Source organism: Virgibacillus sp. GM2-2, assembly GCF_055329585.1.
In genome coordinates this window covers 113,313-202,964 of record NZ_JBUZWC010000006.1, presented here as the reverse complement: position 1 = coordinate 202,964, position 89,652 = coordinate 113,313, and the positions used below count along the sequence as shown (strand labels likewise).

The 89,652-nt window shown below is 36.1% G+C and carries 93 protein-coding genes, 1 pseudogene and 1 riboswitch (1 of these 95 cut by a window edge); of the genes and pseudogenes, 40 read left to right on the top strand and 54 right to left on the bottom strand.

The features are described from left to right. Window positions 1–296: 296 nt before the first annotated feature. The 5 genes from ACY9Z2_RS09920 to ACY9Z2_RS09900 form a co-directional block, all read right to left on the bottom strand. The gene (locus tag ACY9Z2_RS09920; RefSeq protein ID WP_463609477.1) at window positions 297–2,255 is read right to left on the bottom strand and encodes an EAL domain-containing protein; all 1,959 of its coding nucleotides are present in this window, start codon (window positions 2,253–2,255) and stop codon (window positions 297–299) included. Between the two features lie 90 nt (window positions 2,256–2,345). Further along, window positions 2,346–3,734 carry a TrkH family potassium uptake protein gene (locus ACY9Z2_RS09915; RefSeq protein WP_463609476.1) on the bottom strand — a complete coding sequence of 463 codons (1,389 nt, stop codon included), beginning with the start codon at window positions 3,732–3,734 and terminating at the stop codon, window positions 2,346–2,348. A gap of 242 nt (window positions 3,735–3,976) precedes the next feature. Further along, window positions 3,977–4,396, bottom strand: a complete 420-nt coding sequence (locus ACY9Z2_RS09910; RefSeq protein ID WP_463609475.1) for a YwpF family protein — start codon at window positions 4,394–4,396, stop codon at window positions 3,977–3,979. A gap of 27 nt (window positions 4,397–4,423) precedes the next feature. Further along, complete coding sequence (moaA, locus tag ACY9Z2_RS09905; protein ID WP_463609474.1) at window positions 4,424–5,443, bottom strand: GTP 3',8-cyclase MoaA; 1,020 nt, start codon at window positions 5,441–5,443, stop codon at window positions 4,424–4,426. A 16-nt stretch (window positions 5,444–5,459) separates the two neighbouring features. Then, complete coding sequence (locus tag ACY9Z2_RS09900; protein WP_463609473.1) at window positions 5,460–6,722, bottom strand: molybdopterin molybdotransferase MoeA; 1,263 nt, start codon at window positions 6,720–6,722, stop codon at window positions 5,460–5,462. Between the two features lie 158 nt (window positions 6,723–6,880). On the opposite strand from ACY9Z2_RS09900, the gene ACY9Z2_RS09895 reads away from it, so the two are divergent. The 3 genes from ACY9Z2_RS09895 (at window position 6,881) to ACY9Z2_RS09885 (ending at window position 8,292) form a co-directional block, all read left to right on the top strand. Beyond that, the gene (locus tag ACY9Z2_RS09895; protein WP_463609472.1) at window positions 6,881–7,039 is read left to right on the top strand and encodes a hypothetical protein; all 159 of its coding nucleotides are present in this window, start codon (window positions 6,881–6,883) and stop codon (window positions 7,037–7,039) included. Between the two features lie 11 nt (window positions 7,040–7,050). Continuing rightward, complete coding sequence (locus tag ACY9Z2_RS09890) at window positions 7,051–7,230, top strand: hypothetical protein (RefSeq protein ID WP_463609471.1); 180 nt, start codon at window positions 7,051–7,053, stop codon at window positions 7,228–7,230. Between the two features lie 336 nt (window positions 7,231–7,566). After that, entirely contained in the window at window positions 7,567–8,292 is a 726-nt protein-coding gene (locus ACY9Z2_RS09885; RefSeq protein ID WP_463609470.1) for a hypothetical protein, read from the top strand. Window positions 8,293–8,334: 42 nt separating this feature from the next. On the opposite strand, the gene ACY9Z2_RS09880 is transcribed toward ACY9Z2_RS09885, so the two are convergent. After that, entirely contained in the window at window positions 8,335–8,793 is a 459-nt protein-coding gene (locus ACY9Z2_RS09880) for a hypothetical protein (RefSeq protein ID WP_463609469.1), read from the bottom strand. Window positions 8,794–8,982: 189 nt separating this feature from the next. Between ACY9Z2_RS09880 and ACY9Z2_RS09875 the strand changes: the two genes are divergently transcribed. The 11 genes from ACY9Z2_RS09875 (at window position 8,983) to ACY9Z2_RS09825 (ending at window position 17,638) form a co-directional block, all read left to right on the top strand. Then, window positions 8,983–9,189, top strand: a complete 207-nt coding sequence (locus tag ACY9Z2_RS09875) for a DUF1657 domain-containing protein (RefSeq protein ID WP_463609468.1) — start codon at window positions 8,983–8,985, stop codon at window positions 9,187–9,189. Window positions 9,190–9,501: 312 nt separating this feature from the next. Next, complete coding sequence (locus ACY9Z2_RS09870) at window positions 9,502–9,957, top strand: hypothetical protein (RefSeq protein WP_463609467.1); 456 nt, start codon at window positions 9,502–9,504, stop codon at window positions 9,955–9,957. An 18-nt stretch (window positions 9,958–9,975) separates the two neighbouring features. Further along, the gene (gene spoVAC, locus ACY9Z2_RS09865) at window positions 9,976–10,458 is read left to right on the top strand and encodes a stage V sporulation protein AC (RefSeq protein ID WP_463609466.1); all 483 of its coding nucleotides are present in this window, start codon (window positions 9,976–9,978) and stop codon (window positions 10,456–10,458) included. Continuing rightward, window positions 10,455–11,471 carry a stage V sporulation protein AD gene (gene spoVAD / locus ACY9Z2_RS09860; RefSeq protein ID WP_463609465.1) on the top strand — a complete coding sequence of 339 codons (1,017 nt, stop codon included), beginning with the start codon at window positions 10,455–10,457 and terminating at the stop codon, window positions 11,469–11,471. Before spoVAC ends, spoVAD begins: the two co-directional genes overlap by 4 nt. Further along, complete coding sequence (spoVAE, locus tag ACY9Z2_RS09855) at window positions 11,468–11,818, top strand: stage V sporulation protein AE (protein WP_463609464.1); 351 nt, start codon at window positions 11,468–11,470, stop codon at window positions 11,816–11,818. Before spoVAD ends, spoVAE begins: the two co-directional genes overlap by 4 nt. Before the next feature lie 17 nt (window positions 11,819–11,835). Further along, the gene (locus ACY9Z2_RS09850) at window positions 11,836–12,039 is read left to right on the top strand and encodes a DUF1657 domain-containing protein (RefSeq protein WP_463609463.1); all 204 of its coding nucleotides are present in this window, start codon (window positions 11,836–11,838) and stop codon (window positions 12,037–12,039) included. Between the two features lie 14 nt (window positions 12,040–12,053). Next, complete coding sequence (locus tag ACY9Z2_RS09845) at window positions 12,054–12,911, top strand: DUF421 domain-containing protein (RefSeq protein ID WP_463609462.1); 858 nt, start codon at window positions 12,054–12,056, stop codon at window positions 12,909–12,911. A gap of 53 nt (window positions 12,912–12,964) precedes the next feature. Then, entirely contained in the window at window positions 12,965–13,651 is a 687-nt protein-coding gene (locus ACY9Z2_RS09840; RefSeq protein WP_463609461.1) for a thermonuclease family protein, read from the top strand. 109 nt (window positions 13,652–13,760) lie between these two features. Then, window positions 13,761–15,299, top strand: a complete 1,539-nt coding sequence (locus tag ACY9Z2_RS09835) for a spore germination protein (protein ID WP_463609460.1) — start codon at window positions 13,761–13,763, stop codon at window positions 15,297–15,299. Window position 15,300: 1 nt separating this feature from the next. Continuing rightward, on the top strand, window positions 15,301–16,398 hold the full coding sequence (locus ACY9Z2_RS09830; protein WP_463609459.1) for a GerAB/ArcD/ProY family transporter: 1,098 nt from the start codon (window positions 15,301–15,303) through the stop codon (window positions 16,396–16,398). Then, on the top strand, window positions 16,385–17,638 hold the full coding sequence (locus ACY9Z2_RS09825) for a Ger(x)C family spore germination protein (RefSeq protein WP_463609458.1): 1,254 nt from the start codon (window positions 16,385–16,387) through the stop codon (window positions 17,636–17,638). Before ACY9Z2_RS09830 ends, ACY9Z2_RS09825 begins: the two co-directional genes overlap by 14 nt. A gap of 892 nt (window positions 17,639–18,530) precedes the next feature. Here ACY9Z2_RS09825 and ACY9Z2_RS09820 read toward each other — a convergent pair. The 14 genes from ACY9Z2_RS09820 to ACY9Z2_RS09755 form a co-directional block, all read right to left on the bottom strand. After that, complete coding sequence (locus ACY9Z2_RS09820; RefSeq protein WP_463609457.1) at window positions 18,531–19,517, bottom strand: zinc-binding dehydrogenase; 987 nt, start codon at window positions 19,515–19,517, stop codon at window positions 18,531–18,533. Window positions 19,518–19,577: 60 nt separating this feature from the next. Beyond that, a complete protein-coding gene (locus ACY9Z2_RS09815) occupies window positions 19,578–20,504 on the bottom strand; it encodes an ArsA family ATPase (RefSeq protein ID WP_463609456.1) in 927 nt (308 codons plus the stop codon). A 24-nt stretch (window positions 20,505–20,528) separates the two neighbouring features. Beyond that, the gene (locus ACY9Z2_RS09810; RefSeq protein WP_463609455.1) at window positions 20,529–20,786 is read right to left on the bottom strand and encodes a cory-CC-star protein; all 258 of its coding nucleotides are present in this window, start codon (window positions 20,784–20,786) and stop codon (window positions 20,529–20,531) included. A gap of 312 nt (window positions 20,787–21,098) precedes the next feature. Beyond that, window positions 21,099–22,832 carry a carbon starvation CstA family protein gene (locus tag ACY9Z2_RS09805; protein WP_463609454.1) on the bottom strand — a complete coding sequence of 578 codons (1,734 nt, stop codon included), beginning with the start codon at window positions 22,830–22,832 and terminating at the stop codon, window positions 21,099–21,101. A gap of 133 nt (window positions 22,833–22,965) precedes the next feature. Then, entirely contained in the window at window positions 22,966–23,433 is a 468-nt protein-coding gene (locus ACY9Z2_RS09800; RefSeq protein ID WP_463609453.1) for a helical membrane plugin domain-containing protein, read from the bottom strand. After that, window positions 23,426–26,392, bottom strand: a complete 2,967-nt coding sequence (fdhF, locus tag ACY9Z2_RS09795) for a formate dehydrogenase subunit alpha (RefSeq protein WP_463609452.1) — start codon at window positions 26,390–26,392, stop codon at window positions 23,426–23,428. Before fdhF ends, ACY9Z2_RS09800 begins: the two co-directional genes overlap by 8 nt. A gap of 5 nt (window positions 26,393–26,397) precedes the next feature. Further along, window positions 26,398–27,201: a formate dehydrogenase accessory sulfurtransferase FdhD gene (gene fdhD, locus ACY9Z2_RS09790; RefSeq protein WP_463609451.1), complete on the bottom strand. Its 804-nt coding sequence runs from the start codon at window positions 27,199–27,201 to the stop codon at window positions 26,398–26,400. A 145-nt stretch (window positions 27,202–27,346) separates the two neighbouring features. Then, window positions 27,347–28,726 (bottom strand): Glu/Leu/Phe/Val family dehydrogenase, encoded by a 1,380-nt coding sequence (locus ACY9Z2_RS09785; protein WP_463609450.1) that lies wholly within the window; start codon window positions 28,724–28,726, stop codon window positions 27,347–27,349. 81 nt (window positions 28,727–28,807) lie between these two features. Continuing rightward, a complete protein-coding gene (locus ACY9Z2_RS09780; RefSeq protein ID WP_463609449.1) occupies window positions 28,808–30,229 on the bottom strand; it encodes a hypothetical protein in 1,422 nt (473 codons plus the stop codon). Between the two features lie 496 nt (window positions 30,230–30,725). Beyond that, window positions 30,726–30,863: a hypothetical protein gene (locus ACY9Z2_RS09775; protein WP_463609448.1), complete on the bottom strand. Its 138-nt coding sequence runs from the start codon at window positions 30,861–30,863 to the stop codon at window positions 30,726–30,728. A gap of 69 nt (window positions 30,864–30,932) precedes the next feature. After that, window positions 30,933–31,505, bottom strand: a complete 573-nt coding sequence (thiT, locus tag ACY9Z2_RS09770; protein ID WP_463609447.1) for an energy-coupled thiamine transporter ThiT — start codon at window positions 31,503–31,505, stop codon at window positions 30,933–30,935. A gap of 91 nt (window positions 31,506–31,596) precedes the next feature. Beyond that, a riboswitch (TPP riboswitch) is annotated at window positions 31,597–31,701 on the bottom strand. 257 nt (window positions 31,702–31,958) lie between these two features. Beyond that, complete coding sequence (locus ACY9Z2_RS09765) at window positions 31,959–33,740, bottom strand: M3 family oligoendopeptidase (RefSeq protein ID WP_463609446.1); 1,782 nt, start codon at window positions 33,738–33,740, stop codon at window positions 31,959–31,961. 60 nt (window positions 33,741–33,800) lie between these two features. Next, a complete protein-coding gene (locus ACY9Z2_RS09760; RefSeq protein WP_463609445.1) occupies window positions 33,801–34,631 on the bottom strand; it encodes an N-acetylmuramoyl-L-alanine amidase family protein in 831 nt (276 codons plus the stop codon). Between the two features lie 76 nt (window positions 34,632–34,707). Then, the gene (locus tag ACY9Z2_RS09755; RefSeq protein WP_463609444.1) at window positions 34,708–35,163 is read right to left on the bottom strand and encodes a DUF6884 domain-containing protein; all 456 of its coding nucleotides are present in this window, start codon (window positions 35,161–35,163) and stop codon (window positions 34,708–34,710) included. A 207-nt stretch (window positions 35,164–35,370) separates the two neighbouring features. On the opposite strand from ACY9Z2_RS09755, the gene ACY9Z2_RS09750 reads away from it, so the two are divergent. Beyond that, window positions 35,371–35,904 carry a YceI family protein gene (locus ACY9Z2_RS09750; RefSeq protein WP_463609443.1) on the top strand — a complete coding sequence of 178 codons (534 nt, stop codon included), beginning with the start codon at window positions 35,371–35,373 and terminating at the stop codon, window positions 35,902–35,904. Between the two features lie 198 nt (window positions 35,905–36,102). Further along, entirely contained in the window at window positions 36,103–38,049 is a 1,947-nt protein-coding gene (locus tag ACY9Z2_RS09745; RefSeq protein ID WP_463609442.1) for an aconitate hydratase, read from the top strand. A gap of 208 nt (window positions 38,050–38,257) precedes the next feature. On the opposite strand, the gene ACY9Z2_RS09740 is transcribed toward ACY9Z2_RS09745, so the two are convergent. From ACY9Z2_RS09740 to ACY9Z2_RS09730, 3 genes are all read right to left on the bottom strand, one after another. After that, window positions 38,258–40,282: an iron ABC transporter permease gene (locus ACY9Z2_RS09740; protein WP_463609441.1), complete on the bottom strand. Its 2,025-nt coding sequence runs from the start codon at window positions 40,280–40,282 to the stop codon at window positions 38,258–38,260. A 1-nt stretch (window position 40,283) separates the two neighbouring features. Then, the gene (locus ACY9Z2_RS09735; RefSeq protein WP_463609440.1) at window positions 40,284–41,276 is read right to left on the bottom strand and encodes an ABC transporter substrate-binding protein; all 993 of its coding nucleotides are present in this window, start codon (window positions 41,274–41,276) and stop codon (window positions 40,284–40,286) included. Between the two features lie 488 nt (window positions 41,277–41,764). Next, window positions 41,765–43,006 carry an NAD(P)/FAD-dependent oxidoreductase gene (locus tag ACY9Z2_RS09730; protein WP_463609439.1) on the bottom strand — a complete coding sequence of 414 codons (1,242 nt, stop codon included), beginning with the start codon at window positions 43,004–43,006 and terminating at the stop codon, window positions 41,765–41,767. Window positions 43,007–43,196: 190 nt separating this feature from the next. Between ACY9Z2_RS09730 and ACY9Z2_RS09725 the strand changes: the two genes are divergently transcribed. Continuing rightward, a complete protein-coding gene (locus ACY9Z2_RS09725; RefSeq protein WP_463609438.1) occupies window positions 43,197–43,853 on the top strand; it encodes a DNA-3-methyladenine glycosylase family protein in 657 nt (218 codons plus the stop codon). A gap of 67 nt (window positions 43,854–43,920) precedes the next feature. Here ACY9Z2_RS09725 and ACY9Z2_RS09720 read toward each other — a convergent pair whose 3' ends face one another. Further along, the gene (locus ACY9Z2_RS09720) at window positions 43,921–44,361 is read right to left on the bottom strand and encodes a YndM family protein (RefSeq protein WP_463609437.1); all 441 of its coding nucleotides are present in this window, start codon (window positions 44,359–44,361) and stop codon (window positions 43,921–43,923) included. 84 nt (window positions 44,362–44,445) lie between these two features. Then, window positions 44,446–45,132, bottom strand: coding sequence for an SDR family oxidoreductase (locus tag ACY9Z2_RS09715; protein ID WP_463609436.1), 687 nt, complete (start codon window positions 45,130–45,132; stop codon window positions 44,446–44,448). 111 nt (window positions 45,133–45,243) lie between these two features. On the opposite strand from ACY9Z2_RS09715, the gene ACY9Z2_RS09710 reads away from it, so the two are divergent. The 3 genes from ACY9Z2_RS09710 to ACY9Z2_RS09700 all read left to right on the top strand — a co-directional run bounded on the left by ACY9Z2_RS09710 (window position 45,244) and on the right by ACY9Z2_RS09700 (window position 46,558). Next, window positions 45,244–45,687, top strand: a complete 444-nt coding sequence (locus tag ACY9Z2_RS09710) for a hypothetical protein (protein ID WP_463609435.1) — start codon at window positions 45,244–45,246, stop codon at window positions 45,685–45,687. Next, a complete protein-coding gene (locus ACY9Z2_RS09705) occupies window positions 45,647–45,952 on the top strand; it encodes a hypothetical protein (RefSeq protein ID WP_463609434.1) in 306 nt (101 codons plus the stop codon). The genes ACY9Z2_RS09710 and ACY9Z2_RS09705 overlap by 41 nt, the downstream gene beginning before the upstream one ends. A 120-nt stretch (window positions 45,953–46,072) precedes the next feature. After that, window positions 46,073–46,558, top strand: coding sequence for a class I adenylate-forming enzyme family protein (locus ACY9Z2_RS09700; RefSeq protein ID WP_463609433.1), 486 nt, complete (start codon window positions 46,073–46,075; stop codon window positions 46,556–46,558). Between the two features lie 76 nt (window positions 46,559–46,634). On the opposite strand, the gene ACY9Z2_RS09695 is transcribed toward ACY9Z2_RS09700, so the two are convergent. Then, on the bottom strand, window positions 46,635–47,567 hold the full coding sequence (locus ACY9Z2_RS09695) for a DMT family transporter (RefSeq protein WP_463609432.1): 933 nt from the start codon (window positions 47,565–47,567) through the stop codon (window positions 46,635–46,637). 137 nt (window positions 47,568–47,704) lie between these two features. On the opposite strand from ACY9Z2_RS09695, the gene ACY9Z2_RS09690 reads away from it, so the two are divergent. Beyond that, a complete protein-coding gene (locus ACY9Z2_RS09690; RefSeq protein ID WP_463609431.1) occupies window positions 47,705–48,010 on the top strand; it encodes a PadR family transcriptional regulator in 306 nt (101 codons plus the stop codon). 16 nt (window positions 48,011–48,026) lie between these two features. Then, on the top strand, window positions 48,027–49,226 hold the full coding sequence (chrA, locus tag ACY9Z2_RS09685) for a chromate efflux transporter (RefSeq protein WP_463609430.1): 1,200 nt from the start codon (window positions 48,027–48,029) through the stop codon (window positions 49,224–49,226). A gap of 39 nt (window positions 49,227–49,265) precedes the next feature. Here the strand turns inward: chrA and ACY9Z2_RS09680 are convergent, their stop codons facing one another. Further along, window positions 49,266–51,296: a thioredoxin domain-containing protein gene (locus ACY9Z2_RS09680; protein WP_463609429.1), complete on the bottom strand. Its 2,031-nt coding sequence runs from the start codon at window positions 51,294–51,296 to the stop codon at window positions 49,266–49,268. 33 nt (window positions 51,297–51,329) lie between these two features. Next, window positions 51,330–53,504, bottom strand: a complete 2,175-nt coding sequence (locus ACY9Z2_RS09675; protein WP_463609428.1) for a type IA DNA topoisomerase — start codon at window positions 53,502–53,504, stop codon at window positions 51,330–51,332. A 207-nt stretch (window positions 53,505–53,711) separates the two neighbouring features. Here ACY9Z2_RS09675 and ACY9Z2_RS09670 point away from each other — a divergent pair, with 207 nt between their 5' ends. Next, a complete protein-coding gene (locus ACY9Z2_RS09670; protein WP_463609427.1) occupies window positions 53,712–53,822 on the top strand; it encodes a YjcZ family sporulation protein in 111 nt (36 codons plus the stop codon). Window positions 53,823–54,174: 352 nt separating this feature from the next. Here the strand turns inward: ACY9Z2_RS09670 and ACY9Z2_RS09665 are convergent, their stop codons facing one another. Beyond that, on the bottom strand, window positions 54,175–55,650 hold the full coding sequence (locus tag ACY9Z2_RS09665) for a flavin monoamine oxidase family protein (RefSeq protein ID WP_463609482.1): 1,476 nt from the start codon (window positions 55,648–55,650) through the stop codon (window positions 54,175–54,177). A gap of 1,087 nt (window positions 55,651–56,737) precedes the next feature. Here ACY9Z2_RS09665 and uraA point away from each other — a divergent pair. Next, the gene (gene uraA / locus ACY9Z2_RS09660) at window positions 56,738–58,018 is read left to right on the top strand and encodes a uracil permease (protein ID WP_463609426.1); all 1,281 of its coding nucleotides are present in this window, start codon (window positions 56,738–56,740) and stop codon (window positions 58,016–58,018) included. 12 nt (window positions 58,019–58,030) lie between these two features. Here uraA and ACY9Z2_RS09655 read toward each other — a convergent pair whose 3' ends face one another. The 3 genes from ACY9Z2_RS09655 to ACY9Z2_RS09645 are packed head-to-tail and all read right to left on the bottom strand — an operon-like array spanning window position 58,031 to window position 61,140. Further along, on the bottom strand, window positions 58,031–59,623 hold the full coding sequence (locus ACY9Z2_RS09655; protein WP_463609425.1) for a YndJ family protein: 1,593 nt from the start codon (window positions 59,621–59,623) through the stop codon (window positions 58,031–58,033). Next, window positions 59,613–60,224, bottom strand: coding sequence for a DUF4166 domain-containing protein (locus ACY9Z2_RS09650; protein WP_463609424.1), 612 nt, complete (start codon window positions 60,222–60,224; stop codon window positions 59,613–59,615). Before ACY9Z2_RS09650 ends, ACY9Z2_RS09655 begins: the two co-directional genes overlap by 11 nt. Before the next feature lie 7 nt (window positions 60,225–60,231). Beyond that, window positions 60,232–61,140, bottom strand: a complete 909-nt coding sequence (locus tag ACY9Z2_RS09645) for a DoxX-like family protein (protein WP_463609423.1) — start codon at window positions 61,138–61,140, stop codon at window positions 60,232–60,234. A gap of 1,134 nt (window positions 61,141–62,274) precedes the next feature. On the opposite strand from ACY9Z2_RS09645, the gene ACY9Z2_RS09640 reads away from it, so the two are divergent. Continuing rightward, window positions 62,275–62,745, top strand: coding sequence for a YndM family protein (locus ACY9Z2_RS09640; protein WP_463609422.1), 471 nt, complete (start codon window positions 62,275–62,277; stop codon window positions 62,743–62,745). A gap of 109 nt (window positions 62,746–62,854) precedes the next feature. On the opposite strand, the gene dacB is transcribed toward ACY9Z2_RS09640, so the two are convergent. From dacB to ACY9Z2_RS09585, 11 genes are all read right to left on the bottom strand, one after another. Beyond that, window positions 62,855–64,402 carry a D-alanyl-D-alanine carboxypeptidase/D-alanyl-D-alanine endopeptidase gene (dacB, locus tag ACY9Z2_RS09635; RefSeq protein WP_463609421.1) on the bottom strand — a complete coding sequence of 516 codons (1,548 nt, stop codon included), beginning with the start codon at window positions 64,400–64,402 and terminating at the stop codon, window positions 62,855–62,857. A gap of 30 nt (window positions 64,403–64,432) precedes the next feature. Beyond that, window positions 64,433–65,011 (bottom strand): pyridoxamine 5'-phosphate oxidase family protein, encoded by a 579-nt coding sequence (locus ACY9Z2_RS09630; protein ID WP_463609420.1) that lies wholly within the window; start codon window positions 65,009–65,011, stop codon window positions 64,433–64,435. Window positions 65,012–65,029: 18 nt separating this feature from the next. Further along, entirely contained in the window at window positions 65,030–65,647 is a 618-nt protein-coding gene (locus ACY9Z2_RS09625; RefSeq protein ID WP_463609419.1) for a class I SAM-dependent methyltransferase, read from the bottom strand. A gap of 214 nt (window positions 65,648–65,861) precedes the next feature. Further along, complete coding sequence (locus tag ACY9Z2_RS09620) at window positions 65,862–66,281, bottom strand: VOC family protein (RefSeq protein ID WP_463609418.1); 420 nt, start codon at window positions 66,279–66,281, stop codon at window positions 65,862–65,864. Window positions 66,282–66,286: 5 nt separating this feature from the next. Further along, window positions 66,287–66,655 (bottom strand): nuclear transport factor 2 family protein, encoded by a 369-nt coding sequence (locus ACY9Z2_RS09615; protein WP_463609417.1) that lies wholly within the window; start codon window positions 66,653–66,655, stop codon window positions 66,287–66,289. Between the two features lie 19 nt (window positions 66,656–66,674). Beyond that, entirely contained in the window at window positions 66,675–67,436 is a 762-nt protein-coding gene (locus tag ACY9Z2_RS09610; RefSeq protein WP_463609416.1) for a class I SAM-dependent methyltransferase, read from the bottom strand. Window positions 67,437–67,549: 113 nt separating this feature from the next. After that, window positions 67,550–67,972 carry a DUF1801 domain-containing protein gene (locus ACY9Z2_RS09605; RefSeq protein WP_463609415.1) on the bottom strand — a complete coding sequence of 141 codons (423 nt, stop codon included), beginning with the start codon at window positions 67,970–67,972 and terminating at the stop codon, window positions 67,550–67,552. Between the two features lie 17 nt (window positions 67,973–67,989). Next, complete coding sequence (locus tag ACY9Z2_RS09600; protein ID WP_463609414.1) at window positions 67,990–68,574, bottom strand: kinase; 585 nt, start codon at window positions 68,572–68,574, stop codon at window positions 67,990–67,992. A gap of 141 nt (window positions 68,575–68,715) precedes the next feature. Continuing rightward, window positions 68,716–69,717, bottom strand: a complete 1,002-nt coding sequence (locus tag ACY9Z2_RS09595; RefSeq protein ID WP_463609413.1) for an aminoglycoside phosphotransferase family protein — start codon at window positions 69,715–69,717, stop codon at window positions 68,716–68,718. A gap of 51 nt (window positions 69,718–69,768) precedes the next feature. Further along, complete coding sequence (locus tag ACY9Z2_RS09590; protein WP_463609412.1) at window positions 69,769–70,107, bottom strand: hypothetical protein; 339 nt, start codon at window positions 70,105–70,107, stop codon at window positions 69,769–69,771. Window positions 70,108–70,125: 18 nt separating this feature from the next. After that, window positions 70,126–70,347, bottom strand: a complete 222-nt coding sequence (locus ACY9Z2_RS09585) for a hypothetical protein (RefSeq protein ID WP_463609411.1) — start codon at window positions 70,345–70,347, stop codon at window positions 70,126–70,128. Between the two features lie 270 nt (window positions 70,348–70,617). Between ACY9Z2_RS09585 and ACY9Z2_RS09580 the strand changes: the two genes are divergently transcribed. Continuing rightward, window positions 70,618–71,580 carry a DUF6612 family protein gene (locus tag ACY9Z2_RS09580; protein ID WP_463609410.1) on the top strand — a complete coding sequence of 321 codons (963 nt, stop codon included), beginning with the start codon at window positions 70,618–70,620 and terminating at the stop codon, window positions 71,578–71,580. A 149-nt stretch (window positions 71,581–71,729) separates the two neighbouring features. On the opposite strand, the gene ACY9Z2_RS09575 is transcribed toward ACY9Z2_RS09580, so the two are convergent. From ACY9Z2_RS09575 to ACY9Z2_RS09545, 7 genes are all read right to left on the bottom strand, one after another. Beyond that, window positions 71,730–71,870 (bottom strand): hypothetical protein, encoded by a 141-nt coding sequence (locus ACY9Z2_RS09575; RefSeq protein ID WP_463609409.1) that lies wholly within the window; start codon window positions 71,868–71,870, stop codon window positions 71,730–71,732. Beyond that, window positions 71,857–72,915, bottom strand: coding sequence for a DUF1835 domain-containing protein (locus ACY9Z2_RS09570; RefSeq protein WP_463609408.1), 1,059 nt, complete (start codon window positions 72,913–72,915; stop codon window positions 71,857–71,859). Before ACY9Z2_RS09570 ends, ACY9Z2_RS09575 begins: the two co-directional genes overlap by 14 nt. A 70-nt stretch (window positions 72,916–72,985) precedes the next feature. After that, the gene (locus ACY9Z2_RS09565; RefSeq protein ID WP_463609407.1) at window positions 72,986–73,246 is read right to left on the bottom strand and encodes a YesK family protein; all 261 of its coding nucleotides are present in this window, start codon (window positions 73,244–73,246) and stop codon (window positions 72,986–72,988) included. A 53-nt stretch (window positions 73,247–73,299) separates the two neighbouring features. Beyond that, window positions 73,300–73,869, bottom strand: a complete 570-nt coding sequence (locus ACY9Z2_RS09560) for a nucleotidyltransferase domain-containing protein (protein ID WP_463609406.1) — start codon at window positions 73,867–73,869, stop codon at window positions 73,300–73,302. Between the two features lie 23 nt (window positions 73,870–73,892). Then, window positions 73,893–74,102, bottom strand: coding sequence for a hypothetical protein (locus tag ACY9Z2_RS09555; RefSeq protein ID WP_463609405.1), 210 nt, complete (start codon window positions 74,100–74,102; stop codon window positions 73,893–73,895). Window positions 74,103–74,214: 112 nt separating this feature from the next. Next, window positions 74,215–74,775, bottom strand: coding sequence for a flavin reductase family protein (locus ACY9Z2_RS09550; protein ID WP_463609404.1), 561 nt, complete (start codon window positions 74,773–74,775; stop codon window positions 74,215–74,217). Window positions 74,776–74,830: 55 nt separating this feature from the next. Continuing rightward, the gene (locus tag ACY9Z2_RS09545; protein WP_463609403.1) at window positions 74,831–78,250 is read right to left on the bottom strand and encodes a hypothetical protein; all 3,420 of its coding nucleotides are present in this window, start codon (window positions 78,248–78,250) and stop codon (window positions 74,831–74,833) included. A 252-nt stretch (window positions 78,251–78,502) separates the two neighbouring features. Here ACY9Z2_RS09545 and ACY9Z2_RS09540 point away from each other — a divergent pair, with 252 nt between their 5' ends. After that, window positions 78,503–78,958 (top strand): SRPBCC family protein, encoded by a 456-nt coding sequence (locus ACY9Z2_RS09540; protein ID WP_463609402.1) that lies wholly within the window; start codon window positions 78,503–78,505, stop codon window positions 78,956–78,958. Window positions 78,959–78,985: 27 nt separating this feature from the next. Here ACY9Z2_RS09540 and ACY9Z2_RS09535 read toward each other — a convergent pair whose 3' ends face one another. Together ACY9Z2_RS09535 and ACY9Z2_RS09530 are read right to left on the bottom strand one after the other, a co-directional pair. Next, window positions 78,986–79,963: an HD domain-containing protein gene (locus ACY9Z2_RS09535; protein WP_463609401.1), complete on the bottom strand. Its 978-nt coding sequence runs from the start codon at window positions 79,961–79,963 to the stop codon at window positions 78,986–78,988. Between the two features lie 515 nt (window positions 79,964–80,478). Continuing rightward, window positions 80,479–81,027 (bottom strand): CBO0543 family protein, encoded by a 549-nt coding sequence (locus ACY9Z2_RS09530; RefSeq protein WP_463609400.1) that lies wholly within the window; start codon window positions 81,025–81,027, stop codon window positions 80,479–80,481. A 196-nt stretch (window positions 81,028–81,223) separates the two neighbouring features. Here ACY9Z2_RS09530 and ACY9Z2_RS09525 point away from each other — a divergent pair, with 196 nt between their 5' ends. Genes ACY9Z2_RS09525 through ACY9Z2_RS09510 form a run of 4 tightly spaced genes read left to right on the top strand, consistent with a single transcriptional unit; the run spans window position 81,224 to window position 83,086 of the window. Then, on the top strand, window positions 81,224–81,553 hold the full coding sequence (locus tag ACY9Z2_RS09525; RefSeq protein WP_463609399.1) for a sigma-70 family RNA polymerase sigma factor: 330 nt from the start codon (window positions 81,224–81,226) through the stop codon (window positions 81,551–81,553). After that, window positions 81,541–81,879, top strand: coding sequence for an RNA polymerase sigma factor (locus ACY9Z2_RS09520; protein WP_463609398.1), 339 nt, complete (start codon window positions 81,541–81,543; stop codon window positions 81,877–81,879). The genes ACY9Z2_RS09525 and ACY9Z2_RS09520 overlap by 13 nt, the downstream gene beginning before the upstream one ends. A gap of 22 nt (window positions 81,880–81,901) precedes the next feature. Next, on the top strand, window positions 81,902–82,870 hold the full coding sequence (locus ACY9Z2_RS09515; protein ID WP_463609397.1) for an NAD-dependent epimerase/dehydratase family protein: 969 nt from the start codon (window positions 81,902–81,904) through the stop codon (window positions 82,868–82,870). Between the two features lie 54 nt (window positions 82,871–82,924). Beyond that, complete coding sequence (locus ACY9Z2_RS09510) at window positions 82,925–83,086, top strand: hypothetical protein (protein WP_463609396.1); 162 nt, start codon at window positions 82,925–82,927, stop codon at window positions 83,084–83,086. Window positions 83,087–83,127: 41 nt separating this feature from the next. Here ACY9Z2_RS09510 and ACY9Z2_RS09505 read toward each other — a convergent pair whose 3' ends face one another. Further along, window positions 83,128–83,307, bottom strand: a complete 180-nt coding sequence (locus tag ACY9Z2_RS09505) for a YozQ family protein (protein WP_463609481.1) — start codon at window positions 83,305–83,307, stop codon at window positions 83,128–83,130. A gap of 239 nt (window positions 83,308–83,546) precedes the next feature. Between ACY9Z2_RS09505 and ACY9Z2_RS09500 the strand changes: the two genes are divergently transcribed. The 8 genes and pseudogenes from ACY9Z2_RS09500 (at window position 83,547) to ACY9Z2_RS09465 (ending at window position 88,782) form a co-directional block, all read left to right on the top strand. Continuing rightward, entirely contained in the window at window positions 83,547–83,969 is a 423-nt protein-coding gene (locus tag ACY9Z2_RS09500; RefSeq protein ID WP_463609395.1) for an Hsp20/alpha crystallin family protein, read from the top strand. A gap of 102 nt (window positions 83,970–84,071) precedes the next feature. Next, on the top strand, window positions 84,072–84,176 hold the full coding sequence (locus tag ACY9Z2_RS09495) for a YjcZ family sporulation protein (protein WP_463609394.1): 105 nt from the start codon (window positions 84,072–84,074) through the stop codon (window positions 84,174–84,176). Window positions 84,177–84,287: 111 nt separating this feature from the next. Further along, a pseudogene (locus tag ACY9Z2_RS09490) lies at window positions 84,288–84,371 on the top strand (YjcZ family sporulation protein); the annotation flags it as partial. 657 nt (window positions 84,372–85,028) lie between these two features. Continuing rightward, window positions 85,029–85,652: a hypothetical protein gene (locus tag ACY9Z2_RS09485; protein WP_463609393.1), complete on the top strand. Its 624-nt coding sequence runs from the start codon at window positions 85,029–85,031 to the stop codon at window positions 85,650–85,652. A 19-nt stretch (window positions 85,653–85,671) separates the two neighbouring features. Next, window positions 85,672–86,220 carry a DUF4247 domain-containing protein gene (locus tag ACY9Z2_RS09480; protein WP_463609392.1) on the top strand — a complete coding sequence of 183 codons (549 nt, stop codon included), beginning with the start codon at window positions 85,672–85,674 and terminating at the stop codon, window positions 86,218–86,220. A 116-nt stretch (window positions 86,221–86,336) separates the two neighbouring features. Further along, window positions 86,337–86,759: a DUF350 domain-containing protein gene (locus ACY9Z2_RS09475; RefSeq protein ID WP_463609391.1), complete on the top strand. Its 423-nt coding sequence runs from the start codon at window positions 86,337–86,339 to the stop codon at window positions 86,757–86,759. A 37-nt stretch (window positions 86,760–86,796) separates the two neighbouring features. After that, window positions 86,797–88,317, top strand: coding sequence for a polyamine aminopropyltransferase (locus ACY9Z2_RS09470; protein ID WP_463609390.1), 1,521 nt, complete (start codon window positions 86,797–86,799; stop codon window positions 88,315–88,317). Window positions 88,318–88,545: 228 nt separating this feature from the next. Then, window positions 88,546–88,782 (top strand): TM2 domain-containing protein, encoded by a 237-nt coding sequence (locus tag ACY9Z2_RS09465; RefSeq protein ID WP_463609389.1) that lies wholly within the window; start codon window positions 88,546–88,548, stop codon window positions 88,780–88,782. Window positions 88,783–88,834: 52 nt separating this feature from the next. Here ACY9Z2_RS09465 and ACY9Z2_RS09460 read toward each other — a convergent pair whose 3' ends face one another. Next, window positions 88,835–88,993 (bottom strand): hypothetical protein, encoded by a 159-nt coding sequence (locus ACY9Z2_RS09460; RefSeq protein WP_463609388.1) that lies wholly within the window; start codon window positions 88,991–88,993, stop codon window positions 88,835–88,837. Between the two features lie 332 nt (window positions 88,994–89,325). Between ACY9Z2_RS09460 and ACY9Z2_RS09455 the strand changes: the two genes are divergently transcribed. Next, window positions 89,326–89,652: the 5' portion of a penicillin acylase family protein gene (locus ACY9Z2_RS09455; protein ID WP_463609480.1), read on the top strand. The gene runs 2,043 nt beyond the window's last position; 327 of the gene's 2,370 nt are visible here — the first part of the coding sequence; the start codon lies at window positions 89,326–89,328; its stop codon lies off the right edge, out of view.

Here is an 89,652-nt window from a genome sequence, read left to right as displayed (position 1 = left end):
ACTGTTTTTACCCAAATAAGGAATCCTGAGTCCGATAACAACCGGATTTACCCTTCTTTTTCACAAATAAGGGATCGTGTGTCCGCAAGCTGACATCCTGCATGCAATCTTTCCAGTACCCTAAAAACTATTACTTTACTAGCCTTTCCCGCAGTGGAAATCAACATTGCTGTTACATAAGCATGAATTATAATTAGTTCGCATTTAAATTCAATGTGTATTAGTCAAATCATTACTTTCTATTTCTTTTGTTGGAAATCTAAAAGCAGTCAGCTTTCACTAACTGCCTTCGCTATTTAAACTTGATGAAAAAACTTAGTTAACTGTGTAGGTGGCAACGGCTTACTGTAATAGTATCCTTGTACCTCGTCACACTTTTCATTCTCTAAAAATGAAAGTTGTTCATACGTTTCAACACCCTCAGCTATTACCTTCATGTTCAGTGAGTGTGACATATGAATAATGGATTTAACTATTGCTTGATTCTGTTTTTGATTTTCGTCCATAAACATTTTATCAATCTTTAGTTTGGTGACAGGGAAAATACTCAAATATTTCAAAGAAGAATATCCTGTTCCAAAGTCATCGATTGAAACCCAAACACCAAGCTTACGCAATCGTTCCATCGTTTCGATAATGGAATCTTCATTACTCATGGCCATACTTTCCGTAATTTCCAATTCTAAATAACAAGGGTCTAACCCGGTCATTTGTAGGATTTGTTCAATGTTCTCAACTAATCCTTTTTGATGAAATTGTTTGGCAGAAAGGTTTACACTTACGATAACTGGATCATACCCCTTTTCTTGCCAGGCCTTATTCTGTTGACAAGCCTCCTTTAATACCCAATCACCTATCTCAATAATTAATCCGGTTTTTTCAGCCAATGGAATAAATTCATCAGGTGGTATATATCCGTTAATTGGATGGTTCCAACGAAGCAAGGCTTCTAACCCTACAATTTTTCCTGAACCAAGATTTTTCTGCGGTTGATAATGAAGCTCAAAATGACCATGTATCAATGCTTTTCTTAGTTCAGTTTCCATTGTTAGCATATTCTTGAAATTTTCCGATATCGAGGATTCAAACAGCTTATAATTATTTCGATGACGTTCTTTAATTACATACATTGCAGAATCAGCATGTTTTATTAGGTCGTTAGCTGTTGATCCGTTCTCTGGAAAAATACTTATCCCTATACTAATAGATATATAGAGTTCATACCCATCGATTTTTATTGGTTTTTCAAACTCCGTAATTAATTTTTTTGCTAGATTGACAGCTTCCTCTTTCCCATTTATATGTCTCTGTAAAATTAAGAACTCATCTCCACCCATACGGGCAATAAAAGTGTCTGTTTGTAAAAATGATTTCAATTTTTCTCCACATGCTTGAAGCAGTTTATCTCCAAATGAATAGCCGAGTGTGTCGTTTACCTCTTTAAAATAATCTAAGTCAATAAAATAAACGGCAAGCATTTCATTCGCTTCCTTTGCTTCATTTACAGCCTCTCTTAACGCTTTTACAAAGAAATTTCGATTCGGCAAATCTGTCAATTCATCATAATAAGCCATAAATTCAATACGTCTTTCATTTTCGATTTGTTCGGTAATATCTTTTATAATCGCTACACGTACAATACTTCCGTGATTATTGTATGGTTGCTCAATCATTTCAACATGGAATCTACTACCGTCTTTTTTTATTGCAGTATAAACTTGCGATTCAGCACTTGTTTTATAAACAACCCCATTTAAACCTTCTCCATTATATTCTTCGACAAACTGAGAAAAATGCATAATCATCATTTCGTCTTTCTCATACCCAAACATCATGGCAAATTTTTCGTCACAGTCTAGAATCCTCTGTTCATTGAACATAACCATTCCTTCTGAAGTGGCATGAGTAAGTTGGTTTATATATGTTTTGACTTCTTCTGTTTTATCCCGAATAGACAGGTTGCTCATCAGTAAGCAATAAAGTGAATCATTAATACGGATGGACTTTACTTCAATTAACTTTCCATCCTCATTCTTTAATTCCATTAGCAAATGTTTTTCCGTATCATCTAGTAATAAATCAAAGTCCATATATTGAAAGACAGATACGTTATTATCGTCATTCATATTAAGCAATGAAAATGCAGCATCATTCCCCTTAATAATAAAACCTTTTGCATCCACAAATAATATGGCATCCTTTAAATGGGTAAAAACACCATTGTGGATCGGAATTTCTACTTTCCCCTTTGACATGACATTCTCCTCCAAAGACCTCGAAATAATCCAGTTTTAGATGCTTGCGAATGTTCCATCGCTCTTTAGTTGCTTTTCTTCTGCTGTAAATTATCCAATAATCATTTTTTCTTTCGGATAATGAAACTTTCCACTTGCTTTATTGTTTTTAAACATAAACAAAAATGTAATAATACCTACACGCCCAATAAACATTAAGATCATTAAAACAAACTTACTTAGTGTTGTGAGCTCGCTCGTTATTCCAAGAGATAATCCTACCGTCCCAAAAGCTGAGGTTACTTCAAATAGTATTTGAGATAAAGAATAAGGCTCTACCATCGAAATAACTAAAATAGAAACAAATACGAACGCAATTGCCATCAGTGACACTGTTACAGCCTTTAACAAATCTTCTTGATGTACTTCACGTTTAAAAATACGGATGCTTGCCCCACCACGAGCGTATGTAATAATAAATATGAGAACCAATGCAAATGTCGTGGTTCTAATTCCCCCACCTGCACTACTCGGCGATGCACCTATGAACATCAGAAATGACATAAAAAGATGATTTTGTTCTGTCAATAAACTAACGTCCATTGTAGATAATCCTCCACTTCTCGTTGTAACCGATTGAAACAAAGAGAAGAATAATACCTCATGCCAAGCTTTGCCTTTAAAAAAATTACCTGCATCAAATATAGCGATAAAAATCGCACCAACCACAATTAATGCAAAAAACGTCAATGTTGTTACCTTTGTAAATAAAGAAAACCTTAATCCCTTACGTACTTCTGCTTTCGCAAACATATATTCTTTTACTTCAATTAGTACAGGAAACCCTATTGCTCCAAAAATTATTAGGAGCATCGTTATAAACTGAACGAAATAGTCATCCTTAAACATAATCAATGAACTTCCTGTTATGTCAAATCCGCCATTCGTTGTAGCACTAATTGAGCTAAAAAAACCGTTTAAATATGCTTCACCAGCTGTTGGAAAATACTGAAGAAAATATGTTCCTAATATAAGAAAACCAAGAAATTCTATCGTAAAAATAACGATTAAAATTTGTTTTATTAATCGCACCATACCTGCAAATGAGGTTTGATTTTGGTCGGTCATAATTAAACGACGTTCTTTTAACCCAATTTTCTTTCCTAAAATAACCCAGATTGATGTACCAATTGCCATAATACCTACTGCACCAAACTGAAGAATTAAGGCTATTAAAAAATAACCAGTCATACTAAACGTATCTGGAATACTTATCGGTGTTAGTCCAGTAACACTAATAGCACTAACTGCAACAAATAGTATATCGACTAATGCTACATCAACACCTTCTTCATGTGCAATAGGCATTGCTAAGATTCCTGTTGATACAATAACTGCGACGCAGTAGAAAAATAAAATTAACTGTACTGGTGATAACTTATTTAACCAGCCAAACTTTAAAAAATATAACACCATAAAGCGTCTCCTTAATACTTTCATCTTATATATCGGTAAATTTCTACAAAACTTAAACTCATTATAACAGGCATAAGAAGGTTTTGCCTTCGATTTCGACAATTCTTTGTAAACAGTTAGTAAAGTGTGATGCTATTTATGTTTATATCGCATTGAATGTGAATCGCGAAGTAAGTGCAACATTGATTACCGTTCCGAACTCCCTTTCATCCTTCTGGTGCAATTACTTCACAGATGCTGAAAAAAAGGCCAGTAGCCATAAACTACTAACCTTGTTCTATCAGCTCTTTAAATTTTTTATACAACGATTCGCCCTGATAGCCTTCTTCGATTAACTTTTTTAACATATCTTTTACAATACCTTTTCGTTGATCTACTATTGTACCCATAAATATAACATTCATGCGGTTGCCAATTTCATTTATCGATAAAATAGAGGTGATGAATGTTGCTGGCGTGTTCGTTTCTTTTGTAATTTTCACTTGAAGCATTACTGTGTCATCTTGTTCCTTTAGCATTTGAAAGTTATCGAAATGATCATTTTCAATGAATGCCTCAATAACCCAACGATTATTCTCATCCTCTCGATTTATTACTAAACCATCTAACAGAGGAATATCATGTAGGACAATATCGTCATCTTTATTTTCGACTATTTCTAAGGAGCTCAATTTAAATGTTTTCATCCATCCACCTCCTTGTATCAAATCAACTTATCCACCAATATAACTCATTTCAATTTTCTTCCTTTTCGGGTTTTCATTGGAACGTTCATCCGAGTAGCGGTCGGTTCGTTTACGCCAAATGGACTGCAAGTTATTGGATAACGCGTCATCCGATAAATTTGCGCGTAAATCACGGCGTAAATCATAACCACCTGAAGCGAACAAACACGTATATAATTTCCCGTCAGCTGCTAAACGGATACGCGTACAAGAGCTACAAAATGAATCGGAAACTGAAGAAATTACACCGATTTCCCCCTCTCCATCCTCATACTTGTATCTCGTTGCAACCTCACCATGATAATTGGGACTAATTGGAACGATTGGCATCTCTTCATTTATTATATCAATGATTTGTTGTTTTGAAATAACATTATTCAGATTCCAACCATTATGATTACCAACGTCCATAAATTCAATATATCGAAGGATAATATTTTGTCCTTTAAAATATTTAGCCATAGGTAGTATTTGGCTGTCATTCATTCCTTTTTTAACTACCATATTTATTTTCACTTGTAAGCCAGCATCTTGGGCTGCTTCTATCCCTTTTAAAACGGGACGCGCAACGACATCTTTTCCATTTATTTTCGTGAAAACTTCATCTTCTATCGCGTCCAAACTAATATTTACACGTTGTAATCCTGCCTCTTTCAACTTTCGTGCTTTACGGGGTAAAAACACGCCATTTGTAGTCAACGCAATATCGTTGATTCCATCTATCTTGGTAAGTCGCTTAATAAGGTCTTCTAAATTTTTTCTCATTAATGGTTCTCCACCGGTGATTCGAATTTTTTCAACCCCTAGCCTTGCAAAATGCTCAGCTGAACGGACTATCTCATCAAAGCTTAACAACTCATTTTCCGGTAGAAAAACATAATCGTCGCCAAATATTTCTTTAGGCATGCAATACGAACAACGAAAATTACATTTATCAATAACGGAAATTCGCAAATCCTTTAATTCTCTTCCAAAATGATCAGTAATTGGAGCTCTAGACTGAACCATTCCTATCACCTCTTTGTTAATACGTAGCTTGTCCATCTAAATCTTCAATCCAAAGTACATCGACCACAGAACCCTTCGTATAACCTCTGGTTCCACCGGGTAAAACAATAAATCCATTTGTAAATGCTAATGAAGTCACCACGTTAGATTTATCAATTCCTGCTAATGTAGCCTTCACCTGTCCATTTTCGATAAAAATACTTCCCCGAATAAACCTTGTAAATGGATTTGGTTTTGGAAAATCATCGACCATTATTGCCTGCGATCTTTTTAAAAAGGGCTGTTGACTTCGCACAAAAGATTGTAAAATTGGCCGAGCAAATAATTCAAATCCAACATAGCATGCGGAAGGATTTCCAGAAAGCCCGAATAAAAGTTTATCTTCTACTGCTGCAACTGTAGTTACACTTCCAGGTCTCATCGCTACTTTATTAAATAATACATTTGCATTTAGTTTTTCGTATATAGCTGGCATTAGGTCATAATCCCCTACTGAAACGCCACCTGTTGTAATTAGTATATCAACTTTCTCAAGTGTTTCCTTTATAGAGGAAAAACTAGAGTCAAATTCATCGATCAACTTACCAAAATAAATTGGCTCTCCACCAATACGTTTAATCTGTGACATAATCATGGATGCATTTGAGTTGCGAATTTTACCCGGTACAAGCTTCTCATCCACATCAAGTAATTCAGTTCCAGTAGCATAAATTCCTACTACCGGTTTTTTTACAACACGTATCCTTTGATAACCAAAAGTGGCTAATAATGCTTTTACTCCGGGATTAATAATGGAACCAATAGAAATTAACTCGATCCCTTCATCAATCTCAGAACCTTCTAAGACCACATTTTGCTGAGGTTCCATTTTACGCTTTATTGATATATATTCTTTTCCATCCTTATTAAACTCGTTACAAATTTCAAACATCGCCACACAATTTGCACCTTCCGGCAACTGAGCACCAGTCATAATACGTGTAGCTTGATTAGTTGACACTCTTTTTTGCGGCACGTGTCCTGCCCCAACATGTTCGATGACTTCAAATGTTACAGGATTCTCACGTGATGCATGTTTCGTATCAACAGAATGAAATGCAAATCCATCATATGGTGATTTATTAAATGGTGGTACTGGATGTTTTGTAACTACCGGTTCAGCCAGCCTTCTACCATCACATTCATCAATTGAAATAAGTTCCGTTTCCCCTTTTTTCTGAAAAGCCATGACTCTTTTAATCGCTTCCTCCACTGGCATTGGCTTTCGCATTTTTATCATCGATTCAAAGTCCTTTCAACATATATTTAGCTTATAACTAGTTTAACAAATTTTAGTAAGAAATAATATTTTCATCTTCTCTAATTGTTCCATGTTTCACTAATGTGATAAAGGGTATTATTTAGTAATAACTAGCAATAATAAAGAGGAGTGATCATATGGATGAACGAAGGGAAAGAGAAGTTGAGGTAGAGCATCGCGAGAAAAAGTCTGATTCAAGTAAAGTTGGCGTTGCATTAATAAAATATGCGTCCTACTTAATCATTTTTTTCGGTATTCTTTGGTTTTTAATTACCTATGTATTTCCAATGTTTTAGAGGTGATATAAATGATGTGGGTATATATCGTAATAGCTATAGTAGTAATAGTAATCATTCTTATGCTTTCAAATAAGAAGAAAAATCCTAATAACGATTCCTCTTTAACAATAGAAGAAAAAGAGGAACTTCAAGAGGATTATTTGTCCCATGGTGCGCATGATGAACACGAGGACAATAAGAATATTTAGTTCAACGAGGCTGGGACATAACTAATTGAAATGACGGACAATGGCTGATACTAGCTCCGGAAATATACGTAGACTCCTGCGGGAGGAATGGCATCGGTGAGACCCCGGAGTGCGCAGCACGAGGAGGCTCACCAGCCACCCGCGGAAAGCGAAGTATATTTCCGGAGCGGTTTTTTTACCAATTTATATAATAGTTCCGATTTTCTTTGCTAAATTTACTTTTGTCCCACCCTCTTCTGCTATGATTCTTAAAAAATTTATCTTTTTTCTAAACACGATTCCTGTATAATTAAAATTAGCTATTTTCTAATTATTAATTTTAATAGGAGTGCCGTTATGAAAAGATATGTTCCATTGTTCGCCATTCTTCTGTTACTCGTAGCATGTCATAATGAACAACAAGTAATTGTCAAAAAGGAATCATCCCCAGATAAATCGCATATTGAACCAACTCTAGTTGAACAACCTGAAAAGGATGATGACGAAAATGAAGTGGATGAACTCATCGAATTCATACTTCCAGAGGAAAAAGTAATGATTAACCTAGAAATGGTCCCGATATTAAATGCATACTTAAGCGCAAGCAGTGATCGAGAAAAGACTGTTGAACAGATGAATCTTCAACCAATTGAGTATGAAAACAGTCATTTATATTTATTAGAGTTTTCTTGTAAAAATGAAAACTGCTCCTATTTATTGCTTGATAAAAGTGAAGGTAATCAAGCATATCTAGTGGCAGATTTAGCACAATTAAAAGAAATTAAACTTTCACCTGACAATACAAAGGTGCTTATTCACTTTACTCGAAATAAAGAAATGCCTTTAGCCTTGGGAAACATAGTAGTAGTGGAACTAACTGAATGGGAGCTTTTATCAATAGAAAACGTAACTAATAATAAAGAAATACTTGATTACACTTGGCCAATATTATCAACAAATTGGAACACTGATGATTCACTTTCCATCACTATTCCAGCTATACCGGAACCTACTAAAGAAGAGCTTTCCGAATGGCAAAAGAACCAGTCGAATACCGAAACAATTTCACTGGAATTAGAATAAGCTTCCAATAACTAAACCTAGCACATTGAGTGCTAGGTTTAGTTATTGGAACGTTAACTCCTCTTCATATTCAATTTTCTGTAATACTCCGTCGATTTGGAATTTTGCTAAGCAATACAAAGTGTAAACTCCTCTCTCAGGAATTTTAATTATTTTTGCTGACTGAGGATAGTAACTGTCCCCTTTCTTCATTTCCTCCTTAACTGTACTACCAGTAAAGTCATGATTTGGTTGGTCCAACGATACAGAAATAAGTGGTGTTTGGTGTTCGATTTCTATTGGTTTTTCTCCCTTATATTGGATAGAGCGATATACTTTAATTTTGCCATCGGCATCTTCTACACGAATATGTAATACAAAGTCCTCAGCACCGCCCACACTTCTATGAGCTGTTTGATGCGTAGAAACTAATGATGCTTTCCCAAGACCGTTTAGTAAGAAAAATAGGATAGCTAATATACTTATAGATAGAATAAATAAATAGATGATTTTTTTCTTCAAGGTGTAGTCCCTCCTGACAAATTCTACCTTATAAGACGAATCAAACTGTAAAAAAGTTTCATTTTAATTAAAATAATTCAGTTTTTTATCTCAATATAAGATTAACATAAAAAGGAAATAAATAAAAAGCATAATAACGACAAAAAATACAATTCTAATAAGTGATGACAATTAAAAGGAGGGTATCTAATGACAGTATCAAGTCAGGTTAAACAAACAATTGCTGGATTAAAAAGCGCACAAGCAAGCTTTGAGCAGTTTGCTTTACAAACACAAAATAAACAAGCGAAACAGATATATGAAAATGCTGCACAACAAACGACCACAATACTACAAAGCGTTGAACCACGTTTACAGGAAATTGAAAAAGAAGAACCCCAATATAAAAATATGTAGTAAGAAAAGCGAAGGCGACTGCTTATCGTCGTACAAATAGATGGGCATGTGAAAAGTAGGGTGTCTTTTCCCTACGTTCGTCATGACCAACTATTTGCTAGACGATAGGAGCCATAGCTGGACAAAGAAAAGCGAAGGCGACTGCTCAAAAGCGGACGCATAAGTAAGGAACCGTAGCCGGACAATCAAAAGAGTAGGCAACTGTTTAGAAACAGTAAGAAACATAAAAAAGAAAACCATCTCAAAGTTAGGGTTGAATGTTTAATCTTCAACCCCCTACTACATATCTCAGTTTAAGTAGGTGATGAAAAATTGAACACTGTAAGGTATTTATTATTACTTGTCCTTTGTTTACTCGTTGCATGTAATTCAACAGCACAACCAGAAACTTCAACAAATCAAGAAACAGAACCATCGAAAATCAGTATGTCTTCTTTACCAGATCAAGCTCCAGCAAAAGAAGCTAAAAACATACTACAAAAATATGATGAAACAACCAATATATATGCTGTTAATACGAAGAAACAGTTGTTAATAGCTTTTGAAATTCACCATCATGATCGATTAAAGCTAGCTAATATCAGAAAAAAGATAGCATCTAAAATAAAAAAACAGTTTCCAAAATTAAAGACAGAGGTATCAACTGATCAAAAGTTAGTCATTGAACTTAAAGAATTAACGAAGCAAGTGTCCAATAAATCAATAACAAAGCAAACATTTGAGAAAAAAGTAAAGCATTTGCTTAAACTATCGCATGAAAAAACATAAATGAAAGAGTGACTTATTATGGCTGATAAAAAAAAGAAAAACTTACCTCCAGAAGCGCAACAATACCAGGATTTTCAACAACAAAGAGAAGTAAAACGTCCGGTATTAAAAAACTGTATAAAAGCATTTTTTGTAGGTGGATTTATTTGTTTTATTGGTCAATTAATTTCTACATTCTACATTTATTTTTTTGATTTTACGGAACAAACAGTTGGAAACCCTACCGTTGCAACTCTAATTTTTATCACAATGTTACTAACTGGATTCGGTGTGTATGATCGGATTGGCCAATTTGCAGGTGCAGGATCAGCGGTTCCTGTAACAGGATTTGGTAACGCTGTTGTCTCTGCATGCATTGAACACCGTACTGAAGGCTTTGTATTGGGTGTTGGTTCTAATATGTTTAAATTAGCAGGATCGGTTGTATTATTTGGTGTTTTCTCGGCATTTATCGTTGCTTTAGTCAAAACGCTTCTTATTCAGTGGGGGGTTAATTTATGATAGTCGGTCATCGAACATGGATATTTGAGAATAAACCCGTCATTATTTCAACTGGAACAGTCGGTGGCCCATTTGAAGCAAACGGTAATATTCCAAATGACTTTGATTTATTACATGATGATATGTGGCTCAATCAATCATCATTTGAAAAAGCACAACAGACAATGATGGAGGAAGCTTGTCAGTTAGCAGTTAAAAATAGTTCTATCCAAAAAGAACAAGTACAGTTTTTTATTAGTGGTGACTTAATTAATCAAATAACTCCTTCAAGCTTTACAGCGAAAACACTAGATCTCCCATATTTTGGATTGTTTAGTGCTTGTGCTACATCAATGGAAAGCCTTGCATTAGCTGCATTTTTAATCAATGGCAATGGGGCTGATTATATATTAAGTGGCAGCTCTAGTCATAATGCAGCTACGGAAAAACAATTTCGTTATCCTACTGAATATGGTGGACAAAAACCTCCTACCGCACAATGGACGGTTACTGGAGCTGGATGTGCATTAGTGGCAAAAGAAGGAAATGGCCCTAAAATAACCTCAGCAACTGTTGGTAAAGTGGTCGATATGGGTATTACAGACCCGTTTAATATGGGTGGTGCAATGGCTCCTGCTGCGGTTGACACGATCGAAACTCATTTGAGAGAACGTAATGTGGAACCTTCTTATTATGATTTAATTATTACAGGTGATTTAGGTCATATTGGTAGAGAGGTTTCATTAGATCTTCTAAAAAAAGAAGGTGTTCCGATCAACGAAGATCAATACGTAGATTGTGGATTAACTATTTATCGCGAAGGACAACCCGTTTTAGCCGGCGCAAGCGGTGCAGCTTGTTCTTCAGTTGTAACGTATGGTCATTTTTTAAATCAAATGAAGCAAGGTCAACTTAATCGCATTTTAGTAGTGGCCACCGGTGCTTTACATTCAACTCTTAGTGTGCAACAAAAAGATCCAATTCCTTGCATTGCACACGCAGTCTCCATCGAAATGGGAAGTGATATACAATGATTTTTTTCTGGGCATTTGTTATAGGTGGTCTAATTTGTGTTATCGGCCAAATCATGTTTGACGTTTTCAAGCTGACACCTGGTCATACACTAAGTATTTTAGTTGTAGCCGGTGCTATCTTAGACGGATTCGGTCTTTACGAACCGCTAATTGATTTTGCCGGTGCAGGGGTAACCGTTCCCATTACCAGTTTCGGAAATTCTTTAGTGCACGGAGCGATGGCTGAGGCTGAGCAACATGGACTAATTGGAGTTGTCACGGGAATGTTTGAGGTAACTAGCTCAGGTATTTCAGCTGCTATCATTTTCGGCATGATCGGCGCTATTTTTTTTAAACCAAAAGGCTAATAAGGAGGAAACGAAATATGACTGTTGGATCACAAGTAAAAGGTTGTTATTCTTCCCTTAAAAGCGCGGAAGCTACGTTAGAATTATTAGCGAATAAAACACAGGACCAGCAAACGAAAAAATTGTATCAAGAGGTAACCGCTATAATACAAGAGGTTAAAGGCGATTTGCAGGAACAGGTTATGTACCTTTCAAGAGAAGAACCGCAATATAAAAGCTAGAAAGGATTTTTCATATGCCAGAATGGGTTAATATCATGATAAGATCGTTTCTCTTACTCGTCATTTTATTTTTCATTACAAAAGGATTGGGTAAGAAGCAACTTTCAGAAATGAATATTTTTGAATATATAACAGGTATCGTTATTGGTAGCATTGTTGCCATGCATGCAGCTGACACGACCACAGACATTGGTCATGCTCTCGCGGCCTTATTTATCTGGTTTACTATTCCGCTTGGTGTCGAATATTTGTCATTAAAAAGTAAAAGATTTCGTAATTTCATGGAAGGTAAAAGTACCATATTCATTCAGGATGGCAAGGTTATGGAAGATAATTTAAAAAAGGAACGATTTACTACCGATGAATTACTTGAAAAATTACGAGATAAAAACATCTATCGTGCAGCTGATGTAGAATTTGCAATTCTTGAACCATCTGGTACATTAAATGTCATGCAAAAAAAAGAAAACCAGCCAATAACTGCTAAAGTTCTTGGTATGAAGCTTCCGACGGAAAAAGAACCACAAACAGTGATTATGGATGGTAAAGTACTATTAGAGCCATTAGCAAACCTCTCCCTTAATACGAATTGGTTAGAAACAGAACTAGACAAACTTAATGTTAGTATCGAAAATGTATTTTTAGCACAAGCAGATACAGATGGACAGCTTACGTTAGACCTTTACGATGACAAACTAGCTGTTGCAGAACCAACTGAAAAACCTCTATTACTTGCGTCATTAAAAAAATGCCAAGCAGATTTAGAACTTTTTTCATTGGAAACAGAGAATCAAGCAACCAATCAAATGTATCAAGAAAACAGTAAAAAGTTACAGCAAGCAATTGATTTACTTTCACCTTACTTGAAATAGTCGGATAGCTTCTTTTCGTGTATAATTTGAGGCACAAAAGGAGCTGTTTTTTTATGCTTAAAAAAAGCTTTGGCATTGTCTTTCTATTCATTCTACTAACAGGTTGTTCGACCTCTGAAGATCAAACAACATTCGTTCGAACAGTTGATGGAGATACACTAATTGCTAATGTAAACGGTAATGAAGAGTATGTACGACTATTGCTGGTTGACACACCAGAAACGAAACATCCAAATATTCCTGATCAACCATTTGGAGACGAAGCTAGTAAACTCATGGATAAAACATTTTCAACAAATGAACCGATTCTACTCGAATTTGGAACAGAGAAACGAGATAAATATGATCGCTTGCTTGCATACGTCTATACGAATGATGGACAGATGTTTAATAAGTTATTGCTAGAAAAAGGTCTAGCGCGAGTAGCATACGTTTATCCTCCAAATGATAAGTACGTGGAAGATTTCCGCAAGATTGAAGCAACCGCAAAAAAAAATAAAATTGGAATTTGGAGCATTGATGGCTATATAACGAAAGATGGTTTTCGTTCAGAAACAGTATCAGCTAATCCAAATAATAATAACATATTTAAATACGACCCAACTGGACCAGACAGAGATTGTGGAGATTTCACATCACAAGAAGAAGCACAAGCTTTTTTTGAAGCTGCAGGTGGTCCAGAAATTGATCCACACCGTCTCGATGGTGAAGGCGATGGATTAGTTTGTGAAGGACTATAGCTAAACCGCTTTCGATTGAAGGCGGCTTTTTTATTCTCGATTTTTCTCCGTACATAATTACTTCCATTCACGTACAACCTAAGAAAAACAAGAAGTCGGAGTGGATTGTATGTTTAATAAACTAATTAACCGTTATATCTATAAGGATGTCGACAAACTATATAAACAACAATCATCACAGGAAACAATTGAACTAAAAGAGCAGAATATCCCCAAAAAACTAGATAAATCCACCAACACATTCAAATCCATATACTCGTATCCTAAAAACAATGATGTTAAATTCCGTGACATTTTTATCGGTGGAATAAATAAAAAAGCTTCAGCACTTTATATTAATACAATTACAGATACACAAGTATTGGAAGAACAGGTAATAAGCCCTTTACTACTAAACAAAGAATCAACTAAAAAAATTGTAGACATCGTATCCATACAATCTGTTTCAACCAAACAAAAGATTAGCGATATATTGTCTGAAATCAATAAAGGAAATGTTGCTCTTTTCGTTGACGGCGATGATAGCGCCTATATTATTAGTGCGTCCAATTTTCAAGGTAGAGGTATTGATAAAGCTGAAAATGAGATTTCACTACTTGGATCAAAGGAAGCATTTAATGAAAAAGTAATGACAAGCATATCTCTCATTCGAAAAAAAATAAAGAGTGAGGATCTAGTATTTCAAGCAACTACCGTATCCAAAAGATCCAAAAACAACTTATTCGTTGGTTATGTCAAAGATTTAGTAAACGAGGAGTTACTAACGGATGTCAACGACCGATTAAATCAGCTCGATATAGATTATGTTCCAAATCTCGCTGTTCTGGAACAATTAATTGAAAAGAAAAAATATCCTATTTTTCCTACAACATTAATTACCGAACGACCAGATCGCGCTGCAGCATTCTTAGAAGATGGTTATGTTGTGTTACTTATGGACAATTCTCCCGAGGCACTAATAATGCCTGCTACTTTCTGGTCGTTTTTTCATTCTCCAGATGATCGAAATTTAAGTATTTTATATGGTAATTTCACTCGACTTTTGCGGATTGTAGCCATATTTATAGCTTTGTTTACTTCCGCTTTTTACGTAGCCGTAACCAATTTTCACGCTGAGATGGTGCCTCCTGATTTACTTCTTGCAATTGCTGCTACCAGGGAAAAAGTTCCTTTGCCTGCTGTTATGGAGGTATTGATTTTAGAAATTGCCTTTGAACTAATTCGTGAAGCTGGCCTTCGTGTACCGACCCCCATTGGTCCAACCATTGGAATTGTTGGTGCGTTAATATTGGGTCAAGCTGCAGTTCAGGCAAATATTGTAAGTCCCATCGTGGTAATTGTCGTAGCTTTGGGTGGGCTCAGTTCTTTTGCAGTCGGTAATATAAGTTTAAATTTCGCGGTACGATTATTACGATTTGTATTTATCATTGCCGCTGGATTGTTTGGTATCTATGGAATAACAGCGGCATTTGTACTTGGGATGTTCTACATGGTAGGAATAAAGTCATTTGGAGTCCCGTACTTGTCACCATTGACGCCAAAATACCTTTCATCAGGTGATACAATCTTTAGACGTGTGCTGAAAAGCGAAATTTTCCGGCCAGGTTACATAAAACCAAAAGATATGAAAAGGAAACGGGAGAAATAATATGGAAAAAAGTACTGGTAAAATTGGAATTTGGGAATATGTAGCGATTGTTTTGCTGACAATCGGAACAAAGTTAGCCGATGATACCCCAGCTATTTTATATCATCCATTGTACAATGCTGCGTGGATGACACCAATAATCAATGCAATCGTTTCAGTTATCCCAATTTACCTACTGATAAAAATAATGATGTACTATGAGAAAAAAAGTTTATTAGAAATCATTGTTCATCTATTCGGAAAATACTTTGGTTTCTTCATCATATTTGCGTTATGGGTAGTAGGTTCTGCCGCCATCATTATTGACAGTGCTATTTATACCGACATTATTGGTACCATGTATTTTACTAGAACCCCGACAATAGTACTTTACTTAGTCTTGATGGTTGTATGTGCTTATGGAGCAAGACGTGGATTAGAGCAAATAGGTTCGGTTGCTATAGCACTCCTACCCTACATTAAAGTATCACTATTTATTGCGTTAATCTTAACCTTATTTCAAGGTAATATGGCATTTATCTATCCATTTTTCGGTCCAGGAGAATGGGAAGTTGTAAAGGAAAGTTTATTACGACTTTCTATATATGGAGATATACTCTACCTTTGTCTTTTAAGACCTTATATCCGAAACAATAATGACTTTAAAAAAGGTACATGGATTGCCTTTATAATCTTAATTTTTGAGTTAACGATATCTATTCTGGCATATATTATGTTGTTCGATTATGAATCCATCCGCATGTTAAATTATCCATTTCATGAAGTAATTCGTTACATTAACTTTGGATTCCTATCAAACGTTGAAACATTTTTCTTTCCCTTTTGGTTAATTGCGTCGTTTATTCGATTTGCCGTCTATCTTTATTTAAATGGAATATTGTTTGGGAGACTATTTCGTATAAAAGAATTTGAACATGCAATCCCTGCATTGGCAACACTATTTTTATTAATTGGCATGTTAATTGAAAATGAATCATTTGCACTGTCACAGTTAAGAGATTACCTACTAATCGTTGTAACACCTATTTTCTTTAGCTTGCCATGCATCATGTGGATGTTGGCAAAGTTTAAAGGAGACTATAAAAATGAAAAGTCATAAACACATCCTAAAATTAACCTGCCTAATCGTTTTATTAATTACGCTGAGTGGTTGCTGGAACCAAAGTCAAATTGAAGAAAGAGCGTATGTTATTGCACTTGGGTTGGATAAAGCGGAAAATGAAGATCGAATCAAAATCACCTACTTGATAAGCAATCCTGAATACGGTTCTCAAGTTCAAGGAGGAGGAACCGAGGAGCCTCCTTACGAGATTATATCATTTGTTACTGATGACATTACAACTGCTAGGAATGCTGCCAACGTTGTAATTGCAAAAGAGATTACGTACGATTTATTAGGTGTCGTAGTAGCATCAGAAGAATTTGCGAGAGACGATGACTTTATTCGTTGGATGTACGATGCAACAAAGGATCCTGAAATTCGTCGCGATGTAAATTTAGTTGTCTCCAAGGAAAGCGCAACGGATTTTTTTACAAATAACAAACCAAGACTCGAAACCAGACCACACAAATACTTTGAACTAATACTTGAACGTGGTGTAGAAACAGGAATGTTGCCTGAATCACAGCTTATTCAATATTTTCGTATTACCGAATCAGATGCGGATCTTTTTCTTGCAATGTATGGCACGACAGAAACTACACAAGATGAACAGGACCAAGATAATGATAAATTTAGAGCAGGACAATTTAAATTTGAAGGACAAACAAACCAAACTAACTTTGCTGGTTCTGCAGTATTCAAGGAAGGCAGAATGATTGGGAAATTATCTGCAGATGAAACACGAATATCGATTGTGTTAAACCCAACATTAAATGCTTCAGATATTTTAACCACCTATCAAGATCCATTTAATGAAAAGTACCGTGTTGCGGCACGAGTGAATAAGAAGAAGGCAAATAAAGTAGAGATGCACTTGTTTGAAGATACACCAAAAATTGACGTGACCATCCCTTTTGAGATTGAAATCTTATCAGCCCACAGTATGATTGACTATGAGAAAGATTTATCTAAACGAGAGAAATTAAGAAAGTCTATCGAGCGTGAACTCGAGAAAAAGATGGAGAAATTCGTTAAACGTACACAAGAAGAATTTAAGGCTGAACCATTCGGTTGGTCGTTAATTGCGAGAAAAGAATTTTTGACAATTCCAGCATATGAAGAATATAACTGGATGAAAACCTATCCTGAAATGAAAGTGAACATTATTGTAAAAGTGACATTTGGACAATTCGGCCGCCAAAGTGAAGTACCAAAAATAAAGGAAATTAGGGATTAAATATGGGAATTGTAATTTGGATTATCTTGGGGATAATCTTCGTATATACGTTTGGGTTTTCCATACAGCTATGGAGAACAAAAAATAAAATAGGTTCAATTGCGATTGCATTTGTCGCATTTGGTATTATAATAATCCCTTTTTTCGTAAACTTAATTTAAGGTACTATTTGCAAGTTTTTTTTCTGTTTAACATTCGTAATTGAAGCTAACTGCGAACTGGTGAAAATTTATAATTATAGTAACAGCAACGTTGATTTCCGCTGCAGGCAAGGCCAGTGAAGTAACATATTCAACCGTACTGGAAAGGTTGCATGCAGGAAGTCAGCTAGCGGACACACGATCCTTTATTTGGGTAAAATAAGGGCAACTGCGGTTGTTATCGGACTCAGGATTCCTTATTAGGTTAAAAACAGTTGAAAATCATGTTTTTTAGCTGAATAAGGAATCGTGTGTCCGTTAATCCTCAAAATAAAGGTAAAAAAGGTAAATAAGGCATCCTCAGTCCGATACCAAGCAGTCGCTAGCCCCCTGCTTAGTTAGCAGTTTACGGATACTGCGAAAATTTAAGACTATACTAAAATAAGTAAATTAGCGGACACCAAAGCCCTTATTTGCCCAAAATTAGGGTTAATGGGCTTGTTCGCGGACACAGGATACCTTATTTAGTACAAATGGCCTGATTTCAACCTGTTTTTACCTAAATAAGGTACCCTGAGTCCGCTTAAGCCATAAAACATACCCGAAAAGTAAAAATAAGAGCTTCTGTGTCCTCTACCGAGCAGTGTGGGGGCCCCATGTTTAGTTCGCAGTTCAATTTTTTATGACAAAAGCCGTGTACATGAAAAAATAACGGGTACTTAGTTATTTTCGTAACTAAGTACCCCTCTTTATCATTCTCCACTGATTTTAATTGCAACGTTGCCGAATTGCTTTCCTTCTTTTAAATAGTAAAATGCTTCTTTTGCATGATTTAATTCAAACGTTGAGTCAACTATTGGGTGAATACTATGTTCTTCTACAAATGCAAGCATATCTACCAACTCTTCTCTACTACCCATTGTTGTACCTAAAAGACTGTACTGTCCGTAAAAGAATGCGCGTAAATTAAGATCAATTGTATCGTCTGTTGTAGCACCGAAAACTACGATTCGCCCGCCTTTCTTTAACACATCTAGTGAACGATTAAATGTAGCGCGACCTACACTTTCAATCACAAGGTCAACTGTTTCATCATTAAGTTCCTCTTTCCAATCACTAGCTGTATCAAGAACAATATCAGCACCTAGTTCACTCGCCTTATTTCGTTTTTCTTCACTTCTTGACGTAACGATTACTTTAGCGCCAGCATGTTTAGCAAACTGAATTAAATATGTTGCTACACCACTTCCAGCACCTGGGATGAATACTGTATCTCCAGCTTTTATTTCCCCTTTTGTAAATAAAGCTCTGTATCCGGTTAATGCGGACAACGCAAGAACTCCCGCCTCATCCCATGATAAATGTGCAGGCTTTTTCTCAACCTGATCAGCTGATAGAACAATTTTTTCGGCAAAAGTTCCGTGATCAGGCATTCCTAATATATCAAAATCTTCTGGAGGTGCATCACTTTGTTCAGCCCAACGTAAAGATGGATTAATGATAACCTCATCTCCGACTGCAACAGTTGTTACACCTTCCCCAATTGCTTCTACTACTCCTGCACCATCCGAACCTAGCACAAGAACATCTTCGTCCTTACCTCTACGATTTGGAATTCCTACATCACGTCTATTTAAACCTGCCGAACGAATACTAACGACTACCTCTCCTAAATTCACTTGTGGATCATCAATATGTTTAATTTCTAAATTACCATGGTCATGCACAAATGCTTTCACCATACTCACCCTTTCTATAAACTATCCCTTATTAAGAACCTTAATTGTATTTATACTCTATCAGTGAAAATATTCACCGAATTGTTTTAATTGTTGTTCATTCGTTATATCATGCGTAAATAGTGGTACATAAACTCGCTCCTGATCCGGAAAAGTCTCTTCAATCATTGAAACATATTGTTGCTCGTGCTCTTTTCTTCTACCTAAAAATTCACCATCTGGTTGTTCTGGAAGCAATTTATTTACTACCAATGTTTTTACATGCAAATGATAATTGTTCAATAATTCGAGTGCTTTTTGTGTTTCCAAAATGGGTAATCGTTCTGGATTTAATACAAATATAAAACTTGTTAATAATGGATTTAACAAAATCTCTCTTGCCTTTCGAAAACGTTCCTGGCGTTCTTTTAACACCTCATAAATCGGATCTTCTATCGGCTCTCCATCATTTAACAACTGTGTATAATTTTCATTTGTTTTCTGCCTCTTCTGAAGCATTCCTTCAATCCAAATTCCCATTAATTCTGGAAGTGACAATAACCGAATTGTATGTCCAGTTGGAGCAGTATCAAAAATAATCGTATCATAGTGCTCCTTTTCTTCCAAAATGATTGATATCAACCGATCAAATAATGCCGCTTCATCGGCCCCTGGGGAAGCTTTAGCAGTATCAAGTTGACGGTGTACCTCCTCAATCATACCTGAGTGTACAATCCCATTAATGTTTTCTTTAACTCCTTTTATATACGTAGCTGTTTCCATATCTGGATCGATTTCTAAAGCATCCAAACATTTTGCTACGTGCTTAATCTTCCCACCAATTTCTTTACTAAATATGTCTCCAAGGTTATGTGCTGGATCGGTGGATACGAGTAGAGTTTTAGAGCCCTTTTCGGCTGACCGCCATGCTATCGCAGCAGCTGTTGTCGACTTACCTACACCGCCTTTTCCACCAACAAATATAATTTTATTCTTGGTATCTTCCAATTAGTACACCTTCTTTGTTCTGATTTAGCAGCAGCGAATTCCTGACATTGGCGATTTCTCCATCCCCATACGTAAATGCCAATCGTGAAATTGTTCAATCATATATGGATAAAGCTCAAGTGTGTAATAGTAAACCGGATTAGGGATACCAATCATCTCTGAATAAAGTAGTAATAAGAATATATCATCTTGATCACGAAGTTCCCGGGCGATTTCAGTTCGATGTGGCATTTCTAGTACTTCCTCATAAAAGTCAATTAGTTTTTTTAATTGATCAAACATCTAGTCACCTCACGTATATAAGATAGCAGGAAAAGAGACCACCCAAAAAGAGGCCACTGAAAAAGTGTGGATTTTAAAATTTTTACCTTCCACCTTTACTTAGCATCTTGAATATACGGAGACTCCTGCGGGAAGTGAGAGATCGACGAGACCCCGCAGGACGGTAGTCCGAGGAGACTCGGCACTCGCCCGCGGAAAGCGCAGTATATTCAAAGATGCGATGATAGATTCACATATTTTATACTATATTTAACTTTTTCAGTTGCCTCCCCGAAAATGATCCCTTTTTTCTATTAATTCACAAACGGTTATCTATTTAATCGAATTTGAATCGTTCATATTCTTTGTCAGGGTTGTGAATGCGGTCAGGATAATCCATACAGCAAATACGAATATGACTGCACCGAAGACAAATAATAGTGTATTTGAGCTAGTTCCGAACCATGACCATTCAAAAACGACTTGCTGGAACATGGCAATCAATGTCATAAATAGGACGAATATCATTGGAATTAACGTAATCATATAATTCCTACCTTGCCGTTTTAACCAGATAGAAATTAATAATAAACTGATCCCTGCAAGTAATTGATTCGATGTTCCAAATAATGGCCATAGTAAGTAACCGCCAGAACCGAATCCTTTTGGTCCTTGTGGAAGTAACACTAACGCTGCACTAGAAACAACTGCAATTGACGTTGCAACATGAGTTTTGGATAAAGTAGGCATTTTGTATTCGACACCGAGTTCTGCAATAATGTAGCGCATTAATCGTACTGACGTATCCAAAGATGTTGCGGCAAAACTGATAATGATAATCGATACAATGGTTGTTGCGATATCAGGAGGAATCATTAAGCCAGTTGCTAATTGACTGGCACCTTCAACAAAAACGCCAAGTCCTGCTCCACTTGATGCTGCGAAACTGCTATACGTCTCCATAAATTGTTCCTTGTTTGGGAAGAATGTCACAACCGCAATAATAGATATTAAAGCCAATACACCTTCACCGACTGCACCAAAATAACCTACCAACCGTGCATCAGTTTCTTTATTTAATTGTTTAGACGACGTTCCTGAAGAAACTAACCCATGAAAACCAGAGATCGCTCCACACGCGATTGTAATAAATAGTAATGGGAACCAGGAAATATCAGCATTACCATTGGTTACTGGTGCAGTAACTTCTGGATTTGTAAACAATAATCCAAGATACAATATTGCTAATCCTACAACCAATTGGTGTGAATTAATAAAGTCGCGTGGTTGTAATAACTTCCAAACTGGTAAGGTTGAAGCGATGTACACATAAATCATTAAAATAATTATCCAAATAAAGAAAGCGGAGGATACTGCACCGAGCCCGAATAAGCCTTCCCCACCTTCTCCGCCAAAGTATTGCACTAAATCAATTTGGAGAAACTCAACCCTACTCGCTATAACTGCAGTAACGTACATGACAGCAAGTGCTATTAGTGATGGTATTAACATTTTTCGTTTACCTTTGTAAACTGCAAATCCAATCCAAATAGCTAATGGTATTTGAATGAAAATCGGAACAACGCTCGCCGGATAAGATACAAATAAATTAGCAATAACCCAAGCAAACACTGCGTTTACCATCAACACAAGAATAAGAATAATAAATAAAAACAATATCTTTGCACGTTGACCAATCAAGCGATGTGCAAGTGTTCCTACTGATTGACCTTTATTGCGTACGGATAATACTAACGTACCAAAATCATGCACCCCAGCTGCAAAAACAGTTCCAAGAATTACCCATAGGAATGCAGGTAACCAACCCCAATAAACTGCAATAGCAGGTCCAACAATTGGTGCTGCACCAGCAACAGATGAGAAGTGATGTCCCCATAAAACAAACTTATTCGTAGGGACATAATCTACCCCGTCTTTGTAGCGGTGGGCAGGCGTTACATAGTTTGGATCTAAACGGAATATCTTCTCGGCAACAAACTTTGAATAGTAGCGATAACCCAAAGCAAAAACAACAATACCAATGAGTGCAACGACAATACCATTCATGTTTTACAACCTCCCTAGTCATAATAGAAATCGATTCTATTAAAATCTATGTGAAAGCGATACCGATTAGTACAAGGTTTTTATTTCATAGAATAAGACTGATCTATAATTGTACATAGATCAGTCTTTCATTTCATTCTTTTCCCATACCACGTAAAAAATGCAACAGCATTGTTACACTCCTATTAATTTCAGGATCCTTCAAAGCCTTCATTAAATCCATGATGGACGTTTTTTCGGAATCATGAAACGAACGTGAATTCTCCATGCCCTGATTTAATTTGCCAGTAAAATATTTTAATTCATCAACGTTAAGCTCCCCTAAATATAAAAGAAGTTTGCTTATATTTTCAATTGAAGCAGCGTATTGCGGTTTGTTTAATTCGCCCATTACATTTTCTAAAGCAGTTTCCTTTTGCTTCACAAGGGCATGTGTCATATCTAGCATTCCGTTTTCATTCAACGTGCCGAGAAAATCAATACCTTTCAGAATAGCATCTTTATGTTTGCTCACTGCTCTTGTGATTTCATCCAAATCGTTTTGGCGAGCAACTTCTTCTGAAACTTCCATTCGCTTTATTTTTGATATCGGTTCAGCCATCCTGTTTCACCTTTCCTCCCGGGAAAATATAGTCAGAACGCTCCCATTTCTTATCGACCTGAACACCGAGTTGTGGCTGTCGGTTACCTCTACGATGATTGTTAGATGGAATTGGACTTTTTCCTTTTTTCTTTAATACTTTCATTTTTACAGCAATTTCTTTATATGCAGGCGTATTCGAATCCTTATCCACACGATTATCGGTTAAATAGTTTATTGCTGATTTTCCATTATCATTGAGCGGTAAAAATAATTCCTTACCAGATACTCTGTCAGTAATGTGAACGATGCCTGTTGCTGAGCCAGCATGAGAAATTAATTTCACTTCTGCCCCCTCTTCTATTCCACGTTCCTTTGCAAGTTCTGGTGAAACCTCTATAAAGGCACTAGGTGTTTTACGTGTAATACCTTTTGATTTATAAGTCATATTCCCTTCATGAAAATGCTCTAGCAATCTACCATTATTTACATGTAAATCATATTCATCATTCGTGTCGTAATCTAAGTTAAAATCTAGTGGGAATAACTTTGCCTTTTTGTCTTCGAATGGAAATCCATCAGTATAAAGTAATGGCGTATCCGTTCCATCTGCTGCCACTGGCCATTGTAGGCTATTATAATTAGTTAATAAATCATAGCTTACCCCAGCAAATAATGGCGTTAATGCGGCAGCTTCGTCCATGATTTCTGATGGATGTGTATATCCCCAGTCGTAGTTTAATTCCTTAGCTATATCCATTAGTATTTTCCAATCAGGTCTTGAGTCTCCAACTGGATCAAGTGCTTTATACAGACGCTGTATTCGTCGTTCTGTATTCGTAAATGTTCCATCCTTTTCAAGACTTGGAGCTGCAGGCAATACTACGTCAGCGTATTCACATGTTTTTGTTAAAAATAAATCCTGAACAATAAAGAAATCAAGCTTCTTAAATGCATCGGTAACATAATTAATATTTGAATCTACAATACCCGTGTCTTCACCTATTACATAAAGACTCCGAAGTTTGTCCTCGTGAATCGCATGAATCATCTCATGATTATCCATTCCAGGTTCGCTAGGAATGTCAACACCCCAAGCATCCTCATAACGTTTTCTAGCATCATTATCTGTTACTTTTTCATATCCTGGAAGAAAGTTTGGCATACTTCCAAAGTCACTACAGCCTTGTACATTATTATGGCCACGTAATGGGTATGCTCCAGTTCCATTTCGCATGTAATTACCTGTAATTAACAATAGATTTGAAATCGCTGTACTTGTATCACTACCTAATTGATGCTGTGTTACTCCCATTGCCCAACAGATTGCTAGTTTATTAACACTTACAACCTCTTTAGCAATTTCTTTCAGCATTTCTTGTGTTAGTCCTGTCGTTCTTTCTGCATATTCTAACGTAAACTTTTCAAGACTTTCTTTATATTTCTCATAATCATTTACCCACTTATCGATGAATGTGCGATCTTCCCAGCCTTGATCAATAATATATTTTGTAACTGCAGAAAGCCAAACAAGGTCAGTACCACTTTTCGGTTGGAAAAATCGATCGGCACGTTCAGCCATTTCATGCTTTCGGAGATCAAATACAAATAGTTTTTGACCAAAAAGTTTATGTGAGCGTTTAATGCGTGAAGCCAAAACTGGATGTGATTCAGCAGTATTGGATCCAATTGTAATTACCATTTCCGCTTCAGCGATATCATCGATAGATCCTGAATCTCCACCATGTCCTACTGTACGGAACAATCCTTTTGTTGCTGGGGATTGACAGTAACGAGAACAATTATCGATATTGTTCGTTCCAATTACCTGACGTGCTAGTTTTTGCATTAAATAAGATTCTTCATTAGTAGCCTTTGATGATGAAATAAATCCTAAAGCATCGGACCCGTGTTGCTCCTTAATATCTGTAAATCGTTTTGCAATGTAAGAAATTGCTTCATCCCATTCTACTTCCTCAAATTGATCATCTCGACGAATTAACGGCTTCGTTAACCTTTCCTCTGAATTCACATAATCCCAGCCAAATTTACCTTTTACACATGTAGAAATTCCATTCGCAGGTGAATCTTGTTGCGGTTCTACTTTTAAAATTTTGCGGTCCTTCGTCCATACGTCAAACGTACAACCAACACCACAATATGTACAAACGGTTTTTGTTTTTTCAATTCGTTCTTCACGCATGGAAGCCTCTGTGTCTGACACTGCAAAAAGAGGTCCATATCCTGGTTCTGCTTTTTTCGTAAGATCAATCATAGAGCGTAACAATCCTGGCTTATGATCTGTAATATAACCCGCTTCCCCGACCATATTTTTTTCCATGATCGCGTTACATGGACAAACTGTTGCACATTGTCCACAGCTAACACATGATGATTGATCAATTGGTACATCATTATCCCAAATGACTCGTGGCTGTTCACGATTCCAGTCAATAAGCAACGTTTCGTTTACCTCTACATCTTGGCAAACCTCGACACAACGACCGCAAAGAATACATTGATCAGGATCATATCGATAAAATGATCCAGAATTGTCTACCTCGTATTCCTTTGGTTTGAATGGTCTTGATTGATGTTCCAAACCAAATTCCGCAACGGTATTATGAATTTCGCATGATCCGTTATTATAATCGCAGACTGTACAATACAATTCATGATTTTCTAGAATCCTATCGAGTGCTTCTTTCTGTGCCGATTGAACGTAATCGATATTCGTATTCACATTCATGCTTCTTTCAATCGTAGTTCCGCATGCACGCTGTACTTCTCCATTTATTTCGACCACACATGTATCACATGTTTGGATTGGTCCAAGTGACTCGTTATAGCAGATCTGTGGTACAGACTCGTTTGTAGTATTAATTAAATCGAGTAAATTTTGCCCTGATTGTGCTAAGTATTCGGTTCCGTTCAACGTCACAATAATATGTTCTTGATCTTGCACAAAAATACCTCCCATTCTTTTTAATGCGTTTCTACTCTATGGTTTTCCTGAATTCTACTTTCGTGTGTATACACATTTAATCTGTCAGTCCTAATAAAGCCGACTGCTGTAATTTGCAAATCTCTTGCTAATTTTAATGCAAGATCTGTAGGAGCAGATTTAGCTAACAATATCCCGGCACCAATTTTAGAAATTTTTATTACTACCTCGGACGAAATTCTCCCTGAAAACAAAATGCAGTAACTCATTACTGACAACTTGTTCAGTAATAGATAGCCATACAGTTTGTCCAACGCGTTGTGTCTACCGATATCGATAAAGGTTGCTTTAATCTGTTGATTAGATGCTAGTCCAGCCTGATGTACCCCTCCAGTTTTACTGAATACTTCAGCCTTTTCATCGAATTGATGCATTAATTTATATATGTTTTCTGTACTTAGTTTCATCGACGTAGTGATCGTCTTTGCTATTTTTACATCCTGTTTCAAATAAAACTCGCGGCTTTTTCCACAGCATGATCCAATCCATCGCTCTGTTCGTTCTGTAAACTCAACCGGGTATGCTAATTCCACATATGCAAATCCTTTATATTCATCAATCGTAAGCGATTGAATATCTGCATACCTTCGGATTACACCTTCAGACGCTAAAAAGCCGACTACCAATTCGTTTAATGTAGTTGGAGTACACACGATGGTAGCATATTGTTCACCATTAATCGTAATGGTTAATGCAAACTCTCGGGCAACTAATTCCTCGGTTTTCGTACGTAATTGGGTACGATACTTCGATGTCATCCAACTCGTAACACTATGATTCGTCACTAAACCTCCCCCTTCTTTAAAGATGATTAGTATAACTCTGTACCCAATTGATCTACTAATTTAAACAATCATTTATTAACTGAATTTTTAATCATTATATCATAGAAATAAAGCACTTCCATGAGAAAGAAGTGCTTATATATCATTAATATAACTTTCCTTGACGATATAGAACGGTCGAAAGTTTGGCTACCGCATGAATATAACAATTTTGTCGTAAGGGATGTGGATCCCCAAAGAACTGCGGAAGAATGGTATCGAACGTGTCCTTCATTTTCCCAAACTGTTTTGTGTTTACTTCGTCTTCCGTATAAAATTGGGTTTCTCTACCTTGAATCCATTCAAAATAAGAAACAATTACACCACCAGCGTTTGCTAAAATATCAGGAACAACTATCACACCTTTTTCACTTAGTATCTTATCTGCTTCAGCAGTTATTGGTGAATTAGCGCCTTCCACAATAATACGTGCTTTTACATTCTGTACATTTTTGTCATGTACCTGGTCCTCAAGTGCTGCTAAAAATAACACATCAACATCTAGACTTAGTACATCATCTCGATCCATTACTCTTGCTTTGATTTCAGCATCTTTCAATTCCTCATCATTAACTGGCAAATCTCCGTTATTTTGCTCTGTAACTTTAATTAGTGCCGGTATATCAAGTCCGTCTGAGTTATAAAGCGTAACATTCCGATCACTAACTGCAACAATCTTATTGTTTAAATCGTTACATCTATAAGCTTCCATTGCCGCAACAGATCCAACATTACCAAATCCTTGAACTGCAATGGTTAAATCTTTTCCATTATAATCCAACGCAGTTTTAGCAAATATATTGTCTCGTTCCTCCAACCATTTTTTCTGTGAATTGACAAAATCGTGGAGCATATATTTGAACGTGTAGTAGACACCTTTACCGGTAGCTTCCCGTCTACCAAGAGAACCACCATTTACAACGCTTTTACCAGTAAAACTACCACGATATCTACTTCCAGGTCGAATGCTCTTATATTCTCCCATCATCCAGTCCATTTCCCGTTCACCAGTACCAACATCTGGAGCTGGAATGTCCTTATCTGGTCCTAGTATTTCACTAAAATATTGAACATATTTTTTACATATTAAATTTAACTCTTTTACTTCGAACTCACGTGGATTAATGACAACTCCGCCTTTACCACCACCAAAAGGCACTTGATGGAGTGCATTTTTTAATGTCATTAATGATGCTAGATTAATCACTTCTTCTTCTTTTACGGACTCATGAAATCGTATCCCACCTTTGTACGGTCCTAAAATGTTATTATGCTGTACGCGAAAAGCTGGTATTCTTACTACTTTATCGTTTTCTAAAGCAATTCGTAAAAATGATTTGTTTACGTGGTTGGGGGTTGAAAGTATTGATACTAACGAGGTAAAAGCCTTCTCTCGTATCCCGTCCTTTAAATCTGGTAAAAATGATTCATCATCGTACAGTGCATTCAAAGATTCCTGTACAATCGAACTAGTTTGTTTAGACATAAATAGGATAACCTCCAGTAGAATATTTTTTACTTCCTCTACTAATGGTTACCCTAATTATTACGAATATATTCTACTAATTTAGAGCAAAAAGACTGCAATTAAAGTGGAAATTAATAAACCGCTTATAACTGGTATGAAATTTTTTCGTACTAATTCCATCACGGAGACACCACAGAAACCAGCAATCGCAATCATGGATGACCACGCCACAAGGGTTCCACCACCCGTCCAAATAGCTCCCATCTGACCGATAGCAGCAAGCGTTGCAGTATCAATTGAGCCGTTTTGTAATGAAGCAGCCAGAGCACCAGTTAATGGTAAGCCTGAGAACCCTGATCCATCAAGACCAGTAATGATACCAATGATTAATACACTGAACCCAGCAAATATTGCACTCTGTGGTAAAAATTCTTGTATTGCCTGCACAATGTCAAAGAGGAAAGCAGGCGGATTTTCATCAATACCTAATATCCTTCCAGCGAAATCAGAGCTTCCTAGAAAGAAAAAACCTGCAATCGGAATTACTGGCCCCATTGCTTTAAAGGCGAAAATAAATCCTTCAGTAATGTGGTTGCTAATATAATCAAGTGAATGTTGCTTTCCGAAAGCGACCGTTGCAAGGAGTAGTAAGATAACCGCAACACCACCGATAAATGCAGCACCACCCCCACCTTCAAAACCAGTCATTCGGCCAGAACCTAGTTTCGTAAAGATCATATATATAACCACAGCTAACAACGATAATGGAACCAAAATAGCGAATACTTTACTCCAAGTTGTTAGATGTTCACCATGTGCCTTATTCGTTGATTGTGATTGTGTTTGTAGTCCAGCCAAATCTGCTTCAATTAGTGGACTGTCTTTTTTACGAATTGATTTACGATACAATAAATAAGCGATTAGAATTGCTACTCCACCCGTAATCAACGACAGTATTAATGCTGTATCCGCAACCGCAGCAGTACTAATTCCAGCTGACTTAGCGGATAGGCTCGGCGCCACTTGAACAATGTAATCGGACGATAACGCCATTCCCTGACCAGCTAATGCAATAGCCACTGCAGCCGTAATTGCCGGCAGGCCTGCACGAACAGCGGCTGGCACGAGTAATGCACAAATTAGTGGTACAGCTGGAGTCGGCCAGAAAAATAATGATATGACGTACGTTACGCCAATGAGAACAAAAAAGGATACGTGCCCATTCACCATCATTTTTTGAATGGGTTTGATCATTCGCCGATCTGCACCAAGGTCTTTCAATGCATGCAGTAACGCCATCATGAATGTAATGATAAGGAAAATGCTAAACAGCTCTTGTGCTGCAACTAAGTTTGCATTAAATATTGCAGTGAAGCCATCAACTAGACTACCCTTAAACACCCATGCAATAACGAACGTTCCTAGTAATGTAGGAAGTACGACACCTTTTTTGAAAATCATTGTTCCTATGATTACAAGTGTAAAAAATCCATATAACCAATGTGAAACAGTTAATTCCATCCCTTTTCTCCCTTTCTCACATCCTTATTTATGAATGTGCTATAGCCTATGCATGTTTCAAGTTTGGGGTGAAAAGAATTAGAGGGTGTTTTTCAAGAACTCCTGTGCTTAGAATAATAATGTCTTGTAAACGCTTAGTAGCGGACAGAGAATGCCTTATTTTCCTTTTTTGGCGTGATTTTAAGGATTAACGGACACAGGATATCTTATTATAGTAAAAAAGCATGCGTTTCACCTGTTTTAACCTAAATAACGTATCCTGAGTCCGATAACTGCCGCAGTTACCCTTATTTTTCATAAATAAGGCACCGTGTGTCCGATAACTTGCAAGCCAATGAAAATGGTTCTTCATCACCGGAATCCAAAAAACGGAATCTTTTGCAGTCACTACCAAATTAAATTTTCACTATTTCGCAACTTAAATCAACTACGAAAATTTAAAATCGACAATGTTTAAGGAAATTGCCAATAAAAAACAGCCCAATTTGAGGACTGTCTACTCATTCTCACTATCTAACTTTTCCGTACAATCGTTACATAAAAGTTTGCCATCAACTTGTTCTCCATCAAAAAATCCGTTCTCACAATATACTTTGGTTCCACATGCCTGACATCCTCCGATAAGTTCACGCAACTAAATCACCTCTTATTAAAAAGTATACGACAAAAAAGCAGCCTTGATAAGTATCAAGACTGCTTCGTATTATGCTGCATTTAATAATGTTCTTGGCTGTTTGTGGAAAAGAAAGAATACTACGACAGTACAGATGATAAATGACGGGAGTAAATAAGACAAATTGTATAGTAACGAATAGATCCAAACAGATTGTCCTTCAGGTGCATAACTAGCAAAGAAAACAATCCCAGCTATATAGTGAGCGATAAAACGTAATGTTGTCCCCAAGAATACTCCTAGCATAATATAAGTTAAATACTCCTTCGTCCGTTCTTCCTTTACAGCCTGTTGAATTTTACTAGCAAAGATCCCAGCGAAACCTAAAACAGTGAACGCCGCCAAATAATCTAAGAAACCCTGAATTGGATGAGCGATAATAGCACCTGTAGCTATTTGCCATACTCCCCACAAGAATCCAGACAACAATCCACCTTTAATCCCCCATCTAAATGCCACAATAAATACAGGAATCATCGCAAGTGATATGGACCCACCTTGTGCCCAGATTTTAAACGATAAAAATGGAATGAGATCTAATACTAATGCCAATGCTGTAAAAATCGATACCTCAATCAAAAATAAAATTTTCTTTGATCGCAAAACAATTACCTCCCCTAGTTTTTTGCAACAAAAAAAGCAATGCCTAGGGGAAGTTTCCGATGGGAATAATCCTCGCACATTGCTTTTTAACCATCAAAAAAGTCACGATCCCTACGCTAGTATTAACTAACAGGTTCAAAGGGTCTGAACAAATGCTTGTTCACTCTCAGCCAAATGGCTCCCCCTGCAGGCTTTTTATAGAGGACGTTCAAAAATTCCGGTAAAAGTGACACATCGAATTTCTTCGTTGGCTTGCTTTTCCGTTCCTTGGAAAAGAAAAACGCTTTTCCTGCGTGCTAGATCGTTTCCTCACGTATTAATAGCATACGTTCCGGTACTCAAAGCTACGCCTCCTCGAACTTCTCGGTCATTTTTATCCTCCTTTTTGAACACGTCCTTATATTGCTTTTTTCATTGAATCTATTATAACGGATATTTACGTTATAAACAAGATTAGGAGATAGCTAAAAATTCTTCTACATCTTTAGCACATAATTTCATTGCATTCTCCCAAAATTCGGGTTGAGTTAAATCAATATTTAGATGTTTTGCCGCCAAATCCTCGACATTCATTTGGCCAGTGTCACGCAATAGTGCAATGTAATCTTCTTCAAAGTTACCATCCGTCTCTAGTGCATGGGCATATAAACCAAGACTAAATAAATAGCCAAATGTATAAGGAAAGTTATAAAACGGAACACCAGTAATATGAAAATGTAGCTTGGAAGCCCAGAAGTTTTCATCATACTCTTCTAATGCATCGCAATATGCATCCTTCTGTGCATCAACCATCAGTTGATTTAAGCGATCAACGGAAACTAATCCATGTTTTCTTTCTTCATAAAAACTAGTTTCAAATATAAACCTTGCGTGAATATTCATAAAGAATGCTACTCCGCGTTGCACCTTATCCTCAAGTAATGCCAATTTTTCCTTGTTCGTTTTTGCATGTTTTACCGATGCATCCGCAACGATCATCTCAGCGAATGTTGATGCTGTTTCTGCAACGTTCATTGCATAACCTTGATTTAATCCATGTATATCATTCATCACATGCTGATGATAGGCGTGACCAAGTTCGTGCGCCAACGTCGCTACGTTAGAAGATGTCCCAGAATAAGTCATAAAAATTCGTGTTTGTTTACTATCTGGAAAACTTGTACAGAACCCGCCCGGTCGTTTACCAGGTCGGTCTTCTGCTTCAATCCAATTTTTATCAAATGCCAACTGAGCAAAATCAGCCATTTTAGGACTGAAGCCACGAAAATTGTCAACGATAAAATCGGCACCTTCCGAAAATGAATAGGTTTTAACTGAATCAGAGATAGGAGCGCCTATATCATACATACTTAACTTTTCAAGTCCTAGTAATTCTGCTTTCCTTTTTAAGTATTTGACAAATGGTTGTTTATTAGTTGAAATTGCATTCCACATTGCATCCAGTGTTTCTTTTTTCATTCGATTAATAGCAAGCGGTTCTTTCAAGACATCTGACCAATTACGATGCTTATATTTCTGTAACCGAAATCCAGCTAAATGATTAAGTGTTTGACCGAATAAATTTGCATTTTCCTTCCATGCATTATCAATTTGTTCGGATACATGTTGTCGAACAGTTCGATTTGGATCACTCAATTTATTAGAAGCTTGCCCAATTGAATAGGTTTTACGTTCACCATCTGTCTCAATCTCAACATTCATATTTCCGACTAAAGCATCGTACATTTGACTCCATCCATGATAGCCGTCAACTGCTAAATCGTTCATCAATACTTCTTGCTCAACAGATAATTGTTCCGTTGCTTTTTCTCTATATTCATTTAACACAAATGACACAGTGTTAAGTGTTGAATCTGTTAAAAGTTCATTCCAAACTGCATCGTCTATTTGAACCAGCTTTTGATCAAACTTAGTCATTATTGCGTCTGTCTCCGCTTTTAATTCACTTCGTTTCCCTACAAGCATACTTGCCTTTGTATCGTTGACATCTTGTGCGCTCAAACAACTGATATACGCGAAGGCCTCACGTAATTTTTTTCTAGTACCTTCTAATAACTCTACAATTGAAATCAGCTTTTTCGCATTTGTGTTAATTGGATCAAATGTTTCCACTTCTTTTGCGAGCATTTGTAAAGAAACAGAAATTTGACCCAGGTATGTATTGAATTGTTCTGAGTCACTTCCCCCTGTAAAGATAGTATCTAAATCCCAGGTTGGTTGATACGTATTTTGCATCCAATCTCTCCTTAGTTTTCATCCCTATTACACTTTCATTATACCGATGATTTCGAATATTTACATCATTTTTCTTAAAATTGCTCCTATTTTTGTGTGTGCATAAATATTAACCAATCCAAAATCACGTGTTTCAATCGTATAAACATGTGGATATGGATTTCCTAGAATCGTATAGTGCAATCCGTTAAATTTTGCTGGATTTAGATAACCTACTTCGTTACCTATAACAGGCTTTTTATTCAGTGGGTAAATGCGCCACTTATTTACTGTAGCTGGTAAAGATAATTGGAATTCTTCGCTCCTTATTACCGTTTTATTGTTTACGCTTGATTCTACATGATCATTCTCAATGAATTGACAAAATCCCTTTACAACAGCTTCTGCATATATTTTCCAAGACGATTGCAATTGTTGAATGTCGTCACCTTTTGAATCGGCAAAACCGTATTCAATAATAGCTGTTGCAACGCTGCCAGTGTTTCGATTCATAAAATAATAATCCTGTGCCGGATCTGTGGATAAGACTCTCGTATATACACTTCTGATATTTTGTCCAGCAGCTTTCAGTTTCACTGCAATTGCTTCTGACATTTCTTTTCCACCATAAATGGAATGAATGATTTCTGCACCGTCCCCACCACCTGCGTTTATGTGGTTTGAATGACAGTACTTTGCACCGCTATTCCGGACAATCGATGATCTAACGTTAGGCGTAAGTGTTACATCTGTTTTTCTTGTCAGTGAAACGGGTATACCTAATTCCTTATATCGATTGTATTGATACAAGGATATGGCTAACGCTAAATCTTTTTCCCTCCAAAGACTATTAGTTCCACCACCCGGATCTTTACCACCATGACCAGGATCAATGATTAACAAAGGCTTCATTCTTTTTCCTCCTTTAAGTTGTTCTACCCTCATAATCGATAAATTTACTTAAAAGGTGGCAAAGAATTATATAGTTTTAATGAAGTGAAATATTTTGTTCAACCGCATGTTTCAACGCCTGTTGCATATAACCCATACCTTTATAACTTTTTAGTGGAAAATGTTTGGGTATTTGTTGTCCAAAGCTTGCCTCAATTATCTTTTCATATTTCTTCCCGGTCAGTAGTATAAGTTCATCGTACTGATCTAGTTTTTTAGATTCAATTTGATATTGCAATTGGGCAAGTGAGATAATCTCATCATTTTTTTTACTGAATGTCACATCGTAATTTCGATCGACTATATCATTTGGTATTAGAAACCCGTGTTTAGCAGAGAGTACAACCCATTGATCGGTAAATTGATTTGCATAGTTACGACATAACCTGTGGAATGTACCGATATAGGTATTCCTTACTTCTGTAGCCCCTCGTGTCGGCTCTTTATCCCAAATCTTTTTTCTACCGCATGGGATGATGCATAATTGACTCATTCTAGCACCTCGAGATTTAATATTTTGTTTATCGTATCATATACCTCCCTATTTCCTCTTATTTTTGCTTAGTTTAGATAGAAATGTAACAGGGTATTCTATCCATACAAAAATGATAAATAATTACTTGACAACATTTTGTAATAATTATATACTTAGTATCGAAAAGTAACTAACATACTATTTATAACATGGAGGAGATTATTAATGACTAAAGCAAAATGGAATGTTGATGCAGCACACAGTTCTTTAGAGTTTGTCGTTAAACATATGATGATTTCAAAAGCAAAAGGTGTTTTTAATGATTTTGAAGCAGTAATAGAAGCAGATCCAGAAAACTTAGAGGATGCAACAGTTGAATTTACTGTTGACATTAACAGTATTGATACACGTAAGAAAGATCGTGATGATCATTTACGCTCTGCAGATTTTTTCGACGCAGAAAATCATCCAAAAATGACATTTATAGCTACTGATATTAAAAAGAAATCTGACAGCAATTATGATGTAACTGGAGACCTAACAATTCGTGGCACAAAAAAAACTGTCACTTTCGATGTTGAGTTTGAAGGTGCAGGAAAAGATCCATGGGGTCAGGAAGTTGCAGGATTCAGTGGTACAACTAAGATTAGCCGAAAAGAATTTGGCCTTACTTGGAACGCAGCACTAGAAACTGGTGGCGTCATGGTCGGTGACGAAGTAAAAATTAACGTTGAAATCGAAGCAATTAAACAAGCATAACAAACAAAAGGTACCTGACACTAAAGAATAAAGTGTCAGGTACCTTTTCTATTTTCACGGTAGTTTGAATATACTATTTTTGAGGAAAGATAAAAATAGGAAGCAAATATCCATAATTTAGCACAAGAACGCATGATTTTTACGAATGGTGAAAAGCTATCATGATGGTATTTATATTTTTAAAAAGGAGGTAACATTGTGCCGTTAAATGTCGCGCAAAAGTTAATAAAAGATCATCTTGTTTCAGGAACAATTGAAAAAGGAAAAGAGATAGGTCTTAAAATTGACCAAACTTTAACACAGGATGCAACAGGAACGATGGTAATGTTAGAACTTGAAGCAATGGGTTTAGATTATGCCAAAACAGAGGCATCTGCACAGTATGTAGACCATAATTTAATTCAAGTAGACAGTAAAAATCCAGATGATCACTTGTTTTTAGAAAGTGCAACTCGGCGATTTGGGCTATATTATAGTCGCCCAGGAAACGGAGTTAGTCATCCAATCCACATGCAGCGTTTAGCAATACCTGGTAAAACATTGCTTGGATCAGATAGCCATACATGTGCCAATGGTTGCATGGGAATGCTCGCAATGGGAGCAGGTGGTATTGATGTAGCAATGGCTATTACGGGTGAACCGATTTACATCAAAATGCCTGAAATTATGGGCGTTGAACTTACTGGTGAACTTCCAGACTGGGTAAGTGCCAAAGATGTTATTTTTGAAATGCTTCGCCGCTACGATGTTAAAGGTGGCGTTGGAAAAATAATAGAGTATTATGGCCCTGGCCTTGATAACTTATCTGCAATGGATCGCCATGTAATTGCAAATATGGGAGCTGAACTTGGTGCAACAGCAACTGTTTTTCCATCTGATAAAGAGGTTAAACGATTTTTAAAGAGTCAAGATCGCGAAGATGATTGGATCGAACTAAAAGCTGATAAAGGAGCAACTTATGATTTGACAGATACGATTAACCTTTCTGAGTTAGAACCATTGGTTGCTAAACCCTCTAGCCCAGGTAATGTTGTACCGGCAAGTGAATTAAAAGGTACTCCAATTTATCAATCCTATATTGGATCCTCCGCTAACCCTGGTTACAGAGATTTTGCAATAGCAGCTGAAATCGTAAAAGACCAACGAATTGCTGATGGACTATCTTTTGACATAAACCCAACTTCTAGGCAAATGCTCACAAACCTTGTAAAAGAAATGCATATCGCAAGTTTGTTACAAGCTGGTGCACGTTTACACCAAGCAGGTTGTAATGGCTGTATTGGCATGGGGCAAGCACCGGCTACAGGACGAAACAGCTTGCGAACAACACCACGAAACTTCCCTGGCCGTTCGGGTACGAAGGAAGATAGTGTATTTCTATGTAGTCCAGAAACGGCAGCAGCATCAGCATTAACTGGTGAAATTACTGATCCACGAACGTTAGATATGAAATATCCTAAGGTTAAAGATCCAAAAGATCCTACTATTGATGATGGTCTATTAGATAAGCCGTTATCTTACGATGATGCTCAAAAAGTTACATTAGAAAAAGGACCGAATATTGTATCTATACCGGAAATGGACGCCCTACCAAATGAGTTGAAAGTACCTATCTTATTAAGTGTAGGAGATAACATCTCTACAGATGAAATCTTAGCGGGAGGCGCACGTGTGCTACCGTACCGAAGCAATCTACCTGAGATTAGTAAGTTCACCTTCGAAGCAATTGATCCAACATATTATGACCGCGGAATGGAAAGTAAAGATAAAGGTGGCCATGCAATTGTTGGGGGATATAACTATGGCCAAGGATCAAGCCGTGAACACGCAGCACTCGCTCCAAGATACTTAGGACTTCGTGTAGTAATCGTTAAAGATTATGCTCGAATCCACTGGCAAAACCTTGTTAATTTCGGTGTTCTTCCATTGGTTTTCTCGAACGAAGAGGATTACAATAAACTGACCCAAGGAGATATACTTGAATTTACTAATTTACACGAAAATGTTAAAAAGGCTCACGATTTCTCTGTTTCAATAAAAGGAAAGGAAGGAAAAATCAGTGTCAGCCATTCATTGTCAGAACGACAAGTTAACATCGTACTTCAAGGTGGTCTCATCAATTGGATACGCCAGAAACAAGCATAAGAGAGAAAGAGGTTAGTACGTAACTATTCCTATCAATTAACATGACGAACCATGATCTAAACTAGCTCCGGAAATATACGTAGACTCCTGCGGGAGGAATGGCATCGGTGAGACCCCGGAGTGCGAAAGCACGAGGAGGCTCACCTGCCACCCGCGGAAAGCGAAGTATATTTCCGGAGCGGTTTTTTTAGAAGTGAATTACCTATAATTATGATCTTTTTTTCATTAACCATAAAAAATATGGAGCTCCAATGATTGCGACTACTATCCCCGCAGGTATTTCGTTAGGTGCCAGGAGTGTACGACTAAGTAAATCGGCTAGTAATAATAATAATCCACCTATTAATATCGTTACTGGCAATAATCGTTGATTCGAAGGGCCAATTAATAGCCGTGCCACATGTGGGGCAATCAACCCGATAAAACCAATTGCTCCAACCGCGGCCACACTAAAGGCTGCTAGTAAAGTGGCAAGAAACGCCAATTGGAACCTAGACGACATTACCTTCATTCCCAGACCCTTTGCTGTGTCATCTCCAAGTGATAATGTATCTAAAGCTTTAATTTTTAAAGCTAGTAAAGGAAAAATAATAATGATTGGCCAAACCAAATAATACAGAAATTCAGTCCATCCTTTTGCATAAGTAGTTCCTGATAGCCAAGTAAGTGCAGCTGCCACTGCTAAATCTGACTGTACTACTAAAATTTGAATGATAGCTGATCCGAATGCTGAAATTCCAATTCCAAGTAAGGCCAAAATAGTTGGTTGAAATTTTGCACGGATTGCAAGTAGCATAACCACCATAAAGAATACAAATGATCCAATCATCGCACCAATTGGGATCCAGATTGCCGAGACACCAAAAACAAACATCGTTGATAGTGCACCAACGCCCGCACCCGAGGTTATTCCGATTACAGAAGGATCGGCCAATGGATTTCGCAAAACTCCTTGGAATATTAATCCACTTACAGCAAGTATCATCCCACTAGTAAGCGCCACAATTGCCCGAGGCAATCGCAAATCTAAAATTAAGTTTTTCATAAATTCATTCGTATCACCGAAAAATGCTTGATACGCAAGAATTGGTTCAAATCCATAGTTTCCTGAAGCTAGACTTACAATTCCAACTACAACAATTAGTCCAACTAATATAGGAACAGCAACCTTTAGTGATATACCTGCTGTAACTTTACCAGCTATAACAGAGGTATTCTCTTCGCCATACTGAGATTTTTTCATTCTCAACACTAACCAAATTAACCATGGTGAACCAATCAAGGCTGTAATCGCACCCACTGGTAGTTCTGAAAACGAGGGATCAATTATTCTCGCTAGTATATCGGCAAGTAATAATACAATTCCACCCCAAATAAAGGACGCAATTATAAGCGGTATATGCTTTTTATAACCAATCAATTTTATTATATGTGGTGCAACTAACCCAACAAACCCGATTGGTCCAACTACACTTACCGTAACAGATGTTAATAATACTGCTGCTACGATTGAAATGAATTTTACTACCTGAACATTTTGCCCCAGTGCGATTGCTATATCATCACCAAGTGTTAATGTATCGAGTTTTAGAGACATCCCTACTAACACGACAAAACCAACTGCGACAAATGGATACGAAAACTGAACACCACTCCAATCATTTTGAATAAGTGTCCCAGAACCCCAAAGAAATATTCCAGCGGTTTCATTCTCATAAAATATTTGTAGTACACTTGTTAGTGATGAAAACAAAAACGTTACAATCATACCTGCTAAAACCATTCGAACAGGTGTCGCTCTATTTCCACCTGAAAGAAGGAATACAATCATAAACGTGCTAATTCCACCAATAAAGGCAACAATAATTCCGTTACCATACAACGCCGCAGGTAAAAATACGGTACTTGCGACCACGGCAAAATAAGTTCCAGAATGAATACCCAACGTGCTAGCAGAAGATAGTGGGTTTTTTGTTACTGTTTGTAAAACAACACCTGCAACAGCTAATGCGCCACCTGCTATAATTCCCATCATCGCTCGTGGTAATCGAAGAATTCTTACAGTATGATGTTCCAATGTGTTTTCAGGTTGAAAAATTGCATCAATAACTGTAGATACAGGAATGGATACATTACCTTGATTAATATGTATGAATGTTAATATGAACAAAAGTGCGGTTCCTCCTCCAAAGGTAAGAACCGCTAGTATTGTTTTGTTAAGTGAATTGCTCATATTACTTCTCTTCTATCATTGCATCGACTAACTGCTCAGTTAAAACGTGTGCTGATAAAACACCACCAAATGTCCACGTATCACCTGGCAACTGATGCGTATTTCCATTCTTCACAAAGCTAAGGTTTTCCCATACTGGATTACCTTTTAATTGATTTTCAAAGATATTATCCTCTTCTTGAACGATATATAAGAATTGAAGATTTTCCTTTTGGAAATTTTGTAACGCTTCAACAGTTACTTCACTATACCCATACGGTTCAAGCTTATCCGTTTGATAGGCATTTTCAAATCCAAGACGAGTCATAATTTGTGACACAATCGAATTGTCGGTAAATAAGCGTAAGGTAGGTGTATTTTGAATTGTGAATGCTTGTGTTGCAATATACTTTGATCCTTTTAGACCAGCTTCTTCCACTCGCTTCTTTTGTTCTTCAATAAATTCTTTTAAATCAGTTAGTGCGAGTTCAGCCTTTTCCGATTTATCTACAATATGTGCGAGCTTTTCAAACTCTTCAACCATATTTTTATATTGATTCTCCGTTGCTTCCTCAGAGTAAGGTGCAAACGTTACTACTGGAGCGATGTCCTTTAAGCTGTCTAAAATATCTTCATGTCTGAATTTCACAGCAATAATTAAATCTGGATTTAACCTTGAGATTGCTTCAAGATTTGGCTCTTGTCTTGTTCCTACATCTTTTACACTCTTCGAAAACTTTTTATCAACATTTACCCATTTCTTGTAGCCATCCAAATCGGCTACCCCTACTGGTTCCATGCCAAGCGCTAACAAATTTTCTGCATATGACCATTCAAGTACAACAATATTTTTCGGGGTACCTTTTATGGTCTGTTCCCCCATAGCATCTTCTATCGTAATTTCCCGATCAGTTGTATTTTTATCTTTTGTTTCCATTTCCTCTTCCTTTGGTTCATTACACGCAGCAAGAAACGATAACAAAATTATACAACCAAATATCAGCATTTTTTTCATCGATGGTCCTCCTCATATTTCTTTATGTATGGTTCCGTTTTAATTGATAAAGATTCTCATTATCGTTTAAAATACTATCTTAATACACTGAAAATGTCAACCTAATTTTTCTTTTCATTATGTACGATGCGGACACTTTCCTCCATTCAAATTTTTTAATTCATCACTCGTCGAAATAAAAAAATCCTCTCAGGTAATAACCCAAGAGGATTTTAAAAAATATAGATATTAACGGAAATCACGGCTGTTTTCCATTGTACGACTTACTACCACATATCCCACTAGGGAAGCAATCGTAACGAGTACATAGCAAAGTACATTTTTCATATCAATTTTCCCTCCTCTATTTAGGGGTAGTTCAAATAGTTAGGTAAAACGGCTCTTCAACTATCATCGTTAGCTCGCTCTTTTGTTACTTAAAGCTACGTTACGTCGAATTTTTCAGCCCTTTCACCCTACTTTTGAACTCGTACTTTCATTTCATTTAATTAAAACGGACGAAACTTACCTTTTTTGAGGACTAATTTAGGTCCACCAAGCAAGAATAGGTATCGATTATCCACTACCTTTTTCATAGCTGCGGCAGATTTACCATATAGTTTTGTACCTGAAAATACAGTTCCCATCGCATCAGAATTTCCTAGTGACGCAACTGTTCCCTTATCATCAAACACAAAAGGTACAAGCACTTCGTTGTGAAGTAGTGCTTTAATATTCGTTGCACATGTATCTGCATGCTGCATTGCTGCTTGAGCTGTAGGTGGGAATGGGCGTCCTTCCTTTTCATTCATTACCCATGCACAGTCACCAAGAATGAAAATGTTTTCTTCACCTGGAGCTCGTAGATCAGCGTTAACGGTTACTTTTCCTTTTGTAATTTCAAAGCCTGATTTACTTAGAACTGAGTTACCAGTTACACCACCGGTCCATACAATTGTGCCAGCTTTGATTTCTTCACCTTCATTTACAACAAAGCCATCTTTCTTACATTCTTCAATTTTTGCACCAATTCTAAATTCAACGCCACGGTCTTCAAGCGATTTTTTAGCATACGCTACAAGTTCTTCGTTAAATCCTGGAAGTATCGTCGGTGAAGCTTCTACATTAATAATCCGTGGAACACTTGGATCAATATCATATTTCTTGCAAAGCTTTGGTACTTGTTCGGCTAGTTCCCCAACAAATTCAATTCCTGTGAATCCGCCACCACCGACAAGTATAGTTAAATCTTCTTTTTTCGCTTTTGGATCAAGATTATATTTTGCAAATTTGTATTCAATATGTTCACTAATTAAACGGCTTGTTTCGATATCTGTAATAGAGAAAGCATGCTTCTCCATTCCTTTAATTCCAAATGTATTGGATTCGAATCCAAGTGATACTACTAAATAATCATAAGAAATTTCACTATTTTCCAAGATGACACGATTCTCGTTCTTTTTCACTTCAACTACTGAATCATAAATTAAACGAACGCGATTTGGACTAAACACATCGCTAATCATCATGCGAGCTTGGTTTTGATTTCTTGTACCTGCTGCAATTTCATGTAACCATGTTGTCTGATAGTGGTAATTGTGTTTGTTGACAAGCACAATCTCAGCTTCTTCTGCTCCCAACTTTTGAGTCAAGCGTTTAGTTGTCATCATTCCAGCATAGCCTGCTCCCAGAACAACGATTCTTGGTTTGTTCGTATTCACGTAACATCCACCTTTCTTTTTGATTACCATTAAATTGAGATTTAAGGTATTTACTTCATCTTGACGGCTTATGTAATAGTCGTACAATACGTATATACAGTTAAATACCAATTCTATCATAGCAAACTTTTTGTGAATAGGCTAACAATCATACGAAAAATTTTGCTTATACGTCGCAAATAGGTTATTTTTGAAATTAGAATATAAATGGGGTGTTATGTTGGATAAAATAATCATAAAAGCTGATGATCCAGCTGTAATTGAACTTTCAAATGCTGATCCGCTAATGAAAAAAATAATAACCATTATTGGAGATATCGAATTTACTTTACGACCTAATTATTTTGTTTCACTTGTACGTTCTATTATCGGCCAACAAATATCTGTTCAGGCAGCGGATGCTATATTTGGGCGGCTAGAACAACTATTGGATAATGAGTTAACAGCAGAAGGTATATTAAAAAAAACAGACGATGAGCTTCGTTCAATAGGACTATCTGTGCGAAAAGTGGCATATATAAAGGATTTGAGCGAAAAAATTGCTACTGGAGTTATTGACTTAACCAAGCTTGTCAATTTAGAAAACGAGGAAGTTATTAAGCTACTAACGAGTATAAAAGGAATTGGAAAATGGACAGCTGAAATGTTTCTCATATTTTCATTAGGACGAATGGATGTCCTGGCTTTAGATGATATCGGGATACAACGTGGAGCAAAATGGTTGTACCAAGTAGATCAAACAGAGCGACGAAATGTGCTAGTGGAGAGATCACCTATTTGGAAGCCACACTTTACAATTGCATCGATTTATTTATGGGAAATCGTGCATTTAGAACTGATGGCAAAATACAATTCTATTGATGATATTAAATCCTAATTAAAGTAAATTTCATCTCACAAAGCGATATAAATAACCGCTTGGCATGGAACCAAGCGGTTTATCTTTACTCTTTCTTGTCTTTCGTTATTGTCTGTTCATTTGTTTCATCTGAAAACTCTGTTTGCAATTGTTGTCTTGAAATTGTATTGTGACGCTTTTGTTTGAAGACCTGTTCTTTCATATAAATATGGAAAAGCGATTCACTTATCGCGATAAAGAAACTCGCAAAAAATGCCGCGATTACAGTTGGCATTGATATATCAATAATCATTAATCCTAATATCCACATTGACAAAAATGCTAATCCGAAGTCAGCAATTACAGCTAAAAGGTTTCCGGTTCGCTTTAAAATAAATAAGTCCCCAATAATATAAGAAATGCCTGTCACAAGAAGACTCATCCAAAATAAACGACCTAATGAAGCATTATAAAAAATACCGAATATGGAATAGACTACAATTGCAGTGTAAATGAATTTTATACCAATAGCTTTGATATGATTCATAATAGAAAACCATCCTTTACAGAATTTTTCTTTAGTATGTAACATACATACGAAAAATATTACCTGTTAAGGATGGAACTCTGACTATACTGGACGAACAGTTATTTCATTTACATTGACATACTCAGGCTGTGTTACTGCATAAACTACTGCCTGTGCAATATCAGTTGGTTCTAACGGTTTTCGATCGCGCATTTTTGACGTAATCGCCGTATCAACCTGACCTGGCGATATATTCGTTACTCTTACTCCAGTACGAGCAAGTTCTTTCTCTAAACTCATTGAAAGTGAACGAACAGCAAATTTAGTAGCACTATAAACAGCACTAACTTTGTTCACTTCAAGACCTGATACGGATGCTACATTAACAATATGACCGGCAGAACGTTCTAACATTCCAGGTATCGCTGAATTAATTCCATAAAGTACACCTTTTATATTCGTATCAATCATACGATCCCATTCATCTGTTTTTCCATCTTGAATTCTGGAACCAAGCATTGCTCCAGCATTATTTACATATACATCGATTTGACCAAATTCAGCAATGGCTTTTTCAGCTAAGACATCAACTTCCGATTTTTTTGTCATATCTGTTACTACACCGATTGCATTTCCATTTATACCCGCCACAACAGTATCAAGTTTACCTTTCCTTCGTGCAGCTAGAACAACATTTGCTCCCTCTTCTGCTAGGGTTTCTGCGATTGCCGCGCCAATTCCACTACTAGCTCCTGTAACAACAGCTGTTTTTCCAGTTAATTTTCCCATTTCGTACCACTCCTTTACATTAAGTCTATCATTTTTATACTTAGGGATAAAAATGTTGAAACTTTGTTTAAGGTAAGTCCGTACTAACAATCGGAAAATTAATAAAGGTGTGTGTTATATTTTGGGGAAATTACTCGTATTTTTTGTAGTAGGATTTATCGGTTTATCTTTAGATTTATTATTCTAGATAAGTTTGAGCTAGATCAACTGTTAATTTTACTTCTTTTTCCAATTGGTGCTATGGGGATCCTTTTTATCTCAAGGAAACAAATTACGAAGGATGCAACGTATCAGGCTGAAGAAGACCTTCCATTATCGACCAAACTGAGTGACCGAATTTCCACCGGTCAGAAATTCACCTATGCTGCAAATAAGAAGATTGGTACTTATAATCGATTTTATAAAAAGTGGTGGCATCGAATCATTGCTGAAATCATGGATAATCCAGGTATATGGTATTTAAATTTAACGTTCACTTTATCTAATGGCGATGAAATAAAGATTGTAGAAACCAATGATAACCAATTTAAGAAAGGATTGGACAATTTTTCGTAATGGTGTAGAATACGGCGCTGTACGTACTGATTATTCGTTCAAAAATACGAAGAGATTACGAGAAGGCTTATTTTTAGACATTAACGAACGATCCTATTATTACAAGTCCAATCGTCTATCTTCACATACAGAAATTAGCTTGGACGATTATCGGCTTGCAACTGGTAAACGCACAAAGGGTTCTATATACGAGCTTTCTGTTTCGGAAGACGAAGAAATGCTATTTATTGCTTTTATTTTATTCAATTACACCTTTCATCAATAACGAAATAAACACTATTCTCTGTACACCAATATCTTTAAAACGCTTTCAAAAGTATGATATAATTTTTATAATTCATATAATAATAAAGATTTGAGATAAATGAAAAAAGGTGGGTAGAATATGGTGAGTACTACTGTACGCGTCGTTAACAAGGATGGAAAGGATGTAAAACATGATGGAACGGAAATTGGTGAAATTGTTGTTAAAGGGCCTGGTGTACTAGGTGATCAAGACGAATGGCACAACACTGGGGATATGGGAACAATTAATGAAGATGGTCAAGTGACAATAGTTGAGCGAAAGAAAGACATCGTGATAAATGGAAAAGATGCGATCTCTTCTATTGAAGTGGAAAGTGTCATGAAAGACCATCAAGCTGTTCAAGAAGTAGCAATTATAGTGACTCCACACAAATTAGATGGAGAAGTTCTACATGCAATAGTAGTACCGCATGAAAATCATTTAGTTACAAAGGAAGAACTACTTGAGTACGCAAATAAAAAACTTGATTCAATCGCTTGTCCAAAAGAAATTACCTTTATGAACGAACTACCGAAAACGCCTAGTGGAAAAATACAAAAATTACAATTAAAAGAACTTCTTTAGAAAAAGGTACCGCTTTTGCGGTGCCTTTTGTATTTCAATTTATTGTTACTTTAAAAGATATAAATGAAAACTACTCCTATTTATTAGAAACAGTTCGATTAAAGTGTTTCTTTCGTTGATATGTCGATAGAATAACGCCACCAACAATTAACAACGAACCAAATACCTCAATAAACGTAATCGGTTTAAATAACACGACAAAACCAACGACCATTGCTACAAATGGTTCTAAGTTCGATAACATTGATGCTTTAGATGCATCTACGTACTTAATGTTATTATTCCATATTAACGTTGCGATCCCATGTACAACAATTGCTGTTCCTATCAGGAACGCCCAATCGCCAACAGAAACACTCATTCGAATTGGATTATCCATTGTAAAAGCGAAAGGTATCGCCACTACGAATCCAACCGAATTGGAATACAGTGTGATTGTCAATGGATCGACTCTTTTGGATAGAAGTCTGGTAATAATAATCATTATTGCAAATGAGATCATTGTAACCACTATCCAAAGCAATCCTTTTTCAATATGAATAGCAGCGAAGTTACCTTTTGTAACAACAAAAAAGATACCGATTATCGCTACGATTGATCCTAGCACCATGCGTAATGTTACTTTTTCGCTTAGGAATATCGCAGCTAAAAATCCAGTTAATATCGGAGTCGTCGCTAAAACTAAAGCCGATAATGTCGTGTCAGCTGTCTGTAGACCAATAAAGAATGTCCATTGGTTAATATAAACGCCTACAATTCCAAGGATTAATATAGCTATCCAATCCGTTTTACTGATACGTTTAAAATTCCTCTTAAATGCTGCTATCACGAATAAAAATAACACGATGAAAAATAGCCGTAACATCGTCAACATGGTTGGAGAAAAATCCTGTACTAATATTTTTCCAAAGATGAAATTACTCCCCCACATTACGATACAAAATGTTAACCATAAATATGCTTTTACCATGTATACTTCAGAGCCCTTCCACTGCAAAATATTATCCATAACAACTATAGCTTATTACACTCCAAATATAAATTAATGCGCATTCTAATTTTATACTTGTAGTCAGTTAGGTTTTAATATAAAATAACGATATCGGGACTCGATATTGGAATCCAATAATGAAAGGAGTTACCTAATTGGACAATAAAGTATTACGCAAACTGTTTCTTGGATTTATCCAAATTCATATACTCCACCATGCGAAAGAGGAACCGATTTATGGATCTTGGATGTTAGAAGAATTACGTGAACATGGTTACGAAATTAGTGCTGGAACCCTTTACCCTATTCTACACTCAATGGAAATGGATGGTTTGTTGAAACGAGAAGATGTCAATGTGAATGGCAAAATACGAAAGTACTACCAGATTACATCAAAAGGTGACAATGTTCTTCAAGAAGCACGTGCTAAGGCATACGAACTATTTAAAGAAATTAAATAGATGAGGAGTAATTACTATGGAGAATCAATCAACCGGAAAGAACCGATTGCAAACACTACTAGAAATTTTGTTTGCATCAACGAAGCTTGGACTTACATCTTTTGGCGGACCAGTAGCCCATTTAGCCTATTTCAAGGATGAATACATCGACAGACGAAAATGGCTAGATGATAAAACGTATACAGATATTATAGCGCTCTGTCAATTTTTACCTGGACCAGCGAGTAGTCAGGTCGGTATCGCCATTGGTATGTTGCGAGGAGGACTGCTCGGAGGAGTAATATCATGGATGGGATTTACTATTCCATCTATTGTAGTATTAGTAGTTTTTGCAATGTTATATCAAAGTTTTAATTTAGGTGATGCTACCTTCATTCACAGTTTGAAAATTGTAGCTGCAGCTGTCGTACTGCATGCCTTGATTGGACTTGGAAGGAAATTAACTCCAGATAAAACTCGACTTGGAATCGCACTTGTCGCCGCAAGTATTATGTTAATTTATCCTTCAGCATGGATGCAAATCTTGATTATTTTAGCGGCCGGGCTATTTGGTTTAAAACTGTTTAAAGATAAAGTGGAACCTAATGTGAAACCTTTTTCTATAAACTTCTCTAAAAAACTTGGCATAACTTCATTAAGCTTGCTTATAGTTTTGCTTGTAGTGCTCCCTTTACTAGCAAAATTCACAAATAATCCATTGATTAATATTTTCGATATTTTTTTCAGAGTTGGTTCGCTAGTTTTTGGTGGTGGACACGTTGTTTTGCCTATGATAGAACGGGAACTGGTGCCACAGGGCTTATTGACAGCTGATCAATTTCTAGCAGGTTATGGAATGGCTCAAGCTGTACCTGGACCTTTATTTACTTTCTCAAGTTACTTGGGAACGATGATGGAAGGAATTGCTGGAGCAGTGGTCGCAACTATTGGAATATTTCTACCATCATTTCTATTGATAGTTGCAGCATTACCATTTTTAAATGAATTACGGAATCGCTCATCATTCCAAGGAATATTAATGGGGGTAAATGCGAGTGTTGTCGGAATTTTACTAGCAGCATTTTACGATCCTGTAATTAAAAGTTCAATTTTTGATGCATCGGATTTTTGTCTTGCCGTTATATTATTTGTCTTATTAAACGTTTGGAAAGTGCCCGCATGGATGATTGTTATTTTAGGTGTAATTGGTGGTTATTTACTAAGTTTTATAGGCTAAGAAGGAGGCCGTCGGATATGACGGCCTCCTTCTGTTTTTTCACTCCACTATCATTTGCAAAGCCTGATCAACATTCGTTGTAGGTTGCTTACAAGTAAATTTTTCACATACATAGATGGTAACTTTATCATCTATTATTCGATAATCACTTGTGAACGGTGCCAACTTGCCAAGTTCTTCTGGTCTATTGCCCACTAATAATGAAACGTTTGGTAAGAATTGTTCATGTACTTCCTGAAGGAATTTTTTTACCTCTTCACCAATGATTACGACCTCTTTCATCCCGAATTCCGTATGAAGGATACTCTGCAAGAAAAACGTACTCGCATTTCCGTATCCTTCAAGATCTTCTTTGAAAGAATGGTACATCTCTTCTACCCTATCTAAATAACGCGTTTCACCAGTCAGGTGCCCTAAACGCGTTAGCATTACTGCTGCCACACTATTTCCTGATGGAATAGCACCGTCGAAGATTTCTTTTCCTCTGACAATTAATGTTTCGCTGTCACTACCGTAAAAGAAAAAGCCTCCATTCTCGATGTCCCAAAATAAGTTAATCATGTTGTCTGCAGTGTCTTTTGCTTTTTGCAGATAATTTAGATCGAACGTAGCATCGTACATTTCTACATAAGCCCATAGCAAAAATGCATAGTCATCAACATAACCTTTATGTTTTGTCTCACCATCCCGAAATCTTGCCATTACACGATCATTACTTATTAGATTTTTTTCAATGAATTTTAAATTGGACGCTGCCACATCTATGTATTGCTGATTTTTATACACCTTACCTGCTTTTGCTAGTCCTGTTATCATTAATGCATTCCATCCAGTTAAAATTTTGTCATCAACATGTGGGTATACTCTTTCAGTTCGTGTCTTACGTAATAGTTGTTTAGCTGTTTCTAATTTCTCTTTCAATTGAAGTTCAGTCAATTCATAATCAATTTTCAGCGCCTCTATATCGGTGTCAATTAGATTTGGTATGTTATTTCCTTCAAAATTACCAAAGGTTGAAATGTCATATACGTCACAAAAAAGTTCTCCCAGATCATTCCCAAGAACATCAATGATTTCTTCCCTTTCCCAGACGTAGTATTTACCCTCGATCCCTTCTGAATCAGCATCTATCGCTGAAAAAAAACCACCTTTATCGCTGACCATTTCCCGCATCACAAATTCAATGATTTGTTCGGATATCTGTTTGTAAAAAGGATTTGCAGTTATTTGGTACGTCTCCACATAAACCATCAACAATAGCGCATTGTCGTACAGCATTTTTTCAAAATGCGGAACGAGCCATTTCTCATCGGTTGAGTAGCGGGAAAAACCAAATCCAATATGGTCATAGATCCCACCATTCGCCATTGCCTTTAATGTAATTTCAACCATCTCAAGCGCTTCCGGTGCTTCTCTTGTCTTGTAATAACGAAGTAAAAATAATAAATTATGTGGTGCTGGAAATTTAGGTGCATCACCAAAACCTCCATACTCACTATCAAACATTTGTTTTAGCTGATGAAATGTACGATCAACCACCTGAGTCGTTAGTCGTTCGTTACTTTTTTGTGTATTCGTTTTTTGTAGCGCCTGTGTCACACTTAACGTAACTTTTTCAATATGCTCCGGATCTTCCGTGTATTTATTGTAGAGCTGTTTAATAACCTCTTTAAATCCAGGCAACCCATACTTACTTTCTTTAGGGAAATATGTACCTGCATAGAAAGGAATACTCTCGGGTGTCATAAATATACTTAATGGCCATCCGCCATGCCCAGTCATCATCTGACACACTTTCATATAAACAGAGTCTATGTCTGGACGTTCTTCTCGATCAACTTTAATTGAAACGAATCGATCATTTAATAACTTGGCAATTTCATTATCCTCAAAGGATTCATGCGCAAATACATGACACCAATGACATGCGCTATAGCCAATAGAGAGAAAAATTGGTTTGTTTTCTCGTTTTGCCTTTTCAAAAGCTTCATTCCCCCATGGATACCAGTCAACAGGATTATCAACATGTTGGAGTAAATATGGAGATTTTTCACTAGCTAATTTATTCATTTTCCCACCTCAGCGTATATGGACGTATCTTTTTCAAGAGGAAGACTTACCAAAACTATTTTTAAATTCCATCTTCCAGCTATAGTATTCATTTGAAGAATTTTTTTCATACCGTAAGTAAGCATTAAATTTATTCCCTTTTTTACTTACAAGACCTTTCACGTAGGCAGACTTATGATGTAACAGCGACTTTACCATTGTTTTGGTCGCTTTTTTCTTCATAGTTGCTAGATATTTATCATTTTTCCATATTACAAACTTGCATCCACTTTTCCAATTGCTACATCCAAAACCTCTTTTACCTTCAATTATTTTCCCTTCGCATTGCGGACACTTTCCCAAAGGCTCTTTCGATAGTTTTGGTGCAGTAACTTGATTAATGATTTCAGCTTCATCATGTCTAATTTTTTCAACAGAATCTCGTGTGAAATCAAAAACTATTTTCAAAAACGCTTCTTTTGATACGGAACTTTTTTCGATATCTGATAAAGTTTTCTCTAAACGCCCCGTATACTCCAAGTCAAAAAGTTCATGTACAGGAAATGTCTCTACTAACCTTTTACCAAGTTCAGTACAAACTAAATTTTTTCGTTGGGAGCTTATGTACCCTACATCTTTAAGCTTTTTTATTGTTTCTGCTCTTGTAGCTGGTGTCCCAATACTGAATCCTGATAATACACCACCCATGATTTCTTCCACATCATCCTCTTTAACGCCTTTTCCACATGTCTCCATTGTACGTAAAAGCGTTTTTTCGGTATGATTCTTTGGTGGCTTCGTTACATGTGATGATACGTTAGCATCTACTTGTTTGACTGTTTCATTTTCGTTGACAACTGGTAATAGTGTGTCCTTTGTCTGGATATTTTCTACCTTTTTCCATCCTTCGACAAGCTGTACTTTACCTTTTGAATAAAATAATCCTTTTGCTTCAATGTTATTTACTCTGGTTACGATCGTTGTTTCCTCATAACGAGCAACAGGCATAAACTGCATAATAAAGCGATTTTTAATCGCAGTATATACTATTTGTTGGTCACTAGTTAACCGAGTAGGCTTCATATAAGTTGGTATAATCGCACTATGACTTTCTACTTTTGCATTATTAAACACACGCTTTGATTTCATAAACTTAATATCGTCTTTATAATCCAGATTTTCTGAAACTGCCTTTAATACTCCAGCAGCTTTCCCCACTAAACTTTCATCTAGTGCCGTACTCGATGTTCTTGGATAAGTAATAAATTTCTTTTCGTAAAGCGACTGAGCAACTTTTAATACTTTATCTGAGGACCAACCATTATATTTGTTTGTTATATACCCTTGTAAATTAGAAAGGTTAAAAAGAAACGGTGGAAACTCTTTCTTTTCTTCCACTTGTTTATCTATAATCGTTGCATATTTGTCCACTAGCTGTTCTTTAATAGATTCTAAGACTTCTTTATCTTTGAATTTTTCCTTTTTCCCTTCCATGTATGTACCTTCGAATGTATGGTGTTTATTCGTTTGAAAGGTTGCTGTTAACTTAAAAAAGTCTTCAGGAATAAAATTTTCTATTTCTTTATCACGGTCGTAAATAATTTTCAAAGTCGGCAATAAAACACGCCCTATATTAAGAGCCTTCCCGCTTCCCTTTTGATATTTCAATGTTGCTACCGACGTTAAATTAATACCAATTACCCAATCAGCCCATTGTCTACCAATTCCCGCGTCCTGCAATGATTTCATTGTCCCGTTAGGTTTCATGTTTTCGATACCGCGTCTAACTTCCTCAGGAGTCCACTCGTTTATTAGTAGACGGTAGATGGGTTTGTTCGGTTTTATGTAATTAATAATACTATCTCCTATGATTTGACCTTCTCGATCAAAATCACATGCAGAAATAATTGAATTGACATTCGTTCTATTCATTAATTGTTGGATGATTTTCAACTGTTTTCTAGCTCCACTATCTACCTGTTCTCTATTGCGCGGATTACTTTTTATCTTATATTTAAATTCATCAGGAACAAACGGAAAATTCTCCATCCTCCACTTTATCATTTTGGAATCATAATCTTTAGCGTCAAAAAGCTGTAAAAGATGACCAAAAGCCCAAGTAATAATATAACCATTTCCTTCAAAATAGCCATCCTTTTTAGTTTTAATCGAGAAGGCATCGGCAATGTTCTTTGCCACAGAGGGTTTTTCTGCGAGGATTAATTTCATATAGCTTCACCTGTCTTTGACCAATTTTTTACATTATAACACAAATACCTAAACCGGAACAAATGTTCCTGTTATGAGAGTTATTCATAAAAAAACTGACAGTAGACTTAACACCCATTTCTTCCAAAACTATATAAAAGTCCATTACAAAACACCCCTTGCTACATAGAATGATAGTGATCCTATTGCGAAAGGGGGAATTTTTCAATGAGTTACGGTGGAAACAATGGTGGATTTGCGTTAATCGTTGTCCTATTTATCTTGCTAATTATCGTCGGTGCAGGCGGATATGTAAACGGCTTTGGCGGCGGATATTAATTCGTAAAACTACCTTCAGCTAACACAATATCATCATTCCTCTATCAGAAAAAAAGCTCGAGCAACTGTGTAGAACTTGACGCATAATATTGCTTATGTTGTCAGCTTCAAGTAGCCACAGCTTTAGAAAAACTCAGCATTCGCCTCGTCCTTAATAGCGAATGCTGAAGTTTTTTCTAATAAGGTCTACCATAATTTATGCTTTCTGACGTTAGAACGAAAAGCTAGTTTCCTATTGGGAACTAGCTTTTTTACACAGATAGAAAAATATAATTTTCAAGATTTCAGCGCAAGAACATCTAGGGCTATCACCATTAAAACTTAATGATAAGCCAAGTTTTCAAATCATACGTTACGTGTCTCTAAAATGAACTTCCCATGCAGTTCGAATACCTGACTCGATTGCTCCCTCAACCCATCCATGAAAAGTTGATGTATGTTCGCCTGCAAAGTGTAACCTGCCTTCTGGTAGATAAATAGCCTTATCAAAATCAGATGCTTGATTTGGTGTAAATAAGGTAAAACAACCAGCAGAAAATTTATTTTGACTCCAACTAAAGGTTGCTCCCTGTAAAAATTCGTTGTATACCTGTGGTCCATATATTTTAAATAACCCATCCAGAGCTTCCCTGATCCGTCCTTCTTCTCCTAAACTACTCCAAAGCATTGCATTATGCCCCCAACTATAGCTTGCAAGCATTACACCTGGACCCTTTTCTCCTATATCATGGCTCGGGTTATACGTAAACCGTAATGGAAAATCGGTAATAATATTTCCAATCTCCTCATTCTCCCAAAATTTTGTTCGAAATTCTAATCCAATCTTAACTGAAGAAACAAAATTTAGTTCCCGAATAACTTTCCATTTATCATATGAAATGGAATGATAAGGATATACATCGATAAACTGAAAAACAGAATAAGGCACCGTTACAATCGTATAGTCCGCTTCAAAAACATGGCAATGACCTGACAATTGATCTAACGTTGTAACAGCTACACTTTCATCTTTTTGATAAAGGTGGGTCACATACTGATTAAAAACCACCTGATTTTTCAATTCCTTATATAAACTTTTAGGAAGTAAATCATTTCCCCCAGTAATTTCATAATACGTCAACTCCGGATTGAATACTGTAGAAACAATATCTAGTAAAATATCGATAAATGAATACTCGGGAAAACCTTCTATCCCTAAAACAACTTTAATCATGCGGATAGCGTCAGCAGATAAACTTTCCCCAAACGGATTATATCGTAGAAATTCGTCAAATGAATAGTGGTCAAACCGTTCCCTAAGCTGTTCTTGTTCTTGGTCAGTACTATTGTTATATAACGTTAAAAATGGTTGTACAGCATTTAAAAGTAAATCTCTTGCCGTCTTCCCCTTTTCGTTTGGAAGAAGCGGAAATTGCAGAACGTCGGGATTTTTTTCATAATATTCAGCTGTAGTCAAGATACCGTTAACAAATAATATATCCTTAGGAGAAGTATTGAAAAAAGGATTTGTTGGTAGTTGGAACTTTTGAACATATGCTTTAACCAATTCATGTGTTTCCGGAAAACGCATTGCTCCCATGTCTAAATAGTTCCCAGGAGTAAAAGGCTTTCGTACTGTATAAATTCGGCCACCAATTCGATCATTTCCTTCAATTATTGTTACTTGGTGACCAGCTTCGGTAAGCAATGAAGCTGCAACTAATCCCGCCATTCCTGCACCTATTATGGAAACTTTTTTTGGATCTTCTGTTTTTGGCAGACCATTTTGTATGATCGAAAGCATATCATCTGGATAAGACAAATCCCCATATTGATGAGTATTAGACATAGTATCCAAGTTGGGTCAACTCCTTTATTCCATAATATGAAAACAGAATGAATGGTATGTGTTAACCATCTTGTAAAATAATCCCATTTAGAATGCTTGGCTTATTGCCTAGCCTTCGTTGCACTCATTTATACTGCTTTCATTCTTATCGGCCAAGAAAAACTGGTTGTCACTAGGTCCGTTTATAAGTAAACTGCGGACTAAGTATGTGCTACATTGATTTCTGCTCCTGACATTCACTTTCCGCGGGCAACGCTTCAGTCTCCTCGGAAGAAAACCACATTCTGAACGAATAGTACGCCAAGAACACTGCTTTGCTTGGTATCGGACTGAGGATGCTCTATTTACCATTTTTACCTTTATTTTGAGGAGTAACGGACACACGATGCCTTATCCAACTAAAAAACATGATTTTCAACTGTTTTTACCCAAATAAGGAATCCTGAGTCCGATAACAACCACATTTACCCTAATTTTTCGCAAATAAGGGATCGTGTGTCCGCAAGCTGACATCCTGCATGAAATCTTTCCAGTGCGCTCGAAAATGTTACGTCACTAGCCTTGTCCGGAGCGGAAATCAACATTGCTGATACCATAATTATGAATTTTCATTAGTTCGCAGGTTACTTCAACTACGAATCTATTTAATACTTTATTTTTTATCATAGGTGAATACTAAAAAAGTAATTACGTTTTATCCATTATCTTTGATAAAAAAAGATTGACACACACTGCAGAAATTGTCATAATTACTAAGAATAGTGAAGGCTACTGCTTAGGGATGTGCAAATAGATAAGCAGGTGAAATGTAGGGTGTTCTTCCCTTACGTTCATCCTAGCTAATTATTTGCTAGGCCGCTAGGAGCCGCAGCTAAATATGAAAAAGTTCATACGGTTACCTTTAATTCAGTCCCGTGAGACTGGCAAGGTGGAACAGATACTGTATCTGTTTAACAGTAAAATCTTAAGAAAGGAATCTCTTCCTAACTTAAGATGTTTATTTGTACACACACCTTGCCCAAATAGGCAAGGTTTTTTTGATTTTTTAGAAGGAACTGATGAACCAAATAATTTAGGGGGAAAAATTATGGCACATAGAGAAATCCAGGTAGATGAACGTTTACCATTTTTACAAAGCCTACCACTTAGTATTCAGCATTTATTTGCAATGTTTGGTTCAACCGTATTAGTACCAGTATTGTTCGGTGTGAATCCAGCGACAATTCTACTAATGAATGGGGTCGGTACGCTTATTTACCTATTTATCACAAAAGGAAAAATACCAGCTTACTTAGGTTCTAGTTTTGCCTTTATCTCACCGGTCTTTGTCGTTTTAGGACAGTACTCTGGTGGAACAGGCTATAGTTACGTTCTTGGTGGATTTCTGGCAGTTGGTATTGTATTAACCCTGGTCGCACTCCTCGTAAAAGTTGCTGGAACATCGTGGATAGATGTTATTTTTCCACCTGCTGCAATGGGAGCAATCGTAGCTGTAATCGGATTAGAACTCGTACCAACTGCAGCACAAATGGCAGGTTGGATTCCACCTGCTGACGGTGGTCCAACTTGGAGTATCAATCCTGAAGTTGCACTTGTATCTTTCTTAACATTAGCAATAACTATCATTTGTTGGGTAACCTTACGTGGTTTTTTAAAGATTATACCAATCCTAATAGGTATTGTTGCAGGCTACTTTATTGCATATGCGTTTGGTCTTGTTGATTTATCAAAAGTTCAAGAAGCAGCTTGGATATCGATGCCGACCTTTTACCAAATGAAAATAGATTGGTCAGCAATTTTAGTTATTCTACCTGCTGCGCTCGTCCTCATTCCTGAACACATCGGTCACCTTTTTGTAACTGGTAATATTGTAAAAAAGGATTTAACAAAGGATCCTGGACTTGATCGATCACTTGCGGGTAATGGTATCTCAACAATCATTTCAAGTTTCTTTGGTGCAACACCAAATACAACTTACGGCGAAAATATTGGTGTGCTAGCTATAACTCGTGTTTACTCAACCTGGATTATTGGTATGGCTGCAGTAATTGCAATCATTCTTTCGTTCTGTGGTAAGCTTGCAGCATTGATTTCATCTATTCCAACTCCTGTAATGGGTGGGATTTCCATCCTATTATTTGGAATTATTGCAGCAAGTGGTATTCGAATGTTAGTCGAAGCTAAAATTGATTATAATCGTTCGCAGAACTTAATCCTTACTACTGTAGTCCTTGTTATTGGAATTAGTGGGGCAACCGTACAATTGGGTGACGTCGCCTTAAAAGGTATGGGTCTTGCAACGATCGTCGCAATTATTTTGAGCGTATTCTTCAAGATCCTTGATCTATTAAAGCTGTCAAACGAATAGAAAAACCGGGTATTAACCCGGTTTTTCTTTTTTTTGAATGACGTAATCAATCGATAAGAACGGAATGGAAAAAATCCACATCTTATGGTTTGCATTCAAAATTCCATTTTCAGCTTCGCTTACTAAAAATTGTTCTTCAATTGGTAGCTTAAATAATGAATTTTTCATTGCAAGGTATATACCTGAGTCCCCTTCAGTTCTATGCTTTCTCTTACTCGTTAACTCGAGACTATTACTTGATTCATTCAACTCTAAGATACCGATCATTGCTGACCACGGTAACGGGAGTGCAATGTTCATATACGTCCCTCCATCCGTTTCATGGTGAGAGTATAACGCTACGAAGATAGTTTCTTCATTTGTTTTTCGAATCCAGGCTCTTGGCTTAATTCTTCCATCTATACTCTCTTTAACTGAACGTATTTCCCCTGTCATTTCAATTTGTTCATTTGTTAGAGGCAAGTTAATTTGTTCAACATGCTTGCTTAACAGACGATAAATTTTTGCTAGAGGCTTAAACCACGTATACCAGTTAACTTCAGCAAATAGACGGTAATCGTTTGTATTCTCATAAAAATCCCCTATTGTTTCACTATTCACATGGTATATGCGCATGTCATCTACTAGACCTGTATATGTTTTATCATCAATAATTTCTGTTAATACACTTTCTCCAATGCGACTCTTCCCCTTTATCCGGCTGATAGGAAAATTCATGTTCCGCTGATTTGAAATTGGTATTTTTATCACCCATCCGACGATGCCAAAAAGTGCGAAAAACAAACAATTAATAATGCCATGAAAACGAATCATGAATTCTATTGATATAAAATATAACCCTGATAAATTTCCGAAAGCATAGACCAATGAAAAAAGAATACTTATTCCTAACGCTCCAAAGGAAATTCGTACGAAGATTTTCTGTAAAAGCTGAAGTTTTTTCAATTTTAGTGATAGAAAAATTAATCCATAGATACCTACAATATAAAGGATTGTTCCAAATAATTCTATTATTGTCGAATAGGTTATCCCTAATGCAACGATTATTGGTGATAATAAAATAATCGTACCAATTCCTTTATATATTGGGGATTTATATACCCTTCCGAGAAAACCTACAAATATGGGTAACAAAAATGATGCATAATGAAAATGTACACTTGTTAGCCACGTAATTATTGGTGAGAATCCTGTATCTATGTCCGATATATGGGCAAAAAACCATCCTCCACCAATCATTAAATAAACAAGCGCCATATCAATCATGAATTCTTCAAAATGCGCAAAACCTCTTTGCATGAATCGGAAAATACCATACCATGCGACAAACAATGTAAATATAAAATAGAGAAAAGCAAACAAAAGATCTAAGCTTGTTTCTGATGTAAAATGTAAAATAATAACTCCTACAATGCCAAAAATACTGATAAACGGAAGAAGTTTTGCAAGCTTTCCTTCATCATTTTTTATAATTATATGTAGTGTTAGTGGTACGTACACTAACTGGGCAAGGGTTAAAATATAGGAATACCAAGGTTCTGTACTGAACATCGTCAATAGTAAGATAATAAAAATATTGATAATTGCTATATGTTTAAATGTCATTACTTGTAAACTCCCCTTCGTACGTAAAAACGGTTCCAATAATCGGGTTTTTTACAACTACCTTAATTGTAAAAGCATCTCGACTATCTATGTAGTTTTCAGTGACTGTTGCTAAACCTTGAAACATCCTTGGCAAGGGGATTTCAATTTTACCAATTACCAACCGTTGATCTTTCGAAATAATCTTTAATCCTCCCTCTTCTGTACAAGATAAGATTAAATCAGAATATACAATATGCGGTTCTCCTAAATAATCTTTAATAACGTTTCGCTTTTTATCTAAACTCATTAAAGCATGGAAGTATCTTTCTTTCTCCTGAAAATAAAAAGTCCGTTCCCAGTAAATCTGATTCTCACCATTTTTTCCAATACGGGGTGTATTAACAATTTTAAATGGAACATTAATTCCACGTTCTGGAAAAAGTAATTTCCATTTAGCTGCCAGTCGAAAAATTGGGTAAAGCCACTTGGGGCCGCCACTAATTTTTTCCATCGTACCAATAGCTGTAAAAGGACACCCTTCCATAAATTCATACCTTTTTTGTAACATAGGGTGAAGTTTATAAAATTGGTCACCTAAAACTTCTTTATAAATTGACATGATTAGTTTATCGTCGCTTTCGTATACAATTTTTTGCGCTTGGAATGTTGTGATGTTGTAAAAGCCCAATGATGGTGAGAATAAATAGAGACAAATTAAATGTTAATGGGTTAAATGGTTCACCTAAGGAACTAGTATCTGCAACAATAGCCGAGAGTGTTAAAAGCGGAAACATTATACACTGGATCCATAATAATTGACGTTTTTTTGAATAGATAAGCCATAGGAAACCAAACAGAACTTCAAGCACCCCAGCTACTATCACTAAATTAGAAGCTAGATTATAGGAGATAGGAATTACTTCTGTTACCATATATATTTCTTTAGGATGCATCATGATTAACTTTGGAATAAGTCCGTGATAAACCCATACAAAAAAGAAAAGAAATGCAATTAGCCAATTGCTAAAAAATCGTAAATATTGAGTTTGGGGAGTCTCCCCTTTTTCAATCCAACGTTTTAAAACATCAAAACTAAGTGCTGTGGCCCACCCAATCAATGGGCGAAATACAAAGCGATCAAATATTTTCCCCATGCTACCGAAGCTCGGCTGATAATTATATTGGGTTAAAAATGTAATGGAAGAATCCTCTTTCGGAATATATTTCCAATACCCTCGGCCTTCACGAATTATCGAGAAAAATTGCTCGGTTCCAAATTGTAAAGAGGATGTTCGCGAACCGTTCTCCGCATGAAAACTCCCCACACTTTTCCCCCATCCTTCTACTTGCATACCAAATCCAATTTTCGTACTATATGTAAATTTTTGGGGTTCATTTTCTTTCTTTGGTAAGTAAGTTATGGAAGAAAACCGTAGATCCCATTGCTCGTGTAATTTTGGCTGCTGGGTAGCCTCCCACAGTTTTTCCATATTCGATTCAATTGGTATTTCCACATAAATCGGTTTATTTTTCACGCTAATCACCACCATTATAATGATTAGTCTAACATAACTCAGAAAAAGTAGGGACAAATCTTGAATAGGAAAAGTGTTTTTTGTTGCCCTTCAACCTTCGTAATTGAAGTAATCTGCGAACTAGTGAAAATTCATGTTTACGGTATCAGCAATGTTGATTTCCACTGCAGGCAAGGCTAGTGATGTACCATTTCGAGCGTACTGGAAAGATTGCATGCAGGATGTCAGCTAGCGGACACACGATCCCTTATTTGAGTAAAATAAGGGTAAATGCGGTTGTTATCGGACTCAGGATTCCTTATTTGAGTAAAAACAGTTGAAAATCATGTTTTTTAGTTTAATAAGGCATCGTGTGTCCGATAATCCTCGAAATAAAGGTAAAAAAGGTAAATAAGGCATTCTCAGTCCGATACCAAGCAGTGTCCTTGGCGTAGGCGTACTATTAGGTCAGAATGTTTAGATTACAGTTGAAGGAAACCTCGAACTAATGAAAATTCATGATCAGTGTTCCATAGCCGTTCCGAAAATACACTTTGCTTTCCGCGGGCTCGCGATGAGCCTCCTCGTGAGAAAATCACTCACTGCGGGGTCTCATCGTCTTCGCTTTTTCCGCAGGAGTCAAAGTGTATTTTCTCCACTGGAGTTGTGTTCAATAACTATTATTTCTTTTATAGGACGCTTAAAAACATTAATTATCTGCTATTTTGGCAGTTGATCTTCGCTGTGGGCAGTCGACTCCTTGAAAAAGAAGGTCACTTTTTCTGCGTGCGATGTTGTTTCAGGGAAGCATTCCTTGTCCTGCGGGATTAATAGGCATAGGTGAGACCCCGGAGCGCATTAAGTAAGGAAGGCCGACTAAAACCGTCCTTTGCGGACAACGTCGGCATACCCCTTGCCGGGGCAAGGAGGCTCACCAGCCGCCCTAAGGTGCGCGACTGCTCGAAGCGGAAATCAACGTTGCTTTTAGAATAGACATAAATTTCCTTTAGTTCGCAGTTTACGTATTTTACGACAAAACAATAAATTATTAGTAAACAATTCCAAAAATATAGTTCCTCTTTTATCTGTTGCATATTTACTACTAGCCGGGAAAAAATAAAAATGCACAAAAATGTAATAGAAAGGAGCATAGAAATGGAACATGTAAAAGCGTTACTTATGAAGTTTGCATTGACTACGGCTGTACTATTTGTGGTTTTATCTTTGTTTTATGGTGTTGATTTCGGTGATGTACTATTACTCAGTCTTATTTTAACAGGGGTGGCTTATCTTGGTGACTTATATGTATTACCGAATACGAGTAACACCGTTGCATCCCTAGCAGATATTGGACTCGCGTTCTTTATAATCTGGCTAGTCGGAGGAGGAGTAATTGAGGAAAATATCCCGTTAGTCATGGCTTCGTTAATAAGTGCAATCGTTATAGGTATTTGCGAAGCTTTTTTCCATCGCTATATGGAAGGAAATGTTTTAAATGAAGAGCATGATCGGGGTCCAAGGCAAGTATCCCAAACACAATTCAGTACAGAATTCGGTTCCGATCAAGCAGATGATCTTAAAACAGATGATGTTGACCCGACCCAAAATGATGACAATAATAAATAACAGCAAAACAGACCGGAACAATAATATTCGGTCTGTTTTTCTATCTTAAATGAATTGTCCTAAACAAAAAAGAGAATCAACTATATTGCTGACTCTCTTTTAAGCTTGCTTATTGACTATTGGCTAAAATAGATACAATCTTATCTTCTATCTCTTTCCCATCATCCTCATCAATCAAGTGGTTGCTTACAATCGAAAAGATCACCGATTCGCTTTCCTTTGTATTAATGTAACCAGACAATGAGCTTACGGAATGAATTGTGCCCGTTTTCGCTTGTATCCTTGCTATTCCTGAAAGTTCACTCATTCGATTACGAAGCGTGCCACCTATCATGCGTTCTTTAACGCCAGCAACTGGTAACGAATGGATGAATGTTGAATACCAATCTTTACTTTGAACAGCATATAAAAGCTTCGAAATTTGATTAGGGGGAATTAAATTTATACTAGAGATTCCAGATCCATCTCTAATCTTCATGGTTTCAATATCTAATCCTAATTTAAGCAACTCTTCTTCCATTACTTCAAGCCCTTTTTCCCAACTTCCTTCACCTTTTACGACTTTGCCCATTTCTTTTACCAATATTTCACCGATCACATTGTTGCTCAGCTTCATAAATGGCATCAAAAGATCAGATAATGGCATGGATTCATGAGAAACCAATAAATTCGCTTCCTCCGGTGTTTTTCCTACTTTTACCTCACCTGACCAAGAAATTCCTTGACGTTTAAGAGCCTGCTGGAATAAATCTAACGCGTAACCTGTTGGCTCCCAAACGGCAATCCATTCTTTTGATGTTTCCGAATCACTAGGGATCGAGCCCTTGATGGTAATAATATTCGTTCCGTGTTTGCGGCCAATTTCTAAGTTTCCTTCCTGACCTGAAGCAACAGTAGTTGCAGTATTTTTAACCTTAACATAATCGGTATTAGGAGAAATAGAAACAGATGGTTTTTCACCTTCGTAGCTACCTGGCACAACTTCAACTACAACCGAACCTGCATCATAATCTGATGTTGGAGAAGCGGTTAATGCAGAAATTTGTGCACCATAATAGTATTGCTCATCATCCCATATTAAATCAGGAGAAATCCGTACATCATCATACCACGTGTCGTCACCGATAATATTTCCGTGAATTTTATTAATACCTGATTCCTTTATTTTTTTTGCGAACATAACAAAATCCTCTAGTAGCAGTGTAGGATCACCTTTACCTTTCAGATAAAGATTTCCGTGAAGAATATTACCTTTCGTCGTACCAGAAGTTAATATTTCCGTAGAAAATGTATGGTCTCTACCAAGTGTAGATAGTGCTGCTGCTGCGGTAAATAATTTCATATTAGAGGCTGGATGTAGACGTGTATTTCCGTTATGTTGATAAATCAAATCTCCGGTTGCTGTAGAACGAATACTAATTCCGATAATGCCACCACTTAATAAGGGTTCATTTTTTATATAGTTATCTAACTTTTGTTCTAAAGTTTTAGAATCTGTATTAGTTTTTGCGTTAGCTGGAGTACTTTGCTTGTCCAAAACGTTCTCCTCCTTCACATCGCTCACAGTTTCCTGGTTTTTATCAAAAGGAAGCCCATCGATTATAATGATGAATAATACGATAAATGATACGATAAAAATGACTCTTGCTATTTTCATAATGTTTCACCTCCCTGTTTCAAGCCTATACTATTGATTTTTAGTTTGTTTCACCTGAAAAAAATCTCCAGCTATTGATTTATCCTCTTCTATTTTCTTCTCCACTAATGGTATATGCTTCGAACAATGAATATAGGCTTCATCCACTTCTACCAATACCCAACGCTCAGCCTTACTTTCATTACCAATATTTTTTAGCATATTCGATGAAAGGGACAATTCATTTAATTGCTCATTATCTACAATTATTGCTTTTCCATTAACATGTAATCCAACCCCGTATTCAAAGAAATCAATAAACATCAGACCAATATGTGGATTTTCAGTTATATTTCCAAGGCTCGCCATCACACCATTACCCTTATACTCTGGAAAAATTAACCTTTTTTTATCTATTGTTCTGACGAAGCCCTTTTCCCCTGCTCTAAAAGAAGAATCACAATTCCCATTACGGTCAGATGTAGCAATAAAAACCATTTCCTGATTGGAAATAAAATCTTTCATTAAACCGTTCATGTAATCTAACATTTGATTATTGTAAAAGGAGTATGCTCGTTTTGTTGTATTGTATTTCTCTTGAAGTAGCTTTTCTCCTGATAGTTTTGACAATCTATTCGCTCCTCACATTTACTTTCTGCACACTGCAATTCCAACAGGAAAATAGTAATCCGAATTTAAGTCTGCTGGCTCTATTAGTGCACCCTTTTGGAAAAAATATGTGGCAGAGGTGTAGTTATTAAACAGTTCTCTAAATTCATTAACAGTTAGTTGATGAACATGAAAAGGTTGTCCACTTGGTATACCTCTCCCTTTACCAAATGGAGTAGAAATTATTAAGGTTCCTTGTGGCTTCAGTAATCGATATATGTTTTCTAGAAATTGATTCTCTTCCCGTATATGTTCAATTGTTTCAAAGCTGATGATAGTATCGAATTGGCCATATTTATCCAGCAAATTCTCATCGAGAACGTCTGCTTTGAGAAATGTTGAAAGAGGGTGATAATAATTGTGTTTAGCATAAGCAATTGCATCGTCGTCTATATCAATACCAATAATTTCGTTTACTTTATCCTTGCAATTTTTTGCTATAATATGACTACCATAACCAGTACCACTAGCAAAATCAAGTACACGACCATGTGCATATTTACATGCCAAAAAGTATCTTGCTACATGTTCAATTAATAAGCTATTCGTAATCTTCATTTTTTCAGGAATGAGACGCTCTCCTGTATCTTTCAACATTTCATTCACCGCTTCTAGGAAAATTGTCTTATACGTATTGTAACATAATCACCCTGAAAGCTTCATCAAACAACGTTTCATTAGATTAGATCTTTGGGAGAATACAACAAGATGTTTAAAGGTGCTATCAAATAGTAATCATAAACAGTATGGGTACTTACCAAATAATAAACAGAAGAAAAGCACCAATTTCAAGGTGCTTTTCGCAGTTTAATTAACTATTTTCCATTTCTGTTGAAACTTGCCATGTGACACCAAACTTGTCAGTAACCATCCCGAATGCCGGACTCCAGAATGTTTTCTGGAGAGGCATGCCAACATTTCCACCATCCGCTAATTCCGAAAACACTTCCTCTGTCTTTTTAGAATCAGTTATTGTAATTGCAATTGTTACCTGTGAGCCAAGCTGGTATGGATTTCCGGGAAAAGTATCGGAAAGCATAAGATCTGCGTCGCCAACTTTCAATTGAGCATTTAAAACTCGATGCTTTTCCTCCTCTGGAATAGACATTTCCGGATTGTCTCCAAACGTCTGTACATTTGTTACTTTCGCATCTAAAGCAGATTCATAAAATTTGACTGCTTCTTGTCCATTTCCGTTCATCACTAGATATGGGTAAATACCCTTAATCATATCATTCACTCCTCATTTTTAATTTCTATTACGTACGAGTTTAATTCTTTTATCTTTCCGTTTTTGAATTTATTTAGAACATACGTGTCGCAGAAAGCATAGGTTTTGGATTCACCAGTACCATCTATTATCTTCATTGTTCCTTCAACAGCCGCTGTTCTTCCATGAGTAATGACTTTGGAAATGGTTAGTTCTGGAGTGCGATCACTTTTATATGTTTCCAAAGCTTTCTTTACCTCATTCTTTCCATGTATCGGAACCTCACCAATCATGGTCCATATTACATCTTCTGACACACTGTCTAAAATAAAATCGATATCTTGCGTCACGAATGCTTCATTAAATTTTCGAACAAATTCTTGTAGTTGCGGCATGGATCTATCTCCTCCTCCGTCACTTAGGTTTCGCTACAATGATAAACCGGTGTTGATTGACATCAAAATACCCATTTGATTGGATATGTTGGTGAAGATTAAATAGTTTTTCTTCATATTTTTCGATTGTAAAATCAGGAATCTGCCATGGAATTGCTTTTAGATAGTATACTAATGCCCCTACATCATAAAACCGTTGCACAGGAAATTCTTCTTTGTAAAAAGTGATATCGAATCCATGCTGTGTTAGTTCATCAACCGCTGTTGCTAGTTTCCAATTAATAAATTCCTCGTTCTTAGGGGCATCAAGACGATCATTAATTCCAGTATCGTTCAAACCTCCTACTTGCTGCGTAACAAAAACACCCTCATCTGAAATGATTCTTCTAATTTCTAGAGGTGAATAAGCCTCATGTTTATTGATGATTAAATCAAATTGACCATCTTCAAATGGTAATGTTTCATCATCCTGGATTGGAAAAATTTTAATTCCCAGTGGTTCTAGCTTTTTCTTGGCAAGTGGAATATTCGGTTCATAGGCCTCCGTAGCACAGATATTTTTAGGAAAAGGTTGTAGCTTAGATAAAAATTCTCCTCCACCGGTTCCCATATCAAGCATGGTCTCCGCATCAACTATTAATGGTTTAACTATACTTCCATATGACCAGGAAAGCATTTCACTATTCATTCGTCCGGTTTCACTAATATAGGAAAAATCCCAGCCTGCAAAACTTTCATTAATATCTTGTAAATAATTTATGAAAAGTTTATCTTTTTTCATTTGAATCCCTCCATTATTTTTAGTTATATTAATTCATATTTAATAATGGAGGTCCACGAGTACGGTTTTATATGTAATGCTCCAATGATCGCATACCAATCATTCCTTTCTATCTATTTTTCAGGATACTTTTCTTGTAAAAATGCTACTGATTGATTAATTAATGCTTGTAATACATTCACATCAATATCGTCTACCTTATTAATGTACACACATGCTTTTCCCGTAGTATGTTTTCCAAAATTCTTTAACAAATTTTCTCTTTCTGTATCACCTGTCGCATAGTATAAACTAATTTTTGACTTTCGCGGAGAAAAACCAACAAGTGGTGCGTCACCTTCGTGCCCTGATGCGTATTTATAATGATACGAACCATACCCAATAATACTTGAGCCCCACATTTTAGCCTGATAGCCAGTCGTTTCAGAAAAAATGTCTAGTAGTTTGTATGCGTCCTCCCGTTTCTTTGGGCTGTCCACATTTTCAATGAATTCAATAACACTGTTATCATTTTGTTTTGTTTTTAATTCATACATGATTTATTGTCCTCCCTTTAACTTTTTATTACCAAATCTGCATGCTTTATAGGATCTATCATTTCTAAATAATACTCCTCTGCTTTCCAATACCTACTTTTAAATTTATCGATTTTCTGTTGAGTGAATTCACGTTCTCGTTGAAATCGTTTATTCCTTGGACAATCAAGATATACAATGAAATCAAAGAACTTTCTCCACTCCGGTCTCTGTAAAAACACACCCTCAACAATGACTAGAGATTTTGTAGGAAGAACCAATTGTTTTTCAGTTAATTGATCTGTTTTGTCGTTATAATATGAAAGATTTAGTTGATTTGATTGTTTTATTTTCGTAAAAAAATGGTGTAATAGTTTTTCGGCATCCCATTGTAAATAATAATACTCATACCATTCAGCGTTACCTGTATTGTAACGTCGTTCTCTTTCAACGATAAAATCATCGATGTGAAAAATATGAAAAGGAATACTTTCTTCAATTAATACTGATTCGATATCATTAACTAATGTCGTCTTTCCTGATCGGCTCAGACCATCAATTCCTAAAACAAATCTTCCATCTAATTCAATCGATGAAATATAATCCAATAGTTTGTTTTTCATAACAACTACTCCACTGTTTTAATCTTTTTTCAATAAATTCGATACGTATCTTCATAAACCTTGTTATTTGTAATGAAACCTATAAATCTATTTTCTTAGAAAAATAATAAATTGATTACCGTACAACTATATAACTCCTTTCTACTTTGTAATTCCATACTGTTTCACATATTTAGCATACGCATCTAAGTGAATCCTTCGATTTCGTGCTTGGATTTCTTCTTTTAATTCAGGAATATTTTCGGAATCTACATAGTCAGCCAATACATCGATTACATCGTCAAGAAGTTTTGCACGGAAATACCACTCTAATCTTGTCATTACTTGATTATCTAAGTAAAATTTAAGCTGTCTCTTCCAAAATAACCATTCTTCCGTTTCGTAAAGTGGCCATAATAAAACAGAATAATCCATTGCAGCGTCACCGGATACTGAGATATCATCCCAGTCAATAATTCCAAAATCTTTATTCTGACCTACTAAAATATTACTCCAATGCAAATCATTATGTACAACATCTGACGCTACCTCTGAAAAAATGGAACAGTTAATAACCTTTTCCCGCAAAAAATCTACCTCTCTAAAAAACCAATCTAGCGTGTTGTCAGTTACAAAATCCAGTAAATGTCTGTTGCTTTTAATAATTTCTAAGTCTTCATCAAAGCGGGATATATATTCTTCGATAAAAGCATCTGCATAGGTAAGCGAATTATTATTATCGATCAAACTGCGGATATCCTTATCGTGATGTAATCGTTGAATTGTTTCTAGGATAAATTGAAAGCTTTCTCTCGTATAATCAACCTTACTTAATGGATTACCCTCCAAAAAGTTAAAAACTAATCCAATTGTAAATCCAGGAATAACTTCTTCATGTATTTCTTTTATAAGCTTCGGAGCACGATAATGCCTAGATAAATAATCACTTACCTTAACCCACTTTTTAAGTTTATGTGACTTTCGCTGATTGGCTAGTTTCACGTGTAATTTAGTAATTCCATCTGATAAAAGATAGGATTGATTTACAAGTCCACCCGGATTCCGAATATATTTTGCAGTAATAGTAGATTCGTTGAGTCCAATCTCTGTATGATTGCCCTTTGCCCAGTCAATAATCTTTTGCTCAGAGAGCCTGATGTCCAATTCGTTTCTTCCTTTCCTTATGTTTCGTTTACTAACAGATTATTACTAACATTAACGTTCAACTGAACGTACAGATAAGTAGTTTTCTAAGAAAATAACATTCACTTTATTATTATCTTTCTCATATGTAGACATCGCACCCACTTGGTCTAACTTTTTCCAACCTTTCAGATTTATCACTGCTTGGTAGTAAAGAGGTAGTCCGTTTTCCTCAGAAGCTAGCCACCATTCATACTCTTCGACTGATTTTTCTCCATTATTTTTTATCATTCTAGCTTCTTTAGGTACTGGGAATCCACCATAAGCTGATGCACGAAATCCAAATATGAAATAGCCGAGCAGTAAAACAACCATTGTAAACAAAATTAAATATCGCTTTTTCTGTCTCAACTAGTTCATCGACCCTTCTTATTCTTCATTTGTATGATTAGTTTGCACGTAATCTTCGTATGCTTTCTGAACTTTATCCTTTTGTAATGTTGATATAGACATTGCTTCATACATACTTTCTAATAAGTATAATCCTCTAAATAGACAACCCAAAACAATGCCAAGAGCAATAACTCCCCCTACATACGGTCCCAACATAAATAAAATAAAACTGATAAACAACCCTACTAAAATTGACAACAATAAGTACACTTCTTACACCTCGTTACACCTAACTAACTTCATAAAAAAACCCCTATAATAAGTACAATTATCTTAACATAAAAATCTAACTATTCGTACATTTATATCGGAAATTTTTATGAAACCTTTCGTTTACTCTTTCGTACTATATGATGTCACCAACCTATTTGTATCCATTTCGTAAATTTTCATAATAAATGGGTTAATTCACGTGAAAATAGGGTACAAATCAAAGAAATCACCAGATACATGGAGGGAGAAAACAGAATGAAAAAAATGTTAGCTGCTGCATTTATTTTAGTAATGCTTACTATACTTGCAGCATGTGGTGGAAACCAAAATGAAAGTAGTAACGGCGGAGAAAACAATAGCTCAACAGAAGAAGCACCAAAAACAGAAGAAAAGAAAGAAGAATTAACACCACAAAAAGTTATTACAAAATCAAGTGAGGCTATGAAAGACTGGCCTGGAATGCATTATGTAGTTGATGGAACACAAACAATAAACGCTTCGAAAGGTGATCAGAAATTTACAATAGATCAAACGTATTCTATTGATACAAAAATGACAATGGATCCAATTACAATGTACATGACTGGTACAATGAAAATGCAAGGTCAACAGATCCCTGTTGAAAATTACTATGTGGACGGAACCATGTACACAAAAACACCACAAGAACAGTGGATTGCAATTGAAGGTATGAATCTTGACCAGCTTCAAAAGCAGAGCCAAGGTCAAAATCCATCCCAGACAATGGAACAATTCACAAAAATGCTTGATCAGATTTCTTCCGAGGGTAATGCAAAAGATATCATTACAATGGAAGAGCAAGATAATATGTATGTTGTAACAATGGACCTTAATGAAAAGGCATCATCAAAAGTGATGGACGTTATTAAAGAGCAAACAAAAGGTGTCATGCAACAGCTTCAACAAATGGGTATTCCGAATGTGATGGAAAACATGAAAATTAGAGGATTAAAACAAGTTTTCTATATTGACAAAGAATCATTTGAACAAAAGAAAATGGAACAGCAAATGACAATGGAAATGACAAAAGACGGTGCAACCATGACTATCAATATGGATATGAATATGGACATTAAAGGAAAAGTTGAAGAAAAAATTACTGTTCCTGAAGATGTTAAAAGCAAGGCACAAGTAGTTTCAATGGAACAGCTCCAACAGGCACAGCAACAAGCACAAACACAGCAATCTCAACAATAATAAAGAAAAGCGAGGCTGAGACATAAGTATTTTTATCAAAGTAAATCCGAACAATAATATAAATTGCGTAATAAAACCGCTCCGGAAATATAGCTCATTGTTCGTGATTTTACTTGATAGGATTTCTTTTGTCCCAGCCTCTTCGTATTTTAATTCCAAAAGCGATAAATACCCACTATTCCTCTAAACGCTAATTTGAATGGGAAAATAATTAATTCAGGTACATAGGTAATCATCTCAACAAATATATCCCATTTTCTTGGTTTTTCAATTTTTTTATTTTTCTCCATCATTCTCACTCCCCCATTCCTTATCTCTTACACTGTAGTACCTCATTGCTTTCGGGATGCCTTTGATTGTTAGCTTTCCTTGAAAAATAAGCTCCCTTAGTCTATATTCTAGGAAAGAATCCCCGATATATTGTTCGATTTCTCCGATTGCCTTTCCAATTACCCTTGCTGCTTTTATAAACACATGATTTTCATACTTAAGATGAATTTCATGCACTGCAGACATGATAAAATGGTCATAAAACTTTTCCTCAACCTGGAATATAGCCCCCTTTTTCCACGTGCGTAGCATTCGTTGGTCCTCGGCTAGTTGATCCCATTCAGATTCTAACTGTTCTCTTAACCTCATGGTAATAGGATCTGAGACTGATGATTCATAAATAATCTGTAATCGATGAGGGGGAATTTCTCCAGTATGTAAATAACGAATTATAACTTCTGATTGATTGAATAATTGATCAACAGCTCTTGTTGTATTGAATATGTAAATGCAATTTTTCCTATGAGCCATTATCTTTAAAACAAACCGTAATGCTGTCTGCTCATGGGCGTTTTCCCCAGTCCATAAATAGATCGGGGTATCACTAGGAATATCCATAATTTGTTGGATTGTGTCTGTAAATCTGTGGATGTAGTCATCTATGTAATCATCATCAAGGTTAATATGATCTTGTAACCAATTCTTTCGATAAGCAATTCCATCAGCGTTATCTAGCTTGTTAATCGGACCGATGGAAAAGTTATCTGTAATGGCTATGACGTATTCTTTGGTATCCAGCCCCATATCCGTTAGAGCCACTTTTAACGCACCTTTAATAGAGTCGCCAAAAACAATATGAATCGCATTCCGATTAAGTTTTTGTTCTTGTTTTTGTATGTGACTCGCTTGAACCATATCGAATAGTTTTTTTATATCTTTTGAAAACTGACTTTCAGTATATGCAGACTCCCTCGTCATCTCTAAAAGCAAGTTTATTTGATAGAGAAGTGATTTTACATTCTCTTCTGGCATCGTTTTAATTATTTTCCTAATTTGTTCAGTCATTCTATTCCTCCGATTAAATACTTGGATCTATTATGTAAAAGTTATCGTAATTAATACAAACAACCATCATTTAGAAAAACAAACTAATAAAGACACCAACCAATATTCCTAAAAAAACTGATATTGCAAAGAAACCTAGTCCCATTCCTGCCCATCCACCGATTGCAAAAATACTATATAACAACGCACCTAAACAGATGATTACAAGGACTGCAGAAATAGCGTAAAGAATTGGTTTTCCTATAGTTTTTGCGAGGAATATAACGATAAAACAAGTGATGACACCCGCTAGTATTATCGGTAACCAACCTTCTAATAATAGCCTTTCCATATACATTCACTCCTATTGATAGGCCGTAAACAAATCGCATTATCTCTCAATATTTACAATAAGTCCTCTCCATTTTCCAATAAATCTTTTGCTCTACATCTAACCTCTTGAGGTAATACTTGCTTTAGTGCCTGATGAAGCAATTTGGGATGCTGGACACCGTTTTCTTTCAATGATTTTTCAATTAGTGCTGTCTTTTCTTCCCTATTTGGAATTAACTGATACAGAATATACCAATCCTCTAAGGAACATAACGGAATACGAGCCCCATTTAATTTTTCGTTCGATACAATGGAGTTTATATTGAAAATCATCTCATATACGCCCGTATCGTGCTTGATTGCAAAACCACTCATTATATCAATACCAATCTTTTGTATTTCATATTTGCTAAAAGACTTGGTTCGGAATGGCTCGATATGTATCGTATTCTTCTCTAATCCTAGCTTCTTCATATGTTTATTCAACTGGTTAAAGTCTTTTTCTGAAACGATAATGTCAATATCATTTGGTACATCGATTATTTCGTGAAAATAGAGCAAAACCGAACCACCGATTGCCCAATCAATAGTATAATTGTTTAATTCTCTGGCAATGTAAGTAAGCGTATTTACAATGGACATTGAAATTTTCCCCTTCATTCTTATTAATCACGATAACCAGGGTAATCTTTTTCATCGGAGAAATCTTTCTGATTATGCCCTTTTTGATAATTCTTGTTTAACTTAAAATCGATTAAGAATGCAATAATAACCCCAAGTAAAACTATATCTGTTAAGTCGTCAAAAATTGTATAAACTAGTATGCCTCCGAATCCACCTGCGGCAATAAGGAAAAATAACTTTTCAAATCTCATCTTTCGTCAACCCCCTACTTTGTTATCATTTTAACACAAAAATCTAATTATTCTTTGCTATCATTGAAAAAGTCACCCCTCTGCTCCAATTAGCAAATGAGATGACTGTTTTTCACTTATCCAATTTATACGTACTTATACTACTTTGGTTGTCCAGTTTTGCATAAGATGACCGTCCAAGATAAAGCGGTATTTCAAGTTTTTCAAAATTAGGAAGCCCGTTTTCTAAAAACAATTCGTCATTACGATAGCATTGTGTAATTTCTCCAACGAACCAGTCATGATCACCATAAGAATTAACATCGATTGTCTTACATTCATATGCAACATATGCATCTTGTAGAATCGGTGCTTCTATTGTAATTCCTTTGTCGTACATCATGTTTCCATTATCAAATTTGTTACGATCATCACCAGAGTATACTCCAGCCTCTTGAATAAATTGCGCTTTTTCAAACGGCAAAAAGTTAATCGCAAAGCAACCAGCATTCTTCACGAGCTCATACGTATATCGTTCTCTGCCAATGGCTACACCATATATTGGTGGTTCATACGAAATATACGAATGCCAACCGGCAGCCATTATATTCGTCTTATTATTATGTGTTACAGTCACAAGCGCTACCATTCCTGGATAGCTATGCATGACCGTTTTTGCTGTAGGTTTTCGCACTAGTAAACCATCCTTTTTTATCATTTCTTTCAGTTTAGCATGTTACAAGCAAAAATTAATCCCAACTCTTCATTTTCTGCACTACTTTTTTATTAAACTTAGAGATGAATGTTTCTTTACCGGTAGATGTCTTTTGTTTGTGCCATTCATTATAACTCGCTACTGCAATTAAAATAGATCCTGCAACAAGTAAATATACCCACCACGGCATATTCCCCCAATACGGTCTAGTTTGAAGGAATAAATTCAGCAATAACACGCCTGCCCCAACAAAGAAAAATGACTTTATTTGATAAACCATTCCACCTACCATTGATATCAATGACAAGCCTCCTACAATAAGTGCATCATAGATCGTGTTACTTGCTAATCCATCCTGTACGAGAAGTAATGCAATCATTAATAATAGAGCCCATTGTATTCGACCCACCAATACTCTTTTTCGCTCATCTAGTATTTTTTTCAAATAAATCGCAGGAAGTACCCACGGCAAAACATACAACTCTCTCTCAATCAATGAAGGAAGTTGATAATGCCCGAGTACCGCGTAGTACGGTTGGAATAAATATATATACGCCATAAAAACCAGCCATTTTTCTGGAACACGTGCAACTCGTTTTCTTTGCATAAAGAGATAAATCACAATCAAGAATCCTGGTAAAAGTTTTGTCCATAAGGAATTTTCTAGTAAAAAGTACATATTTATGAAAGCGATAAGCCCGATAATTGAATACCAATCTATCAAAAATAATTGACCCTTATCTTTAGACTTCTGATAAATTGTTGAATAAGTCATTAGTCCGACCACACAAAGTAAAACACCGTACAGCGCGACATAGATAAATGTATGATCGCCTAAATCACTATACAACCATAAAGCATAGTAGATATTGACAAGCGGAAATACATTTACTACATCCCATTTTTCTTTGTGTAAAACAAATAAAAGACCTGCACCATAAAGTAAGGTAGTGATAAATAATTCAAAATCAACTGGTGATGCAGTTACAAACGAAACCAGCCCCAACAACGAAAATGGAACTAGATAATATGCGATTCGTTTTGTCCAATGACCTTTACTCAATAACCAGAGAAAAGCAGTAATCATACTCGTAAATAAATAACCATAATGCATTTGTTTTTCCAATTCGAAGATTATCATTGTCAAACTAATAATAATCCAAAGCGATGTAAAGCTTGCGTAGAGAAATAGTTTCAATTTCCATTCTACTTTCACCTGATGGACACTTGCTATATAAAGCATGAGTGCTATACCAAATGACCATACAGCATTTTCACCGTAAAACAATAAACTTACAACTAATGACATCGGCAAATAAATATGGCCAACCCACCAAAAGCTTCTCATTAGTTTGAAATCCTTATTTTTGATAGTCGCACCTATTCCCAATAGTAAAAATGCCCCTAACACCAATTGGATGTATAGGAAAAATTCTTCGTGAAAATCTAATTTCACATGTATCGCTTGAATTAATGCAAGATAAAACACAAGAGATAAACTACTAATAACATAAGGCATAGCTATCCAATTCACTTTTTTGTATAGTAAATAAGCCATCCCTACACCACCAAGTATGATCCAAGCTCTAACTACTGAATCAAAATTCCCTGAAAATGTTAGAAGCATACCATACGCATAAAATCCTTGTGCAACAAAAAATGAATTTTTATAAAATACATCCCACTTCATGTATCTCCAAAGAATACTTATCAATAACACAAATATGCCACCAAGGACTAGACTTTCAGCTGGTAATGAATCAATGAAATCATAAACACTGTTATGATGAAGTTCTGCATAAAACAATACGATAGAAAATCCTAAAGATATTCCTTGAATCCATGAGGATACTGCATTTTTTGTAAAAGCATTTCTTGTTTCAAATCGATCAATAAATAGTGCTATGATACTAACAATTAATAACATTGTTCCAGACTGCCAGAAGTCACCAAAGGAAAATCCTATATAGATGCATAAGAACATAACAACTGAAGCTACATCCCGAGTGCTTTGCTTCACTGGTTGGAAAAAAGACCAGCTTATCAAGCAACCGAACCATATAAAAAATAGGCAACTAGCAATGAAAAATACAAGATTGACAAAATCATATGCAACTAATTCTTGCACTAGGCGCACTGCCTCAAATAAACCTACTATAAAGAAAATTGGACTCAGATATCGAAACAAAGCTCTATTACTGACATTTGCTAAAAAGGTAAAGTTCATCGAAATTATCACGTATGCAAGCAGTAAAACTATTGACGGGTCACCCATTCGTAGCAAAAGACCTTCAAGAGAAATATATAGAAATGCAATAACGGAGACTACTGCACTCGTTACACGAAATGATTTTTGTAAAGAAATAGCTTTAGGAATTACATTAGGAACTGCAACAAAAACAAATCCAAGCAATGCATAGAACACTGCACCAATGTGATCTAATACAGAAAACTCAATTAACTGATAGACACCATATATAAGCAAGGCACTAAATACAAAGTGGTATTCTTTCTGATTTGCCACAAATACCATTGCCATGTACATTGCTGCTGTTAAAATTAAGTTGAAACCGTGGAATAACTCATGCTCATAAATAAAAAGCATAAGTACAGTTGATAGAATTAAATTTGCCTGGATGTAGTAAACGAATTCTTTCACAAATGCTTGAAAACGTTTCTTGGCTTTCAGTAACTGGTAAGCAATTATTAGTAATCCGTTAAACAACATGATTCCTAAGTAAAAGCCATCGACAGGCAGATACAATGCCGCGATTAGAAAACTGACAAAAATACTAATAGTTATGTAGGAAAACCAAATGAATAACCTCGAAGCCAAACGGTTTGCCAAAAATAGGTATACTGGTAAGATAACAAGGCATCCAACAGCACCAAACAAATAACGTCCTTTTCCATCAAATGAAAAGTAGGAACCAAACAGCTCGAAGTATCCGGCAGATAAAATAATGATAGGTAAAAATAAACTACCCAAAACATGAAAAGCAAACGCCGTTTTTTCTATTTTTAATATTGTTCTTGTCACATATGCAAGCCCGAAAAATAATAAAGAAACAAATGCAATTAACCCTGTTTTAGTCCAATTGCCAAGCGTATCCCATGTACTCGTCGCGAGTACCAATCCACCAATTAAAAGCATGATCACACCAAGATTCAATGACCATGTAATGTTGCGCTCACGTACCTCTTGTGGAGAACGCGTTTTGTTAACTTTTACTGGTACTTCCTGTTTTTCATTCTGACTTGTCGCATTTATCTTATGATCCTTTTGAAATTCAACATGTTCAGCATCTTCTACCTTCTCCAGGTTTGTATAATAATCTCTATGTGCTCGCATGACTGTCACAAAAGCCTTTTCAGATATGTATTTATTTTTCACTAATTTAAGTAGTTCCTCATGAACAAGCTGATGCCGTTCCTTTGATGACCCTGTACTCATTCTTTCCCCTCCATCTCATCAACAGTTAACCGTGTAAAATAATGCTTTGAAACCATTTACATCTAATCCCTATAATACCAATATATGAAAAAATAAACATCAGCATTTTTAGAAAATTGAGCTAAGCGGACTCCAGATCCGTTACGTGCAAAATTGATAATAGGAATCACACAGCAGTTAATAGGTATTGTGCAAAAAAGAGGTGATTGAATTATACTAATATAAATAGTTAATTATCTAAGGAGGATACGAATGACTGACACAAACTTCACGTATGTTACTTACATAGAAACAACAAAAGAAAAACTTTGGGATGCTTTGACGAACAGTGCGTATACGGAGCAATATTTCTTTGGTAGCAAAATTGAATCGAGCTGGAAAGAGGGAGAACCCATCACTTATTCTCGTGATGGAGAAGTAACGGATCACGGCAAAATTCTAAAGTATATACCATACAATGAGCTATCTTTCACGTGGACATACGTACATGATGAAACACCTCGTGAAGAGCCTACAAAAGTTACATTTGAATTAAAAGTAATGGGCTCTACAGTAAAATTGAAACTAAAGCATGAAAACTTATTATCTTCAGATTTAGTTAATAAGGACGATACGTTTGAAGGGTTTAATAACGGATGGCCTGCAATATTAAGCAATTTAAAAAGCTTATTAGAAACCGGTAAAACATTAGAAATCGTTTCAGTATGAATGTTTAGGCGGATGAAAATCCGCCTTTTAACTTGACACAACCTTTACATAAACACCTTCACTTGCTTTTAGATAAGCATTTTCATTCATTTCTTTGACTCTTTTGGATAATTTTGATGCTGGGACTAGTTCTTCTTGGTATAATACCGATGGATTTATAAGTCGAATTTTATTTTTTCTATGTATATCGTAATTGGTTTTGTTTATTTCTACTTTTACATGTTGATGAATTTGCTCAAGAAGATGCTGTACATCTACCTCTTTTGACGACCGTAATATAGACATAACCTCTTCATCTTCTTTCAACATATCATCCAAAACTAATAGATTTTTGTCTAATGCTAACTTAATAGTTTTTGCTAACCTGTCATATCCATAAATATTTAATGGGTTCATGAAAAAATCAATTACTTCTTTATAATAGGTTTCTACAAACCATTCTGCTGCTATTATATCTTTTACATACATCTTGCCCTCAACTAATATTATCTTATCTAGAAATTTCTGTACTTCACTAAAAGAAATTTTTCCATAACTCAACATATCTCGGAGGGTGTAATCGACTCGATCTGCACATAATTCTGGTGCAGGTTGTTCAAGAATTGTCCATTTCGAATCATTTATTAATATATCTTTGTAGCTATAACCATACCTATTAAGTATAGTTGGGATTTCTGATGTTGTAATAACATCCTCTACTATTCTATCATGGTAGTCTTCATCCTGATTATTCAAAACAAAATCGATGACATGCGAAAAGGCAGTATGCGAAACATCATGGAGTAATCCAGCAATTTGTTCTTCTATTGAACCTCCGAGTTTTCGTATTAAAAGCATGACACCAATCGAATGGTCATATCGCGATACATTCCATTTTTCATTTACTAAATAACTCGCTCCACCTTGATGAATACCTTGCAAACGCTTAATAGGTTTACTATTAACTAATTCTTCAAGTACACGTTCTATTTTATATTCACCGTATAATTCATCCGATATAATCATTAATTTCTTCTCCCCCCCTTCATTTTATTCTACATTAATATGAAAAAACTAGTTGACGCTGTGTTCATTTATACGTAAACTGCGAACTAAACATTCTGAACTAATAGTACGTCAAGGACACTGCTTGGTATCGGACTGAGGATTCCTTATTTACCTTTTTTACCTTTATTTTAAGGATTAACGGACACACGATTCCTTATTTAGCTAAAAAACATGATTTTCAACTATTTTTACCCAAATAAGGAATCCTGAGTCCGATAACAACCAAATTCACCCTTATTTTTCATAAATTAGGAATCGTGTGTCCGCTAGCTGACATCCTGCAATGCAATCATTCCAGTTCGCTTGATTCACTAGCCTTTGCCGAAGCGGAAATCAACAATGCAGTTACTACAGACTTGAATTATCACTAGTTCGCACTTTATTTCAACTACGGATTTGTTATTTCTTTTCTTTCTGTTGAATACGGAAGAAAACTCAGATTTTTAACAGCTCCATTTTTATAATTGATGTTGTTACTGTTCAATCGGTTCAAACCTTTTTCTAGTACTAAAATAATGAGCGAGTAAATAAATTATTACTTGAATCGGAAAGGAATAAATATATTCCCAATTGGACAATTTGTAAATGTTTAGCCACGCCATCAATGGAAGTCCTACAAATGAGGTTAATGCTCCTAATATGCATGCTTTAATAAATGGATTTATTCTCGGCTTGAATTGAATTAGAAGTACAACAAGTGTTGGAATAAAAAAGAGATCCCATGTAATATATGTAACAGCTGGAAAGACCTCATACCGAAGCCCCCATAGACCAAAAAAATTACCCAACTGATCCAAGAATGATGTTATCAATGCTACAAAAAATCCTACAAATAAAAAACGGTCTAAACTTTCTTTATGAACTAACCAAATCCATGCTATTATACACAAAACAATAATTCCAACACCAATCCACCAACGCCATGTAAATAGTACATGTTCCATCCAAATATGATATTGTTCATTAAATGCTTGATTTAATTTATTTGAATTCTCTTCGATTAATTTTTGATAACTACTCATTTCTACCACCTTAATACAAGACATTTACACAAACACATGAAATTAGTTTTCACATCCGATTAAAAAATATTCTAAAGTATGTTAAGTGGTTTTCTAAGAAATACATGATTTAAAAATATTTTAAAGAAATCGTATCCTTTCTCCCCTATTTTTCGTTTATAACTATGAAAGGAGAAAGTGAAAAGGAGTGTAATTAATGAACGAAATTTTTAATAAAGCATGGACACAAGCTGCCCCATCCACATGGAAAGTTTGTCAAAACGTTACAAATAACAAATACGATGCTGAGGATCTTATGCAAACCACTTGGTTAAAAACATATTTGCATTGGAAAAACAAGCAACCAAGATATATGACAAATCAATTTTTTACAACCGCTGCAAGAAACACTTTGATTGATCAGACTAGAAAAAAAGATTACTTACAATTCCATATGATGACGAAAATCAACGCATTACAGAATCAACTGACACTGTATCTTCTTTCTATTTCACACAATTACTACATACAATCGTGGCAAACCTAACAGTAAATCAACAAATTATGTTTCTTTTAGCCGATGTGCTTTCATGTAGCTTGAAAGAAATTGCATTAGTAACCAATCAAACAGTTGGCGCTGTAAAAGCAACTCTTTTTCGAGCAAGACAAAAAATAAAAAATGAAGTTAAAGCCAATGTAAACAATCAAATAGGCGACGAGGATGACGTATTACGTGTTCAATTATATAGCCTCGCATTACAAAATGGTGACGTACAGCTTATTGCTAGTATGCTAACGGACAATGCTTCTATTCCAGCTTTATACGTTCAACAGCAAGTACAATCTACTATGCAATATATGATGGCTTCATAAACTATCACTGGGGGAAATTGAAATGAAAATGCTTATTTTAGGTGGAACGGAATTTTTAGGGAGACATATCGCGGAACAGGCTTTAGCACGTGGTTTCGAAATTACGCTATTTAATCGTGGCAAAACAAATCCTAATTTCCTAGAAAATGTTAAAGGAGTAAAACATATAAAGGGTGATCGTGGAACTGATGACGTTAATCTTTTATCAGCAAACTGGGATGTGGTGATTGACACATCGGGACGAGAACCCAGTCATGTACAACGTTCAACAGATCAGCTAGTCAATAAATGTACAAAATATGTATTTGTTTCAAGTATTAGTGCATATAAAGATTTGAGCAAAGGCCCAGTAGTTGAAACAAATGAATTACATGAATATGGGAAAGGTGATTACGCAAGCAATAAAGCAGAATGTGAGTCATTTGTAACGAAGCGTTTTAATAACAATCTTATTATTCGTCCTGGTTTAATTGTGGGTCCACATGATCCGACTGACCGCTTCACTTATTGGCCATGGAGAATGCATCAGGGTGGAGATATTGTAGTGCCAAATGTGACGAAGGATACGTGTGTACAATTTATCGATGTTCGCGACTTGGTTGAGTGGATGCTAAACTCTGTCGAACAAGATCTGACTGGAGTTTATAATGCAGCAGGGCCAACCCAACCAATTGGATTTAGAGAATTTCTTACTTTGTGTCAAGAGAATCATTCACCAACGAACACAAGGCTTCACTGGATTAACGAGTCCTTATTGTTGGAATTAAAAGTTGAACCCTGGATTGAGTTGCCATTTTGGTTACCAAATCATCTAAACTTAGCTGGAATGATGGACGCAAGTTCCGATCTAGCAATTGCTTCAGGACTGAAATTCCGTTCTAGGGAAGAAACAATCAAAGATACATTAGATTGGTGTCTAGTTAACCACAATGGGAATTGGTCGGCTGGATTGGATATACAGAAAGAAAAAATGATTATTCACTCTAGTTAATAACCGAATGAAAATATCACTTTAGTAAAGAATAACTATTTGGAGGTGTTACTCATGAGTGACCAATATCGTGAATACCGTACTGGTCAAGGTGTTCCGGAAACTGGAAATTACATCTGTCAATCGGGTGAAAAGGCTAAATTAAATAAAGATGAAGATTTTCCTGCCTGTCCTGTCAGTAGTAAAGATACAACCTGGAAGCATGATAATCAATAAACAAAATGGAGGAGTCCAATTATGGAGCTCCTCATTTTTTGTTAGTCTAACTTTTGATCTATTGTTCCTTCTGCATAATCGTCTGATACCTGCTCATGGGTTTCAGCTAACCCTTCCTCAAATTGAGACTTTCCCTTATAATTCGATGGCTCATAGCTTTTTTCAGCAATGTTGCGACTATCTTTTGGATCAACCTTTTTTGTTTTTTTAGGCACACATATCCCTCCGCATTATTAATTACAAAGTTAGTATGACCAATAATTTCGTTTTTACTAGAACTGTAAAACAGTATCAATTTTAAAAATTCCTGTATAAGAGAACTCCGTCACATGCTATATTTGACGAGACATTTGCCAGTTTCCACTAAAAATCTTAGTTTAAAATTAGTTTACACGCCCACCACGCTTTTATTATTTAGCATATTTTATAATTATAGATTAGAAGTAATGAGGTGATCAAAGTGGATTCGAATAAAAACGACCTGTCTAAGTTTTTTCAGAAATCCTCAGTAAACAACTTTCTAAATCAAATGGATTCCTTTTTTAATGACTCCTTTAAAAATTTTGATGCTTTATTCAACCATAAGTCATTCGAGGTTAGAGTAACGGAATCAAGTACCGATGTAATCGTAAAAGCGATACTACCAGGCTATAAACGAAATCAAATACATTTAGATATCATCGGAAACGTTTTTCGTATTTCCGTAGAAAAAATTGATGTTATAAACGACGAGCAAAGTATCAAAGAATCTTCGAATAAGATGGAACGTATTGTTTCGCTCCCTTTTACAATCTCGGAAGAAAATACAAAAGCTAATTTTAATAATGGAATCTTAACAATCACCACTCCTAAAAAGAAACCACGGAATGTTGAAATAGATTAATATTGCATACAGCCCAAATTACCTAAAATCTGGGGTAATGTCCATATCAATAGTCAATTATCCACATATGGTAATGGTATAAGGCTATGGAGGTGATTTTCGATGAGTGAAGCTGTAGGAGGTTATGGCGGAGGATTTGCCTTTGTCGTAGTATTATTTATCCTTTTAATCATTGTAGGTGCTTCCTACGTTGGGTACGGATATTAAATTTAATTTAAAAATTAATTAATAGGAGGTATTTTTATGTCTTACGGAAATGCAGGATATGGCTATAACGGACCAGTTGCTGGTGCTGGATATGATCATTGCTGGAAAAAAGGTGGATACGGTGCGGGAAATGGATTCGCACTAATCGTCGTACTATTCATCCTTCTAATCATTGTTGGCGCAGCTTGGATGTAATTAAATAACAGAAAGAGCGCCACATTTTTGTGGCGTTCTTTTTATTAGGCTGTTACTAAAGGGTTACTGTTTTGTCACAAAATACATAAACTGCGAACTAAGCAGGGGGCTAGCAATAGTACGTCAAGGGACACGGCTTGGTATCGGACTGAGGATGCCTTATTTACCTTTTTTGTCTTTATTTTGAGGATTTACGGACACACGATTCCTTATTCAGCTAAAAAGCATGATTTTCAACTGTTTTTACCCAAATAAGGAATCCTGAGTCCGATAACAACCGCATTTACCCTTTTTTTTCACAAATAAGGGATCGTGTGTCCGCAAGCTGACATCCTGCGTGCAATCTTTCCAGTACGGTCGAAAATGTTCCTTCACTAGCCTTGCGCGCAGCGGAAATCATCGTTGCTGTTACCATAAACTTAAATTTTCATTAGTTCGCAGTTTTCTTCAATTACGAAGGCAAAAAAGCAACAAAATTTACGAACAAAACCTACTATTATGTCGTCATAGATTAACTTATGATTATCAAATTCACCTTTTTATTTACGCACATTTTAATAGATATATTCATTAGATAAATACGTAAATTTTTGGAAAAAAGCGGTCAATTTTATGCTATAATTGGAAACGGAATAATGGCTAATTGGGGGTGAATATATGAAGAAGTTAAAAAAGATTGTAAAGGGCACTCTAATCGGAATCGTTGTCTTATTTGGTATTTTCATGTTAATTGGTTTCTTGTTACCTGGCGATATTAAAGTAAAAGGTGTGGAAGGAAAAACTGATGATGTTTCGATTTCGTATGACGACTACATAACTGATGAGAATTATGAACCCGAGGAAAAAGATTTACTTAGTCAAGCTGTATCAGCCCTACATAGTTTAGATATGCATGAATGGGAAGAAATAGATAACTATTTTCATAGTCATCTTGTACAAGAAACAAATTTGGCTAAGGTCTACGAAGTAAAGAAAACAGATCCAGATAAAATAGATTCCATTGAATATATCGTGAAAAATAAGAAATTCATCCCATACCTAAACGATAAAAAAGTTGAACCTATCAACGTGGACAACGAAAATGGTGTGGAATGGGCCACATACCCTTACGATGTGTGGATTGATTTTTCATTTACAATCACTCGCGTTATTAAACTGGATAACGGTGAAACGAAAAAAGACACGTTTGATGTAAAGGGAAATTTCCCTCCAAAGTGGTTACCAGATATTAATGAAACACACTGGGCACTTGGAAGTTTATTACTTCGGCCTGCAACATAAAATACAAGGTGGTGATTTTTTGAAAAAATGGGTACTTTCGAGTTTAATAGCTGGTATAGGCATCCTATTAGTTGGATGTTCTTCAGCACTTAACACGGTAGACAACTTGTATCCGATGCAGGATCTTGTATATGATCAAGCTGGTAATGAATCACAGATATTTCGTGCTTATCAAGCTTCAATTGACCAAGTAACAAATTCTATTTCTAAACAGGAAGAGCCATTAAAGATTTCGAATAAAGATGACCGAACAGTAATGGTATACGATGATTATCTTGTTCAAATTTATCAAGATATTGAAAACACTGACGATTCAATCATAGAGGTATCAGATGAAAAGTTTGTAAGGCAAAACTATACAACTGATTATTTTACTACATATGGTGTTGCTGATACCGCTGAGGATGCTTTTGATATGAATTTAGATGAACGTGACGGCGATGGTTACTATTATTTTGGTTATATAGGTAGTAATGGCTATGTGAAAAATACAGGTATTCCAACCGTTCGTTTCGGTTCAACGGCCGCTGAACCAGTTCGAGGCGGAGGCCCAGGAGCAGGAAAGTAAAAAGAAAAGCGCAGGCGACTGCCTAGCGACGTACAAATAGATAGACAGGTGAAAATAGTACGGGCTTTACTGTACGTTCATCCTGGCTAAAGTTAGACAAAAAAGGAGTGAGGAAATTGTTTACTTTTGAATGGTCCGAAATTCTTGATATGTATGAGTTATTTGCGACTGTTACCTATTGGGTGCTTATGCTCATAATCGCTGGACTTTGCATGTTAATCTTCGAATGGATTACTCCATACAACGATAAAGATGAACTTTTAAATGGAAATATAGCTGTTGGCACACAATTTGCTGGGAAGTTGATAGGACTTGGCATTATTACGAAGGCATCCATTGCTCATAATTTAAGTATTTGGGGTGCTTCGATTTGGATAATAATCGGCTTTGTATTGATGGTTGTGAGTTACTTTATTTTTGAATTTATCACTCCGTTTAAAGTGGAAGATGAAATCAAGAAAAACAATGTGGCAGTTGCAATTGTAGCCGCTTCTTTAAGCGTTTTTATTGGTTTTGCTGTTGCAGGAAGCATAACCTAATGATACCTTTATGTGGCAATAGAAAGGATGACGATCAGTGAATGCACAACGCTATTTATACATTTCATCAGGGATCGTTTCGATTTGTGGGATCGTCTATCAAGTACTTTATGGCGCGGCTGGGGCATACTTATTTGGTGATAGTGTCCTATTTTACTGTATAACAATAGGATTGTTTCTCATGGCAATGGGTATTGGAGCCGCTTTAAGTGAGAGAATCAAAGAGTCCCTTGTTGCTCGTTTCATCCAAGCTGAATTGTTGATTGCAGTAGTTGGAGGATTTTCCATATTTGGACTCTTTTTCTTTCTCTCGTATTTTGGTCCTGAAGTTGCTCAGATATATTTATATATCGTTATAGCTATTACTGGTTTTTTAACTGGCCTTGAGCTTCCTATATTAATTCGGAGAGTCGAATTAATTCGTGAAGACATAAGCAAAAGCACAGCACGTGTCCTTTTTTTCGATTACGCTGGGAGCTTAATAGGTTCGATTGGTTTTGCATTGCTACTACGTCCAATGCTTGGATTAATTAAAACAGCATTCTTCGTTGCTGCAATCAATGCACTTGTTGCGTTGATCGTCACCTATCTCTTTCGAAAAGAAGTATACAAGCCTATATTACATAAAGTTGTTGGAGTAGCGTTAGTTGCGGTTCTTGCTTTAGGCTTTCTATTCGGGGAAACGTATGCATATAAATTCGAACAACGATTATATGCTGATCCAATCGTTTACCATGAAGAAACAAAATACCAACGGATTATAGTTACAAAGGAACCAGGTGATGTTCGCCTATACCTAAACGGACAATTACAGTTTTCAGAGAGCGATGAATACCGATACCATGAGTCTTTGGTACACATTCCGATGGCTCTAGCCAATAGTCATAAAAATGTTTTAGTACTAGGTGGTGGTGACGGACTCGCAGTTCGAGAAATTTTAAAGTACGATGATGCACAACATATTACATTAGTGGACCTTGATCCAAAAATGACAGAGCTTGCCAATACACATCCAGACCTTCTTCGATTAAATGAAGGTTCATTGAAAAGTGACCGCGTTAAAATTATTCATGACGATGCATTCCGTTATTTAATGGAAACTGATGAATTTTATAACGTAATTATTGTCGATCTACCTGATCCAAACAATGAAGCATTAAATAAGCTTTATACAAAGGAATTTTATTCATTGGTGAGAAATCATTTAGTTCCTGGTGGAAAAGTGTCCATCCAATCGACAAGCCCTGTATTTGCGACAAAAGTCTTTTGGACGATAAATCAAACAGTCCAATCAACGGGATTGAATACGGAAAGCTATCATCTAGACGTACCAAGTTTCGGTAATTGGGGCTTTACCTTGGCTTCTCGTGATAAAATAGATATTTCGAATATTGATATCGCTGTTGATACGAAGTTTTTAGGAGACGATATGGTTGACTCACTATTCGAATTCGGCAAAGATATTGACAAAAATATTGAAGGCTATGATATCCCAATTAATCGTATGAACCGCCCAATCTTGGTGCAACTTTATCAAGACGCTTGGAAATATTATTAATGTTTGCTTAAGCAGGTTTGAATAACGGTAACGGTTACCAATCATAAAACATCCTATACCATAAACATAGTGGTATAGGATGTTTTTTCTTCTAGGAGACTACCTCTCCCCCTTAATATAGTTTTATATATTAGTAAAAAATCCTTGGAAAAAGATGCAAAGAAATTGACTTGATTGTCGTAAACTATCATAATCAGTAGAAGCAAGGAGAAAGGAGGCATATAACTTATGGTAGCACAACGAAGTATTTTACTCGCATACATATTATGGTTTTTCTTAGGACAATTAGGCATTCATCGATTTTATACTGGACGAGTAGGATCTGGAATTGCGCAAATTTTACTTGGTGTCATTGGCTGGGCGACTGCTTGGATATTAATTGGCTGGTTTCTACTGGCAATTCTTTGGATATGGCTTATTTTAGACATTTTCCTTATCCCAAGTATGTGTCGCAACCCAAGATAAAACAACATTACCTGGTAGTTTTTCATCCGACGTGAAAAAGTACCAGGCTTCTTTAAAAAATCCAAGTCAGTATTGCTGCAATGAATAGACTCTCCATTAGTAAGATTCCGTAGTTCATTTTCTTTCTCTTTGTGTATGTATTAAAAATAAACGCGATAATTACCATGACTATGAATGCTATAAAAAATACACTAATAAACTCTAGTAACATTATTTTTCCACCTATTTTCTATTTTTAAATCCTACATATGCTGCAAACGAAAAAAGTACAATAAATACAATTCCCACCCCTATCAGCATATCCATAATAAATTCCATCATAAACCCCTTTCTAGCAAAATATGTCTATTTGTGTAAAACCTCGCGATCCTTAGCAATTCCCGCTTCTTTCATTTTTCGAAATATGCTCCAATCACCTATTTATCTATATTTTATCATATTGAACATTGAAATTATTGATTCGCATTTTTAAAAGGAATTCTAAGAACCTATGTGGAATAATAACTATACAGAAAGATAACAAGGGGGATAAATGAATTGCAAATGGAAGAGGTTGTTGTTGAGCCACAAAGGAAAAAACGTAATAAAAAGAAGATATTACTTATTGTACTTGGAGTATTGATAATAATTGGTATATTAGTAGTTGTTTTTGCAAACGCCTACATAAATAAATCGCTCGCACAGGTGGAAGGTGAAATACAGATACCCGCACTTAAAGAGGAAGTAACCGTTATCACCGACAAAAATGGTGTACCAAATATCACGGCGCAAAATGCCCATGATCTATACATGGCACAGGGTTATATCCAAGCTCAAAGCCGGATGTTCCAGATGGAAATGTCACGTCGGCAAGCTTCAGGCACACTTAGC

Excerpts from the sequence above, each read along its gene's own strand:
- ACY9Z2_RS09920 (WP_463609477.1), bottom strand. The coding sequence starts at position 2,255 with ATGTCAAAGGGGAAAGTAGAAATTCCGATCCACAATGGTGTTTTTACC.
- ACY9Z2_RS09915 (WP_463609476.1), bottom strand. The coding sequence starts at position 3,734 with ATGAAAGTATTAAGGAGACGCTTTATGGTGTTATATTTTTTAAAGTTT.
- ACY9Z2_RS09910 (WP_463609475.1), bottom strand. The coding sequence starts at position 4,396 with ATGAAAACATTTAAATTGAGCTCCTTAGAAATAGTCGAAAATAAAGAT.
- moaA (WP_463609474.1), bottom strand. The coding sequence starts at position 5,443 with ATGGTTCAGTCTAGAGCTCCAATTACTGATCATTTTGGAAGAGAATTA.
- ACY9Z2_RS09900 (WP_463609473.1), bottom strand. The coding sequence starts at position 6,722 with ATGATAAAAATGCGAAAGCCAATGCCAGTGGAGGAAGCGATTAAAAGA.
- ACY9Z2_RS09895 (WP_463609472.1), top strand. The coding sequence starts at position 6,881 with ATGGATGAACGAAGGGAAAGAGAAGTTGAGGTAGAGCATCGCGAGAAA.
- ACY9Z2_RS09890 (WP_463609471.1), top strand. The coding sequence starts at position 7,051 with ATGATGTGGGTATATATCGTAATAGCTATAGTAGTAATAGTAATCATT.
- ACY9Z2_RS09885 (WP_463609470.1), top strand. The coding sequence starts at position 7,567 with ATGAAAAGATATGTTCCATTGTTCGCCATTCTTCTGTTACTCGTAGCA.
- ACY9Z2_RS09875 (WP_463609468.1), top strand. The coding sequence starts at position 8,983 with ATGACAGTATCAAGTCAGGTTAAACAAACAATTGCTGGATTAAAAAGC.
- spoVAC (WP_463609466.1), top strand. The coding sequence starts at position 9,976 with ATGGCTGATAAAAAAAAGAAAAACTTACCTCCAGAAGCGCAACAATAC.
- spoVAD (WP_463609465.1), top strand. The coding sequence starts at position 10,455 with ATGATAGTCGGTCATCGAACATGGATATTTGAGAATAAACCCGTCATT.
- spoVAE (WP_463609464.1), top strand. The coding sequence starts at position 11,468 with ATGATTTTTTTCTGGGCATTTGTTATAGGTGGTCTAATTTGTGTTATC.
- ACY9Z2_RS09850 (WP_463609463.1), top strand. The coding sequence starts at position 11,836 with ATGACTGTTGGATCACAAGTAAAAGGTTGTTATTCTTCCCTTAAAAGC.
- ACY9Z2_RS09845 (WP_463609462.1), top strand. The coding sequence starts at position 12,054 with ATGCCAGAATGGGTTAATATCATGATAAGATCGTTTCTCTTACTCGTC.
- ACY9Z2_RS09840 (WP_463609461.1), top strand. The coding sequence starts at position 12,965 with ATGCTTAAAAAAAGCTTTGGCATTGTCTTTCTATTCATTCTACTAACA.
- ACY9Z2_RS09835 (WP_463609460.1), top strand. The coding sequence starts at position 13,761 with ATGTTTAATAAACTAATTAACCGTTATATCTATAAGGATGTCGACAAA.
- ACY9Z2_RS09830 (WP_463609459.1), top strand. The coding sequence starts at position 15,301 with ATGGAAAAAAGTACTGGTAAAATTGGAATTTGGGAATATGTAGCGATT.
- ACY9Z2_RS09825 (WP_463609458.1), top strand. The coding sequence starts at position 16,385 with ATGAAAAGTCATAAACACATCCTAAAATTAACCTGCCTAATCGTTTTA.
- ACY9Z2_RS09810 (WP_463609455.1), bottom strand. The coding sequence starts at position 20,786 with ATGTTTGATCAATTAAAAAAACTAATTGACTTTTATGAGGAAGTACTA.
- ACY9Z2_RS09805 (WP_463609454.1), bottom strand. The coding sequence starts at position 22,832 with ATGAATGGTATTGTCGTTGCACTCATTGGTATTGTTGTTTTTGCTTTG.
- ACY9Z2_RS09800 (WP_463609453.1), bottom strand. The coding sequence starts at position 23,433 with ATGGCTGAACCGATATCAAAAATAAAGCGAATGGAAGTTTCAGAAGAA.
- fdhF (WP_463609452.1), bottom strand. The coding sequence starts at position 26,392 with ATGGGAGGTATTTTTGTGCAAGATCAAGAACATATTATTGTGACGTTG.
- ACY9Z2_RS09785 (WP_463609450.1), bottom strand. The coding sequence starts at position 28,726 with ATGTCTAAACAAACTAGTTCGATTGTACAGGAATCTTTGAATGCACTG.
- ACY9Z2_RS09780 (WP_463609449.1), bottom strand. The coding sequence starts at position 30,229 with ATGGAATTAACTGTTTCACATTGGTTATATGGATTTTTTACACTTGTA.
- ACY9Z2_RS09765 (WP_463609446.1), bottom strand. The coding sequence starts at position 33,740 with ATGCAAAATACGTATCAACCAACCTGGGATTTAGATACTATCTTTACA.
- ACY9Z2_RS09760 (WP_463609445.1), bottom strand. The coding sequence starts at position 34,631 with ATGAAGCCTTTGTTAATCATTGATCCTGGTCATGGTGGTAAAGATCCG.
- ACY9Z2_RS09755 (WP_463609444.1), bottom strand. The coding sequence starts at position 35,163 with ATGAGTCAATTATGCATCATCCCATGCGGTAGAAAAAAGATTTGGGAT.
- ACY9Z2_RS09750 (WP_463609443.1), top strand. The coding sequence starts at position 35,371 with ATGACTAAAGCAAAATGGAATGTTGATGCAGCACACAGTTCTTTAGAG.
- ACY9Z2_RS09740 (WP_463609441.1), bottom strand. The coding sequence starts at position 40,282 with ATGAGCAATTCACTTAACAAAACAATACTAGCGGTTCTTACCTTTGGA.
- ACY9Z2_RS09735 (WP_463609440.1), bottom strand. The coding sequence starts at position 41,276 with ATGAAAAAAATGCTGATATTTGGTTGTATAATTTTGTTATCGTTTCTT.
- ACY9Z2_RS09730 (WP_463609439.1), bottom strand. The coding sequence starts at position 43,006 with ATGGTAATCAAAAAGAAAGGTGGATGTTACGTGAATACGAACAAACCA.
- ACY9Z2_RS09720 (WP_463609437.1), bottom strand. The coding sequence starts at position 44,361 with ATGAATCATATCAAAGCTATTGGTATAAAATTCATTTACACTGCAATT.
- ACY9Z2_RS09715 (WP_463609436.1), bottom strand. The coding sequence starts at position 45,132 with ATGGGAAAATTAACTGGAAAAACAGCTGTTGTTACAGGAGCTAGTAGT.
- ACY9Z2_RS09705 (WP_463609434.1), top strand. The coding sequence starts at position 45,647 with ATGATAACCAATTTAAGAAAGGATTGGACAATTTTTCGTAATGGTGTA.
- ACY9Z2_RS09700 (WP_463609433.1), top strand. The coding sequence starts at position 46,073 with ATGGTGAGTACTACTGTACGCGTCGTTAACAAGGATGGAAAGGATGTA.
- ACY9Z2_RS09695 (WP_463609432.1), bottom strand. The coding sequence starts at position 47,567 with ATGGATAATATTTTGCAGTGGAAGGGCTCTGAAGTATACATGGTAAAA.
- chrA (WP_463609430.1), top strand. The coding sequence starts at position 48,027 with ATGGAGAATCAATCAACCGGAAAGAACCGATTGCAAACACTACTAGAA.
- ACY9Z2_RS09680 (WP_463609429.1), bottom strand. The coding sequence starts at position 51,296 with ATGAATAAATTAGCTAGTGAAAAATCTCCATATTTACTCCAACATGTT.
- ACY9Z2_RS09675 (WP_463609428.1), bottom strand. The coding sequence starts at position 53,504 with ATGAAATTAATCCTCGCAGAAAAACCCTCTGTGGCAAAGAACATTGCC.
- ACY9Z2_RS09670 (WP_463609427.1), top strand. The coding sequence starts at position 53,712 with ATGAGTTACGGTGGAAACAATGGTGGATTTGCGTTAATCGTTGTCCTA.
- ACY9Z2_RS09665 (WP_463609482.1), bottom strand. The coding sequence starts at position 55,650 with ATGTCTAATACTCATCAATATGGGGATTTGTCTTATCCAGATGATATG.
- uraA (WP_463609426.1), top strand. The coding sequence starts at position 56,738 with ATGGCACATAGAGAAATCCAGGTAGATGAACGTTTACCATTTTTACAA.
- ACY9Z2_RS09655 (WP_463609425.1), bottom strand. The coding sequence starts at position 59,623 with ATGACATTTAAACATATAGCAATTATCAATATTTTTATTATCTTACTA.
- ACY9Z2_RS09650 (WP_463609424.1), bottom strand. The coding sequence starts at position 60,224 with ATGTCAATTTATAAAGAAGTTTTAGGTGACCAATTTTATAAACTTCAC.
- ACY9Z2_RS09640 (WP_463609422.1), top strand. The coding sequence starts at position 62,275 with ATGGAACATGTAAAAGCGTTACTTATGAAGTTTGCATTGACTACGGCT.
- dacB (WP_463609421.1), bottom strand. The coding sequence starts at position 64,402 with ATGAAAATAGCAAGAGTCATTTTTATCGTATCATTTATCGTATTATTC.
- ACY9Z2_RS09625 (WP_463609419.1), bottom strand. The coding sequence starts at position 65,647 with ATGTTGAAAGATACAGGAGAGCGTCTCATTCCTGAAAAAATGAAGATT.
- ACY9Z2_RS09620 (WP_463609418.1), bottom strand. The coding sequence starts at position 66,281 with ATGATTAAGGGTATTTACCCATATCTAGTGATGAACGGAAATGGACAA.
- ACY9Z2_RS09615 (WP_463609417.1), bottom strand. The coding sequence starts at position 66,655 with ATGCCGCAACTACAAGAATTTGTTCGAAAATTTAATGAAGCATTCGTG.
- ACY9Z2_RS09610 (WP_463609416.1), bottom strand. The coding sequence starts at position 67,436 with ATGAAAAAAGATAAACTTTTCATAAATTATTTACAAGATATTAATGAA.
- ACY9Z2_RS09605 (WP_463609415.1), bottom strand. The coding sequence starts at position 67,972 with ATGTATGAATTAAAAACAAAACAAAATGATAACAGTGTTATTGAATTC.
- ACY9Z2_RS09600 (WP_463609414.1), bottom strand. The coding sequence starts at position 68,574 with ATGAAAAACAAACTATTGGATTATATTTCATCGATTGAATTAGATGGA.
- ACY9Z2_RS09580 (WP_463609410.1), top strand. The coding sequence starts at position 70,618 with ATGAAAAAAATGTTAGCTGCTGCATTTATTTTAGTAATGCTTACTATA.
- ACY9Z2_RS09575 (WP_463609409.1), bottom strand. The coding sequence starts at position 71,870 with ATGGAGAAAAATAAAAAAATTGAAAAACCAAGAAAATGGGATATATTT.
- ACY9Z2_RS09570 (WP_463609408.1), bottom strand. The coding sequence starts at position 72,915 with ATGACTGAACAAATTAGGAAAATAATTAAAACGATGCCAGAAGAGAAT.
- ACY9Z2_RS09565 (WP_463609407.1), bottom strand. The coding sequence starts at position 73,246 with ATGGAAAGGCTATTATTAGAAGGTTGGTTACCGATAATACTAGCGGGT.
- ACY9Z2_RS09560 (WP_463609406.1), bottom strand. The coding sequence starts at position 73,869 with ATGTCCATTGTAAATACGCTTACTTACATTGCCAGAGAATTAAACAAT.
- ACY9Z2_RS09555 (WP_463609405.1), bottom strand. The coding sequence starts at position 74,102 with ATGAGATTTGAAAAGTTATTTTTCCTTATTGCCGCAGGTGGATTCGGA.
- ACY9Z2_RS09545 (WP_463609403.1), bottom strand. The coding sequence starts at position 78,250 with ATGAGTACAGGGTCATCAAAGGAACGGCATCAGCTTGTTCATGAGGAA.
- ACY9Z2_RS09540 (WP_463609402.1), top strand. The coding sequence starts at position 78,503 with ATGACTGACACAAACTTCACGTATGTTACTTACATAGAAACAACAAAA.
- ACY9Z2_RS09535 (WP_463609401.1), bottom strand. The coding sequence starts at position 79,963 with ATGATTATATCGGATGAATTATACGGTGAATATAAAATAGAACGTGTA.
- ACY9Z2_RS09530 (WP_463609400.1), bottom strand. The coding sequence starts at position 81,027 with ATGAGTAGTTATCAAAAATTAATCGAAGAGAATTCAAATAAATTAAAT.
- ACY9Z2_RS09525 (WP_463609399.1), top strand. The coding sequence starts at position 81,224 with ATGAACGAAATTTTTAATAAAGCATGGACACAAGCTGCCCCATCCACA.
- ACY9Z2_RS09515 (WP_463609397.1), top strand. The coding sequence starts at position 81,902 with ATGAAAATGCTTATTTTAGGTGGAACGGAATTTTTAGGGAGACATATC.
- ACY9Z2_RS09510 (WP_463609396.1), top strand. The coding sequence starts at position 82,925 with ATGAGTGACCAATATCGTGAATACCGTACTGGTCAAGGTGTTCCGGAA.
- ACY9Z2_RS09495 (WP_463609394.1), top strand. The coding sequence starts at position 84,072 with ATGAGTGAAGCTGTAGGAGGTTATGGCGGAGGATTTGCCTTTGTCGTA.
- ACY9Z2_RS09485 (WP_463609393.1), top strand. The coding sequence starts at position 85,029 with ATGAAGAAGTTAAAAAAGATTGTAAAGGGCACTCTAATCGGAATCGTT.
- ACY9Z2_RS09465 (WP_463609389.1), top strand. The coding sequence starts at position 88,546 with ATGGTAGCACAACGAAGTATTTTACTCGCATACATATTATGGTTTTTC.
- ACY9Z2_RS09460 (WP_463609388.1), bottom strand. The coding sequence starts at position 88,993 with ATGTTACTAGAGTTTATTAGTGTATTTTTTATAGCATTCATAGTCATG.